Source organism: Streptomyces sp. LX-29 (assembly GCF_029541745.1).
In the GTDB taxonomy this organism is placed as follows: domain Bacteria; phylum Actinomycetota; class Actinomycetes; order Streptomycetales; family Streptomycetaceae; genus Streptomyces.
On sequence record NZ_CP089746.1, the window covers coordinates 1,903,164 to 2,018,506 of the forward strand.

Consider the following 115,343-nt stretch of genomic DNA (forward strand, 5'->3'; position numbering starts at 1 on the left):
ACACCCTTACGGCGAACCCCGTCCGTACGTCGGGCGACACCCATACGGCGAACCGAGCCCATACCTCGGGCGACACCCTTACGGCGGGCGCGGGCGGCGCGGCACCACAGGCCCAGGCGGCGCGGCACCACAGACGGGCGGCGCGGCACCACAGGCCCGGGCGGAACGAGGCGCGCGCGGGCACCCCCCCTTGACGCCGGGCCTTACCGTCGTACGCATGAGCGATGCGATACCGCACCGGTCGCGCACCGCCGCCCGCCGACGGATCGGGTGGCCCCGACCACGGCGGGTGTTCTCCCAGGTCCTGCTGATGCAGCTGACCATCGCGGCCGGGGTCACCGTGCTGGCCACCGGCCTGTTCCTGGCCCCGCTCAGCTCCCAGCTGGACGACCAGGCGATGCGCCGCGCCCTGGCCATCGCGCAGACCACGGCCGCCCGGCCGGAGCTCGCCGACGCGCTGCGCGACGCCGGGCGGCCCACCGCCGACGGCCCGGTCCAGGCGGCGGCGGAGCGCGTCCGGCGGGTCACCGGGGCCGAGTACGTCGTGGTCATGGACACGCGCGGGGTGCGCTGGTCCCACCCCGCCCGGACCCAGATCGGCCGGCCCGTCTCCACCGACCCCAGCGCCGCCCTCGCGGGGCGGGAGGTCATGCAGATCGACACCGGGACGCTGGGCCGGTCGGCACGCGGCAAGGTCCCGCTGCGGGACGACGACGGGCGCATCGTCGGGGCGGTCTCGGTCGGCATCGCGTACGAGAGCGTCCGGGACCGGCTCGTCGGCGCCGTGCCCGGGCTGCTGGCGTACGCCGGCGGCGCGCTCGCGGTCGGAGCGCTGGCCGCGTACGCCGTGGCCCGCAGGCTTCGGCGCCGCACCCACGACCTGGCGTTCTCCGATATCTCGGCGCTGCTCGCGGAGCGCGAGGCGATGCTGCACGGCATCCGGGAAGGCGTCGTCGCGCTGGACGCCGGGGGTCGCATCCGGCTGGTCAACGACGAGGCCCAGCGGCTGCTCGAGCTGCGCGCCGAGCACACCGGGCGGCCGTTGACGGAGGTGCTGCCGCCGGGCCGCACCACCGATGTGCTGGCCGGCCGGGTCACCGGCGCCGACCTGCTGACCGTCAGCGGCGGCCGCGTCCTGGTGGCGAACCGGATGCCCACGGACGACGGCGGGGCGGTGGCCACTCTGCGCGACCGCACCGAGCTGGAGCGGCTGGGCAGAGAGCTGGACGGGACGCGGGGGCTGATCGACGCGCTGCGCGCCCAGGACCACGAGCACGCCAACCGCCTCCACACCCTGCTCGGGCTGCTGGAGCTGGGGCTGCACGAGGAGGCGGTGGAGTTCGTCACCGAGGCGGTGGGCGTCCACCGAGCCACGGCCGAACAGGTCACCGAGCGGGTGCACGACCCGCTGCTGGCCGCGCTGCTGGTCGGCAAGGCCACGGTCGCGGCCGAGCGCGGCGTGTCGCTGCGCCTCACACCCGACACCCTGCTGCCGGACCGACTGGTCGATCCACCGGGCCTGGTGACCGTCCTGGGCAACCTCGTCGACAACGCCATGGACGCGGCGGCCGGATCGGCGGACCCGTTGGTCGCGGTGGAGCTGCGTGCCGAGGGCCGCACCGTGGTGCTCACCGTCGACGACACCGGGCCGGGAGTCCCGGCCGGACGGCGCGAGCTCGTCTTCACCGAGGGGTGGTCCACCAAGGAGCCGCCCGCGCACGGCAAGCGGGGCATCGGGCTGGCGCTGGTGCGTCGGCTCGCGGAGCGGCAGGGCGGCAGCGTGACGGTCACCGACCGGGTGGGCGGGGGCGCCGCGTTCACGGTCGTCCTGCCGGAGGCGCTCGCCGACGCGCGTGTCGAGACGCAGGGCGAGGCGCCTTCCGAGGCGCCTCCCGAGGCACCTGCCGGGCCGCGCGACCGGGCGCCGGGGAACATGCCGACCGCGGCCGTGGCTCGCGCCGTACCGGCTCAGGGCGCGACCCCCGCCACCCCACCCGCGGTGCCGCCGGCCAGACACCGAGCGCGTCATGGAACGACGCGGTGACCGAGGAGCCGCGATGATCAATGTGCTGATCGTGGACGACGACCCGCGCGTGGCCCGGATCAACGCGGCCTACGTGGAACGGATCCCCGGCTTCCGGGTCGCCGGGCGGGCGCACTCGGCGGCGGAGGCGCTCGCCTTCCTGGAACGCGGCGGGCCCGGCCCGGTAGGCCGCGAGACCGCCTCGGAAGGCCGCGAGACCCCCTCGGAGGGCTCGACGGCCCAGGTCGACCTGGTGTTGCTCGACCACTACCTGCCGGACGGGACGGGGCTGGCGCTGGTCACGCGGCTGCGGCAACTCGGCCACCACACCGACGTGATCATGGTGACCGCCGCCCGCGACATCGCGACCGTACGAGCGGCTATGCGCCACGGCGCGCTCCAGTACCTGGTGAAGCCCTTCACCTTCGCCGGGCTGCGCGCCAAGCTCAACGGATACGCCGCGCTGCGCCGCACCCTGGACGGCGGCGGCGAGGCCGAGCAGGAGCAGGTGGACCGGATCTTCGGCGCCCTCTCCGCCGTCGGCCCGCCGGACCTCCCCAAGGGCCACTCGGCGCTCACCGCCGACCGGGTGCGCGAGGTGCTGCGCGAGGCGGAGGGGCCGCTGTCGGCACAGGAGGTCGCCGAGCGATGTCGGCTCAGCAGACAGACCGCACAGCGTTATCTGAAGCTCCTGGAGCGGGCTGGGCGGGTGAAGCTGAGCCTCCGCTACGGCGAGACGGGGCGCCCCGAGCACCGCTACGTGTGGGTGTGACTGATGGGCCTGATGGGCTCACGCCGCGCCCGCCCCGGTCAGGGCCCGCACCTCCGTCTCGGCGTGGCGGGCCGCGTCGGCCGGCTCGGGTGAGGTCACGGTGCCCAGCCAGCCGGCCAGGAAGCCGAGCGGGATGGAGACGAGGCCCGGGTTCTGGAGCGGGAAGAGATGGAAGTCCACCCCGGGGAAGAGGGCTTCCGGAGCTCCGGAGACCACCGGCGAGAACACCATCAACGCCACCGCCGGCAGCAACCCGCCGTAGACCGCCCACACCGCGCCGCGCGTGGTGAACCGGCGCCAGAACAGCGTGTACAGCAGCACCGGCAGATTGGCGGAGGCGGCGACCGCGAAGGCGAGCCCGACCAGGAAGGCCACGTTCAGGTCCCGCGCCAGCAGCCCCAGTCCGATGGCCACCACTCCCACCCCGGCGGCCGCGACGCGCGCCACGGCGACCTCGCCGGCGGGCGTACGACGGCCGCGGCGGCCCAGCGTCGCGTAGAGGTCGTGGGCGACCGCCGCCGAGGAGGAGAGGGTGAGTCCGGCGACGACGGCGAGGATGGTGGCGAAGGCGATGGCGGCGACGACCGCGAAGAGCACCGTGCCACCGGTCGAGTCCGCGCCGCCGCCGAGGTCGAGCGCGAGCAGCGGGACGGCGGTGTTCCCGGCCGGGCCGGTCGCCCGTACCGCGTCGCTCCCCACGATGGCGGCGGCCCCGAAGCCCAGCACGATCGTCATCAGGTAGAAGCCACCGATGAGGCCGATGGCCCAGACCACCGAGTGGCGGGCGGCGCGGGCGGTGGGCACGGTGTAGAAGCGCGACAGGATGTGCGGCAGCCCCGCGGTGCCCAGGACCAGCGCCAAGCCGAGGCTGATGAAGTCCAGCCGGGCGACCCAGTCGCCGCCGTACTTCAGGCCGGGCGCGAGGAAGGACCGGCCGTGGCCGCTGCGTTCGGCGGCGGTGCTCAGCAGGGCGCCGGGGTCGCCGTGGAAGCGCAGCAGGACCAGGACGGTCAGCAGCCCCGCGCCCGCCATCAGCAGCACGGCCTTGACGATCTGGATCCAGGTGGTGGCGCGCATGCCCCCCAGCGAGACGTAGACGATCATCAGGGCGCCGACGCCGACCACCGTCCAGGCGCGCGCCGGGCCACTGTCGCCGCCCAGCAGCAGGGCGACCAGGCTGCCGGCGCCGACCATCTGGGCCACCAGGTAGAGGACGCAGACGACGACCGAGGAGCTGCCGGCGGCGATGCGGACCGGGCGCTCCCGCAGCCGCGCCGCGAGCACGTCGGCGAGGGTGAAGCGGCCGCAGTTGCGGACGAGTTCGGCGACCAGGAGCAGGACCACGAGCCAGGCGACCAGAAAGCCGACGGAGTAGAGCATTCCGTCGTAGCCGAAGAGGGCGATGAGGCCGGAGATGCCGAGGAAGGACGCGGCCGACATGTAGTCGCCCGCGATGGCGAAACCGTTCTCCAGGGGAGAGAACAGGCGTCCGCCCGCGTAGAACTCCTCTGGCGAGCCCCGGCGACCACGGCTCACCCAGGTGGTGATCGCCAGCGTGACGGCGACGACCGCGATGAAGAGCAGCAGCGCCAGCGTCTGGTGGTTGCCCGTCATCCGCGGCCCCGCTCCCCTCGCGCCGTCTCGGCGGCCCCCTCGGGCGCCGCACCGCCCAGAGTGCCGGTCAGCTCCTGGGTCACCCAGCGCAGTTCCAGGGCCGGCCCGTCTCGACGCAGCCGCGCATGGCGGGCGTACGCCCAGGTCAGCAGGAAGGTGGTGGCGAACTGGGCGATGCCGGCGAGCAGTCCGACGTTGCACGCGCCCACCACCGGACGAGCCATCAGGCCGGGTGCGGTGGTAGCGGTGATCACATACGCGAGGTACCAGACGAGGAAGGCGAGCGAGGCGGGGAGCACGAAGCGCCGGTAGCGGCCGCGTACCTCCCGGAACGCGGCGCTGCGGTGGACCTGTCGGTAGGCCGCTGCCCTGGCGTCATCGGCCTCCTCGGCTCCGTCGCCACCCGGGGGATCGTGAGGGCCTGGGACATCATGGGCATTTTCCACCCGAACTCTCCTTGGTCCGGCGGCGCGTCGCCGCGTGCCCAAGGATGGACAGACCGGAAAGATCCCGGACGCTTCACCATGGAACCTCACACCATTGAGTGAAGGCCGCCCCAGAGCTCGGCTCCGGGGCGGTCGTGCTCCGAGTCGAACCGCCAGCGCGCCCGGGCACGTCGGGCGCCCCGTCGCTCGCGTGTACGCGCGTCAGGCGCACCCCGCCGGCACACAAGGCCCATAAGGAGCACCCGGCCACCGCGCGGTGGCGCCCCAGACGCGTCCAGCTGCCGCGCGGAGGCACGCCAGGCACACCGACCACCGCCCGCCGCGGACAGCCCCGCCGGACGCACGGCCACCACTCATGGACACGTTCAGGCGCACCCAACCACCGCACGGGGACGCGTCAGGCGCGTCCGTCCACCCGCGGTGGCGCCCCAGGCGCGTCCGGCTGCCGCACGGAGGCACGCCGGGCACACCGACCACCGCCTGCCGCCGACAGCCACGCCGGACGCACAGCCACCGCCCATGGACGCGCTCAGGCGCGCCCCGACCACCGGGCGGTGGCGCCCCAGGAACGTCCGGCTACCGCGCGGAGGCACGCTGCCGCGAGCAGCCTCGCCCCGATCGCACGGCCCTCGCCCATGGAACGTTCAGGCGCGCCCAACCACCGCGCGGTGGCGCGTCAGGCGCGCCCGACCACCGGGCGACGGCGCGCGAGGCGCGCCAGACGCGTCAGGCGTCGATCCGCGAGCGGTCCAGCGTCGCCGCCGAGTTGGTGATGAACTCCTTGCGGGGCGCGACCTCGTTGCCCATCAGCAGGTCGAACGCCTGCTCCGCGGCCTCCAGGTCGCTGATGTTGATCCGCCGCAGGGTGCGGTGGCGCGGGTCCATCGTGGTCTCGGCGAGCTGGTCGGCGTCCATCTCACCCAGACCCTTGTAGCGCTGGATGCTGTCCTTGTAGCGCACGTTCTTGCGCTGGAGCTCCAGCAGGGTCTCCTGTAGCTCGCTGTCGGAGTAGGTGTAGATGTACTTGTCCTGCCCCTTCTTGGGGTTGGACAGCTCGATCCGGTGCAGCGGCGGCACCGCGGAGAAGACCCGTCCCTGCTCGACCATCGGCCGCATGTAGCGCTGGAACAGGGTGAGCAGCAGACACCGGATGTGGGCGCCGTCGACATCGGCGTCGGCGAGGAAGATCACCTTGCCGTAGCGCGCCTGGTCGATGTCGAAGGTACGGCCGGAGCCCGCCCCTATCACCTGGATGATGGCGCCGCACTCGGCGTTCTTGAGCATGTCCGAGACGGACGACTTCTGCACGTTGAGGATCTTGCCGCGGATCGGCAGCAGCGCCTGGAACTCGGAGTTCCTGGCGAGCTTGGCGGTGCCCAGCGCCGAGTCGCCCTCGACGATGAACAGCTCGCTGCGGTCGACGTCGTCGCTGCGGCAGTCGGCGAGCTTGGCGGGCAGCGAGGAGGACTCCAGCGCGGTCTTCCGCCGCTGGGCCTCCTTGTGCTGCCGGGCCGCGATGCGCGTACGGGCCGCGGCCACGACCTTCTCCAGGACGGCGCGCGCCTGCTGCTTGGCGTCCCGCTTGGTGGAGGCCAGGAACGCCTTGAGCTCCTTGGCGACGACGTTGGCGACGATCCGGGAGGCGGCCGAGGTGCCCAGCACCTCCTTGGTCTGCCCCTCGAACTGCGGCTCGGCCAGCCGCACGGTCACCACCGCGGTGAGGCCCTCCATGGCGTCGTCCTTGACGACGTCGTCCTCGGCGACGCGCAGCAGCTTTGCCGAGCGCAGCACCTCGTTGACGGCCTTGGTGACCGAGCGCTCGAAGCCGGAGACGTGGGTGCCGCCCTTGGGGGTGGCGATGATGTTGACGAAGGACTTGACCGTGGTGTCGTAGCCGGTGCCCCAGCGCAGCGCGATGTCCACGCCGAGCTCACGGGTGACCTCGGTGGGGGTCATGTGGCCACGGTCGTCGAGGACGGGGACGGTCTCCTTGAAGGTGCCCTGCCCGGTCAGCCGCAGCACGTCGCAGACCGCCTTGTCCTGCGCGAGGTACTCGCAGAACTCGCTGATGCCTCCGTCGAACCGGAAGATCTCCTCCACCGGCGGCTGCCCGTCGAGCCCACGCTCGTCCCGGACCACCAGGGTGAGGCCCGGCACCAGGAAGGCCGTCTGGCGCGCCCGCGCGTGCAGGTTCTCCAGGGAGAGCTTGGCGTCCTTGAGGAAGATCTGCCGGTCCGCCCAGTAGCGCACCCGGGTGCCGGTGCGGCCCTTGGGCACGCGCTTCCCCTTGAGCAGGCCGTTGGACGGGTCGAACGGAGCGTCGGGGCCGGACTCGGTGAAGATCCCGGGGACGCCGCGGCGGAAGCTGATGGAGTGGGTCTTGCTGTCCCGGTCCACCTCGACGTCCAGTCGGGCGGAGAGGGCGTTGACCACGGAGGCGCCGACGCCGTGCAGACCGCCGGAGGCGGCGTACGAGCCGCCGCCGAACTTGCCGCCGGCGTGGAGCTTGGTCATCACGACCTCGACGCCCGACAGGCCGGTCTTGGGCTCGACGTCGACCGGGATGCCACGGCCGTTGTCCCGCACCTCCACCGAGCCGTCGTCGTGGAGGATGACCTCGATGCGGTCGCAGTAGCCGCCGAGCGCCTCATCGACCGAGTTGTCGATGATCTCCCAGAGGCAGTGCATCAGACCGCGACTGTCGGTGGACCCGATGTACATACCGGGTCGCTTGCGGACCGCTTCCAGTCCTTCGAGGACGAGCAGGTGCCGCGCGGTGTAGTTGGAGCCGCCCCGGTCTGCTCCGGTCAGCAGCGCAGTGGACGGCACGGACGTCTCGGCGGTCACGCGGTTCGCTCCTCGCTGAATTTCTGGATGGCCCTACTCCGGGCACGGTGGTGGCTAGGTCGCCTGTGAGAGCGTACCGAGGCTTGATAGAGCCTTTGTGCCGCCACCCGTCAGAACGACCATGGTAGTCGAGAGTCGATCGTACGTTCGATCCCTCTCAGGGGTGACGCATACATCACGTTCCCTTCCGGGCATGAACCATTTAGGCTCCGGGCACGTCCTCAAGCACAACCGGCAAGCCAGCCGGGAGGGCAAAACCGACAAAGAGCAACAAGAGCGAACGTGAACCCGTAAAACACTGCAATACGGCTCATTCGCCGCCAACCGTCACCATTCAGTCGACTCTGAAGGAATTTTCGAGGAAAAGCCGCGAGCGGGAACGTTTTCGGCCTGGTTGGATGTTGACCCTGGTACGACAGCTCGTCGAGCTAGAGAAGAGGCGACGTGACTACTGTTCTGACCCCCGCGAGCCCGCTGACGGCCGCTGACCGCTGCGACCGCTGCGGCGCCCAGGCATACCTGCGCGTCGTCCTGATGAGCGGCGGCGAGCTGCTCTTCTGCGCCCATCACGGACGCAAGTTCGAGCCGGAGCTCAAGAAGATCGCCGCGGAGATACAGGACGAGACGGAGCGACTCACCACCGTCCCGGCGTCCGCGACCGACGACGAGCGCTGAGCGGCACCGACCCTTCGTTTTCACGACGAGCGAGATCGTTCCGGCCATAAGGCCGGGGCTCGGGCGGCCGTCCCCGCAAGCGGGGGCGACCGCCCGTTCTCGTTTCCTGCCCACGGCCCCCTGCGGTCGGCCACCTGCGGTCCGGACCAGGACCAGACCCAGGTCCCGCGCGGGCTCGGGCTTCCGAGCCGCGGTCCGCCCTGCGGACCAGGACGCGGACCTCCGACCTGGCCCCGCACGGAGGCCTCCACGGCCCGATGCCGCCCGAGGGCGGCGGCACCGACTCCGGCGCGGCCTCAGTCGGTCCGACCGGTCCGCGACAGCGCCGGCCCGCCCGTCGCCGTCGCCGTCCGCACGAGACCCAAGGCCCCGGGCCGGGGCCACAAGGCCCCTGGGCGGGCCCTGAGGGGGCCACCACGCCCCTGTCGGCGCCATCCGCGACCAACAAGGCCCGACGGTGCCGCGGACAGCTCCAGGGCCCCAGCAGGTCCGGTCGGACCATCAACCGTGTTCCGCCACCAGCGGGGCGACCGCGGAGATCCGCGTATAGACGCCCGGCCGACCCGCCTCGCCACAACCACTGCCCCAGGACACCAGGCCGATCAGCCGACCCCGGGCCACCAGCGGACCGCCGCTGTCCCCCTGGCAGGCGTCCCGGCCCCCGCTCGGCAGCCCGGCGCACAGCATGGAGGGCCGGTGGTAGGTGCCGTTCCGGGTGCCCGGATAGGCGCGCTCGCACACCGTGTCGTCGAGGACCTTGACGTGCGCCGACCGCAGCCCCGCGGCATAGCTGCCGTTGCCCCGCATGTCGCCCCAGCCGTAGACCGCCGCCGCGGTGCCCGGCTGGTACTCCGTGCCCCCCACCTCCGCTATCGGGAGCACCTTGGAGATCGGCAGGGGACGGGCGACGGTCAGCACCGCGACGTCCCAGGCGTTGGTGAAGGTGTCGTAGGCCGGGTTGATCCACACCCGCTGCAGCGGCACCTCCTCGCCGTCGTCGGCCCCCAGATCGCCACGGCCGGCGATCAGGCGCAGGTCGGGGATGTCGCGCCAGTCCACGCCCAGCACATCGGCCCGCAGACAGTGCGCCGCGGTGAGCACCGTCCTGCGACTGATGGCCACGCCGCCGCAGAACTGGCCGGAGCGGGCCGGGCCGAAGTGACTGCGGCTGGCCAGCGCGACCGTCCACGGGGCGTCCGCGAGGCGCACCGGGTGCCCGCCCACGACGACACGGTCGGCGGCCGCCGGAGCGGACATGGCGAACAGTAGGGCGAGGGCGCCGAGCAGGGACGCCAGCGGGGCCGCCGCGAGGAGCGGGCGGCGCGAGTTGCGCATACAACCTCCTGACGTTACGGAACGGTCTGCATACTTAGCGTTACCCAGCGAAGCGCATCACGCATCTCGAACAGCACGTCTGCCGACGACCGGGTGGCGGACAGCGCCCGGCGTCATGAGGTCGCCGCGATGAGGTCGGACCAACCGGTGATCGGACAACGCGAAGGCCGGGCTCCCAGGGGAGCCCGGCCTTCGCAGGGGTCACCGCGCGACGTGCCGGTCAGACACCGGTCGTCGCGTTGGTCGCGTCAGTCGAGGTAGTCGCGCAGAACCTGCGAACGCGACGGGTGGCGCAGCTTGGACATCGTCTTCGACTCGATCTGGCGGATGCGCTCACGCGTCACGCCGTAGACCTTGCCGATCTCGTCCAGCGTCTTGGGCTGGCCGTCGGTGAGGCCGAAGCGCATGGAGACCACGCCCGCCTCGCGCTCGCTGAGCGTGTCCAGAACGGAGTGCAGCTGCTCCTGGAGCAGCGTGAAGCTGACGGCGTCGGCCGGGACGACCGCTTCGGAGTCCTCGATGAGGTCACCGAACTCGCTGTCGCCGTCCTCGCCGAGCGGGGTGTGCAGAGAGATCGGCTCGCGACCGTACTTCTGGACCTCGATGACCTTCTCCGGGGTCATGTCGAGCTCCTTGGCCAGCTCCTCCGGGGTGGGCTCGCGGCCCAGGTCCTGAAGCATCTGGCGCTGGACGCGCGCGAGCTTGTTGATGACCTCGACCATGTGCACCGGGATACGGATGGTGCGGGCCTGGTCGGCCATGGCGCGGGTGATCGCCTGCCGGATCCACCAGGTGGCGTACGTGGAGAACTTGTAGCCCTTGGTGTAGTCGAACTTCTCGACCGCGCGGATCAGACCCAGGTTGCCCTCCTGGATCAGGTCCAGGAAGAGCATGCCGCGGCCGGTGTAACGCTTGGCCAGCGAGACCACCAGACGGAGGTTGGCCTCCAGAAGGTGGTTCTTGGCGCGGCGGCCATCCTCGGCGATGATCTCCAGCTCGCGCTTCAGCTTCGGCGCCAGCTTGTCGGCGTTGGCGAGCTTGTCCTCGGCGAACAGGCCGGCCTCGATGCGCTTGGCGAGCTCGACCTCCTGCTCGGCGTTGAGCAGCGGGACCTTACCGATCTGCTTGAGGTAGTCCTTGACGGGGTCGGCGGTGGCACCGGCCGCGGCGACCTGCTGCGCGGGGGCGTCGTCCTCGTCCTCGTCGGAGAGCACGAAGCCCTGGGCCTCGCCCTCGCCCTCACCCTCGCCCGGCTTGCCGGGACCGGTGACCTCCTCGAGCGGCTCCTCGCCCTCGAGCAGGTCGTCCGCGTCCTTCTTGGCGGCGGTCTTCTTGGCCGTCGTCTTCTTGGCGGCGGTCTTCTTCGCCACGGCCTTCTTCGCCGTGGTCTTCTTCGCGGCGGCCTTCTTGGCGGGCGCCATGGCCTCGTCGGCCGTGTCCACGCCGCCCTCGGCCGCGGCCGAGGTGGTGGTGACGGCTGCGGTCTTCTTAGCGGTGACCGTCTTGGTGACGGTCTTGGTGGCGGTGCGCTTCGCCGGACTCTTCGCTGCGACGCTCTTGCGGGTGCGCTTGGGCGCCTCTGCGGCACTGACCATCAGCGTCACACCCTCCTCGTCGAGGATCTGGTTGAGGCTGCGCAGAACGTTCTTCCACTGGGTTGGCGGAATCTGGTCAGCCTCGAAGGCCCGGCGCACATCGTCGCCGGCGATCTGCCCCTCAGCCTTTCCCCGCTCGATGAGCGCCATGACAGACTCGGACTCGGCGATCTCCGGCGGGAGCGTACGGGATGTGCTGGCCGACACGAACAACCTCTCGGAATGGTGGGAACGGCATCCGGCCCCGTCCGCGGAGGACCGGAGCCGACGACCGCCGGCAGGGATGAACCGGCGGCGGCGGGCGGAAGTGCAGAGAGATACAGCGTCGTGAGCGACCTCAGTATTCCCTCAGCGGCTACCACCTCTTTAGTCATCGCGCTGCCTCAAGGAGCGTTACGCCCAATCCTCGTGGCCCGAGTCACACCACAATCGCCGCGAATCCCGTCCGAAACGGACGAATCACACCACGTCGCCGAATCCACCGAGATCCCGGAGCGGGCCTCGGAGGGGATCCGCAGCCGGATCCCCGGCCGGACCCGCCGAGCGGCTCCCGACTCGGGCGCCGACCCGGCTCCCGGGTCGGCTCCCCGGGGGGATCCCGGTGCGGACACCGCGATGGATCCGACGACGCCGTCTCGTGCGCGTCCGTACGCATGCGCGTGAGGGCCGGCTCAGTGCTCGCGCGGCGCCGGCACCACGCGCTCGACCTCGGGATGCACCGTGAGCAGCTGCCGCATGGCGCTCTCCGCGGCCGCGGCGTCACCCGCGGCGACGGCGTCGACGATCCGGCGGTGGTGCCCGAGGCCGGCCTCGGTGAGGCGGTCGCAGCCGGTGACCGGCCCCCCGGAGACGTGCAGCGCGGCGGCGACGATGCCCGCCAGGTGCTCCAGCATCCGGTTCCCGGCGACCTGGAGCAGCAGCGCGTGGAACTCGGCGTCCGCGCGGGAGAAGGTCAGCGAGTCGCCCTGGGCCAGCGAGTGGCCCATGATCTCGACCATGTCGGCGAGCCGCTGCTGCACGTCCTCGCGGTTGTGCCCGGCGGCGAGGCGGGCGGCCAGCGGCTCGATCGTCCAGCGCAGCTCACACAGCTCGCGACGCTGGTCATCGCGCTGCGGGCCGAACGCCCGCCACTCGATGATGTCCGGGTCCAGCAGATTCCAGTCGCTGACCGGCCGGACCCGGGTGCCGACGTTGGGACGGGCGCTGACGAGGCCCTTGGCCTCCAGGACCCGGAGCGACTCACGGACGACGGTCCGGGAGACCTCGAAGCGCTGGCCGATCTCCTCGGGGACGAGCGGGCGGTCGGCGCCCAGGTCTCCCGAGACGATCATCTGCCCCAGCTGCTGGACGAGTTGGCCATGCAACCCACGGCCTCGATTGCCGGCGGCGCGGCGCCCCACGCGGCCGATCTCCGCGTCGGCGCCCTCCCAGGAGGGGGCGCCGCCGCGGTCGGCACCGGGGCCGTCGGCGTAGGAGTAGCGGTCAAGCTCGCCCGAGCCGGCAAGTCCGGAATCGGCGGGGCGAGCCGCGGTCATCGTGGTGTGCGCAAGGGTACTCACGCATCCTTTGTCGGCGACGCTTCCGGACCCCTTGAGGTCTTTGGTGAAAAGCACACGAAAGGGTGATCGCCCATTACCTCACAATTGACGCCCAATCGGGCAGAAATGGCCACCCTCCAGGGGCCTTGAGCCTGGTCGCGCGGCCGGCGCCCGCCCCGACCCCGCTCAGACCCGTGACCGAGGGCGTACGGCGCGTGGGCAACAACGGGCGCGAGGGGCGTGCGCCGGGCCACCCCCGCGGGATCCGGCAACCGGAACGAGGCAATCGGCGTTGACGCCCGAACCAGGCGGACCGAACAGCCCCGCCGAGAGGCGGAGGCGGCGCACCGGCACCTGGAACCGACTGGAACGGCCCGGAACGACCCCGAACCGCGGACGGCGGGACTGAGCCCGCGGGGCGGTGAGGGCTCCAGGGTCGTCAAAGCCCCGCGGCCGCCGGGTTGGGCTCAAGGGGCAGGGATCCGAGGGGCGAGGTCCAAGGAGCAGGAGCCCGAGGCCGAGGCGGGATCGGGCCTGCGGCTGAGGAGCATCGACTGCGAGGCGGGTGTCGGCGAGGCGACCGCGTCCGATACCCCACTGCGGGGGCGGGCGGCCGGCGGCGGGAGCGGCAGGGCGACGGGCCGGTGCGTGAACGGTGTGCCGGCGCGGCTTCGCCGTCACCTCGCTGCCGGCTCGGCGCCGCGCGAACGCCGGCACGACGGACCAGCATGGCGGTGCGCTGGGGGGACGGGGACCCCGCGTACCAGCACGCGCCGCGGCGGCCACAGCCGCGGTGCGTGCGGACGACAGACCAGGACCACCCGGTACGAGGCGGGGAGCCGTCCGGCGACGACAGGGCGGCGCGGAGGCCACGCCGGTGCGGCCCGGAAGGACGACAGCGCGAGGCGGAGACACGACGGCGCGGCTCGAAGGGACGACAGCGCGGCACGGAGACACGGCATGCGGCGGGAGACACGACAGTGCGGCGCGGAGGTATGGGCAGGGCTCCGGGGGGGCAGAGGTCGCCCACCGCCCCGCCCTGCCCCGTACGTCGGAGTCAGCGCACACGTCGAGGGCGCAGCGGGCGGGAGGGCCGCCCTGTCACACCTCGGGACGCAGCATCGGCGGGTTCAGCAGCGTGGCACCACCGGCCCGAAACAGTTGTGCCGGGCGGCCGCCCTGACGCGTCGTCGTCCCGCCGGTGGGCACCAGGAATCCCGGCGTGCCCGTGACCTTGCGATGGAAGTTGCGCGGATCGAGCGCGACGCCCCACACCGCCTCGTAGACCCGGCGGAGCTCGCCGACGGTGAACTCCTGCGGGCAGAAGGCGGTGGCCAGCGAGGAGTACTCGATCTTGGAACGGGCGCGCTCCACGCCGTCGGCGAGGATGCGGGCGTGGTCGAAGGCGAGCGGGGCGGAGATCTCCGGATCCCGGCCGAACGCGCCGCTGGGGTCGAGCAGGGACTCCACCGGGGCCCAGCGCACGCTGTGGGCGTCGCCCCCGGCACGCGGGGCCGGCAGGTCGGGCGCGAGCACCAGGTGGGCGACGCTCACCACCCGCATGCGAGGGTCGCGCTTGGGGTCGCCGTAGGTGGCCAGCTGTTCGAGATGGGCCGCGTTCGGAGGGACCGGCAGGTCCGGGTCGTGGGCGAGCAGCCCGGTCTCCTCGGACAGCTCTCGCGCGGCGGCCGCCGAGAGGTCCTCGTCGGGCCGCACGAATCCACCCGGCAGCGCCCATCGCCCCTGGAAGGGCGGCTCGCCGCGGCGGACGGCGAGCGCGCACAGCGCGTGCCGCCGCACGGTGAGCACGACCAGGTCCACGGTGACGGCGAAGGGCGGGAAGGCCGAGGGGTCGTAGGGCATAACGCGATCATAGTCGTCTTCCTGACGATAATCAGGCGCTTGACCGTCACGGCCGATGTCCGGGAGGTCGCGCCTCCCCGGCATTCCCGTCAGCGTGTTCACGGCTGTCTCACCCTCCCAACTGCAGTCCATCAGCGGCCTCCTCGACCATGCCCAAGCCGAGACGGCTGACCCTCAGGGCGAAGGGTTGCTCGGCCACGCGCAGGCCGGTGAACTGAACGGCGCCCAGTGGAGCGGTGTGCATGGGCCGCACGGCCACGGACCCTCCGGGCACATCCGGGCGGACCCCGGCCGCCGTGATGAGCAGCTGCGCCGCCCCGGCGGCCGCGACCGCGGCCGGGCGGCAGGCGGCGGGGTGCGGCAGCGGGACGCTGCCGGTGACGCGCTGCTCCCCCGCGTACATCTCCGGCAGCCGGTGACCGAAGTGCTGCGCGGCGTCGAGGGCGCCGCGCAGCAGGGTGCCCGCCTCCTTCTCATAGCCCGCCGCGGCCAGCCCCGCGACGGCCACCGCCGTCTCGTGGACCCGGACCGCGCCGCCGCGGTGGCCGAACGGGTTGTGTCCGGGCTCCTTGGCGCCGAGGCTGCGCAGCCCCCACCCGGAGTCGAGGGCGGGGCTTCCCAGCAACCGGGCCAGTTGCTCGGTGCGCGCTGGATCGAGCAACCCCGTGGCGAGGCGGCCGCCGCCGAGCAGGCCGGTGTCAAGGAGGTGGGCCGCGGCCCCGCCCAGGTGCGCCACCGGCCGGCCGCCGGCGAGCAGCGCGGCGGCGGGGCGCCCGCCGGCGGGGTCGTCGATCCAGAAGTCCTCCCGGAAGCGTCCGCGCAACCCGGCCGCCCACTCGCGGGCCTGGGCCCCTCCCGGGCGGCCGTAGGCGTCGAGGAGGTCGGCGCCGAGCAGGGCCGCGCGGTGCGCGTGCGCCTGGGTCTCGCAGCGGTACGGCCCGCCCGGCGCCGGGTCGGGGACGAAGCCCTCTCCGGCTGCCGTGCGCAACCAGCGCAGAGAGCCCTCCGCGGCGTCCAGGAGTGGCTCGACCTCGCGATCGGGCAGCCCCCAGCGGCGGGCTTCGGCCAGCACGACCGGGAACAGCAGGGTCGCCTCGACCCCCGTGCAGCCGGGCGGCAGATGCGGACCGCTGTGGCGCAGCGACCCGGGGATGCGCCCCGCGTCGAGCCCAGAGCCCGTCCGCTGGGTGCGGGCCAGGGTGCGCAGCGTGCCGGCGGCGAGGCGGGTCCCCAGGGGAAGGGTGAGCCGGGCGGCCCACAGCGCCTCGGCGGGGGCCAGTCCGCAACGCCAGGGGACGCCCGCGGCCAGGTAGCTGTCGGCGGGGTGTCCGAGGTCGCGCACGAGGAGGCCGCACAGGTCGTCGAGGGCGGTGCGCAGCAGAGCCTCGACCCGAGCGTCGTCGCCTTGGGCCCGCGCGGCCCGCCAGAGGTGCTCGGGGCTCTGGCCGGGCGGCGCGGCGGCGGGCGCGGCCGCCGCCGTGGCCATGGCCGTCGGGCGGGTGGCGGGCGGGGTCTCCAGTCGAACGCGCAGCTCGATGCTGTGGGCTGCACCGGGGTCGAGCTCCACGTCCCAGCGGAGCAGACCGGCGTGTGCCAGTGTGTCGGTGGGCGCGGGGTCGGCGGCCACCACCGCGTGTATTCCCCCTGTGGTGGCCCAGCGCATGCCGGAGTCGTGGACGCTGCCGGGGAGTTCGGGCCCGGCCAGCCCGGTTCCGACCGCGGCGAGTTCGGCCAGGTCGGTGCCCACGGCCAGCTCCACGGGGAGTCTGACCGCGCGTGGAGAGGCGCTCCGCAAGGTGATCCGCTCGGTCCCGTCGGCGTGCCGCAGCCGCTCCACGCTCACCCCCGGGTCCGGCCCGGGATCGGCCGAGGTGCGCACCGTCGAGACGAAGCGGGCCCGGTCGGCGCCGACCAGCTGTCCCTGCACGGGGAGTGGGTCCTGCCCCGCGACCCGCAGCCGACAGCGGGCCAGCACCCGGCGGCCGGACCTGTAGAACCCGTCCAGCCCCTGGCCGGTGAGTTGGCCGTGCTCGTCGGAGATCGCGAAGGCGGGCATCGAGACGCAGATCAGCGCCCGGTGCACCGGCTGTGGGATAGGGGCGGCCCGTCCCATGGCCACCCGCGGCGGCGGGGCCGGGCGGCCGACCGTCGGGTCGGTGGGGACCATGCCCTGCATCCTCTGCCCTCCTGGAGAGATCACGGATTTCGACGGCCGTGGCCAATGGGTGAACGGCGCGATCCGCGCACAGGTCACGCTGGGCGGCCCGATCACGGCCGTTAGCGGCGCCCGCGGCTGCCGCGGGCTCCCGTCCGGCGGGGTGGGCGGGCCTTTCCGGTGGGGCGCCCGGCGGCTCGGGCCGCGCCCGCCCCGGGGCCGCTGGGCGCCGGTCGGCCCCGGCGCGCCTTGCGGCGGCTGCCGCCCGGAGGCCCGGCCGGCGCGCTCAGCAGGGGCGTCGGCGTGCCGCGCTCCGCCTCCTCGTGCAACGCGGCGTGCAGCGCGTGATCGGCGCGCTCCTGCCGCAGGCACCGACGCAGCAGCTCCGGGTCGAGCCCCTCGTTGCACGCCTGGTGCAGCAGCCTGGCGAAGAGGTAGTCCGGGTCGGCGCGCAGGGCGCGGCTGAGCGCCACCCGCGCCGCCGGTTCGTCGCCGGTGGACCAGGCGACCCAGCCGGCGAGGGTGAGCGGAACCGCCGCGTGCTCCGCGTACGAACCCACGCAGCGGCGGGCCAGGGCCCGCCACAGCCGCAGCGCGGCCTCGGCGTCGGCGCCCTCCATCCACTGCGCCGCGCGGTCGCGCGTGATGCGGTCCTGAAGGCCGATGATGACGTTCGCGGCCTTCCCCGGGTCGAGCAGGCGGTCGTCGCGGGCGTCGGCGGCGAGGGGGTCGGCGATGGGCGGCGCGGCGCGGAACCGCTCCACCAGTTCCCCCGCGAGGCGCAGCGTCTCCTCGCGCACGGTCGCGCAGTCGACGCCGCCCAGGATCCTCGGCACCAGCTCGGCGCCCGCCGTGTCCAGGGCGTCCTCCTGCTCCTCGGCCAGCGGCGCGGCGAGCGGGGCGAGCCGTGCCTCCATCTCCCGCAGCGATCCGCGCACCTGGATGCCCGCGTAGGCGGCCGCCGCGGCCATCACCGAGGTGCCCGGGAGGCCGAGCGGCGTCCCGTCCGCGGGGCAGCAACGCGGGTCCGGGCAGCAGTACGACCAGAAGCGCCCGTCGGACAGGCACAGCGCCTCGAAGACCGGCATGTCCAGCCGTCCGCACGCGGTGCGCAGCTGTTGGGCCAGCGGCCGCAGCCGCTCCATGACGTCCCGTCCCGATTCCGCCTCCGCCGGGTCCTGGCAGAGGAAGAGGACGATGCCGTCCGGGCGGGCCCCACGCCGCGCCCCGGCCGTCACCAGGGACTCGGCGAGCTGGTGGCTCACCTCCGGCCAGTCCTCGCGGGCGTCGGGGATACCGAGCCTGAGCCGCCCGCCGAACCGGCCCTGCGGGCCGTGCAGGGCGGCGAGGACGATGCTGTCGTCGGGGTGGAAGCCCAGCAGATACGGGAGGGCGTCGGCGAGCTCCGCGGGGTTGCGGAGGGTGATCTGCTCCTGGCCGGACGGGACGGGCGATGCGTTGTGTTCGGTCATGGCAGGACGGTCCCGCGGGCCGGCATGATCGCACCACCCCTGTGGATAACGTTATCCACAGGCTGTCGAGGGCATTCGCGTGATGTCGGTGGCATCGGGTTGCATGGGGGGATGAGCAACGACGAACTCCGTGCCTCGGCAGACCGTGTCCTCGCCCGCCTCGTCGGGGACGCCACCGGCGCCGCCCGACTGCGCGAGGACCAGTGGCGGGCGGTCGAGGCGCTGGTCGCCGACCGCCGCAGGGCGCTGGTGGTGCAGCGCACGGGCTGGGGCAAGTCCGCGGTGTACTTCGTGGCGACCGCGCTGCTCCGCGAGCGCGGCAGCGGCCCCACGGTGATCGTCTCCCCGCTGCTCGCGCTGATGCGCAACCAGGTCGAGGCGGCCGAGCGGGCCGGGATCCACGCGCGCACGATCAACTCGGCCAACACCGAGGAGTGGGACACCATCCAGGCCGAGGTGGCCGCCGGTGACGTGGACGTGCTGCTGGTCAGCCCGGAGCGGCTGAACAACCCGGACTTTCGCGACCAGGTACTGCCCAAGCTCGCCGCCGCCACCGGTCTGCTGGTCGTCGACGAGGCGCACTGCATCTCCGACTGGGGGCACGACTTCCGCCCCGACTATCGCAGGCTGCGCACCATGCTCGCGGAGCTGTCGCCCGGCGTCCCGGTGCTGGCGACCACCGCGACCGCCAACGCCCGGGTCACCGCCGATGTCGCCGATCAGCTGGGCACCGGCGGACACCAGCCGGGGGCCGGACCGGAGTCCTCGCGGGCCCTGGTGCTGCGGGGGCCCCTGGAGCGCGAGAGCCTGAGCCTGTCCGTGGTCTCCCTGCCGGACGCCGCGCACCGGCTGGCCTGGCTGGCCGACCACCTCTCGGACCTGCCGGGCTCGGGGATCGTCTACACCCTCACGGTCGCGGCCGCCGAGGAGGTCACGGCGTTCCTGCGGCAGCGCGGCCACACCGTCTCCTCCTACACCGGCAAGACGGAGAACGCCGACCGGCAGCAGGCCGAGGAGGATCTGCTCGGAAACCGCGTCAAGGCGTTGATCGCCACCTCGGCCCTGGGCATGGGCTTCGACAAGCCCGACCTCGGCTTCGTGGTCCACCTGGGCTCGCCCTCCTCCCCCATCGCCTACTACCAGCAGGTCGGCCGGGCCGGCCGCGGGGTGGAGCACGCCGAGGTGCTGCTGCTTCCCGGGCGCGAGGACGAGGCGATCTGGCGGTACTTCGCCTCCCTCGCCTTCCCCGCCGAGGAGCAGGTGCGCCGCACCCTCGACGTGCTGGCCGCGGCGGACCGCCCGGTGTCCTTGCCGGCCCTGGAACCGCAGGTCGACCTGCGCCGCTCGCGGCTGGAGATCATGCTCAAGGTGCTCGACGTGGACGGCGCGGTGCGTCGGGTGCGCGGCGGCTGGACGGCGACCGGACGCCCCTGGACGTACGACGCCGAGCGCTATGCGTGGGTGGCCCGGCAGCGCGAGGCCGAGCAGCAGGCCATGCGGGAGTACGCGACGACGGGCGGCTGCCGGATGGAGTTCCTGCGGCGGCAGTTGGACGATGAGACGGCCGCACCGTGCGGGCGCTGTGACAACTGCGCGGGGGCTCGGTTCACCGCCGAGGTGTCCGCTTCGGCGCTCGACGCGGCGCGCGGTGAGCTCGGCCGGCCGGGGGTCGAGGTGGAGCCGCGTCGGATGTGGCCGACGGGGCTGCCCGCCGTCGGGGTCGACCTCAAGGGCCGCATCCCGGCGGGCGAACAGGCCGCCACCGGCCGGGCGCTGGGCCGGCTCTCCGACATCGGCTGGGGCAACCGGCTGCGCCCGCTGCTCTCCCCGCAGACCCCGGACGGCCCCGTGCCCGACGATGTCGCGGACGCGGTGGTCACGGTGCTCGCGGACTGGGCCAGGGGGCCCGGCGGCTGGGCCTCGGGAGCCCCTGACGCCCCCGCGCGTCCGGTCGGCGTCGTCACCATCGCCTCACGCACCCGCCCGCGGCTGATCCAGTCCCTCGGCGAGCGGATCGCCTCGGTGGGCCGGATGCCCCTGCTCGGAACCGTCGGGTACGCGGACGCCGGGGCGGACACGCGTATTCCACGCAGCAACAGCGCCCAGCGGCTGCGGGCGTTGCACGGGGCGCTCACCGTCGATCCGGGCCTGGCGGCCGCGCTCGCCCAGGCGGGCGGACCGGTGCTGCTCGTAGACGATCTGACGGACACCGGCTGGACCATGGCGGTGGCCGCTCGCCTGTTGCGGCAGGCGGGGGCGGGAGGGGTGTTTCCGCTGGTCCTGGCGGTGCAGGGGTGAGCCGACGGCCCCATCGACGGGAGCGCGCAGGAATATAGCCGCCACACCACCACATAACGGCCATCAGCGGCCACAGGCGCGTTGCCGCATGCCTGTGCGACCGAAAGAATGGAGTCAGCTTCCCATCCCCATTCGCCCGCGGTCCGCTGGGTGTCGTGGCGTGCTGTCCTCGTACGCCCCGCGACCGACCGTGCGCGCAGACGAAGGGAGGACCGTGGCCCTCAGCTTCGCTCCGCCGCCATCCGCCGATCGCGCCACACCGCTGGGCCGGCTGCTCGAACCAGCCGAGTGGGCCGCCGCGAGCATCCCCTTGCTGCGCGACCCACGCGCCGTGATCACCGGCCTGCACGCGCGCCACCTGCCGACCCCCTCGACGGCGGTCGTCGCGGTCCTCGATCCCGAGGAACGCCTGGTGGCAAGCGCGTCCTTCAGCCGCGGGAACACCGCGGCCGACGGCTGGGAGTTCCGCAACGCGCTGCTGGACCGGCTGCGCAGCGTGATCCCCCACGACCTGCGCCGGCGTAGACCCGTCCGCACCGCGGTGCTCCTCTACTGCCGTGACGGCGAAGGCCGCTGGACAGAGGAGGACGGAGCCTGGATGTGGGGCCTGCGAGACGCCTGCACCCTGCACGGGCTGCGCTGCGGGGCGTACATCACGCTCACCCCCGGCGGCTGGCAGGTGCTGGGCGAGGCGCGCGGCGGCAGGCGGCCGCACGCCGCCTCCACTCCGGAGTGGACCGTGGACGCGGACGCCCCGGCCTCCTCCGCCGTCATTCCGCGCCAGGGCCGCCCCGAGAGGATGGCGAAGGGCCCCCTGGACACGGGCAGCGTCGCGACGGCCGGGCTGACCCGGTCCGGCGGCGGCGCGCCGGAGGCACACCGGCACACAGCCGCCCGGTGACGAGCGGCCCCGTCGGCAGGGGCCGCCGGACACCGGGCGCGCCGGCTACCGGGGGCGCGGTCCGGACCCGGACCGTCACACGGGTGGTGAGACCCTGCCGCCGGGGTCAGACGCCCGCGGTCATGAGGCTGTTGATCCGCTGCGGGTCCCCGCAGACGATCAGCAGCACCTTGGCACGGGCCATCGCCCCGGGCAGGGCGCGGGCGACGGAGGCGTCGGCACCACCGTTGACGGCGACGACCACCACCGGGCGGGACTGGGCGCGCGAGGCCTCGATGTCGGCGTAGAAGACGTCGTCACCGGCGTCGTGCTGCGCCCAGTACGAGTCCTCGCCGAACGACAGCTCGTGCGCGGCCCAGGGGTGCTGGTCACCGGTGGTGAGCACCAGGATGTCGCTCGGTGCGCGGCCGGAGTCCAGCAACAGGTCGACGGCCTCGTCCGCGGCGTCCAGCGCGCCCTGCACCGAGGCGGGGATCAGCTGGATCTGCGGAGTGGACGGGGCCTTGGCGGGCGGTGCGGGCTTCGCGGCGTCGCCCGCGGCGCGCTGCGACGGGGGCGCGGCCGGACCGCGGTTCGGGCCCGGGGTGCCGGGGCGCCGCGGAACGGGCCGGGGTCCGGGACCGGGGACGGGACGGGGGGTCGGCACGGTGCGGCCAGCGGCCGGCGTCGCGCGGGGACCCGGGACACTCTCGTGAATCTGAGGCTCCTCGGGGAAGAGAGGCATGATCTGATATTTATCAAACGCCGGTGCGAGTCGCATCGGCGGGTGGCGGAATTCTCCGCTCAGAAGTCGAAACCCAATTGGCCAACGGCTTCCATCGCAGCGGTTTCAGGGGCGCTGCGGCCCCGCTTGAGGTGCCGCCAACGCGGCAGGGCGTCCAGGTAGGCCCAGGACAGGCGGTGATGCGGAGTGGGCCCGAGCTCCTCCAAGGCTGCGCGGTGTACCGGCGAAGGGTAACCGGCGTTGTCAGCGAAGCAGAAGTCGGAATGCTCGACTCCGAGTTCGACCATCATCGCGTCTCGGTAGACCTTGGCGATCACCGAGGCCGCGGCCACCACGACACAGCTGCGGTCGCCCTTGATGACGGTGCGCACCCGCCAGGGCGCCCCGAGGTAGTCGTGCTTGCCGTCGAGGATCACCGCGTCGGGGCGCACCGGCAGCCCGCCGAGGGCGCGCGTCGCGGCGAGCCGCAGCGCGGCCGTCATGCCCAGCTCGTCGATCTCCTGGGGCGAGGCGTGCCCGAGCGCGTGCGCGGTCACCCAGCTCTCCAGTTCGCGGGCGAGTTCCGTGCGCCGCTTGGGTGTGAGCAGCTTGGAGTCCGTGAGCCCGGCGGGCGGCCGACGCAGGCCGGTGACGGCCGCGCAGACGGTGACCGGGCCTGCCCACGCCCCTCGCCCGACCTCGTCGATGCCGACGACGATCCGGGCTCCGGTGGTGGCGCGCAGGGAGCGCTCGACGGTGTGAGTGGGCGGTTCGTAGGCCATGACGTGAACCACACTACGCCGCCGTGATGACGCCCTCGGCGCAGGGGCCGCCCACCGCGCCGCCGCCGTCCTTCGGAACGGCGGGGCACCCCCGTCGCGGCCGGAACGCGCCCGGGTGGACCGCGCCTCGCCGACGACCGACTCCGGCGAACTCCGAACGCCGAGAACGGAGATCACCACCCCGACGCGCGGAGGACGCCGGGGCGTGGCCGCTCCGGCCCGTCCGACGATCACCGCCCTGACGCCACGGAAGGCCGGCCGCGGGCGAAGCGCCCCACGGGTCGGGTCACGGGTGACCGGTCGCCGTCGCCGGTCGGCCGATCACCCCGCCGACGGGAGCCAGTCCGGAAGCGACTCGACGCTCTCCCACCAGGCGAGCGGCGGGGCGCCCGCCTCGCCGGCCGCGACCACACCGCCGACGATCGCGCACGTGGTGTCCACGTCGCCGCCCGCCTGGGCGGTGGTCCAGAACGCGTCCTCGAACGAGCCGAGGTGGCGGGCGGCCGCCCACAGGGCGAAGGGCACGGTGTCATGGGCGCTGGTGCGCCGGCCGCAGCCCAGGACCGCGGCGACCGTGCCCGTGTCCCCGTAGTCGAGCATGTCCCGGGCGCGACGCAGCCCGGCCTGCACGGCGCTGCGCGGCACCAGGGCGATCACCTCGTCCAACAGCGCCTCCGGGCCGGCGACGCCCTCCGGAGCCGCGGTCAGCGCCGCGGCGGCCGCGACCGCCATCGCCCCGGCCACCGCCTCCCGGTGCTGATGGGTGGTGTAGGCGGAGATCTCCGCCTGGTGTGTGGCCTGCTCCGCGTCGCCCGCGTACCAGGCGCCGAGGGGCGCGATGCGCATCGCGGCGCCGTTGCCCCACGAGCCCTGCCCCTTGAAGAGTCCGGCGGCCAGCTCCCGCCAGTCGTCGCCCTCCCTGATCAGCCGGAGCATCCGGTTCACCGCCGGGCCGTAGCCGCGGTCGAAGTCGTGGTGCTCGGCGAAGGAGCGGGCCAGTGCGTCCTGGTCGATCCGACCGTGGGCCGCGAGGACGGCCAGCACCGAGCACGCCATCTCGGTATCGTCCGTCCAACGCCATGGCGTGGGCGGCAGCTCACGGCGCGACAGTTTCGGGTAGTTGGCGGGCACGAAGAACTGGGAGCCGAGGGCATCCCCCACGGCGAGCCCCCGCAGACTGGCGAGGGCGCGGGTGAAACGGTCAGCGCTCATCGCTGCGAACTCTAACCCGGTGAAGCCCTAACCGGTGAGGTCATATGGCTCGGGCGTGCACCAGCGCTCGAAGGGACGGTCCAGCCGGTACCGCCCGTCGGCACCGAGCTGCAGCATGCGCATCTCGCCGTTTCCCGGGTTGGAGAGGCACTCGAACTCCGCGACGGTCCAGTGCAGCCATCGCATGCAGAACAGCCGCATGGTGAGACCGTGGGTGACCAGCAGGACGTTCGGCGGGTGTCCCGGGTCCTCGAAACTCCGCCACAGGCTCTCCAGGAAGGCACCCACCCGGTCGTAGACGTCGGCACCCGACTCCCCCTGGGCGAAGCGGTAGAAGAAGTGGCCGTAGGCGTCCCGGTACGCCTTCTGCCGTTGCACGTCCTCCCGGTCCTGCCAGTTCCCCCAGTCCTGCTCGCGCAGTCTGGGCTCCTCTCGCACCCGGGTACGGGAGGGGTCGAGGCGCAGCAACTGGAAGGTCTGGTGGGTGCGGCGGTACGGCGACACATAGGCGGAGACCGGCTCGTCCTCGAACAGCTCGCGCAGCCGCACGCCTGCCTCTCGTGCCTGCCTCCGGCCCCGCTCCGTCAGCCGTAGCGCGTGGTCGGGCACTCGTTCGTACACCGTGTCATCGACATTTCCCTCCGATTCTCCGTGCCGTACCAGGACGATGCGGTGGGGTCGCGCCATGCAGCCACCCTAGATCGCGGCTGCGGCCAGCGCCTCATCCCGGGCGCCGGTGACCGGCCTCCCGCCGCGTATCTCGCACACCCCGCCGGTGAAGCGATCGCGCAGCAGGCGGTCGTGCGAGACCACGACCAGGGCGCCGGTCCACCCTTCCAGGGCCCGCTCCAGGGCCTCCACCAGGTCGAGCGCCAGGTGGTTCGTCGGCTCGTCCAGCAGCAGCAGGTCCGCCGGGCGGGCCAGCAGCCGGGCCAGCGCCAGCCGGCGGCGCTGGCCCACGGACAGCGCACCCACCGGCACATGGAGGTCCCGCGGGCGGAACAGGCCGTAGGACAGCAGGAGTTCGGCCTGCTCCTCGGGGGCTCCCGGGAGGCCGCGGCCGAAGGCGGCCAGCAACCGCTCACGGGGGCTGGTGACGGGGATCTCCTGAGCCAGGTACCCGATCCGGCCGCGGCGCACCACGGTGCCCGCGTCGGGCGCCACCACCCCGGCCATGAGCCGCAGGAGGGTGGACTTCCCCGCGCCGTTGGCGCCGTGCACCAGCAGCCGCTCCCCGGCGGCGACGGTCAGGGAGTCGACCGTCAGCCGGTCGCCCACCCGCACCCCGTGGAGGCCGACGAGCACCCCGCCCGCCGTGCCCACGACCGGCCGGGCCGCGAACCGCAACGGCTCCGGCGGGCGGGGCACCGGCTCCTCCTTCAGTCGGCGCAGCCGCTCCTGGGCGTTGCGCACCCTGCTGGAGACCGAGGACTGCACCCGCCCCTTGTCCCGGTCGTACGCCATCTTGTTGCCGTCCTTGCGGGCCCGGCCGGGCGCCACCCGCTGGGCGGCGGTGGCGGCGCTCTCGGTCAGGGCGGCGACCTCGGCGCACCACTGGTCGTACTCCTGCTCCCAGCGGCGCCGCGCGGCGGCCTTCTCCGCGACGAAGCCCGCGTACCCCCCGCCGTACCGGACCAGGGTGCGGCGGTCGGCGTCCACCTCGACGATCGCGGTGGCGACCCGCTCCAGGAAGACACGATCGTGGGAGACGGCGAGGACCGTGCCCCGGTGAGACCGCAGGGCGTCTTCCAACCAGGTCAGCGCAGCGCCGTCGAGATGGTTGGTGGGCTCGTCCAGCAGCATGACCTCCGGCGCCGCGGCGATCAGACAGGCCAGGCCCAGTCGGGCCCGCTCGCCGCCGGAGAGGCCGCCCAGCGGCCGATGGCGACCGATGTGCGCCAGGCCCAGCCCGTGCAGGGCCTTGTCGACCCGCGCGTCGGCCTCGTAGCCGCCGCGCGCCTCGAACGCGGTGAGCAGTTCGCCGTATTCGGCCAGCGCGACAGCCGCGTCGTCGCCGTCGAGACGCTCCTCCAGCTCACGCAGCCCGCGCTCCATGGTCCGCAACTCGGCGAGGGCCGCGTCGACGGCGTCGCCGACGGTGTGGTCCGGGGACAGCTCCAGGGTCTGGCCGAGATGCCCCACGCCGCCGTCGGCCGCCGTCACCGCCACCCCCTCGTCCGGCCGCTCCAGCCCGGCCAGCAGCCGCAGCAGGGTGGACTTCCCCGCGCCGTTCTCACCCACGATCCCGATCCGCTCGCCGGGCCGCACCGAGAACGACACGCCCTCCAGGAGGAGCCGGTCGCCGCGGGACACGGTGACGCCACGCAAGGAGAGCTGAGTAGACATCTGAGCAGTCAAGGGCGACCTCCGGGAGGCTCGGAAACAGGACGGCGACGGCCGATCAGCCATCTAACGCAACCAGAGTGGCGTTACGATGATGGTGACACACCTCTCCTGCTAACGCAACTGGAGTTGCACTTGAATACGGAATCCCCCACCCCCGGTTCTCGGGCCGGACGCCGGCAGGGCGCCGCCACACCCGGCAGCGCCCCCGCGCCCACCGACACCCCCGCCCCGAACGCGCCTCAGCCGCCCGGCACCGTCCGCCCGGGCGGGCGCACGGCCCGGACCCGCGCCGCCGTCCGTGACGCCGTCCTCACCGGGCTCGCGGAAAACGGCTATCCCGGCCTGACCGTCGAGTACGTCGCCGAGCACTCCGGCGTCCACAAGACCACGCTCTACCGTCGCTGGGGCGGCGTGGAGGGGCTGGTCGCCGACGCCCTCGACCTGGCGGGCGAGGACAGCTGGATCCCGCCCGACACGGGGTCCCTCGAAGGCGATCTCCGCGCCCTGGCCCGGGAGGTGTACGACACCTTCTCCGACCCCGCGACCGCCGCCGCTCCCAGCGCGTTCATCGCCGCGGCGTTCCAGTCCGAGCGCGCCGCGGACGCGCTGCGCGGCTTCTACGCCGAGCGCTTCGCGCGCTGCGCCGACGTCGTCCGGCGCGCGGTGGAGCGCGGCGAGGCGCCGGCGGGCACCGACGCGGGCGCGGTCGTCCGGGCCGTCTCCGCACCGCTGTTCTTCCGGGCGCTGATCACCCGCGAACCGCTCGACGAGGCCCTCGGCGACCAGACCGCGGCGGCCGTCCACGCGGCCGTGCGCGCCGGGGCCTACACGGCGAGCGGCACCACGGGCGGTGCGACGGGATGACCGGGACGCCGCCCGGCGCGCGCAAGCGGCGCGCGGCGCGCCCCGGCCGCAGAGCGAGCCCCACGCGCGCCCCGCTCAGCCCGGCCCAGTCGGCCGCGTACCGACCGGGTACCGGCCGGGCTGCGCCCGGGGCACGAGCGGGCCGTCGGTCGGCCGGCGTACGTCCCGCGCGGTCAGACCGCCCAGGTGGACTCCAGCGCCACGACATCTCCGGCGATCGCCGCCACATCGGTCTCGGTCTGCGCGCGCAGCGCGAGCCGCTCGACCCGCTCCGTGCGGTACTTCCCGTGCTCGGCGGCCGAGTCCCACATGGACAACACCAGGAACTCGCTCCCCGGCGCCTCGCCGAAGATCCCGCGCAGCATCCCAGGCGAGCCCGCCATGGCCGGGTTCCACACCTTCTCCTGCACATGGGTGAAGTGCTCCACCCGGTCCTCGTGCACCCGACAGTGGGCGACCCGGGCCACATCCGCGTCACTGAACCGCGGCTGGAAGCCCACCTTCACATCAAACCTGCGCTCGAACAGTCTGACCTGGGCGTTCTTGAACGTCCCCGCCTGGCCCGCAGCCAGACGATCATGTGATCGCGCCATGAAGGAGTCGTAGAACGCGCGGCTCTCCCAGAAGCCGAATATGTGCGCCACGTCCGGGCGCCGGAAGCTCCAACCACCGCCCTGACCCCGGAACCCCGGTTCGCCGAGCAGCCCCGCCCACTTCCGCTGCCCGCGCTCGAACCCTCGACGGTCCACCACGGTGCAGCGAATCCACTTGACCAGCACCGCAATATCGTACGACTCCGAAGGTGGCGTGCATCACGTGCCAGGGACGAGAACCGCCCGCGCGCCGGCGCGCTACGGCGCGGGCTGGCACGATCGCCCCGAGCCGTACACGCGACGACCCCGGGGCGGGGAGCCGATGCCCTCGACTCCCCGCCCCGGGGTGAAGTGCGGCGCGCTCCCGGGCCTCTCGCTCACCGTCGGACGGCAGACCGCGTCGTCTCACCGTGTCGCCTCGGGCGCGACAACCAGACCGTGAACGCCAAGGGCGGTGGCGCCTGAAACGGCACCACCGCCCTGAACGGTCATGTCACCCGCGGGACGGGCCCGGCATCAGCTGCAGCCGCTGGTCGAGCCGCAGCCCTCGCAGATGTAACAGCTGCCGGCCCGCTGCATCTTGGTGCCGCAGGAGAAGCACAGCGGCGCGTCCGCGCTGATGCCCAGCTGCATCTCAACGAGCTCGGCCGAGGTGTGCGCCTGCTTCGGGGCCTCGACGACGGGGACCGGCGGGGCGGCGACGACGACGGGCTTCGGCGCCTCCGTCTGGCGCGGGGCGGACTGGGCCAGGCCCTCGACGTCCATGTCCTCGTCGATCGGCTCGTAGGAACCGGTCTCCAGGTGGCGCTGGCGCTCCTCCGCGGAGTGGATGCCCAGCGCCGAGCGGGTCTCGAAGGGCAGGAAGTCCAGCGCCAGGCGGCGGAAGATGTAGTCGACGATCGACTGCGCCATCCGCACGTCCGGGTCGTCGGTCATGCCGGCCGGCTCGAAGCGCATGTTGGTGAACTTCGAGACGTAGGTCTCCAGCGGCACGCCGTACTGGAGGCCGACCGAGACGGCGATCGAGAAGGCGTCCATCATGCCCGCGAGGGTCGAACCCTGCTTGGACATCTTCAGGAAGACCTCGCCGAGGCCGTCGTCCGGGTAGGAGTTGGCCGTCATGTAGCCCTCGGCGCCGCCGACCGTGAAGGAGGTGGTGATGCCGGGACGACCCTTCGGGAGGCGCTTGCGGACCGGGCGGTACTCGACGACCTTCTCGACGGCCGCGCGGATCGTCTCCTCGGTCTTCTCCGCGAGCTCGGCCTTCTCGTCCTTCTTCGCCTCGTCCTTCTTCTTGGCGGAGAGCGGCTGGCCGACCTTGCAGTTGTCGCGGTAGATCGCGAGCGCCTTGACGCCCATCTTCCACGCCTCGAAGTAGATCTCCTCGACCTCTTCGACGGTGGCGGACTCCGGCATGTTCACGGTCTTGGAGAGCGCGCCGGAGATCCACGGCTGGATCGCGGCCATCATGCGGACGTGGCCCATCGGGGAGATGGAGCGCTCGCCCATGGCGCAGTCGAAGACCTCGTAGTGCTCGGCCTTGAGACCCGGGGCGTCGATCACGTTGCCGTGCTCGGCGATGTGGGCGACGATCGCCTCGATCTGCTCCGGCTGGTAGCCGAGGCGGCGCAGCGCCTGCGGGACCGTGCCGTTGACGATCTGCATCGAGCCGCCGCCGACCAGCTTCTTGAACTTGACCAGGGCGAGGTCGGGCTCCAGGCCGGTGGTGTCGCAGGACATCGCCAGGCCGATGGTGCCGGTCGGGGCGATCACGGACGCCTGGGAGTTGCGGAAGCCGTTCTTCTCGCCGAGGCGGAGCACGTCCTGCCAGGCCTCGGTGGCCGCGGCCCAGATCGCGGTGTCCAGGTCGTCCATCCGCTGGGCGGTGGTGTTGGCGTCCGCGTGCTGCTTCATGACGCGCTGGTGCGGCTCGGCGTTCCGCTCGTAGCCGTCGTACGGGCCGACGACGGCGGCCAGCTCGGCGGAGCGCCGGTACGAGGTGGCGGTCATCAGCGAGGTGATGGCGCCGGCCAGGGCGCGGCCGCCCTCGCTGTCGTACGCGTGGCCGGTGGCCATCAGCAGCGCGCCGAGGTTGGCGTAGCCGATGCCCAGCTGGCGGAAGGCGCGCGTGTTCTCACCGATCTTCTGGGTGGGGAAGTCGGCGAAGCAGATGGAGATGTCCATCGCGGTGATGACCAGCTCGACGACCTTGGCGAAGCGCTCGGAGTCGAACGACTGGTTGCCCTCGCCGTCGTCCTTGAGGAACTTCATCAGGTTCAGCGAGGCGAGGTTGCACGAGGTGTTGTCCAGGTGCATGTACTCGCTGCACGGGTTCGACGCGGTGATCCGGCCGGACTCCGGGCAGGTGTGCCACCGGTTGATGGTGTCGTCGTACTGGATGCCGGGGTCGGCGCAGGCCCAGGCGGCCTCGGCCATCTTGCGGAAGAGCGACTTGGCGTCGACCTCCTCGATGACCTCGCCGGTGAGTCGGGCGCGCAGACCGAAGGTGCCGCCGTTCTCCACGGCCTTCATGAACTCGTCGTTCACGCGCACCGAGTTGTTGGCGTTCTGGTACTGGACGGACGTGATGTCGTCGCCGCCCAGGTCCATGTCGAAGCCCGCGTCGCGCAGCGCGCGGATCTTCTCCTCCTCCTTGACCTTGGTCTCGATGAAGTCCTCGATGTCGGGGTGGTCGACGTCGAGAACGACCATCTTGGCCGCCCGGCGGGTGGCTCCGCCGGACTTGATCGTTCCGGCGGAGGCGTCGGCGCCACGCATGAAGGAGACCGGGCCGGAGGCGTTGCCGCCGGAGGAGAGCAGCTCCTTGGAGGAGCGGATGCGGGAGAGGTTCAGGCCGGCGCCGGAGCCGCCCTTGAAGATCATCCCCTCTTCCTTGTACCAGTCGAGGATCGACTCCATGGAGTCGTCGACGGAGAGGATGAAGCAGGCGCTGACCTGCTGCGGCTGCGGGGTGCCGACGTTGAACCACACCGGCGAGTTGAAGCTGAAGATCTGGTGCAGGAGGGCGTAGGCGAGCTCGTGCTCGAAGATCTCCGCGTCGGCCGGGGAGGCGAAGTACCTGTAGTCCTCGCCGGCCTTCCGGTAGGTCTTCACGATGCGGTCGATGAGCTGCTTGAGGCCGGTCTCCCGCTGGGGGGTGCCGACCGCGCCGCGGAAGTACTTGCTCGTGACGATGTTGACCGCGTTCACCGACCAGAAGTCGGGGAACTCGACGCCACGCTGCTCGAAGTTGACCGAGCCGTCGCGCCAGTTGGTCATGACGACGTCACGGCACTCCCACGCCACCTCGTCGTACGGGTGCACGCCGGGGGTGGTGTGGATGCGCTCGATACGCAGACCCTTGGCAGCCTTGCTTCCCTTGGAACGGGAACCTCGCGCCGGGCCGCTCGCCGTCTCTGTCATTCCGCCTCCCTGATACGGGCAAAACGCCCTGATGTGCCAAATTCTTCCTTGGCACGGTGTTCTGTTCTGTCGCCCACGCGCACGGCGGCGCCCGGGCAGGTTCGTGGTCGTCGCTCAGTCGGCGACGACGGCAGGCGCGGAGGCCTGCACGGCTCCGCCACGCCCGGTGGCGGCGTCCGGCCCGCCCTCGGCGGGCGCGCGGAGCGGCTGCTGTTGGCGCAGCTCGGCGACGGCCGCCTCGAAGTCCTCCAGCGAGTCGAACGCCTGGTAGACGGAGGCGAACCGGAGGTACGCGACGAGGTCGAGCTCCTTGAGCGGGCCGAGTATCGCGAGCCCCACGTCGTGGGTGGACAGCTCGGCGCTACCGGTCGCGCGCACCGCCTCCTCGACCCGCTGGCCCAGCAGGGCGAGCGCGTCCTCGGTGACGGGGCGCCCCTGGCACGCCTTGCGCACCCCGGAGATGACCTTGGTGCGACTGAAGGGCTCGGTGACCCCGCTCCGCTTGATCACCATCAGAGACGCGGTCTCCACGGTGGTGAACCGCCGGGAGCAGTCCGGGCACTGGCGACGCCGGCGAATGGAGCAGCCGTCGTCGGTGGTGCGACTGTCGACGACTCGGCTGTCGGGGTGCCTGCAGAAGGGGCAGTGCATGGTTTCCCCACCCTTCTTCCACCCTCGGAAACGGCGTACGACCAGGTACGACTGACGGCCTCGACCGGCCCGTCGTGAGGGCCTCTCGAAGTAGCCACCAGCATAGGCGACCACCGAGGGGGTTCCGTACCAGGGACACAACCTGTGGTGGCGGACCCCAATCACACCACTAGATGTGGTGCCTGGTGCACTCTCCGCGCCGATCATGGCGCTGACGTGCCGAGGAGTCTCCGGCCGCGCGGACGCGCGGGGGAACGTTGGGGACGAGACTACGCGAAGCCACCCGGACGGCTGCCTTCGGGGCAGATGGGGAGGTCAGCCGCAGGGGCGATCGGGCGTCCGCCGCATGGCGGTGTCGCGCCGCGCCCCTCCCCCGGACGGGCTGCCGCCGCGCGGACGGTGGAGCGGTGGCCGGAGAGCCACCGGGAAGCACCCCGACGGAGCACTCCCGACGGCGGGCGCGAGGCGACGAAACGCGGCAGAGGCGGGCCCTCAAAGCGGGAATCGTGACCGAGAAGTGCCACACTGGTTGCCACTCCGAACCCGGATCCACGGTCCGCCCATACACCCGATCCCTTGATCGCGTCAGCCGATCCGCGAGATTTCACTCGAACGTGTGTTTGGCGCAACCTTTCGAAAGCAACTACCGTTGACCAACCAGGGAGAACATTTCGAGAGGGGCCGACGACGTGACCACCACCACAGACAGTGCCACCATCACCGCCCAGGACCGCTCCCAGAGTCGACTCGAACACGCGCACACGATGACGAGTGAAGCCACGAACCCCGAGGGCGCGAAGCCCACACGCTCGCTTCCCGGCCGCCCCCCAGGGATCCGGGCCGACAGTTCCGGGTTGACCGATCGACAGCGGCGGGTCATCGAAGTGATCCGCGACTCCGTGCAGCGCCGTGGCTACCCACCGTCCATGCGGGAGATCGGCCAGGCCGTGGGGCTGTCCAGCACCTCGTCGGTGGCGCACCAGCTGATGGCCCTGGAGCGCAAGGGCTTCCTCCGTCGGGACCCGCACCGCCCCCGCGCCTACGAGGTGCGTGGCTCGGACCAGCCCACCGCGCAGCCGGCGGACACCACCGGCAAGCCGGCCGCCTCCTATGTGCCGCTGGTCGGCCGGATCGCCGCCGGTGGCCCGATCCTGGCCGAGGAGTCGGTCGAGGACGTCTTCCCGCTCCCGCGGCAACTGGTCGGCGACGGCGAGCTGTTCGTCCTCAAGGTCGTCGGCGATTCCATGATCGAAGCCGCGATCTGCGACGGGGACTGGGTGACCGTCCGTCGTCAGCCCGTCGCCGAGAACGGTGACATCGTCGCCGCGATGCTCGACGGCGAGGCCACGGTGAAGCGCTTCAAGCGGGAAGACGGGCATGTGTGGCTGCTCCCGCACAATGCCGCCTACCAGCCCATCCCCGGCGATGAGGCGACCATCCTCGGCAAGGTGGTCGCGGTGCTCCGGCGGGTCTGAGGACACGCCTCACGACCGGGCCCCGGGACCACTGCGCCGGTTCCGGGGCCCAGCTCTCTTTCCCTGTCGTCTGGGGTGCGCGGGGCCCGCCGCCGGCTCGCCCGGCGCGCCAGCGCCACCGCACCACAGACGAGCGGCCACCGCGCGAGGCAAGCCGCCACCGCACCACGGACAAGCACCCACCGCGCCACGGACCAGCGGCCTGCGCGCCGACAGCCGGCGCTCCCAGGAGCCCAGCCGACGCTCCCCGGGGCCCGGGGTGGGCTGTCACCCTCCCGCCCCTCAGCTCAGCGCACTCCTCCGGCTCGTACGCCCCGTCTCCTCCGGCGCGTACGCCCGTCCGGTCTACATGCCCTCCGCGCGGGCGGCGGCGTCGATGGCGGCCAGGGAGCGGCGCACCTGGTTGCGGTCCGTCGTGTGCCAGAAGTCGGGCATCGAAGACCGCAGAAAGCCGCCGTAGCGGGCGCGCTCCAGCCGGGGGTCGAGCACCGCCACCACGCCGCGATCTCCCGTCGCCCGCACCAGGCGCCCGGCTCCCTGGGCCATCAACAGCGCGGCGTGCGTCGCAGCCACGGCCATGAAGCCGTTGCCCCCGCCCTCCTCGACCGACTTCTGCCGGGCGCTCATCAGCGGGTCGTCCGGGCGCGGGAACGGGATCCGGTCCATCACCACGAGCTGGCAGCTCGGGCCCGGCACATCCACGCCCTGCCACAGCGACAGGGTGCCGAAGAGACATGTGCGCGCGTCCGCCGCGAAGCCCCGGATGAGCTCGCCGAGGGTCTCCTCGCCCTGGAGCAGGATCGGCACGTCCAGCCGCCCGCGCAGTTCCTCCGCGGCCGCCTGGGCGGCGCGCATCGAGGAGAAGAGCCCCAGCGTGCGGCCGCCCGCGGCCTCCATCAGCTCGGCCAGCTCATCGATCATGTCCCCGCGGCTGCCCTCCCGGCCGGGCTGGGCCAGGTGCTTGGCGACGTAGAGGATCCCCTGCTTGCGATAGTCGAAGGGGGAGCCGACGTCGAGGCCCTTCCACACGGGACTCTCGGTGTCGGAGCCCTCGCCGCCGGACCCGCCCTTGGTGCTCGCGGCGCCCTCGGGGCCCAGGCCGAGCGAGGCCGCGACGCCGTTGAAGTCCCCGCCGAGCTTGAGGGTGGCCGAGGTGAGCACCACCGAGCGGTCCTCGAACAGCTTCTCGCGCAGCAGACCGGAGACCGACAGCGGGGCGACGCGCAGCGAGGCGCCGAAGCGGTCGTGGCGCTCGTACCAGACCACGTCGTACTCGGAGCCCTGCACGATGCGCTCGGCCACCGCCTGGATGTTCTCCACCGAGGCGAGGGCCTGCTTACGCACCGCGTCCTCGTCCTGGACCGACTTGTCGCGGGTGGCGCCCAGCGCCGAGATCACGTTCCGGGCGGCGTCCCGCAGCGACATCAGGGCGTACGCGAGGTCCTCCGGGATCTCCTCGAGGCGGCCCGGGAGGGCCAGCTCCATCAGCCGCTCGAAGGTCTCAGCCGCCGTCTGCAGGGCGTCTGCCTCCTTCTCGTTGACGAGCTTGGCGGAGCGCCGCACGGCACGGTTGACCTGGCCCGGCGTGAGCTCCCCGGTGGCCACCCCGGTCACCCGGGAGACCAGCTCATGGGCCTCGTCGACGATCAGCACCTCGTGGCTGGGCAGCACGGGGGCGCCCTCGATGGCGTCGATGGCGAGCAGGGCGTGGTTGGTGACCACGACGTCGGCGAGCTTGGCGCGCTCCCGCGCGGCCTCGGCGAAGCACTCGGCCCCGTAGGCGCACTTGGAGGCGCCGAGGCACTCGCGCGAGGTGACCGACACCTGCGACCAGGCCCGGTCGGAGACGCCGGGGGTCAGGTCGTCCCGGTCGCCGGTCTCCGTCTCGTCGGCCCAGTCCCGCATCCGCAGCAGATCCTGGCCCAGCTTGCTGGTGGGCGCAGCGGCCTCGAACGGGTCGAAGAGACCCTCTTCGTCGTCCTGGGGCACGCCCTCGTGCAGTCGGTGCAGACACAGGTAGTTCGAGCGGCCCTTGAGCATGGCGAAGTCCGGCCGGCGGCGCAGCAGCGGGTGCAGCGCGTCGACCGTCCGGGGCAGGTCGCGCTCGACGAGCTGCCGCTGGAGCGCGAGGGTGGCGGTGGCCACCACGACCCGCTCTCCGTGGGCCAGGGCGGGCACCAGATAGCCGAGCGACTTTCCGGTGCCGGTGCCGGCCTGGACGAGCAGATGGGCGTTGTCGTCGACGGCCTCGGCGACGGCTTCGGCCATGGTGACCTGACCGGGGCGCTCCGAGCCGCCCACGGCGGAGACGGCGGCGTGCAGGAGCTCGGGGAGGGAGGGCTTCGTCATAGCGCGTCCACCCTACGGCCCACCACTGACAACCGCGATCAGCCCTGGTGGAGCGGGTTGGGCACGGTGCCGTGCACCGCGGCGTGCGGGCGGGTCGGGCGGTCTCGGTAGCCGTCCAGGTGCAGTCGGTTGCGGTTCAGACACAGCCGCTCGATGCGCTCGGTGAGCAGGTCGAAGGTCTCGAAGCGCTCCTTGAGCTCGGGGAACCGCTCGTGGTGGCGGGTGATCTCGTCCCGCACCATGGCCCAGAAGTCCGCTTCGGGGATGCCCAGTTGTCCCTCACAGAGGGGGGCGAGGTAGCGGAAGACGCCGACGAAGAGCCCGGAGTGGATGAACTGGGTGAGGAAGCCGGGCGGCTCGGTGAGCAGCACGTCCCGTACCTCCTCCGGCATGGTGTCGTGCTCCGGGACCGGGACGGCGCTCACGTTGATGTCGTCGACGAAGTCCTTCACGGCCATCCGCGCGGGGACGTCGTTCCCGTCGAAGACGATGATGGTGTTCTCGCCGTGCGGGGAGAACACGGTGCCGTAGCGGTAGAGGAAGTGCAGCAGCGGTGGCAGCAGGGCCTTGAAGAGCAGCCGCAGCCAGTCCCGGGGCGGCATCCCGGAGCGCTCGACCAGCTCGGCCACGAAGGCGCGCCCTCGGGAGTCGGTGTGTAGCAGCGCCGCCAGGGTGCGGGCACGCTCGCCCGGGTCCAGATACCGGGCCACCGGCTCCCGCCAGATCGCCCCCAGGAGCTCCTTGTACTGGTACGGCGCCTCCGGCAGCCGGTCGTAGACCTCGTGACCGACCGCGACGGAGGCGACCTCGCCCAGCAGGATCACCCGACAGTCGTCGCGCAGGAACGCGTCGCTCTCGCACAGTCCGCGCACCCAGCCCGTGACCGCGGGCGCCGCCTTGGTCAGCCGGGTCGGCAGCCCCCGCCACACGAGCGTGTTGAGGATGGAGAGCGGGAGCTTCACACTGTGCCGCTCGGGCCGGCTCACGTTGAGGAAGGTGCGGATGGACTGCTGGGGCAGCCGCAGATCGCGGTCGGCGGGCGGCAGTGGAACGATGTCCTGGGCGGCGATGCCGGCCGCGAAGAGCGGCACGACGATCTCGTCCCACTGCCACGGATGGACCGGCAGGTAGAGGTAGTCCACCGGACACAGGCCACGGGCGTCCAGCGCGGCGGCGAACGCCTCGCGGACATCGTGGTCGAGCTCGTGTGCGTACAGCCGGTTCGGGTCGCCGAGCTCGGGGACGCCGCGATAGGTGGCGAGGCCGCGGCGGACCGCGATCCACGGCAGGGGACGCGGGCATCGGGCCTCGGGGGCCCAGTGCCGGGTGTCGCTGGCCGAGAACCCCATCCGCCCCTTGTTGAAGACGATCCAGGGGTGGCCGGTCTGGTGGCCTTCCAGCTCGGCGTAGTCGAGGTCGGCGAGCTCGGAGGCGGCGAGCGCGGTGTGGTCGAGGCGGGCGTCGGCGTTGAGCGTGGTGCCCAGCTCGCGGACGAGGTGCCCCAGGGTGGCGCCGTCGAGGCCGAGCAGACCGCGGGCCCGGATCAGGAACTCCATCGGGTTGACGGAGTCGGCCGTCGGCTTCGGGCCCGGCGGGACGTCCCACGCCACGCTCGCCTCGTCGACCCACCAGCTGCCGTACGCGCCGCGCCGGGCCAGGAAGGACAACGTCCCTCCCCCGGATTCGGCCCCTCCGTCCGCTCCTCCCCCGGCCGGGTCGGCGTCGTCGAGCCGGAGGACGTAGGGGACCGCCGCGGTGTGGCCGGCGGAGTGCCCGACCGCCGGGGCGGGCGCGGGGACCGAGGGCGGGGCGGACGGGACCGGGGCGGAGGGCACGGGGGCGGAGGAGCCGAGGGTGGCCGCGGAGCCGCCGAGGACGGGGGCGGAGGAAGGGCCGAGGGCGGGGGCTGAGGGGGTGGGAGCGGGCGCCTGGACACCGGACGCCGCGGCGCCGGACAGGCGTGCGGAAGCGCCGGGGGCGGCGGCCGGCACGGCGCCGGGGCCGGCCGCGGAGCGGGGAACGGGCTGGACGATCTCCTCGTAGGCGAACTCGGCGATCATCTTGGCGAGCAGCCGTCGGGCGACTCGCTGCCAGGTGGCGCGGTTCAGCTCCGAGGGGAGTCGCAGGGGCTCGGCTTCGGCGAAGTCGGCGATGCCCTCGGAGTCGTCGCTGGCATCGGTGACGGGCGGCTTCGGCACGGACAGGACTCCCTGTGCGGTATCGGAAACGGCGGGCGCGGGTGTAACGAGCACGGCGGGTCAGGCGTGTAGAGAGTGAGGGACGCGGGACCGAGCGCGGAGCGGATCATGACAGCGGCCCTCACATCAGATGCCGGAGGGCTCGGTCGCGCAGCATCAGCGCCGCACGCTTGTCCGGGAGGTCGAGCTCGGCCGAGAAACGGAAGCCGGCGCTGAGAAAGGCGACGATGGAGGGGGTGTTGCGTAGGTCGGGTTCTGCGATGACGCGCGCACACGCGGGTCGGTGGTCGAGCGCGAGATCGGCCGCAGCGCGCAGCAGCGTCCTGCCGAGGCCGTGACCGCGGTCGGACACACTGCCGATGAGGAGATGGAGCCCGGTGTCGTGCGGCCGGGCCGGATAGTGCCGCGCCAACGGGTCGAGGTCGGCGCGGTAGACCTCCCAATAGCTCATCGGCACGCCCTTCAGGACACCCAGGCAGGGCACGCTGCGGCCATCGCCGTCGAGTTGGCCGCGCAGGTGCTTCTCGGTGGTCTCCTCCGGCCCGGCGAGGTCCCAGAAGGCGGCGACGGCCGGATCGTTCATCCAGCGGGCGATGAGCGGCAGGTCGCGGGAGACCTTGACCGGCACCAGTTGGAAGGCGCCCACCGGAGTGTCGGTGGGCCCCCACCCCGCGAGGTGGTCGAGGAGGTCCGGCCGGGCGTCGTCGACGGGCCGTACGGCGAGCCGCTCCTCGCCGAGCCGGTCGGCCCGGTCGTCGGCCAACCTCAGGTCGAGGGTGTCGTCGGTGCTGGAGGTCGTACGGGCGGTGGAGTCGGCCGGCTGCACGGCGACGGTCTCCTCTCGTGGGTTCGCGCGGGCGCGAGGGTCCGGGCGGTTGTCGGGGGCTGGGAGTACGGAGGGAACCGGTTCGATGCGCGGCGCGGACGTCATGCCGTGCCGCTGACAAGGGGGTTGGCGATGGTGACGTAGACGGACTGGGTGTCGACGGGGCCGACGAGCTCGTCGAGGCCGCGCAGTCTGGTCAACATGTTCGCCTTGCAGCGCAGGACGGGGGTCTCCAGAAGGCGGGCCGGGAGCGTGGAGCGGAGCGCGGCGGGTCCGGTGGCGGCCTCGCCGAGGAAGCGGCGGAAGGCGGCGAGCAGGACGCGTTCGTCCGCCAGCCGCTGGGAGCCGAACGCACCCACCAGGCCGAGCACGTTGTTCACCCCCAGGTAGTAGGTGAACCGCTCGTCGGCGACCTCGTCGGACACGAAGGTGTCGCTGTCCCGGCCGATGCCGGGGAGCCTCCGGTCGAGTTCGGCACGGTGTGACTCGCGGAAGTAGTAACCCTGGTTGTCGCGGTAGCGGCCGCCCGCCGGCCACCCCTCGGGGTCCAGCAACACCAGCGTGTTCTGCTGGTGGGCTTCGAGGGCGACCCCGGCCTCGCCGTCCAGCCACAGCACGGGCCGTACGACGGCGTGGAGGTAGCGCAGGAACCACTCCGCGGAGACCGCGCCGAGGGGTCGACCGGTGCGGGCGGCGAGCCGGGCGACGATCGAGGCGAGCCGGGAGTACGGCGCCGGCTGGCCCGGCCACGGCCGCGGCGCGGTCAGCCCGGCGACGCACACCGCGTCGTCGGTGGGTCCGAACGGGTTGTGCCGGATGACGACGTCGAGGCCGGTGAGCGGGGCGCCGTCCGCCCCGTCGGCGCCGAGCCAGGCCGGGTCGCGCACGATGTCGAAGCCGGAGGGGCCGGACACGCCGGACGACCCCGGACCACCGGTCGGTCCCGGGCAGGCCGCCCGCCACTGCTCGGCGACGCCGCTGCGCAGCAGTCGGTGGACCTCGACGCCCCGGCGTAGTTCCTTACGGAGGTTCTCACGACGGGAGTTGGTGATGCGCACGCCCAGTGACAGCTTCAACATGGCCGGGGCGTCCGGCCGGTACACGGTACGAACCGAGGAGGTGGGGTGCCAGAACGGGCCGCCCTGACCGATGTCACGCAGCAGTCCGTCAGCGAACAGCGCGGCGATCGCGGGGCGGTGCCGGATCTCCCGCGCCTGCCAGGGATGCAGGGGTAGCGGCACCGCACCGCTCGGCAGCCCTTCGGAGAGGATCGCACCCGCCAGCCGGGCGGCGAGCCGCTCCGCCGGTACGGTGCGCCCGCGCTGGGTCCATGCCGAGTCGGCGGCGAGCAGGGAGCGATCGACGGCGATCCAGTGCAGCGGGAAGCTGCCGCGCAGCTCGGGTGAGTAGTGCCGCGCCTCCGCTTCGGAGAGCCCTTCCCGGCTCTTGGGGGTGGGGTGCAGCGGGTGGCCCAGGATCAGCGCCTGTTCGGAGTTGAGGAAGGAGCCGAGTTCGGGCGGGTCGGCCGGCGCGGCCCGCCGTTCCTTCAGAAACAGGGCGGTCCGCTGGATCGAGTCCGCGACCCTGCCGACGAGTTCAGCGGCCTCTCCAACAGGTGCGGGACCGCCGTGGGGCTCGGGGTGCTCGGGGGCGGCCCCGACGGCACCACGGTCCCCCGCGGCTTCGCGCTCTCCCGTGACCTCGCGGCTCATCGCGCCTTCGGTGTTCCCCGTGGCTTCGCGGCACTTCGCGGCTTCGGTGTTTCCCGTGACCTCGCGGCTCATCGCGCCTTCGGTGTTCCCCCTGGCGTCGCGGCACTTCGCGGCTTCGGGCTCCCCCGCGACGTCGTGACACTTCGCGGCTTCGGGGTGCCGCTCGGCTCCAGGGGGCGCCTCGACGGGCACGGTGGGCGCTGCCGCGGCGCGCGTCGACGGTACGAGCGGCTCAGCGGACGGTCCGGCCGCATCGGGCGACGGCGCGCCCGCCCCGAGGGGCGGAGGGGCGGACTCGGCGACTCCGCTGCCCCCACCGGCCGCGCCGGCCCCGGCGGCGAGGTCGTCCCCACCGGCCGCGCCGACCCCGGCGGTGTACGCGGCCTCTCGGCCGAGCAGGGCGGCGAGGGTGATGGCGTCGACGGGCGGGGCGTTCTCGGGGGCGTGCTCCAGAGCGGCCCGGCCGAAGAGGTGCGCGCCGGTCGGCGACCAGTAGCGCACCAGAACCCGCACCGCACCGCCGCCGGCGGCGAGGGGGATCCGCAGGACGTCCGTCTCCGGTCGGGCGAGCCCCGTCTCGCGCACCCAGCAGCGAAGGAGGTTCTCCACCGCGGCCGCGTCCGCCGCGACCCGTGGATCGGGGTGCCCGAGCGGCTCCGGGTGGCGGCCGGGCACGCCGCCCTTCGGGGTCTGGGCGCCACCGCCGGCCTGGTGATCGTCGAGCGCGCGGCGGTTCTGCCGCGGCACCGTCGGCGTGGCCTCCCTGGACGAGGTCGCCCCAGGCGCCGCCCCCGGCGGTGTGGCCGGGCCCGGGACGTACGGACCGGAGAGGCCCGGCGCGTGGGAGGCGCCGGGCGGGAAGGGGGTGTTGGGCTCTCCGGTCGGGGGCGCCGCGGCGGGCCGAGTCTCGGGTTCCGCCGCGGCCCGCCACGCGGTCGACGGGGCAGGGCGCGTGGTGCGGGGAATCACCACGGGCCCCAGGGCCTCCGGAACGGCGGGCTCCGCGGCACCCCGATGCGCGTCCGTCGGAGCGGGCCGGGCGGCGTGGGGAATCACCACGGGCTCCGAGACCTCTGGAACGGGCGGGGTCGGGGCTGGGCAGTCGGCCTCGGGGGTGTGCAGCATGTCGTCTGTGGCGCACACCTCGCGACACTCACGCCGTGAACCGGGCGCCTCCCTCCTTCCACGGTGTGGGGGTGAACGGGCGGCCGTACGACGGCGCGCGCCCGTACGACGGTGAGCGGGCCCCCGGCGGCGGTCGGGCACCCCGCGGCGGTCGGGCACCCGGCCGCGGGCCGACGCACGAGGCCCGGCGGAGCCGGGGCGGCCCGCCGCGGTCCCCCGGCGGCCGGCCCCATCGCGCCGGCCGCGGGCGCGACCACACGCGCGGGCCGGACGGCAGCCGGGCGTGCGGCGAGGCGGCGGCCAGAGACGGCACGGGTCGCCCACCCGCGCAGGGCCACGACGGCCGAGCACGGGCGCGGGGGCATCCCACGGGCCAGGCCGCACCCGGGGACGCGGCGACGCACCGCCAGGGACCCGGCCGGCACCGCCAAGGCCCCGGCCGCCTGACGGATCCGGCGGAGGGCGTTGGGCGTGCGGCCGCGAGGGGCCGTCGGTGGGGTCACCGGGCGGGGCCCGGAAGCGGCGGGGCGAGCGGGGCGTGGGCGCGGGCGGCGTAGGACCGTTCGACCGCCTCGAGGGCGTCGGCCAGCCGGTCGAGGACCGCTTCGGCCTGCTCGTCGGTGAGGGTCAGCGGCGGCAGCAGCCGGACCACGCTGGAGTGCCGGCCGCCCAGCTCGACGATGAGGCCCCGGCCCAGGCACTCCTGTCGGACCGCGGCCGCGAGCGAGGGCGCGGGAGCGAGGGCGGAGGTCGGCGTGATCGCGGAGGTGGGACCGGGGGCGTGGGCCGGGGCGGCGGAGCCGGGGGCGAGGGCGGGCTCGATCGGTGCGGCGGCGCCCTCGGGGTCGACGAGCTCCAGGCCGAGCATGAGGCCCCGACCGCGGACGTCGCCGACGCAGGGGTGTCGGCGGGCCAGTTCGCGCAGCCGGGCCAGGATGCGGGCGCCGAGCGTGGCGGCCCGCTCGGCCAGCGCGTTCTCGCGGACGAAGGCGAGGGTGGCGGCGCCGGCGGCCATGGCGAGCTGGTTGCCGCGGAAGGTGCCCGCGTGGGCGCCCGGCGACCAGACGTCGAGGTCGTCGCGGTAGACGACGACGGCCAGCGGAAGGCTGCCGCCGATGGCTTTGGAGAGCACCATCACATCGGGGACGACGCCGCTGTGTTCCACGGCCCAGAAGGCGCCGGTGCGGCCGACGCCGGTCTGCACCTCGTCGGCGATGAGGGGGATCCCGCGCGCCGTGGTGATCTCCCGCATCCGGCGCAGCCAGCCGTCCGGGGCCGGGATGACACCGCCCTCGCCCTGCACCGGTTCGAGGATCATGCCGGCCGGGGCGGGCACGCCGCCCTTGTCGTCGTCGAGCACGCTCTCGGTCCACCGGGCCGCGAGCTCCGCGCCGCGATCCCCGCCGACCCCGAACGGGCAGCGGTAGTCGTACGGGAAGGGCAGTCGGGTCACGCTCACCGCGCGGGCGCCGCCGGACGCGGCCAGCGCTCCGGTCGTCATGCCGTGGTAGGCCCCGGTGAAGGCCAGCAACCCGTCGCGCCCGGTGGCGGTCCGCACCAGGGTGAGCGCCGCCTCGACGGCGTCGGTGCCGGCCGGGCCGCAGAACTGCACCCGTCCCCGCTCGGCGAGTTGGGGCGGGAGAGTGGCGAACAGCTCGTCCAGGAAGGCGTCCTTGACCGGCGTGGCGAGGTCCAGGACGTGCAGGGGAGCACCGGAGTCGAGCACGGAGCGGATGGCCTCCAGCACCACCGGGTGGTTGTGGCCGAGGGCCAACGTGCCGGCGCCGGAGAGACAGTCCAGATAGCGACGGCCGTCGGCACCCTCGATCGTCAGTCCCCGGGCCCGCACCGGGACGATGGGCAGCGAGCGGGCGTAGGTGCGGGCCGCCGACTCGCGCAGCGACTGGCGTCGCAGAATGCTCTGGATGCGTTCGTCCGCCGCGCACTGCGCCGTCGGCGGGAGCTCGGTCACGGCCATGGGAGTCGGCCCTCCTGCTGCGGACTGCGTGCGAGCGCACGCCGGTCGACGGTCCCCCGTACGTACCAACGACGCGCACAGCGGCAGATCACGGGCAAAAGGAAGATCCTTCTCCGTGGGAACCGGGGACCCGGGTACCGCCGTCGTAGGCGGCACCGGCATAGTGGGGGCTGCCGTCCCCGCCGAGTCGGAGACATGACAAATTCAGATCGAGTGCAGACCTGGTGTGGGCCCGGTCCACAGCTGACGCGGCCCCACCCGAGGGGATCCGGATCGTTCTTCCGGATCGAAGCACTCCGAGCCCAGGACGTCTCAGAACATCTCAGGGGGAGTTCCACCCATGCCATCCATACGCCGTTCCGCGCTGGCTGCGGCCGCCATGGCCGCCGCACTGGCGCTGACCGCCACCGCGTGCGGCCCGGACGACGGCGGGGACGCCGGTCAGTCCAGCGCTCCCAGCCAGGGGTCGCAGGACATCGCCCTGCCCGATGACCTCAACATCGGGGACAAGCTGAAGGACCTGGGCATCGATCTCGACGAGTGGAAGAACGGCGCCTGGAACAAGTGGGACAAGGACGACTGGCTGCGTGAGGCCGGGGAGTTCATCAACCCCATCATCGAAGACCTCTGGAAGCCGGACCGGATGAAGGAGGCTCAGCAGCCCGACAAGCCGGTCGACGAGGAGGACATCGACGGCGACCAGGGCGTCACCGACCCGGAGCCGACTCCGGTGACCGCCAAGCAGGTGTCCGCGCCGTTCAGCACCAAGGTGCCGGAGGCGGGCAAGGTCTTCTTCGACGGCCCCGAGGGCTCCATGGTCTGCTCGGCGACCGTGGTGAAGGACCCGGCGCACCCCGGCAAGTCCAACCTGGTGTGGACCGCCGGCCACTGTGTCCACGCGGGTCAGGGCGGCGGCTGGTACAAGAACCTCGCCTTCGTCCCCTCGTACAACGACGCCGGCAAGTCGGCGGCCCAGCTGGAGAACGCGACCCGCGAGGAGCTCGCGCCCAAGGGCGTCTGGTGGGCCGACTGGGCCCAGACCTCCTCGCAGTGGATCGACAGCGGCGCGCAGGTCGGCGGCAAGGGCGCGCCCTACGACTTCGCGGTGCTGCACGTGAAGCCGGAGGCGGGCGCGGGCGGCAAGTCGCTGGAGGAGACGGTCGGCGGAGCGCTGCCCGTCGAGTTCAACGCCCCGGCGGTCAAGTCGATCGACAGCATCACGGGCACCGGCTACCCGGCCGCGCCGCCGTTCGACGGCCAGAAGATGTTCCAGTGCGCGGACAAGCCGGGTCGCCTCTCGCTGCAGGCCGCGCAGCCGACGATGTACCGCATCGGCTGCACCATGACCGCGGGTTCCTCCGGCGGCGGCTGGGTCGCCACCGGCTCCGACGGCAAGCCCGCGCTGGTCTCCAACACCTCCATCGGCCCGTCCAACGCCACCTGGCTGGCCGGTCCGCACCTGGGTCCGGAGGCCAAGGGCGTCTACAACGCGGTGAGCAAGAAGTTCGCGGGCCAGTAGGTCCGCCGGGTGTGGGCGGCGCCGAGCGCGCCGCCCACACGGGCGAGGGCCCGCCCCCGTTCGCGGGGGCGGGCCCTCGTCGTATGACCGCGTGCCGCCGGGCACGCGAGGCGCGCGGACGCGCGCCGGCTATGCGGACGACGCGGACGCCGGGACGTACGGCTGGAGCTCGGCCGCCAGCTCCTCGTGCACCCGTGCCTTGAGCAGCGTGCCCTCGGAGGTGTGCTCCTCGGAGAGGACCTCACCCTCGGCGTGGGCGCGCGAGATCAGGGCCCCGTGCGTGTACGGAACCAGCGCCTCGATGGCGACCTCGGGCCGCGGCAGCTCCGCGTCGAGGAGTGCGAGCAGCTCCTCGATGCCCTGGCCGGTACGGGCGGAGACCGCGATGGAGCGCTTCTCGACCCGCATGAGGCGCTGCAGCACCAGCGGATCGGCCGCGTCCGCCTTGTTGATCACCACGATCTCGGGCACCTCGACGGCGCCCACGTCGCGGATCACCTCGCGCACGGCGGCCAGCTGCTCCTCCGGCGTCGGGTGCGAGCCGTCCACCACATGGAGGATCAGATCGGCGTCGCCGACCTCCTCCATGGTGGAGCGGAACGCCTCGACGAGGTGGTGCGGCAGATGGCGCACGAATCCGACGGTGTCCGCCAGCGTGTACAGCCGCCCGCTGGGGGTCTCGGCCCGGCGCACGGTCGGGTCGAGGGTGGCGAACAGCGCGTTCTCCACCAGGACGCCCGCGCCGGTCAGCCGGTTGAGCAGCGAGGACTTGCCCGCGTTGGTGTAGCCGGCGATGGCGACCGAGGGCACCTTGTTGCGCTTGCGCTCCTGCCGCTTGATGTCGCGGCCGGTCTTCATATCCGCGATCTCCCGGCGCATCTTCGCCATCTTCTCGCGGATGCGCCGACGGTCGGTCTCGATCTTGGTCTCACCGGGACCACGGGTGGCCATGCCGCCGCCCGAGGAGCCGGAGCCACCGCCACCCATCTGTCGGGACAGGGACTGACCCCAACCGCGCAGCCGCGGCAGCATGTACTGCATCTGCGCGAGCGAGACCTGGGCCTTACCCTCTCGGGACTTGGCGTGCTGGGCGAAGATGTCGAGGATCAGGGCGGTCCGGTCGACCACCTTCACCTTGACGACGTCCTCGAGGTGGATCAGCTGGCCGGGGCTGAGCTCACCGTCGCAGACCACGGTGTCGGCCCCGGACTCCAGCACGATGTCCCGCAGCTCCTGGGCCTTGCCGGAGCCGATGTAGGTGGCCGGGTCCGGCTTGTCGCGACGCTGGGTGACGCCGTCGAGCACGAGGGCGCCCGCGGTCTCCGCGAGCGCGGCCAGCTCGGCCAGCGAGTTCTCCGCGTCCTGGACGGTGCCCGAGGTCCAGACGCCGACCAGCACCACGCGCTCCAGGCGCAGCTGCCGGTACTCGACCTCGGTGATGTCCTCGAGCTCGGTGGAAAGACCCGCGACGCGCCGCAGCGCCGCACGGTCGGAGCGGTCGTGCTGATCGCCGTCGCGCTCCCCGTCGAGCTCATGACTCCAGGCGACGTCCTCTTCCATCAGGGCGTCGGCCCGAAGGCTCTCGGCGAGGCGGAGGCGCTGCCGGTCCTGCGGAAGGGAAGAGAAGGTCAATGCGATCCTTACGTCGTTGGTCGATGTCACTGTCCACAACGATCGGCACGGCCAGAGCATTCCCCGGCGTCGGCCGCGTCGTCGACCCCTTGATGGTCGCACGACCGCCACGGTGGGTCACTCGGGTTTTCCTCCGAGTCTCGCCCCCGGCACCGGCTTCCTCCCGCCGTCCCGGTCCCTCCCGGCGACTCACCCGGCGGGCCGCGCCTGCTTCCCCGGCGCCTTGGCGGTCTGCTGGGCGGAGTGCGGGGGATGCGCGGCGTGCGCGGCCTGGGCCGGGGACTGCTTGGTCGGCGGCTGCTTGGCGGCGGTCGTGGCCGTCGCCTTCCAGTCCGCGTGGCCGGGCATCGGCGGCGTCTTCTTGTCGTACAGCCAGGAGTGCAGGAACGCCGTGAGATCGCGGCCGGCGATGTCCGAGGCGAGGCCGACGAAGTCCTCGGTGGAGGCCACGCCGTCCCGGTTACGGCTCACCCACTCCCGCTCGAGCCGCTCGAAGGGCTCCTTGCCCATCTCCTGGCGAAGCGCGTAGAGGATCAGCGCGCTGCCGTCGTAGACAGCGGGCCGGAAGATGCCGATGGGCTGGCCCGGCTTGGAGGGCTCGGGGTCCGCCGGCGGCCCGCCCTGGGCGCGCCAGGCGTCGGACATCCCGTACGCCCACTTCATCCGCTTGTCCAGGGGCATCTCTCCGTGCTGGTCGCCGTAGAGCGCCTCGTACCAGGTGGCGTGCCCCTCGTTGAGCCACAGGTCGGACCAGGCGCGCGGGCTGACGCTGTTGCCGAACCACTGGTGCGCCAGCTCGTGCACCATGATCGACTCCACGTACCAGGCGGGGAGCCGGCTGCCGAGGAACAGATCCTGTTCGAACAGGGAGAGCGTCTGCGTCTCCAGCTCGAAGCCGGTCGTCGCGTCGGCGATCAGCACGCCGTACGTCTCGAACGGGTACCGGCCGACCCGCTCCTCCATCCACTCCAGCTGTCCCGGCGTCTTGGCGAGCCACTTCGCCAGCCGCTGGCGCTCCCCCGTGGGCACCACGTCCCGCACCGGCAGCCCTCCGGGGCCGCGCCGGCGCACGATGGTGGAGCGGCCGATGGCGACCTGCGCGAGCTCGGTGGCCATCGGGTGCCGGCTGCGGTACTCCCAGGTCGTCTCGGGCCCGTCGTGGGTGTGCCCGCGCGGGAGGCCGTTGGCCACCACCGTGAGGTCCTTGGGCGCGGTGACCCGGAAGGTGAAGCGGGCCTTGTCCGAGGGATGGTCGTTGCAGGGGAAGACGCGGTGGGCGGCGTTGGCCTGGTTGGCCATGACCAACCCGTCGCTGGTCTTGATCCAGCCGCCCTTGCCCTGCCCGCGCGGGTCGCTGGTGTGGTGGACGGTCACCTGGAAGTAGCCGCGCTCGGGGACCATGATCTGCGGCGCGATCACCAGGTCCTCTTCGGCGGTGGCGAACCGCGCGGCGCGACCGTTCACCTCGACGGACCGTACGGTGCCGTTGGTGAAGTCGAGGTTGAAGCTCTCCAGGGTGTCGGTCGCGTAGGCGGAGATGGTGGTCACGGCGTCCAGCGGCTTGTCGTTGCCGTGGTACTCGAAGGTCACGTCGTACGAGGTGACGTCGTAGCCGGGGTTCCCGAGGTGCGGGAAGAGCCGGTCCCCGATGCCCATCGGGGCGACGGGGGCCGAAGGGCCGTCTCCGGGGCCGTCCAGCGGGCCGACGGGCGAGCCCGCGGCGACCGAGGGCACGGCCGCGGCGAGTGCGGCCAGCGCGGCGGCCACCAGCGTGGCCCTGCGCCGGGTGGCCCTCCGGCGGGCGGAACGGGCGGTACGGGTACCCGGTACAGAGCGGGCGGAAGTGTGCGGCATGCGCTACGGCTACCAGGGCGGGCGGAGCGCCATGCGGAAACGCGGGGGGAGTGCACCCGTTCGGGGGCAGCAGACGAGGGCGGTCAGGCGCCGGTGGCCGCCGTCGTCTCGCGGCCCGTGCGGGTGACGTCGTACACGCCCGGCACCCGCCGCATCGCGCGCATCAGCACCGGCAGCCGCCCCGCGTCGGACAGCTGAAGGGTGTAGGTGTGCCGCACCCGCTGCTCGCGCGGGGGCTCGACGGCGGCGGAGACGACGGCCACGCCTTCGGCGGCGATGGCCTCGGTGAGGTCCGCCAACAGATGCGGCCGGCTGAACGCCTCCGCGTACAGGGTGACCCGGTAGTCGGCGACCGCTCCGCCCGGTGCGCCGTCGTCCTGCCAGCGCACCCCGACCGGGGCGCGGCCGCTCGCCACCATCCGGGCCACCGCCGGACACTCCTGGCGGTGCACGGTGACCACCCCGCCGCGCACCGGAAACCCGGTGACCGCGTCCGGCGGCACGGGCGTGCAACAGCCCGCCAGCCGCACGGCGGCCCCGGGCGGGTCGGTGACGACGCCCACGCCCCTGCGGCCCTCTCCGGGGCGCCAGGGGGCGGCCGGGCGGCCCTGGGTCGGGGCGGCGGCCGCGGGCCCCTCCGGGCGCGGCGGATGGGCCGCCAGCCAGCGGGTGATGGCGATGCGGGCGGCCGGGGTCCGGGCGTGGTCCAGCCACTCCGGCGGGGGGCCGTCGGGCGTCGGGCCGTCCTCCGGCGCCGGAACCTCCGCCACCGGGCTCTGCGCCGCCGCGCCGGGGGCCATCAGGAGCTGGAGCGTGTCGCCGTCGCGCAGCACGGTGCCCAGGCCGACCAGCCGCCCGTTGACGCGTGCACCGATGCAGCCGTGGGCGGCTTCGCCGTGCCGCGCGTAGGCGGCGTCCACGCAGCTCGCCCCGGCGGGCAGCCCCAGCGTGCCGCCGTCCGCGCGGAAGACGGTGATCTCCCGGTCCTGGGCCAGGTCGTCGCGGAGCGAGCTCCAGAAGGTGTCCGGGTCGGGGGTGGCGCGCTGCCACTCCAGCAGTCGCGAGAGCCAGCCGGGGCGGGTGGGGTCGGCACGTTCCCCCTCGGGGGCGACCGAGCTGTCGAGGACCCCGGAGTCCCCGGCGTCTCCGGGCCTTCCGGCCGCCGCGACGTCTCCGGCGGCCTCGGGGGTGGTCTCGGACGGGGCGGGCTCTGACGGGGCGTACGGATTGCCGAGGGCGACCACCCCGGCCTCGGCGACCCGGTGCATCTGGTGGGTGCGGATGAGCACTTCGGCCACCCGACCTTCACCGTCGGCCACGGCGGTGTGCAGCGACTGGTAGAGGTTGAACTTCGGAACGGCGATGAAGTCCTTGAACTCCGAGATGACGGGCGTGAAGCAGGTGTGCAGCTCGCCCAGGACGGCATAGCAGTCCGCGTCCTCCGCGACCAGGACCAGCAGCCGCGCGAGGTCGAAACCGGTCAGCTCACCCCGTTTACACCGCACCCGGTGCACCGAGACGAAGTGCCGTGGCCGCACCAGGACTTCGGCGGCGATGCCCGCATCGTGCAGCACGGTCCGCACGCCCTCGGCGACATGGGCGAGCGGGTCGGGACGACCGGCGTGCTCCAGCAGCAGATCGCGGGTCCGCTCGTACTCCTCGGGGTGCAGGATGGCGAAGACCAGGTCCTCGAGCTCGGTCTTGAGCGCCTGCACGCCGAGCCGCTCGGCGAGCGGGATGAGCACGTCGCGCGTGACCTTGGCGATGCGCACCTGCTTCTCGGGCCGCATCACGCCCAGGGTGCGCATGTTGTGCAGCCGGTCGGCGAGCTTGATCGACATCACGCGGACGTCGTTGCCGGTGGCGACGAGCATCTTGCGGAAGGTCTCGGGCTCGGCCGCCGCCCCGTAGTCGACCTTCTCCAACTTGGTCACGCCGTCGACGAGATAGCGCACCTCCTCGCCGAACTGCCGTCCCACCTGATCGAGCGTCACATCCGTGTCCTCGACGGTGTCGTGCAACAGCGACGCGGTCAACGTCGTCGTCTCGGCGCCCAGTTCGGCCAGGATCAGCGTGACGGCGAGCGGATGGGTGATGTACGGCTCGCCGCTCTTGCGCATCTGACCGCGGTGCGAGGACTCGGCCAGCACATACGCCTGGCGCAGTACGTCGAGGTCGGCGCCGGGGTGATGGGCCCGATGCACCTTGGCGATGTGCTCGATCGCGTCGGGCAGCCGGTCCCGGCCGGCCGGGCTCAGCAGGGAGGCGGGGCCGAGCAGCGCGCTCCTGCCGAATCTGCGCAGATTCCGCAGGTCGAGGCGGGGGAGGCCGCGCCTCCGGCCGAGGGCGGCCTGGTCCGTGGCCTCTGCGCTCATGGGCACCTCCGGCGGGTCGACCGGCGTGGGCTCACCCCCGGGGCCGGTGCTTGATGCTATCGAGCCCACCACGCACGGCCGACCGGCTCTCGCCGAGAGTGAAACGGATCACCCATTCGAGCGAAGTGTCAGGCGACGGCCGTGTCCCACCAGGAGGAGTCGATCGTGCCCTCGGCCACGATCACCGCGGGCCCCGTCATCTCCACGGTGCCGTCCGGCAGCTCGCTGATCACCAGCCTGCCGCCCAGGACGTCCACGGTGTACGTGGCGGGGGCGCCGGTGACCGCCGGGTCCACGCCGTCGCGACGCGCGGCCGCGACGGCCACGGCGCAGGCACCGGTGCCGCAGGAACGGGTCTCGCCCGCGCCGCGCTCGTGGACGCGCATGGCGAGGTGGCCGGGGCCCCGGTCCACGGCGAACTCGATGTTCACGCCGTCCGGGTAGACGGAGGCGGGCGCGTACGAGGGCGCCGACTTCAGGTCGCCCGCGTGGTCGAGGTCCTCGACGAACGCGACGGCGTGCGGGTTGCCCATGTTCACGTTGCGGGCGGGCCAGTCGCGCTCACCGATCGTCACCGTGGCCTGCTCCGCCGGCAGTTGGGCGCGCCCCATGGAGACGGTGATGTCGCCGTCCTTGGCGATGTGCGCCCGCTTCACACCCGAGCGGGTGGCGATCGGGACGTCGCCCAGCGGCACGAGTCCCGCGTGGTGCAGATAGCGGGCGAACACCCGGACGCCGTTGCCGCACATCTCGACGACGGAGCCGTCGGCGTTGCGGTAGTCCATGAACCACTCGGCCTCGTCCGCCATCGCCCGCGCCTCGGGGTGCGCGGCGGAGCGCACGACCCGCAGCAGGCCGTCGCCGCCGATGCCCGCGCGGCGGTCACACAGCCGTGCGACCTCGGCCGCGGACAGCTCCAGCGCACCGTCCGCGTCGGGCACGATCACGAAGTCGTTCTCGGTGCCGTGACCCTTGAGGAAGGAGAGGGTTCGTGTGTTCACCCTTCGAATCTTACGGGGCGCCCGGCGTGGACCCGAAGGGCGGGAGCGGGCGCCGGCGCCGCGCGCGGACGGGCACCGTGCGGTGGGCTCGGGCGCGGCGGGCGAGTGCCGTGAGCTGGGCGGGTGCCGTGAGCTGGGCGGGTGCGCGACCGGCGGGAGCCGCGCGCGGCGCCGTGCAGGACCCACTCCAGCGTGTGAGGGGCGGGGACCGCGAGGGAACGCCACGCGCTCTCCACGCCCTCTCCATGCCCTACGCGGAATCCTGGCACTGCGCCGAGGCCCCGCCCCGCGGGAGACGGCCCCAGGTCGTCAGGGACCGGCCGCGCCGGAAACCGCGCACCGCGCGGGGCGCCGCCCATCCCGCGGGGCACCGACTGTCGCGCGAGGCGGCCGCCGCTCCTCGCGCGGGGCGGCCACTGCTCCTCGCACGGGGCGCGCCCGAGACGATCCGTACCGTCGCAGAGGGCGCGCACCGCCGGAGACCCTTCGCATCGGTGGGCCAGGCACCGCACCGCGGCGGAAACGCGCACCGCGGGGGCGCGCCTTCAGGCGCGGTCCGCGCGGGCCGGCCGTGGCCGGTGCGGGACGGGCGGCACCGCGCGGGCCGGCAAGTGGCCGGCGCAGGCGATGCAGGCAGGGGCTACGCGCGAGGAGGAGCGTCGTTCAGCGCAGGCGATATAGGCAAGGGCTACGCGCGGGAAGAGCGTCATTCAGCGCAGGCGATACAGGCAGGCGCTACGCGCGGGAAGAGCGTCGTTCAGCGCAGGCGGGCGACGCGCCAGATAGCCAGCGCGGCCATCAGGGCGACGATCGCCATGTACAGCAGTACGAAGCGCCAGTCGGGGCGGCGCCCGGAGCCGCGCGGCGGCAGTCCCGGCCAGGTGTAGCCGACGCGCCGGGCGGCCGTCAGCCCCCAGCCGGCCGCGCAGCAGCTGAGGAGCAGCCCGAGCATGGCCACCACGGCCCCGCCGTCGCCGACCTCGAAGGCCAGCGGGAAGGCGAACATCAGCGAACCGAGGATGGCCAGGCCGACGATGGGCGCGATCTGCCAGATGCGGAACCGGCGCGGTGGACGCAGGTCCCGGAAGGACTCGCCAGGGCCGGGCGGGCCGTCCGCCGCCTCCACGGACTCGGAGACCACCAGGGCCTCCGCCTCCGGGACGTCCAGATCGACGGCGTCGGCCAGGGTCTCCGAGTCGGCCAACGCCTCCGAGTCGGCCGGCGCGTCCGGGCCGGCGAGCGGGTCCACGTCGGCCAGGACATCCACGATGCCGAGGCCGTCGGGGTCCGCCCCCACCTGACCCGGCTCGGCACCGATGCCGTCACCATGAGCGTCGGGGGGCGCCGCGGGCATCGGAGTCAGCAGCTCCGATTCTCCCTGCGGCGGCTGCTGCGAGGTGTCCCGAGGGCCGGCCTCCATCGCCACACGCCCTCCAAACTCCAGATACCACGGCACGATCGAAGCTCGATGATGGCACGGGCACGGGGGCGGTATTGACACACGGGGCGTCCCGATGCCATCACGTGATCAGGCTGTGACCGCCCGTTCGACCAACGCCAGCGCGTGCGCCGTCAGTTCCCCCCTGCGGTCCGCCGCGCCGCTGAGCCAGTGCACCCGCGGGTCGCGGCGGAACCAGGAGTCCTGGCGCCGCGCGAAGCGCTTGGTGGCGCGCACGGTCTCGGCCCGCGCCTCGTCCTCGGTGCACTCCCCGGCCAGCGCGGCGAGCACCTGTTGGTAACCCAGCGCGCGGGAGGCGGTGCGGCCGGAGCGCAGCCCGGCCTCCTCCAGTCGCCGCACCTCGTCCACGAGGCCGGCCTCCCACATGCGGTCCACGCGCCGCGCGATCCGCTCGTCGAGCTCGGGCCGCTCGACGTCGACGCCGATCTGGACCGTCTCGTAGACCGACTCATGGCCCGGCAGATTGGCCGTGAAGGGGCGACCGGTGATCTCGATGACCTCCAGGGCGCGCACCACGCGACGGCCGTTGCTGGGCAGGATGGCGCGGCCCGCCTCCGGGTCGGCCGCGGCCAGCCGGGCGTGCAGCACGCCGGGGCCGTGCTCCTCCAGCTCCGCCTCCAGCCTCGCCCGCACGGCGGGGTCCGTGCCGGGGAACTCCAGGGCGTCGATGGCGCCGCGCACGTACAGGCCGGAGCCGCCGACCAGGATCGGGGTGCGGCCCTCGGCGAGCAGCCGGTCGATCTCCGCGCGCGCCAGGCGTTGGTACTCCGCGACGCTCGCCGTCACGGTGACGTCCCAGATGTCGAGCAGCCGGTGCGGCACACCCTGCTGCTCCTCCGCCGTCAGCTTGGCGGTGCCGATGTCCATGCCGCGATAGAGCTGCATGGAGTCGGCGTTGATGACCTCGCCACCCAGGTGATGGGCCAAGGCGACGCCCAGGTCGGACTTGCCGGCCGCGGTGGGTCCGACGACGGCGATGACTCGCGGAGGAGGAACTGCGCTGTTCACGGGCACCAGTCTCGCAAACCTCCGGGCGTGGACTCGAACGGGCGACGTGACGGGACGCCACCGGCGTCGTTGCCCGATGCGAGGTTCCGAGGGCCGGTTCACGGACCGGGTCCGCGAGCGGCGCAATGGGACGCTCCGGGCGGCACGGAATTTCGCCCACACGAGTAAGGTATGGAGTAGATATGGGCGTTTTTGCAAGGCTTCGCGGTCGTAAGTCCAAGGCGTCAAGTGAGGAGGCCACCCCGGCCGCCCTGACGGAGGAACCGACGACCAAGGGTGCTGACGAGGGCACCCCGGAGGCCGCCCAGGACGCCAAGGAGACCGAGGAGGCACCGTCGGCCCAGGAGTCGAAGGAGCCGGAGGCGCCCGCCGAGGAGTCCGAGGCCGAGCGGAAGGACGAGCGGAAGGCTGAGGCGGCGGGCTCCGACGGCGTGGAGATTCCGAAGCAGCAGTCCGCTGAGGAGGCGGCCGACAGCGAGGCCGGCGAAGGCGCCCGGAAGTAGTTCTGTGACGAGGGAAGGTGGCTCATGGGCCTGCTGAACACACTCAAGGCCAAGGCCGGTGTCATGAAGGGCAAGGCCGGGGATTTCATGCAGCAGCACGAGCCCCAGATCGAGCGCGGTCTGGACAAGGCCGCGAAGGCGGTCGACTCCAAGACCAAGGGCAAGTACAGCGGCAAGATCGAGACCGGCACGGACAAGGCCAAGGGAGCCCTTGGCCGCCTCTCCCACAAGGACACGGGCACGGGTGAGGACGCGGGTGCCGGTCCCGGCACCGGCGCCCCCACCAGCGGCACCTGACCCCCGCCGGCGGACGGCCGCGGGTCCCGCCCCGCGGCCGTCCCCCTGCCCGGGTCGGTTGACGTCCTTGCGCTTCGGTACGCGTCGGTTGACGTCCTTGACGGATACGCCGGTACGCCGCCGCACGCCCCAACGCGCCACACGGCGCGGCTCCGTACCCCGCCCCGCGCCACTCCGGCCGTCCCCTCCCGGCGACGGCACAGCCTCCTCACGCCGGCCCCGCAGCGCGCACGCACGGCGCGCCCCCGCGCCTCTTCGCCCGGCGGCCTCGCCCCATGGCGGGCCACGCGGCGCCACCGCCGGCACGGCCCAGAGGCACGCTCCCCCGCCGCGCGCCTCGTGAACGACCAGCGGCGCGTACGCCGACCCCTCCGGCCCAGGCTGCGGCCCGCACCAGATCGCACGCGCCCGCGCGGGACGTCCTCGCCCGCGCTAGGTGCGGTCCGTACGGCTCGTCTCAGCGACGGCCAGGGCGCTGCGGCGCAGGAAACGTGCGAGCGCGGCCCGCGCGCCAGGGGCGGTGTGGGGGCGTCAGGACCAGGCGGCGACGAAGTACCCCACGCCGTAGGGCGCGTCGTCGTACAGGAGTCGGCCGTCGAGGCCGGCGTCTTCGGCCGCGCCGGCGAGCACCTGCCAGGGGGCCCGGCCCGCGGCCTGCAGCTCGGCCGCCAGTGCCGAGTCGAGCGCGGCGAGGGCGGTGGTGTCGGCCGCGCCGAGCGCCCGCGCGGCCTCGGCGTCGAAGCCGGCCGCGCGTTCATCCAGATAGCCCGGCGCCTTGAGGGTGCGGCAGGCGCTTCCATCACCCATGACCAGCATGGCGACCCGGTCGCCGGCCGCGGCCAGCTCGCGCCCGGTCCGGGCGCACCGCTCGGCGTCCAGGGACTCGGCGACGCCGAGGCCCTCCAGCGGGGCCGCGGCCCACTCCGTGCGCTCCAGCAGCCACGCGGCGACCGCCAGCGACGGAGGCAGCTCGGGCGCGGCCGCCGGCTCACCCGCGCCCAGCCGAACGGTCATCTCGACTCCGTAGCCGTGGAAGGAGCCGGGTGCCCCCTGCGGGTACGGTCCGCGAACGCTCTCGCCCGCGGGGCCGATCACCACCAGCCGGTCCGGCCGGGAGGCGGCGAGCACGCCCACGGCGTCCTTGCAGGCCGCGCGGAGCGCGTCCAGCTCGGCTGCGGCCCCGGCGGCGACCTCCGGTACCAAAAGGGGCGGACAGGGGCAGACGGCGGCGGCTACGAGCATGATCGGCACCCTAGCAAGGCGAAGCGTCCCCATCGGGCGGGAACCTGCCGCGGCGAGACCGGCCCCGGCGGCAACCTGCGCCGGCGGGAACGGGCGCCGCGCGGCCCGCCACGGCTCACGTCCGCCGGGCGCGTGTGTCGTCGGCCCGCGTCTGCCCGCGTCTGCCCGGCCACGGAGGAGACGGCCCGAAGAAGACAGGCTGGTCGGGTCGATCACCTGGTGGCCTCGTCTCTCCGCCGGCGCCCGCCGTACGGGCGTGGGTCGTCGTTCGCGGGGCCGGGCCCTCGCGCGGCGATGGTGTCCCGGGCCGCCGCTGCCGCGCGGGGTTCTCCCGCCGCCCGCAGGGTGCCGGTGCGGGGCGTGGCCGCCGCCGGGGCCGTAGACGCCAGAGACGCCCGCGCAGAGAGCCCGCTCGGACAGCCCGCGCCCGCGCAAGCAACCCAGGCAAGCAACCGTGCAAACAACCCGCGTAAACAGCCCGCGGCCGGGCGCACCCCTCAGGGGCGCCCGGCCGCGGGGATGCGGTGCCGGCGGGAGGGCGGCGTCAGTCGCAGCCGCAGCCCGCCGCCGGAGCGGGGGCGGGGGCCGGGGCGCCGATGGTCGGCAGGCCCAGCATCACGCCCGCGGGCTTGGCCTGCGCGGCCGCGTTACGGCGCTCCCAGGCGTCGCCCGCCGGGGTGCGGCGGACGCCGAGCGCCGGCCCCTCGGCGAGGAGGTGGTGCGGGGCCGCGTAGGTGATGTCGACAGTGACGACGTCACCGGGCCGCACCGGCTCCTCGGGCCGTGTGAAGTGCACCAGCCGGTTGTCGGCGGCACGGCCGGAGAGCCGCCGGGTGGCGTCGTCCTTGCGGCCCTCGCCCTCGGCGACCAGCACCTCCAGGGTGCGGCCGACCTGCTTCTTGTTCTCCTCCCAGGAGATCTCCTCCTGGAGGGCGACCAGCCGCTCGTAGCGCTCCTGGACGACGGCCTTGGGGATCTGCCCGTCCATCTCGGCGGCGGGGGTGCCCGGCCGCTTGGAGTACTGGAAGGTGAACGCCTGCGCGAAGCGCGCCTCGCGCACCACGTGCAGCGTCTGCTCGAAGTCCTCGTCGGTCTCGCCGGGGAAGCCCACGATGATGTCGGTGGAGATGGCGGCGTCGGGCATGGCCGCGCGCACCTTCTCGATGATCCCCAGGAAGCGCTCCTGCCGGTAGGAGCGGCGCATCGCCTTCAGCACGGTGTCCGAGCCGGACTGCAGCGGCATGTGCAGCTGCGGCATCACGTTCGGCGTCTCGGCCATGGCGGCGATGACGTCGTCGGTGAAGTCGCGCGGGTGCGGGGAGGTGAAGCGGACCCGCTCCAGCCCCTCGATCTTCCCGCAGGCGCGCAGCAGCTTGCTGAACGCCTCGCGGTCGCCGATGTCCGAGCCGTACGCGTTGACGTTCTGGCCGAGCAGGGTGATCTCGACGACGCCCTCGGCGACCAGCGCCTCCACCTCGGCCAGGATGTCGCCGGGGCGGCGGTCCTTCTCCTTCCCGCGCAGCGCGGGGACGATGCAGAACGTGCAGGTGTTGTTGCATCCGACGGAAATGGAGACCCACGCGGCGTACGCCGACTCACGGCGGGTCGGCAGCGTGGACGGGAACGCCTCGAGGGACTCGGCGATCTCGACCTGCGCCTCCTCCTGGACGCGGGCGCGCTCCAGCAGCACCGGCAGGCTGCCGATGTTGTGCGTGCCGAAGACGACGTCCACCCAGGGCGCCTTCTTCACGATGGTGTCGCGGTCCTTCTGGGCCAGACAGCCGCCGACCGCGATCTGCATGCCGGGGCGCTTGGCCTTGGCCGGCGCGAGCCGGCCGAGGTTGCCGTAGAGCCGGTTGTCGGCGTTCTCCCGCACCGCGCAGGTGTTGAAGACGACGACGTCGGCGTCCCCCTCGGCGGTGCCCTCCGGGGCCCGGACGTAGCCGGCTTCCTCCAGCAGGCCGGACAGCCGCTCGGAGTCGTGGACGTTCATCTGGCACCCGTAGGTGCGCACCTCGTAAGTCTTCGCACTCATCTCAGTCCACCAGGGTACGTGCTCGCGTCCCGACCCCGCCCCTCCGTTTGTCGCGAGCTGATCCGCCGGGCCCCGGGCCCCCGTCGGCCCTCTCGACCGGCCGCTCCCCCGGCCACGCCGCTCACCGGCCCTTTCGTCGGTGAGCGCGACGATCGCGCCGCCTCCGGTCGCCCCTCGGGGGAGACCTGTCGCCGTACATGTCACAGCGGACGCCCCTCCCCTAATCCGTGCCCGGCTGGCAGGATCCTGGCCATGCTCGACAGACTCACCCGCCCGCGCGGGCGGCGGCTGGCGCAGCTGGCCGCGGCGGCCGCGGCCCTCGCGCTGCTGCTGTGCTGGCTGCTGCCCCTCGGCGGCGGTGCCGCGCCCTCGGGCCGGGTGGTGCTGTCCACGGGCGTCCCCACCGGCGTGTACGCGAAGTACGGGTCGATGCTCCGCGACGACCTGCGGCGCGACCTCCCTGAGGTGCGGGTGCGGCTGCTGCCCAGCCAGGGCTCGGTCGACAACCTCCAGCGGCTGGCGGACGGCAGGGCGTCCTTCGCGATCGCCACCGCGGACGCCGTGGCCGCCTACACGGGCGAGGGGCGGCCGGGCGCCGAGCGGCTGCGGGCGTGCGCCCGGCTGTACGACGACTACATGCAGCTGGTGGTGCCCCGGGGCTCGAAGGTGCGCTCCGCGCGGGATCTGGAGGGGCTGCGGGTCGGGGTCGGCGAGGATCGCTCCGGGGTACAGCTGATCACGCGACGGCTGCTGGCGGCGGCGGACCTGGACTTCGCGACGGACATCAAGGCCGCGCGGGTCGGCATCGACAAGATGACCGGGATGTTGCGCAGGGGCGAGCTGGACGCGTTCTTCTGGTCGGGCGGGCTGCCGACCAACGCCGTCCAGGACCTGGCCGACGTCTTTCCCGTCCGGCTGGTCCAGCTCGGCGACCTGGCCGACGCGCTGCACGACCAGGGCGATCGGACGCGCTACTACCGGGCCGCGGTGATGCCGGCCGACGCCTATCCGAAGGTGCGCCCGGGCCGGCCGGTCAAGACCATCGCGGTGGCGAACCTGCTGGTGACGACCGACCGTATGGATGCCCGTCTCACGGAGTCCGTCACCCGCACCGTCATCAAGAGCCGGGACCACATCGGCGAGGTGGTGCACGCCGCCCAGAAGGTCGACCTGCGGACCGCGGTCTTCACGGATCCGCTGGAGTTGCACGAGGGAGCGGCGCGCTACTACCGCTCGGTCAAGCCGTGAGGCCGTCCTCCGCTCCTTGACCGCTTCCGGTCGCTCCCCGGGCCCGACTGCCGCTCGGTCGCGCCTTGACGCCCCTGCCCGTCCGGGGTCCCCGTGTCTCCCCGGGGGCCGCCACGGCACCGCTGCCCGCTCCATGGCCAGCCCGGGAAGCTCCCCTGGTCAGACCTTGAACGCCGCCACCGGTCGGTCCTTCGGCGGGGTGCGGGGCACCGAGATGGTCACCCGCAGCCCGGTGGGCTCGTTGGGCGCGTAGGCGATCGTGGCGCCGCCCGCCGCCAGCAGGGTCCGGGAGATGGACAGGCCCAGTCCGGAGCCGGAGACGTTCTGGTGCCGGTTGCTGCGCCAGAAGCGGTCACCGACGCGGGCCAGTTCGTCCTCGGTGAGCCCGGGGCCGCCGTCGACGACGGTCACCGTGGCAGGTCCGGCGTCCGGCGGGACGGCGACCTTCACGCTCACCGAGGCGCCGGCCGGCGTGAACTTCAGGGCGTTGTCGACGACGGCGTCCAGGGCGCTGGACAGCGCCACCGGGTCGGCCCAGCCGATGGCGGTATGGGGGCCGGCGTAGGTCAGGGCGATGGACTCGCTCTCGGCGAGCGGCAGCCAGGCGTCGACGCGGTCGGCGGCGACCGCCGCGATGTCGGTGAGGGTGAGCTCGGCGGTGGAGCGCTCGGCGAGGGCGAGGTTGAGCAGGTCGTCCAGGACCCGGGCCAGCCGCTTGCCCTCGCCGCGCACCGAGGCGATCTCCGCGTGGCCCTCGGGGAGCTCCAGGGCGAGCAGCTCGATGCGCAGCAGCAGCGCGGCCAGCGGGTTGCGCAGCTGGTGGGAGGCGTCGGCGACGAAGGCGCGCTGCTGTTCCAGGACCTCCTCGACGTTGTCGGCCATCTCGTTGAAGGAGCGGGCCAGCCGGCGCAGCTCGGGGGGGCCGGAGGCGGCGGCGACGCGTGAGTTCATCCGGCCGGTGGCGATGTCGTGGGTGGCCGAGTCCAGGATGCGGACGGGCCGCAGCACCCAGCGGGTGAGCCGGATGGCGGCGGCGACCGCCAGCAGCATCGCGGCGGCCTCCCCCGCGGCGATCACCAGCCAGCCGTGCAGGATCCGGGAGCGCATCTCTCCGGTGGGTGAGTCGGTGACGACGACGTAGACCACGTCGCCGTCGCGCACCACCGGTGAGGCGACGGTGAGCCGGTGCCGCTGCCAGGGCCAGACCTGCTCGGGGTCGTGGCTGCGGCGCCCGGCGAGCGCCTCGTCGAAGGCGCGCCGCGCCTCCCCCTTGGCCGCCATCCGCCAGTCTCCGGGGGCCTTGGCCACGCTCTCGCCGTTGCGCTCGAAGACGCCCGCGCGGATGCCGTACAGGTCGTAGTAGCGGTCCAGTTCGGACTGGAGGGTGGCGAGCCGCTCGTCCTCCTCGGTGGGGGGTTCGGCGGTGGCCGCCCGCTCCGGGCTGGCCGTGACGTACTGGGCCAGCGAGGCGAAGCGGGCGGTGTCGTCGATGCGGTCCACCACCACCCCCTGCTGCTCGGCGGCGGCCAGGCTGCCGGCCAGCGGGAAGCCGAGGGCCAGCAGGACGCCCGCCATGAGGACGATGAGGAGCGGAAGGAGCCGTGAACGCATGCCCGTGCCGGCCGCCTACGCCGCCGGGGGGACGAGACGGTAGCCGACCCCGCGGACCGTCTCTATCAGGGCGGGCATGCGCAGCTTGGAGCGGAGTGAGGCGATGTGCACCTCCAGCGTGCGCCCGGTCCCCTCCCAGCTGGTGCGCCAGACCTCACTGATGATCTGCTCGCGGCGGAAGACCACTCCGGGGCGCTGGGCGAGCAGCGCCAGCAGGTCGAACTCCTTGCGGGTGAGCGGGACGGTGGTGCCGTTGACGACGACGGTGCGGGTGGGCACCTCCAGGCTGAGCGGCCCCAGCCGGAGCGCCGGCTGGGTGCCCTCGGCCGGTTCGTCGGCCGCCGAGGGGGCCTCGGCGGGGACGGTGCGGCGGCTGACGGCGTGGATGCGGGCCAGCAGCTCCATGGTGTCGTACGGCTTGACCACGTAGTCGTCGGCGCCGAGGTTGAGTCCGTGGACGCGGGAGCGGACGTCGGCCCGCGCGGTAACCATGATCACGGGGGTGCTGGTGCGCTTGCGGATGCGGCCGCAGACCTCGAAGCCGTCCTGGTCCGGCAGCCCGAGGTCCAGCAGCACGACGCCGAACGGGGCGCGGGTGTCGGGGAGTAGCGCCTTGAGCGCCTCCTCGCCGCTGCGGGCGTGGGTGACGTCGAAGCCGTGCCGCGCGAGGACCGCGGACAGCGCGGCGGCGACGTGGTTGTCGTCCTCGACGAGCAGCAGTCTCACCGGCACCTCCCTCAGTCGACCCTGGTGCGATCCGTTAACCGATCTTTTCCGGGGTACACGTCCCGTACACGCGCATCTCCGTGCGTACCCCCAAGCGCGGGCCGTATGACACGGCCAGAGGGCATCCACCCCGATGTGGGGCGCACCCGTCAAGACGGTTTCCGGTAACCGGGCGTTTCCGTTACCCAGCCGGTACGCGCCCCAAGGAGGTGATCACGCAACGTGTTCCGTTGCGGCCGGATCGTTATGCTCAATTTCAGCTCAGATGTGATGACGCTGGTCGCGACGGCTCATAAGGTCCTGCCCAACCGAGGAGGATGGAGCGAGACGCCGATGAGCGAAGTATCGGTGACCAAGGACGACGCCGTGCCGGCGGGCGAACTGGTCGCGCTGACCGGAGTCAACAAGCACTTCGGCGCACTGCACGTACTCCAGGATATCGACCTGTCGATCGCCCGGGGTGAGGTGGTCGTCGTCATCGGACCGTCGGGTTCCGGGAAGTCGACCCTGTGCCGGACGATCAACCGCCTGGAGACGATCGACTCCGGGACCATCACCATCGACGGCAAGCCGCTGCCGGAAGAGGGGCGCGAGCTCGCCCGGCTGCGTGCGGACGTCGGCATGGTCTTCCAGTCGTTCAACCTCTTCGCCCACAAGACGGTGCTGGAGAACGTCATGCTGGGGCAGATCAAGGTCCGCAAGACGGACAAGAAGGTGGCCGAGGAGAAGGCACGGGCGCTGCTGGACCGGGTCGGCGTGGGCACCCAGGCCGACAAGTACCCCGCACAGCTCTCCGGTGGTCAGCAGCAGCGGGTGGCGATCGCCCGGGCCCTGGCCATGGGTCCCAAGGTGATGCTCTTCGACGAGCCGACCTCCGCGCTCGACCCGGAGATGATCAACGAGGTGCTGGAGGTCATGCAGCAGCTCGCCCGGGACGGGATGACCATGGTCGTGGTCACCCACGAGATGGGCTTCGCGCGGTCGGCGGCGAACCGGGTGGTCTTCATGGCCGACGGCCGGATCGTGGAAGAGGCCGAGCCGGAGCAGTTCTTCAGCAATCCGCGCAGCGACCGCGCCAAGGACTTCCTGTCGAAGATCCTGCATCACTGATCGGCTCGTACCCCCCGTACGACCCCTGATCGGCCCGTACGTACCCGGTACGGCCACGGAACGACGCGTACGGCCCGCACCCCGGCGGGTCCGTACCGCCCCGGACCACCGACACGGCCAGAGCGGCCCCGGACCGGTCCTGTCCCCGCACGCCTCGAACGCCTCGACGCTTCGATCGCCCCCGCTCGACGACCCCAAGGGATGTTCACCATGAAGTTCCGCAAGTCGGCCGCTCTGGCCGCCACCGTGCTCACCCTCTCGCTGACCGCGACCGCCTGTGGCAGCGGAGACGATGACGGCAAGATCAAGATCGGCATCAAGTACGACCAGCCGGGCCTCGGCCTGAAGACCCCGGACGGCGAGTTCAAGGGCTTCGACGTCGACGTCGCCACGTACGTCGCCAAGGAGCTGGGCTACAAGGAGAGCGACATCGAGTGGGTGAAGGCGCCCACTCCGGAGCGGGAGAACATGCTCTCGCGCGGTGACGTGAAGTTCATCGCCGCCAGCTACTCGATCACCCCGGAGCGCAAGGAGAAGGTCAGCTTCGCGGGCCCGTACTTCCTCGCCCACCAGGACCTTCTGGTCCGCAAGGACGACAACTCGTTCAAGGACGTCAAGGTCCTGAACGACAAGAAGCTGTGCTCCGTCACCGGTTCGACCTCCGCGCAGAACGTCCAGAAGAAGTTCGCGCCCAAGGCCGACCTGCAGCAGTACCCGGGCTACTCGCAGTGCCTCACCGGCCTGGAGAACGAGGCCGTGGACGCCCTGACCACCGACGACTCCATCCTGGCCGGCTACGCGGCGCAGAAGGACCACCAGGGCAAGTTCAAGCTCGCCGGGCTCAACCTGAGCAACGAGAACTACGGCATCGGCATCAAGAAGGGCGACAAGAAGCTCCAGGCCGACATCAACAAGGCCCTGGAGAAGATGGTCAAGGACGGCGCCTGGGAGAAGGCGGTCAAGGACAACTTCGGCCCCGCCGACTACAAGTACGAGCCCGCTCCGAAGATCACCGAGAACAGCTGAGGACACGGTGGCGCGCCGCTCGCGCGGCGCGCCCCCTCCCATCCGACCAGGGGAGAGCGCGGTAGAACGTGTTCGATTTTCTTGAAGGGTACGACCTCCTCGGAGCCTTCTGGGTGACGGTGCAGCTCACCGTCTACTCGGCGATCGGCTCCCTCGTGTGGGGAACCCTGCTCGCCGCTATGCGGGTCAGCCCCGTTCCGGTGATGCGCGGCTTCGCGGCCGTGTACGTCAACCTCATGCGGAACACCCCGCTGACCATCGTCATCCTCTTCACCTCCCTGGGGCTGAACCAGACACTGGGCGTCACCCTGGCCGGTGGTGATCAGGACAGCGTCCTGTTCCGGCTCGCGGTCCTCGGCTTGATCGCCTACACCGCCACCTTCGTGTGCGAGTCGTTGCGCGCCGGCATCAACACCGTCCCGATGGGACAGGCCGAGGCCGCCCGCGCACTGGGGCTGAGCTTCCCGCAGGTGCTCGCCCTGGTGGTGCTGCCGCAGGCGTTCCGCGCGGTGGTCGCCCCGCTGACCAACGTGCTGATCGCGCTGACGAAGAACACCACGGTCGCCGCCACCATCGGCGTCGCCGAGGCGGCCCTGCTGATGAAGGAAATGATCGAGGTCGAGAGTGACGCGATCTTCCTCGTGTTCTCTGTCTTCGCGTTCGGATTCGTCGTACTGACCCTCCCGATGGGCCTGCTGCTCGGCTGGGTGGCCAAGCGAGTGGCGGTGAAGCGATGAGCAACCTGTCCGTTCTCTACGACACCCCCGGGCCGCGCGCCCGGCGTCGGAACCACCTCTACACCGTCCTCTTCCTGGTCGCCTTCGCCGCCCTCATGTGGTGGGTGCTGGACGTCATGGCCAGCAAGCACCAGCTGGACGCGGACAAGTGGAGCCCGTTCGTCGAAGACAGCCGGGTATGGACCACGTACCTGCTGCCCGGTCTGGCGGAGACGCTCAAGGCCGCGGTGTTGGCCATCCTCATCGCCCTGCCGCTCGGCGCGGCCCTGGGCATCGGCCGGCTCTCCGACCACCGGTGGGTCCGGGTGCCCGCCGGTGTCGTGGTGGAGTTCTTCCGCGCCATCCCGGTGCTGATGCTGATGCTGTTCGCGAACCAGGCGTACGCCGAGTTCGGCAACCTCGCCTTCGACATCCGCCCGCTGTACGCGGTCGTCACCGGTCTGGTGCTCTACAACTCCTCGGTCATCGCTGAGATCGTCCGGGCCGGCATCCTGGCGCTGCCGCACGGCCAGACGGACGCGGCCAAGGCGATCGGCATGCGCAAGGGTCAGATCATGACCGTGGTGCTGCTGCCGCAGGCGGTCACCGCGATGCTGCCGGCCCTCGTCAGCCAGCTGGTCGTGATCGTGAAGGACACCGCCCTCGGTGGTGCGCTGCTCGGCTTCCCCGATCTGTTCAGCCAGGTCCAGGAGATCACCGCGAACTACGGCGCGAACAACATCGCCGCCATCACCGTGGTCGCCCTGATCTACATCGGGTTGAACTACCTGCTCACCAGCTTCGCGGGCTGGCTGGAGCGTCGACTGCGGCGCGCCAAGAAGAGCACCGGCGCGGTGCTGGCGGCGGACGCCACGGACCAGCTGGAGACGCTGGGCACCGAGTCGGTCGTGATGACCGAGCGGCCCACGGACCGTGACCGGGAGGCGTGAGGCGCCAGCGGTCAGCCGGGCGGCGTGACGCCGCCCGGACCGGATCCGGCGGTGCCCGGAGCGGATCGCCGCGGGGCCGGTCGACCGGCCCCGCCGACCGCCGGGTGACCGGCCGGCCCGCCAACGGGCCGGTGGTACGCCGGGATCGGCGCACGGAGGCGGTGGCGCACGCGCCACCGCCTCCGCCGTCTCCTCCCCTTGGCCTACGCTTCTCCGCCACACCTCCCCGGCCCCCGCTTGACGCGGGCGGCCGCAGTGGGTTGCATACGCTGTGTGATCACGCTCCGGGCTCCCTTCGCCAGCTCTCGTACGACCTGCGCCTGCTTCGTCACCGTCCGCCGCACCTCCTCTCGGGCCCGAGGAGCCGCGCCGTGGACCCGGTGATCGTCGTCGGGGCGGGCCCGGTCGGGCTCACCCTGGCGCTGGCGCTCGCCCGACTCGAGGTCCCGGTCGTCCTGCTGGACGAGGGCGCGGGCGCCGAGGAGCACCGGCTGGCCCGTACGGCGGTGCTGCGCCCGGACACCGCGGCGCTGGTGGCGCGGCTGGGCTGCGCGGAGCTGGTGGCCAAGGAGCGCTGGACCGCATGGCGTACGGTGCGGCGCAGGCAGGTGGTGCGGACGGTGTCCTTCGCGGCGCCCCCCGACGGCTCGGGCGCCGGGCAGGACGCCTCGCCTCCCGCGCGGGAGCACGCGACGGAGGAGTCACGCGAGCCCGGGCCGGCGGCGGAGGTCGTCGCGCCGGTGCATCTGCCGCAGCACGAGCTGACCCGCGCGTTGCGCGCGGCGCTGCGGGCGCTCGCCGAGGCCAGCCCGGGTCTCGTCACCCTCGCCACCGGCAGCCGCCTCGACACCCTGGAGCAGGACGCCACGGGGATCACCGCGCACACCCGGCACGGCACCTGGTGGCGCGGCAGCTACCTGGTCGGCTGCGACGGCCCCCGTTCCACCGTCCGCAAGCTGCTCCAGGTGCGCTTCCCGGGGCGGACCGCGGTGGAACGCCACGCGGTGGCGGCGCTGCGCGCCGAGTTGCCCTGGCCCGGCGAGGGCTTGCTGCACCGCTCGCCGCCATGGCGCGGCGCCGACGGCGAGATCGTCGCCCGTCCCCTGCCCGGCGGGGTGTGGCGGCTCGACTGGCTGCTGCCGCCCGGCCGTGAGCTCGTCACCCCGGACGCGCTGCTCACCCGGGTGCGCGAGACCCTGCGCGGCTGGTGCGACGGGGCACCGCCCCCCTACGAACTCCTCGACACCGGGGTGCACACGGTCCACCACCGACTCGCCCGGCGCTGGCGGGTCGGCCGGGCCTTCCTCGCCGGAGACGCCGCCCATCTGATCGGCGCGCTCGGCACCCAGGGGCTGGACGAGGGGCTGCGGGACGTCGGCAACCTCTCCTGGAAGCTGGGCCTGGCCTGGCACCACGGCCGAGGCGAGGCCCAGCGGCTGCTCGACAGCTACCAGGCCGAGCGCCGGGCCGCGGTCGGCGCCCGGCTGCGCGGCGCCGACCAGGCGCTCCCGCTCGTGCGCTCGACGGACGGCTGGCACGCGGTGCGGCGCACCGTGGTGCCGGGCACCGTGCGCGGCCATGACACGCTGCTGACCGACAGTCACATGGGCCGGGGTCCGCTCGGTGGACCGCCCGTGCACGCCCGTTCGCCGCTCGCTCCCCCGGTCGCCCCGGCCGGCTCCGTCACCGTGGACACCCCGATCGGAGCGCTGGTCACCGATGTCCCGGTGACGGCGCCGGACGGATCGGCGGCCCGACTGCGTGAACGGCTCGGTCGGGACCTGCTGGTGGTGCTGGTCGCGCCCGGCACCGCGGTGTGGGAGCGTCGGCACTGGCTGCGCGCGGGGCTGATGCCACGGCTGGCGGCCGCGGTCGCCGCGCTGCCCGTTCGGGCCGAACTGCTGGTCGCCGAGTCCTACCCGGGCGCCGCCGCGCACACCGTCCTGCTCATCCGCCCCGACGGCCACCTGGTCGCCGCCCTGTCCGGGGTGCGCCCGGGTGAGCTGTACGCCTGCGCCGACGCGACCCGCGGCGGCGCGCCCGCGCGGGACGACGCCACGGCCGACGACGGCGAGGCGGCCGCCGAGACCCCTGCCGCCGAAACGGAGGCGACGGCGGGACGTCGCTGAGGGGGCGTCACCTCACGTCGCGTCGACTCCACGTCGCGTCGGCTCGCGGTGACGGCGCGGACGGCACCGCCCCGGGGCGGTGCCGTCCGCGACCCCGTGTCCTCGCGCACTCCGCCTGCTCCGCCTGCTCGGCGTCCTTCGCGTAGTGCGCGTTCTCAGCAGCGCGGGAAGACACGTCTCACGCGCGGCGCGCGTCACGCGAGCGGCTCAACGGGCGCACACGGTCGGCACATCGGCGTACGCCGTCGACGCGTGAGCGCACGGCCGCCGAGGGTGCGCGGCCCGGTGCGCGGTTCGGTACCCGGTGCGCTCCGCCGGGGCACCGACCACTGGGCGAACACCGGTTGACCCCCCTTCCGGCACGTGGTTCACTGCGGAGCGTGATCGACACCCGGCAGCCGCACTTCTGGCGGAGGGTCCATGTGGACCTGCTCCGCTATGCGAGCTGCATGTGTCGCCCGTCGTTCTGACGCGTTCCCCTGCCACGCGGCTTCGCCGCGCCCTTCGCGATCACTCAGGACGGCCCTCGTGTCCGACGCACCCGTGTCCGTAACGCCCTCCACCTCCCGTAGGTCCCGCTCCGCCCTGTCCTCCCCGCTGGCCTCGCCTTCCGCCCGCGCCTCCGCGCCCAGCGCCGCCCGACTGCTCGACTTCGTCAACCGAACCGCAGCCGACGCCGCGCTTGTGGCCTCGCTCCCGCTCGACCCGCAGGGTCGCACCTGGATGCGACTGAACGGGCCGGGCGGCAGTGAGGCGTGGCTGATCGCCTGGCCACCGGGCAGCGGCACCGGCTGGCACGACCACGGCGGCTCGCACGGCGCCTTCGCCACGGCCGCGGGTGAACTGACCGAGCAGTCGCTCGCCGCCCAACTGCCGACCGAGGGCTGGAAGACCCTTGAGCTGGCCGACGGGGTGGACCGTGAGCGCCGGCTCTCCGGCGGGCACGGCCGGGCCTTCGGCCCGCACCATGTGCACCAGGTCTTCAACGAGTCCCAGGACCGGCACGCGGTGTCGGTCCACGCGTACCACCCGCCGCTGCCCCTGATGCGTCGCTACAGCCGCACCGGGCAGGTGCTGCGTCTCGAGCAGGTCGAGCTGCCGGAGGAATGGACATGAGGCGCCGTGTGGAGGAGCTCCTGGACGAGGCGCGCAGCGGCCTGAACCGGGTGAGCCCGGCACGGGCCGCGGAGCTGAAGGCCGCGGGCGGGCTGCTGGTCGACATCCGCTACGCCGCACTCCGGGAGCGCGACGGCACGATACCCGGCGCCCTGATCGTCGAGCGCAACGAGCTGGAGTGGCGGCTGGACCCGCTCTGCGACCACCGCCTCCCGGAGGCCACCGCCCATGATCTGCCCGTCGTGGTGATCTGCAATGAGGGCTACGCCTCCAGCCTGGCGGCGGTCTCCCTGCGCCAACTCGGGCTGACCCGGGCCACCGACCTCATCGGCGGCTTCCAGGCGTGGCGCGCGGCGGGCCTGCCGGTGCGGCGCTGATGCACGGTCCCGGCCGAGGTTCGGACCAGGCGCCCCGGGGGACGCACGCGGCCACGGCCACCCACCGGGTTCCCCTCTCCCGGTCCGAGCATCAGCCGTCCCGCCGAGGCGGGCCACGCGGCAGGGCGGGAGGGGAGACGTGGTCGTCATCCACGGCGCGGTCCCGCGTGGGCGCCGTGGGCCGGCCGGTCGCCGTGCCGGTTGCGGGCGAAGACGGACTGGCGGCGCCGGGCGGGGGCGGGCGCCGGCACCGAGGGGGCCGACACGGTCGACGGGCCCGGCGAACGGCCACGTCATGGGGTCGCTTACGAGACCGCCTGTGGGGTCGATGAGTGGGCGAGGCGACCGGCTCCACCGTGTCGGCGGGCCGACGGCGTTCGGGGTGGGGCTACCGCGTCCCTCCCTGGCGCCCGCGCCCGCGGGTGAGCTGGTCGTGGACAGCGGCCGACCGCCGGATCGGCGCCGGATCGGCGACGCCGAAGGGAACGCCGACGGCGTCCGCATCGGTGGCTACCGTGGCGGCATCGAGATGGCCGTGTGACCAGGGTCGAGCGCCGGCTCGGAGATCGGGACCCGCTCGGGGTCAGGGCCCGGCGAGGTGTTCGTCCAGGTGCTCCGTGTCCTCGCCTTCCTCCTCCAGCGCGCGCCGGACCACGCGCAGGGCCAGGCCCTCCGGATACCCCTTGCGGGCGAGCATGCCGGCGAGGCGGCGCAGCCGCTTCTCGCGGTCGAGCCCGCGGGTGGCGCGCAGCTTGCGTTCGACCAGCTCGCGGGCGGCGCGCTCCTCCTGGTCGGCGTCGAGCCGACCGACGGCCTCCTCGATCAGCGCGGAGTCCACGCCCTTGGTCCGCAGCTCGCGGGCGAGCGCGCGGCGGGCGAGGCCCCGGCTGTGGTGCCGGGACTCCACCCAGGCACCGGCGAAGGCCGCGTCGTCGATCAGTCCGACTTCCTCGAACCGCGACAGCACCCCGTCGGCCACCTCGTCGGGGATGCCCCGCTTGCGCAGCGCGTCGGCGAGCTGCCGGCGGGTGCGCGGGGTCCCGGTGAGCAGGCGCAGGCAGATCGCCCGCGCCTGCTCCTCCGGGTCAGGCGACGCCTCCCGCTCGGCCCTCGACGAGGAGGAGGCACCACCCGGCTCACGGTCGGCGCGGCCCGTACCCGCGCCGCTCTGCGATCCGCCGCCGTGCGCCCGGGCGTCACCGTCGAACGGATCACCGTCCTGATACGGGTCGCCCTGGTACAGGTCGTCCGGGTACGGAGGCTCGTCCAGGTACGGAGGCTCGTCCGGGTAGGGAGCACCGCCGTCCCAGCCGGCGTCCCCGCGCCCCGGCCCTTCCCCGTACGGCGGCCCTTCCCCGTACGGCCGCGCGTCCCCATACGACGGACCGTCCTCGTACGGCGGGTCCGCCGGTCGGCGTCGGGCGCGCCGGCCCTGCCCGGCCGGCGGCCACTCCGGCGGGTCGGGCCAGTCGGTTCGCCGCGTCACGGATCAGCTCTTGGCCGCGGCGGCCTTGGTCGCCTTGGCACCGGCCTTCGCCGCCGTGGCGGTCGTGGCCTTCGCCGGGGCGGCGGCCGCGCCACCCGTGGCGCCCGCGGCGTCCGCGCCGGGCTCGGTCACGGCGGCCGGGTCGGCCTTCACACCGATGCCCAGCTTCTCCTTGATCTTCTTCTCGATCTCGTTGGCGAGATCGGGGTTGTCCTTCAGGAAGTTGCGGGCGTTCTCCTTGCCCTGACCGAGCTGGTCGCCCTCGTACGTGTACCAGGCGCCGGACTTGCGGATGAAGCCGTGCTCGACGCCCATGTCGATCAGGCCACCCTCGCGGCTGATGCCCTGGCCGTAGAGGATGTCGAACTCGGCCTGCTTGAAGGGCGGCGCGACCTTGTTCTTGACGACCTTGACGCGGGTGCGGTTGCCGACCGCCTCGGTGCCGTCCTTGAGGGTCTCGATGCGACGGATGTCCAGGCGCACCGAGGCGTAGAACTTCAGCGCCCGGCCACCGGTGGTGGTCTCCGGGGAGCCGAACATGACGCCGACCTTCTCGCGCAGCTGGTTGATGAAGATCGCGGTGGTCTTGGACTGGTTCAGCGCGCCAGTGATCTTACGCAGCGCCTGGCTCATCAGTCGGGCCTGGAGGCCGACGTGGGAGTCGCCCATCTCACCCTCGATCTCCGCGCGGGGCACCAGGGCCGCCACGGAGTCGATGACGATGAGGTCGAGCGCGCCGGAGCGGATCAGCATGTCCGTGATCTCCAGCGCCTGCTCACCGTTGTCCGGCTGGGACAGGATCAGGGAGTCGGTGTCCACGCCGAGCTTCTGGGCGTAGTCGGGGTCCAGGGCGTGCTCGGCGTCCACGAAGGCCACCGTGCCGCCGGCGCGCTGGGCGTTGGCCACCGCGTGCAGGGTCAGCGTGGTCTTACCGGAGGACTCCGGTCCGTAGACCTCCACCACTCGGCCGCGCGGCAGGCCGCCGACGCCGAGCGCGACGTCGAGAGCGGTCGACCCGGTGGGGATGACCTCAATGGGCTCGTTCGGCCGCTCGCCCATGCGCATCACGGCGCCCTTGCCGAATTGCCGTTCAATCTGTGCGAGCGCGGCGTCCAGCGCCTTCTCGCGGTCGGTGCCTGCCATGGGTTCCACCCGGGGTGCTTGAGTCGATCGCTTCACGTCCATGACGCTAACGCCTGCCACTGACAACGCGCCCGGACTGCGGCCGGCCTGTGGAAAACCCAGGGCCGGAAGACCCATGAGAATGGATGTTCGAATTACGTGTCAACCGCGCCGCACGAGCGTGTCGCGGACCCGTGCCAGCGTCGAGGCGCCCCGCTGTCCGGGCTCTCCCGGGGCGTCGCTCTCCCCTTGCGCCGCCGCCCTCCGTTCCGCCCGCCGCTCGCGTCGCGACGTCCGCCGCCGCCCCTGGACCCGGGGGTCGTCGGTCACCTCGTACCGCTTGACGTATGTGCTGAGGAACGCCTGGAGCGTCGCGGTGGCCGGGATCGCGATCAGGGCGCCCACCGCGCCGAGCAGCGCCGTACCCGCGATCACGGAGCCGAAGGCGACGGCCGGGTGGATGTCCACGGTCCTGGCGGTGATGCGCGGCTGCAGCAGGTAGTTCTCGAACTGCTGGTAGATCACCACGAAGCCGAACACCCACAGCGCGTACCAGGGCTCCACGGTGAACGCGATCAGCATCGGCAGGGCGCCCGCCAGATAGGTGCCGATGGTGGGGATGAACTGCGAGATGATCCCGACCCAGATGCCCAGCGCCGGGGCGTAGGGCACCCCCAGGCACTCCAGCAGGATGTAGTGCGCGAGGCCGGAGATCAGCGCCATCAGACCGCGCGAGTAGAGGTAGCCGCCGGTCTTGGCGACCGCGATCTCCCAGGCCCGCAGGACCTCGGCCTGCCGGTGCGGCGGCAGCACGGAGCACAGCCCGCGGCGCAGCCGGGGGCCGTCGGCGGCGAAGTAGAAGGCGAAGAGCGTCACCGTCAGCACCTGGAAGAGGCCGCCGAGCACCGCCGCGGACACGTCGAGCACGTTGTCGGCGCTGTCCTCGACGTACGTCTGCAGCCAGTCGGAGTGCAGCAGGCTGTCCTGTATCTCCACCCGGGACAGATCGGTGTGGAAGGTGGTGTTGATCCAGCTGATCACCTTGTCCAGGTACTTCGGGAAGTCCTCGACCATGGTGGCGATCTGTCCGGCCAGCATCGAGCCGAGCAGCGTGAAGAAGCCGGCCACGGAGACGACGATGCCGAGGAAGACCAGGGCGGTCGCGACTCCCCTGCGGACGCCTCGCGCGGCCATCCGGTCCACCGCCGGCTCGATGGCCAGCGCCAAGAAGAACGCGATCAGGATGTTCAGCAGCAGCCCGGTCAGCCGGTCGAAGGCCCAGGTCGCCAGGCGGAAACAGGCCACGAGCGCGAGCGCGAGCACCATCGCGCGGGGCAGCCAGCGCGGCATCCGCGCGGACGGGTGCACGGCGTTCCCGGTGCTCGGCACGGGGGCGGTGCGATCGTCGTCGGGGATGGTCGTCTCTTCTGTCGTGGCCACCCGCACAGTGTGGCGTACCGACCGCACATCTTTCCGGCCACCCCGCGCGGGCGACAGACAGGCGCCGGAACAGATGCGTCACGTCCGCGGCCCGTGCCGGGACCGGGCGCGGCATGAGTCCGGACCAGACGGGGCGCCGGGCCAGGACCCGCCGCGGCCACCGCCGAACGACCGGCGGGCCAGGACCGGAGGACCGACGGCGGTCCAGGACCGACACGGTGTGAATCCCGGACCGGACGACCCGGCGGCGGGCCAGGACCGACGCGGCGTGCATCCGGACCGGATGGCTCAGCCGGCCAGGACCCGACGCGGCACGGGCCGGGGACCGGACGCGGCACGGCCCGCGCGGGCAACGCCGCGCGGCGACGAGCGGCGTCCTGTGAGGCGCCCAGGCGCCGTGCAGCCGGGCAGCCGTGCATCGGAAGCCTCAGGGCGGTCCGGACCGTCCCGGCGTGCCCCTGATCCGGACCGTCCCGGTGTGTTCCGGATCCAGAGCGTCCCGGTGTGCCCCGAGGATGCGGGCGATCCCAGCGATCCGCGTGTCGGAGGCGCCCCGAAGGTGCCTCAGCGGCGCTCGAAGGGGATCTCCATGGCGCTGCACACCCCGCGCCAGACGTCCTTGGTCTCCCAGCCCGCGGCCAGCGCCTGCCGTACGGTCCGGCCTCCCAGCTCGGACATCACGTGGTCGCGCGCGAACGTGTCGGCGTACCCCTCTCCGAAGTGATCCGCCATCCGCTGCCAGAAGTCCGTCAACCGCATGCGCCCAGTATCCCGCCCCTAGGAGTGCTGCCGTGCGCGAGCCGCTGCCGCGGAGCGCTTTCCGCCCTACGGTCTGGTTCATGGCCCGATCCGACACAGCGCCCCCCGCGCCCTTGTCGTCCCTGTCCCCGCTCGCCCGTGCCGAGCACTTCGTGTGGCTGACCGCCCGCGTCCTGGAGCAGCACCGGTTCGCGTACCACTTCCTCGGCGCCGCGGCCGACCCGGTCGAGGCGGCGCTGACCGCCTACGCGCGGGACGACGGCGGCTTCGGACACGCCCTGGAGCCCGATCTGCGCGGCCCGGTGAGCCAGCCGCTGCACGTGGCACACGCGCTGCGAGTGCTCGACACGATCGGCCGCTGTGGAGGGCGGCGGGCCGAGCGCATCTGCCGCTACCTGACGGAGATCTCCACCCCGGACGGCGCGCTGCCCGCGCTCCACCCGTCACTGCGCGGCTACCCGGCGGCGCCCTGGATCCCGGTGGTGGACCATCCGCCCAGCGATCTGCTCGCCACCGGACCGGTGGTGGGGCTGCTGCACCGTAACGACGTGTGGCACGCCTGGCTCTTCCGGGCCACCGACTTCTGCTGGTCGGCGGTGACCCGCCTGGCGGACGGGGCGAGGACGCATCCGTACGAGGTCCAGGCGGCCGTCGCCTTCCTCGACGGGGCGCCGGACCGACCCCGCGCGGAGATCACGGCCGAGCGGCTCGGCCGCAGCGTGCGCGAGCAGCGGCTGGCGGTGCTCGACCCGGACCGCGCCGAGGAGTACCCGCTCCCCGAGGGGTACGCGCCCGGCGAGCGCCACTTCCCCCATGACTTCGCCCGCACCCCGGGTTCGCTCGCGCACCGCTGGTTCTCCAGGGGGGAGCTGGAGCGGTCGCTGGATCACCTCGCCGCCGCCCAGCGGGACGACGGCGGCTGGCCGATCCGCTGGCGCCGCTGGGCGCCGGGTACCGAGCTGGAGTGGCGGCCGATCGTGACCATCGACGCCCTGCTGACGCTGCGCGCCCACGGCCGGTCGTTCTAGCGGCCGCACGATCCGTGGCCGCCGGGTGGGCCGCCCGTCCCCTCCGAGCGGCCCGCCCGGCGCGGGCCGCCCCCGCCCCGCCATGGCCCGGCCCGACGGCCGTCCCCGGCGGCCGTCGGGCCGGGGCCGAGGAACGACGACACCGGTCACCACCGGACCGTGCCGGGCGCCGCGGCGCCGCCCGCACCGCCTCCGACCAGCGGGGACGACCGATTGTCAGTGGCGCGGTGCACGATGGTGGGCATGGCGACGACAGCGCTCGACGGCTTCTCCCCTGCCACCCGCGGGTGGTTCACGGGAGCGTTCAGGGCGCCCACCGCCGCGCAGGAGGGGGCATGGCGGGCGATCGGGGCCGGCTCGGACGTGCTGGTGGTCGCCCCGACCGGCTCCGGCAAGACCCTCGCGGCGTTCCTGGCCGCGCTGGACCAGCTGACCAGCACCCCGCCGCCCGCCGAGGCCAAGCGCCGCTGTCGGGTGCTGTACGTGTCGCCGCTGAAGGCGCTCGCCGTCGACGTCGAGCGCAATCTGCGCTCCCCGCTCACCGGCATCCGGCAGGAGTCCGTGCGGCTCGGGCTGCCGGAGCCGGAGGTGCGGGTCGGCATCCGCTCGGGCGACACGCCGCCCGCCGAGCGGCGGGCGATGGCCAGCCGGCCGCCGGACATCCTGATCACCACCCCCGAGTCGCTGTTCCTGATGCTCACCTCGGCCGCGCGGGACGCGCTGAGCGGGGTGGAGACGGTGATCCTGGACGAGGTGCACGCGGTCGCGGGGACCAAGCGCGGCGCGCATCTGGCGCTCTCCCTGGAGCGGCTCGACGAGCTGTTGGAGCGCCCGGCCCGCCGGATCGGGCTCTCGGCCACCGTCCGGCCGGTGGACGAGGTGGCGCGCTTTCTGTCCCCCCGGCGCCGGGTGGAGGTCGTGCAGCCGCCGTCCGGCAAGGAGTTCGACCTGTCCGTGGTGGTGCCCGTGGAGGACCTCGGCGAGCTGGGCGGCTCCCCGGTCCGGGAGGGAGACACCGGTGAGAAGCCGTCGATCTGGCCGCATGTGGAGGAGCGCATCGCCGACCTGGTCCAGGCCCACCGGTCGACGATCGTCTTCGCCAACTCCCGCCGCCTCGCCGAGCGGCTCTGCAACCGGCTGAACGAGATCGCGTACGAGCGCGCCACGGGCGAGGCCGCCGCCGAGCACCACGCGCCCGCGGAGATCATGGCCCAGGCCGGGGCGGCCAAGGGCGCCCCCGCGCTCCTGGCCCGCGCGCACCACGGCTCGGTCTCCAAGGAGCAGCGCGCCCAGGTGGAGGAGGACCTGAAGGCGGGCCGGCTGCCGGCGGTCGTGGCGACCTCCAGTCTGGAGCTGGGCATCGACATGGGCGCGGTGGACCTGGTGGTGCAGGTCGAGTCGCCGCCGTCGGTCGCCTCCGGCCTCCAGCGGGTGGGCCGCGCGGGACACCAGGTCGGCGCGGTCTCGACCGGCGTCGTCTTCCCCAAGTACCGCGGCGACCTGGTGCAGGCCGCGGTCGTCACCGAGCGGATGCGCCAGGGGGCCATCGAGTCGCTGCGGGTGCCCGCCAACCCGTTGGACGTGCTGGCCCAGCAGCTGGTGGCCATGACCGCGCTGGACAGCTGGGATGTGGACGAGCTGCTGGCCGTGGTGCGCCGCGCGGCGCCGTTCGCCTCCCTGCCCGAGTCCGCCTTCACGGCCGTGCTCGACATGCTCGCCGGCCGCTACCCCTCCGACGCCTTCGCGGAGCTCCGGCCGCGCCTGGTCTGGGACCGCGTCGCCAACACGGTCACCGGGCGGCCCGGCGTCCAGCGGCTGGCGGTCACCTCGGGCGGCACCATCCCGGACCGCGGGCTGTTCGGCGTCTTCCTGGCGGGCGCCGACCCCAAGAAGGGCGGCGGCCGCGTCGGCGAGCTGGACGAGGAGATGGTCTACGAGTCGCGGGTGGGCGATGTGTTCACCCTCGGCACCACCTCCTGGCGGATCGAGGACATCACCCGCGACAGGGTGCTGGTCTCCCCCGCCCCCGGCGTCCCGGGCCGGCTGCCGTTCTGGAAGGGCGACCAGCTGGGCCGGCCGCTGGAGCTGGGGCGCGCGCTGGGCGCGTTCCTGCGCGAGGTCGGCGGCCTGTCGCCCGAGGCCGCGCGCGAGCGGCTGCTGGCCGCCGGGCTCGACGCCTGGGCCGCCGACAACGTCACGGCCTACCTGGACGAGCAGCGCCGCGCCTGCGGCCACGTCCCGGACGACCGCACGATCGTGGTGGAGCGGTTCCGGGACGAGCTGGGCGACTGGCGGGTCGTCGTCCACTCCCCCTTCGGCGCCCAGGTGCACGCCCCCTGGGCGCTGGCGCTGGGCGCCCGCCTGGCCGAGCGGTACGGGATGGACGCCCAGGTCATGCACGCCGACGACGGGATCGTGCTGCGGCTGCCCGACGCCGATCTGATGGGGCTGGACCTGCTCGACGCCGACCCCGCCGCGCGGGGCGTGGAGTACGACAGCGAGCAGTCCCCGGTGGGCGCCGCCGACGTCGTCTTCGACCGCGGCGAGGTCGACCAGATCGTGACCGACCAGGTCGGCGGCTCGGCGCTGTTCGCGGCCCGCTTCCGCGAGTGCGCCGCCCGCGCGCTGCTGCTGCCGCGCCGCAACCCGGCCCGGCGCACCCCGCTGTGGCAGCAGCGGCAGCGCTCCGCGCAGTTGCTCCAGGTGGCCAGCGAGTTCGGCTCCTTCCCCATCGTCCTGGAGGCCGTCCGCGAGTGCCTCCAGGACGTCTTCGACGTGCCCGGCCTCACCGAGCTGATGGGCGACATCGAGTCCCGCCGGGTCCGGCTGGTCGAGGTGACCACCCCCGAGCCCTCGCCCTTCGCGCGGTCTCTGCTCTTCGGCTACGTGGCCCAGTTCCTCTACGAGGGCGACTCCCCGCTGGCCGAGCGGCGCGCCGCGGCCCTCTCCCTGGACTCCCGGCTCCTCGCCGAGCTGCTGGGCCAGGCCGAGCTGCGCGAGCTGCTGGACGCCGAGGTGCTGACCGAGCTGGAGCGCGAGCTGCAGTGGCTGACGGAGGACCGGCGCGCCAAGGACCCCGAGACCGTCGCCGACCTGCTGCGGCTGCTGGGGCCGCTGACCGACGCGGAGCTGGCCGAGCGCGGCGCCGAGCCGGAGTGGGTGCGGGAGCTGGCGGCCGCCCGGCGCGCGATCCGGGTGCGCGTCGCCGGGGCGGACCACTGGGCGGCGGTCGAGGACGCCGGCCGGCTCCGGGACGCCCTGGGCACCGCGCTGCCGGTGGGCGTCCCCGAGGCGTTCACCGAGCCGGTGAAGGACCCGCTCGGCGATCTGCTGGCCCGCTACGCCCGCACCCACGGCCCCTTCACCTCCGCCGCGGCCGCCGCCCGCTTCGGCCTGGGCACGGCCGTGACCGAGGGCGCGCTGCACCGGCTCGCCGCCGCCGGCCGCGTCGTCCAAGGCGAGTTCCATCCCGCCGGGATGGACCAGGAATGGTGCGACGCCGCCGTGCTGCGCAGGCTGCGCCGCCGCTCGCTGGCCGCGCTCCGCGAGGAGCTGGAGCCGGTGCCGCCCGCGGCACTGGCCGCCTTCCTCCCCCAGTGGCAGCACGTCGGTTCGCTGCCGGCCGGACGACAGCGCGGCGGAAGCCACAGCCTGCGCGGCATCGACGGCCTCGTGCGCGCCATCGAGCAGTTGCAGGGCGCGCCGGTCCCCGCCTCCGCCCTGGAGAAGCTCGTCCTGCCGTCCCGCGTCGTCGACTACTCCCCCACGATGCTCGACGAGCTCACCGCCACCGGAGAGGTCCTCTGGGCCGGGTCCGGAGCGCTGCCCGGCAAGGACGGCTGGGTCTGCCTCCACCTCGCCGAGGCGGCGCCGCTGCTGCTGCACGCCCCACACCCGCTGGAGATCGGCCCGCTGCACCAAGCCGTGCTCGACGCCCTCTCCGGGGGCTACGGCCTGTTCTTCCGCCAGATCGCCGACCAGGTCCGCGCCGCCCACCCGGACTGCGGCGATCCGCAGCTCGCCGAGGTGGTGTGGGAGCTGGCCTGGTCCGGGCGGCTCACCAACGACACCCTCGCCCCGCTGCGCGCCCTGCTGGGTTCCGGCCGCACCGCCGGGGCCACCGCCCATCGCGCCAAGCGCGCCGTCCCGCGCGGTCGCTACGGCGGGCTCACCGGTCGTACCGGTCGCCCCACCGCGTCCCGCGGCGGGCCGCCGACGGTGGCGGGCCGCTGGTCCCTGCTGCCCACGCGGGAGCCGGAGACCACCCACCGCGCCCACGCCCTGGCCCGCGCGCTGCTGGACCGGCACGGCGTGGTGACCCGCGGCGCGGTCGCGGCCGAGGGCGTCGAGGGCGGCTTCGCCGCCGCCTACCGGGTGCTGGCCGCCTTCGAGGAGAGCGGACAGGCGCGGCGCGGCTATGTGGTCGAAGGGTTGGGGGCGGCCCAGTTCGCGATGGACGGCGCGGTGGACCGGCTGCGCGCGGTGAGTGTCGCCCGCGAGCGCGCGAGCGCCCCGAGCGCCACCCCCGGCGGCTACGACGTCATGGGCTCCGTCCCGGCCATCGGCTACGACGTCCCAGGTCAGGCGCTCGACGGTGACGGCACCCCCGGCTTCGGCGGATCGGCCCCCGTCGACGCCTTCGGCGGGCCGGCCCCGTCGAAGGCCGGGCGAAACGGCGCCCCGGCGAGCCCGGCGGCCGGCGGCCGCACGGTGGTGCTCGCCGCGGCCGATCCGGCCAACGCCTACGGTGCCGCCCTGCCCTGGCCGGAGCCGCCCTCCGACGCCGGGCACAAGCCGGGCCGCAAGGCCGGATCGCTGGTCGTGCTGGTCGACGGCGAGCTCACCCTGTATGTGGAGCGCGGCGGCAAGACGCTGCTCGCCTGGCCCCTCGGCCCGGCGGAGGCGGCCTCCCCCTTCGACGACGGCCGGCTCCATGCCGCGATCGACGCCCTGGCCCACGCCGCCCGCGCGGGCGCCCTCGGCACGGTCACCGTCGAACGCATCAACGGCACCCCGGCGCTCTCCTCCCCGTTCGGCCCGATCCTGGAATCCGCCGGCTTCCACGCCACGCCACGCGGCCTGCGCATACGCGAGGGGTAGCCGGCCGTCCCCGCCCCGGCCGCCCACCGCCCACCATCGGCCGTCGCCCGCATGCGACATGTGCGACCCGAGCACGTGGCGCATCCGCGTGTCCGGATCCGCGCAGGGGTCGCAGGGGGCGCACGCCCGGCAGCCCCTGGGCGGTGCGCGGACGCGGACGCGGCCGCACTCCCCCGGCGGACGGCACTCCTGGGACACCACCGCGCCCCGCCCGCCGACTCCCGTGCGCCCCGTGCGACGGGCGCGCCCCGCGCCGCCCCCACCGGGTGCGCCCAGCCCCCACGACCGCACAGGCCCGGAGGGGCCGAGGCCCGAGTCGGTCGGGGGCCCGGAGCGGGTGGGCGGCTGCATCATGGCGGTATGCCTGAGGGAGACACCGTCTGGTGGACGGCGCGGCGGCTGCATGAGGGGCTGGCCGGGCAGCGGCTGGTGCGGTGCGATCTGCGGGTACCGCGGTTGGCGACGGTGGACCTCACGGGTCGCGAAGTGATCGAGGCGGTGTCACGGGGCAAGCATCTGCTGACCCGGGTCGAGGGCGGGCTGACGCTCCACTCCCATCTGCGGATGGACGGCGCCTGGCGGGTCTACGCCCCCGGCGAGCGTTGGACCGGCGGGCCGGGGCATCAGATCCGGGCGATCCTCGGCACCGCGGGCGGCACTGCCGTCGGCTATCGGCTGCCTGTGCTCGAACTGCTCCGCACCGCGGACGAGGACCAGGCCGTCGGCCATCTCGGGCCCGACCTCCTCGGCCCCGGCTGGTCCCCGGAGGAGGCGTTGCGGCGGCTACTCGCCGAGCCGGGCAGGCCGGTCGGCGAAGCCCTGCTCGACCAGCGCAATCTCGCCGGGATCGGCAACGTCTACAAGTCCGAGCTGTGTTTCATGGCGGGCGTCTCCCCCTGGACCCCGGTCGCCGACGTGCCTCGGCTCGAGCGGATGGTGGCGCTCGCCAAACGGCTGCTGGAGGCCAACAAGGACCGCCCCGCCCGCGTCACCACGGCCGATCCGCGCCCCGACCACCGGCTTTGGGTCTACGGCCGAGTGGGCCGTCCCTGCGTGCGCTGCGGCACCCCCGTGCGCGGTGCCGACGTCGCCGGCGCCCCCGGCAGCGGCGACGACGGCCAGAGCAGGGTCGGCGCCGGTCGTGACAGCGCACGCGTCACCTACTGGTGCCCGCGCTGTCAGCCGGGACCCGCCCCCACCCAGGCGTGACCCCTGCCGGGGTAGCGCCCCCCGGTCGCTCGGTCCGGTCCCGTACGTCAGCGCCCCCGATCGCTCAGTGGTCCGGCCTCGTACGTCAGCGCCCCCGACCACCCAGAGATCCGGTCCCCTTCCCGCGCCCGCAATCCTTCCCCCGCCCGCACTCCCTTCCGTGGCCGCACTCCTTCGCGCAACCGCACCCCTTCGCACCACCACGCGAGCCCGTGCCCAAGCGGCGGAACCCCATGCCGCGGCGGCGGCCGGTGCCTCCTCGGGTTCCCTGGGCACAGCCGCACTCCCCCGCGCAGCCGGCGCAGCCGCACGGCCCCGGGCACCCGCCGCAGCCGCACCTCCGTGCGCGGCCGCACGCGCCCGCCCCGACGGCACAGCCGCACCGGGCCGCCTGGCCGCCGCCTCCGCGCGCCCCGTGCGCTCCATGCGCCCCGCACGGACCACTACTCGCACCACACCCCTCCGCCGTCCCGTCGCAGCGCCACTCGTCCGCGCCCGGGAGGCCCAGGCGGCGCAGCAGCCAGCCCCAGAGCCGGTGGCGGCGGACGGCCCGGGCTCCGGCGGCGGATCCCGGGACGCAGTGGACAGGCAGCAGGCTCAAGCCCCAGCCGCCGGCCACCACGGCGCCCTCCACCGGACCGGCGCGGCCGGGCTGGAGGGCCAGCCGGAGCGCCGCCCAGCACCACAGGCACCAGATCCCCACGAGAAGGCTCGCGCAGGCCCACCGGGCCGCCCGGCGGAAGCGGCGGCCGGCCGTTCCGATGGGTGCCATGGCTGCCTCCTTCGGCCGACGCGGACTCGGGCAGACGCTAGACGCCGGTTCGCTCGGGCCGGGAGAGCGCACAAGGGGCGCGGCGGGGCGGCGATTACCGGGGCGCGTCGGACCTCCGCGCTCTCCACAGTCTGCCCAGCGTCGGCCCACCCCGCATGTCGGCCCGCCCGCGTCCAGACTGGGACGGACGACCGCCTCTGACACCCCCGGCCGCCCCCTGGCACCCGCCGGCACCGCGGCGCCGACGCCCCTCGCCGCCCCTGACACCCCATCAGGCTGACGTCCCGGCCGTTCGCCGGAACATCAGCCCTTCACCACGCTCAGACGTTCTCCGCGTTGAACATCCAGTGGTGCTTCTCCAGATCCCGTGTCAGCCCGATGAGGATGTCCTGAGTCACGGGATCGGGCTCGGTGGTGGCGTCGATGCGCTGCCGCATCCGCCCGATGACCGCGTGGAGGGCGGCGACCAGGGTTCGTACGGCGTCGGTGTCCTTGCTCCAGCCGTCCTTGACGGTGTCGATGCCGCTGGTCTTGGCGACGGTCTCGGCGCGGCCGTCCGGGGCGACACCGATCGCCGAGGCGCGCTCGGCCACGATGTCGGCATGCTGCCGGGCCGTGGCCACGACCTCGTCGAGTTGCAGATGCACGGAGCGGAAGCGTGGTCCGACCACCGTCCAGTGGACCTGCTTGGCCACCAGGGAGAGGTCGACCAGGTCGACGAGCGCGCCCTGTAGGGCGTCACCGACGGCCTTGCGGCTCTCCTCCGGGAGGGGGCTCTTGAGCACGGACATCCGTTTCCTCCTGTTCGACTGTTCGCCGTCGACAGCGATCGTTCGACGGCATTTCGAGCAGTTGGCTCCCTTCCCACCATCGCACAGACCGCGGCGACCAGCCGTGCGCGTTCCGCGCCGCGACGGGCCTGCGGACAGCTCCCACAAAAGGGGGCGGCACCACGCTCTTCGGTGGTCAGGCCGGGGACGGCGGCGGCGTCACAGCGGTGTCGCCGCCGCCGAACGCGAAGGAGCCCTGGCCGGTGCGCATCCGCACCCGCCAGGACTCCGTTCGAACACTCGTCGTTCGACATCCGTCATCTCGACGCTCGTCGTCTCGACGCTCGTCGTCTCGAGTCGTCGCGACACGCGACGGGATTACCGAGGATTCGGGCCGTCAGGCCGCGACGACGTCCACCGCTTCCGCCGGCGCCTTGATGGTCACGCGCTCCTCCGGAACACCCGTCACCGAGGTGACGGACACCGAGTTGAGCGGCCTGACCGGCGTTGGCACGGGCTCGGTCGCGGTGGCCGACTCCGCCAGCTCCGCAAGCGACAGCTCGTCGCTCACTTCCCGCATGACCTGGGACATCCGCACATCCAGGGCGTCACAGATCGCGGAGAGCAGTTCGGATGAAGCTTCCTTCTGGCCGCGCTCGACCTCGGACAGGTAGCCGAGGGACACCCGGGCGGAGGAGGAGACCTCGCGCAGAGTACGGCCCTGGCGCTGGCGCTGCCGGCGCAGCACGTCACCCAGCAGGCGACGGAGCAGAATCATCGCTGGCTCCCTCCTCGGACCTCGGATCCGGATCCTTCACGCCCCACCGTACCGCCTCCGGCTCCGCCCGTGCGGGGAGCGATGTCGTGTTCACTCAGGGCTGCAAACATCAAATCCCCCCGTGTTGTTCCGTATCCTGTGCCCTTGCATTTTCGATCAGTTCGTTGAACAACAGCTCTAGAGCTGCTCGTACGCTCTGCTGTCGAATGTCTGCCCGGTCGCCGTCCAGATGCAACGCGACCACGGCTGCGGCTCCGCCCGGCCCCTCGACCGCCACGAAGACCGTGCCGACCGACCGCCCGTCCTGCGGGGTCGGTCCGGCGACGCCGGTGGTCGCCACCCCCCAGTCGGCACCCAGTACCCGCCGTACGCCCCCCGCCATCTGCCGTGCGACGTCCGCGTCGACCGCCCCCCGCTCGGCGAGCAGTTCCCCGTCCACGCCCAGCATCGACCGCTTGAGCTCGGTGGCGTACGCGGTCACCGAGCCGCGGAAGGAGCGGGACGCTCCGGGCACGGCGGTCAGCGCGGCGGCCACCAGTCCACCGGTGAGCGACTCGGCGACGGCCAACGTCTGGCCGCGCCCCGCCAACAGCTTCAACGCCCGGGCCGCCGTCCCCGCGTCCGGGGAACCGTCCCGGGCACCGGCCGGGGAGCCGTCCGGTGCGACGTCCGCGCCGCCGGCCGGGACGTCCGACCCCGTGCCGCTGCCGGCGGCGGCCGTCACCGTACGGACTCCCGGGCCGCCCGTTCGCGCTCGGCGGCCAGCCCGGCGCGGCGCAGCACGATCGCCTGCCGCACGTAGTCCAGGCCGGTCAGCACGGTGAGCCCGACGGCGACGGCCATCACCCAGGCCCGCATCGTGGCCAGCGGTCCGGTGAGCGCGAGGATGTACATGCCGACCGCGGTGCCCTGGGCGAGCGTCTTCATCTTGCCGCCCCGGCTGGCCGGGATCACCCCGTGTTTGATCACCCAGAAGCGCATCAGGGTGATGCCGATCTCCCGGAAGAGGATCACGCCGGTGACCCACCACGGCAGGTCCGAGAGGGCCGACAGACAGATCAGCGCCGCTCCCATGATCGCCTTGTCGGCGATCGGATCCGCGATCTTGCCGAAGTCGGTGACCAGGTTGTAGCGGCGTGCCAGATGACCGTCGAAGAGATCGGTGATCATGGCGATGGCGAACGCCGCCCAGGCGAACGAGCGCCAGGCCGGGTCGTAGCCGCCGTTGTGCAGCATCAACAGGACGAAGCCGGGCACAAGGAGCAGCCGCACCATGGTGAGGATGTTGGCGATGTTCCACAGGCGGGCCGGCGCCACGGACCGGGCCGCCGGACGGGCACCGCCCGCGGCGGAGGCCGGCAGGTGGGTCATCTGGCCGCCTCCTCGCCACAGCTGCCGGCATCACCGAGGGACAGCGAGGCCGGCAGCGGTTCCGCGACGAGGTCCACGCCCTCCGTCGCCACCACCTTCGCCAGGATCATGCGGCCGGGGGCCAGCTCCGCGCCGTCGGTGCCGATGCCCAGGCCGTCCAGTCCGGTCAGGATCGTCTGGCCGTCGGTCTCCGGCGCCTGGTGCGCGCCGCGGCCGACCGGGCCGTCCTCCTCGTCCACCCGGTCGATGAGCACCTCCACCGTCTCGCCCAGCCTCTCCTCGGCGCGCTGCGCGGTGAGCTCCTCGGCCAGGCGCGAGATGTGCTCCAGGCGCTCGGCCACCACCTCGGGGTCGAGCTTGTTCTCGTACGAGGCGGCCTCGGTGCCCTCCTCGTCCGAGTAGCCGAAGACGCCGATGGCGTCGAGCCGGGCCTCGCTGATGAAGCGCTCCAGCTCGGCCAGGTCCTCCTCGGTCTCCCCGGGGAAGCCGACGATGAAGTTGGACCGGGCGCCGGCCTGCGGGGCCTTGCCGCGGATCTGGTCCAGCAGCTCCAGGAAGCGGTCGGTGTCGCCGAAACGGCGCATCGCGCGCAGCACGCCCGGGGCGGAGTGCTGGAAGGACAGGTCGAAGTAGGGGGCGACCTTCTCGGTGGAGGTCAGCACGTCGATCAGCCCCGGCCGCATCTCGGCGGGCTGGAGGTAGCTGACCCGGATCCGCTCCAGGCCGTCCACCGCCGCCAGCTCCGGCAGCAGCGTCTCCAGCAGCCGGATGTCACCGAGGTCCTTGCCGTAGGAGGTGTTGTTCTCGGAGACCAGCATGATCTCCTTGACGCCCTGCTCGGCGAGCCAGCGGGTCTCCCCCAGCACGTCGGAGGGGCGCCGGGAGATGAAGGAGCCGCGGAAGGACGGGATGGCGCAGAAGGTGCAGCGCCGGTCGCAGCCGGAGGCCAGCTTGACCGAGGCGACGGGGCTGGTGTCCAGCCGGCGGCGGAGCGGGGCGCGCGGCCCGGAGGCCGGGGCGAGGCCCTCCGGCAGGTCTTCGGGCGCGCTCGCGGTGGCCTGGGCGTGGCCGGGCAGCGCCACCTCGGCCGCGGCCTGCCGCTCGGCCGGGCTGATCGGCAGCAGCTTGCGCCGGTCGCGCGGGGCGTGCGAGGCGTGGATGCCGCCGGAGAGGATGGTCTGCAGCCGGTCGGAGATGTCGGCGTAGTCGTCGAAGCCGAGGACGCCGTCGGCCTCCGGCAGGGCTTCGGCGAGGTCCTTGCCGTACCGCTCGGCCATGCAGCCCACGGCCACCACGGCCTGGGTCCTGCCATGATCCTTGAGGTCGTTGGCCTCCAGTAGGGCGTCGACCGAGTCCTTCTTGGCGGCCTCGACGAATCCACAGGTGTTGACGACGGCGACGTCCGCGTCGGAGGCATCCTCGACGAGCTCCCAGCCGTCCGCTGCCAAGCGGCCTGCGAGCTCCTCCGAGTCCACCTCGTTACGGGCGCATCCAAGCGTGACAAGAGCGACGGTACGGCGTTCGGGCATAGGCTCAGCCTACTTTGTCCCGGCCGCGCCTCCCGCTGCCAGGGCTACCGCTCGCACGTTCTCCCGGTCGCCCGGGCTTCGTCCCCCCGTCGCTCCACCCCCGTGGCTCAGCCGACCTCGGGGTCTCCTCGGGTGTAGCTCAGCCGCTGGACCTGGCCTTCTTCTCCCACCTCCGTGACCTCCTTGCCGTTCACGAACAGCTGCACGACCCCCGCGTTGCCCAGGACGAGGTCGATCCGCTCGCTGTCGGTGAACGTCTCGGAGTCGCCCTGCCGCAGCACTCCCTCGTGGATCAGCCGCCCGTTGTGATCCTGGGCGGAGATCCAGCTCTGCCCGCCGGCGGCGGTGAGCCGCACCGTGACCTTGTCCGCAGGGGCGGCCGCGATGGCGCTGTCACTGTCGGACGGCTCCGGCTTGGGGTCGGCGGGGCGGCTGGGCTTGGGCTCGGCCTTGGTCGGCTTGGCCTCGGCGGACTCCTCGGCGACGGTCTGGTCCTGGGCCCCGCCCCCGCTGAAGAGGGTGAAGCCGACGAAGCCGACCACCGCGACGATCGCCGCGACCATGGCGGCGGTCCAGTTCGGCCGGCGCGGCTCGGGCCGGATCCGCTCGGCCTCGAAGAGGGGCGCCGCCGGAGTGGGCGCGGGGCGCCCGCCGTGCTCGGCGTCGTACTGCGCGATCAACGCGGCGGGATCGAGGTGGACCGCGCGGGCGAGCGCCCTGATATGCCCGCGGGCGTAGACGTCGCCGCCGCAGCGCGAGAAGTCGTCCTGCTCGATCCCGTGCACGATCGGGACGCGCACCCGGGTGGCCGAACTGACCTCGTCGACGGTCAGCCCCGCGTCGATGCGGGCCTGCTGGAGGGCGCGACCGACCGAAGGACGGTCGTCTTCGAGGGAGTTGCCAGGAGAGTTGCCGATGGACACGGGGGGCGCCTTTCGAGCGTGTAGCCACCTGCTGGAGGTTCAGTCTAGGGGGGGTGCGAAAGGGTCGGGCAAGCGGGAGGGGGGACTTTGTACGCCAACAGAATGGACATACGACCGCACGGGCCGACGATGCCGCATCCGCCCCACCACTTCCCTCAACTTGACGTATCAGCAGGGGAAACGGTTGCCCGCCATCCCCTTACGGGTGAGCCTCCCCCCGGATCACGGCGAGCACTCCATCCAGTTCATCCGCTTTGACCAGAACATCCCGAGCCTTCGAACCCTCGCTCGGTCCGACGATCCCGCGCGACTCCATCAGGTCCATCAGCCGCCCCGCCTTCGCGAAGCCCACCCGTAGCTTGCGCTGAAGCATCGACGTGGAGCCGAACTGCGTGGAGACCACCAGTTCGGCGGCCTGGCAGAGCAGGTCGAGGTCGTCGCCGATGTCCTCGTCGATCTCCTTCTTCTGCGCCGACCCCACCGTGACGTCGTCGCGGAAGACCGGCGTCATCTGCCCCTTGCAGTGCGCGACGACCGCGGCGACCTCCTCCTCGGTGATGAAGGCGCCCTGCATACGGACCGGCTTGTTCGCCCCCATCGGCAGGAACAGGCTGTCGCCCTTGCCGATCAGCTTCTCGGCGCCCGGCTGGTCCAGGATGACCCGGCTGTCGGCGAGCGAGGAGGTGGCGAAGGCGAGCCGGGACGGCACGTTCGCCTTGATCAGACCGGTCACCACGTCCACCGAGGGGCGCTGGGTGGCCAGCACCAGATGGATGCCGGCGGCCCGCGCCAGCTGGGTGATGCGGACGATCGAGTCCTCCACGTCGCGCGGCGCCACCATCATCAGGTCCGCCAGCTCGTCCACGATGACCAGCAGATACGGGTACGGGCGCAGCTCGCGCTCGCTGCCCTCGGGGAGCGAGACCTTCCCCGACCGGACCGCGGCGTTGAAGTCGTCGATGTGCCGGTAGCCGAAGGCCGCCAGGTCGTCGTAGCGCAGGTCCATCTCCCGCACCACCCACTGCAGCGCCTCGGCGGCCCGCTTGGGGTTGGTGATGATCGGCGTGATCAGGTGCGGGATGCCCTCGTAGGCGGTCAGCTCCACCCGCTTGGGGTCGACCAGCACCATCCGCACCTCGTCCGGGGTGGCGCGCATCATGACCGAGGTGATCAGGCAGTTGATGCAGGAGGACTTTCCGGAGCCGGTGGCGCCGGCCACCAGCACATGCGGCATCTTGGCGAGGTTGGCGGTGACATAGCCGCCCTCGACGTCCTTGCCGAGCGCGACCAGCATCGGATGCTCGTCGCCGACCGAGTCCGCCGAGCGCAACACGTCCCCCAGGTTGACCATCTCGCGGTCACTGTTGGGGATTTCGATGCCGACCGCGGACTTGCCCGGGATCGGGCTGATGATCCGCACGTCCGGGCTGGCCACCGCGTACGCGATGTTCTTGGTCAGCGCGGTGATCCGCTCGACCTTCACGGCCGGGCCCAACTCCACCTCGTAGCGGGTGACCGTCGGACCGCGGGTGAAGCCGGTGACCCGGGCGTCCACCTTGAACTCGGTGAAGACGGTGGACAACGAGGCGACGACGGCGTCGTTGGCGGCGCTGCGGGCCTTGCCGGGGCCGCCCCGGGCCAGCAGGTCCAGCGAGGGCCGCGCGTAGCTGATGTCGCCGGAGAGCTGGAGCTGCTCGGCGCGCGGCGGCAGCGCCTCGCCGGGCTCGGGCGCGGGGCGGGTCAGGTCGGGCACGACCACGGTCGGCTCGGCCCGCTCGACGCCGCCGCGGGCGGCCTCCCGGGCGCCGGGCACGGAACCGGTGGCCTCCGCGCCGTCCCGGTCGCCACCGACGCTGTTGCTGAGGCCGGCCACCAGCGGCGACGGCTGCACCCCGTGCAGCACGGCCCCGTCGAGGGCCGCCGCGGCCGCGGCGGCCACGTCGACGGCGTCCTTGGGGCGGTCCGAAGGCGGCTCCACGGGCCCGGGTCGGGGCGCCCCGCGCCGCTTGCGCAACGCCTCCTCCTCGGCCCGCTCCCGGCCGTCCACCGCCGGCGCGCGCCGGGGGCCGCGCCGGCGCGCGGGGGCCGGCTCGCGCCAGTCCTCGGCGTACTCCGTGTGGCCGTCGGCGGCACCGCCGTCGTCGTACTCCTCGTACGCGTGGCCCTCTTCGTACTCTTCGCCCCGCAGCAGCCCCAGCCTGGTGCCCAGCAGCCGCAAGCGCTGCGGGATGGCGGCGACGGGGGTGGCGGTGACGACCAGCAGTCCGAAGAGGGTGAGCAGGATCAGCAGCGGCACGGCGAGCACCGCGCCGAGCGCGAAGTCCAGCGGGGTGGCGATGGCCCAGCCGATCAGGCCCCCGGCGTCCCGGACGGCCTCCGTCTGGTCGCGCTCGGGGGCGCCGCAGGCCAGGTGCACCTGGCCGAGCACCCCGAGGACCAGCGCGGAGAGCCCGATGACGATCCGTCCGTTGGCCTCCGGGCGCTCGGGGTGCAGGATCAGCCGGCCGGCGATCACGCCGAGCAGTATCGGCACCAGCAGGTCCAGCCGGCCGAAGGCGCCGGTCACCAGCATCTCGACCAGATCGCCGACCGGGCCCTTCAGGTTGGACCAGGTGCCGGCCGCGACGATCAGGGCGAGCGCCAGCAGGAGCAGCGCCACGCCGTCCTTGCGGTGCGCGGGGTCGAGGCCCTTCGCCCCGCGTCCTATGCCGCGGAAGACGGCGGCCACGGAGCGCGCGAGACCCATCCAGACGGCGCGCGCGGCGCGGTAGACGCCGCCGGTGGGTGAGGGTGCTGGCTTGGGGGCCGGCTTCTTGGCGGGGGCCTTCTTGGCCGCCGCCTTCTTGGTCGGGGGCCGCTTCGCGGGCGCGGCCTTCTTGGCGGGCGGCTTCTTGGCCGCCGCCTTCTTCGCGGGTGCCTTCTTGGCGGCGCCTCCGGATTGTCCGGCGCGCTGCTTCGAGGTGCCCGCCGTGCTCTGGGAACCCTTGCCGGACGTACGTGAGGCCATGGGGGCGAGGTTACCCGCGTCCGCCGTACGGGGCACGCATGCCTGCCGTTTCAGGCGGGACGGCTGCCACGGGTGCGGCGGCGCCGGCCTCGTGACGTCGCATCACGACGGGCGTGCCACGCGGCGGGCCGCACCCGTCGCCCCACACGGCTGAAGGCCCCGGAAAGGGCCTGGAGAATGGGGTGAGCGAGGGTGCGTCAGTTCTGCGAGGGCACCTGGCTGGCGGCCCCGCTGCCGGCGCCCGGCTCCAGGGCGTCCAGCGCGCGGCGCAGCCCGGTGAGCTTGCGCTCCAGATGCGCGGCGGTGGCCACGGCGGCCGCGTCCGCGGACTCGTTCAGCTGCTTGGAGAGCGCCTCGGCCTGCTCCTCCACCGCGGCGAGCCGCGCGGACAGCTCGGCCAGCAGCCCGGCCGGCTCCGCGGCCTCGCCCGTGACCGGCTGGCCGCTCTCCAGCTGGAGCCGCAACAGCGCCGCCTGCTCACGCAGCTGGCAGTTCTTCATATACAGCTCGACGAAGACCGAGACCTTCGCGCGGAGCACCCAGGGGTCGAAGGGTTTGGAGATGTAGTCCACCGCGCCCGCGGCATAGCCGCGGAAGGTGTGGTGCGGGCCGTGGTTGATCGCGGTGAGGAAGATGATCGGGATGTCGCGGGTCCGCTCCCGACGCTTGATGTGCGCGGCCGTCTCGAATCCGTCCATGCCCGGCATCTGGACGTCCAGCAGAATCACCGCGAAGTCATCCGTCAGCAGCGCTTTGAGCGCTTCCTCCCCTGACGATGCCCGGACCAGGGTCTGATCGAGCGCGGAGAGAATGGCCTCCAGCGCCAGCAGATTCTCCGGCCGGTCATCGACCAGGAGGATCTTGGCCTTCTGCACCATGGCCCGTCCTCCTCGCCCCGGCGTGGGACCTCCCCTGCTCAGCGAGCTAGGGGAGACACCGGGTGCCGCCCCAGGGGACGACTCCCTTGCGCCGCCCGTCCTTGTGCCGGTCATGGTAGCCGCACCCCGCTCGTCGCCACACCCTGTCACCGCGATGTCACTGTGCACGTAGCAGAAACGCGGTGGGGGACCAGAAGGTTCCCCGAATACCGCGTCCCCACACGTGTTCGGCCACAGTCCGTCAACACCCGCGGGCGCCGGCCGGCCCCCGCCTCACTCCCTGCGCATCCACTGCTCCATCACCGTGAGGAGGTGATCGGTGTCGACGGGCTTGGTCACGTAGTCCGAGGCGCCCGCCTCGATGCTCTTCTCCCGGTCCCCCTTCATCGCCTTCGCGGTGAGCGCGATGATCGGCAGCCCGGCGAACTGCGGCATACGGCGGATGGCCGCCGTCGTCGCGTACCCGTCCATCTCCGGCATCATGATGTCCATCAGCACCAGCACCACGTCGTCGTGCTGCTCCAGGACCTCGATGCCCTCGCGGCCGTTCTCGGCGTAGAGCACCTGGAGTCCGTGCTGCTCCAGCACGCTGGTGAGGGCGAAGACGTTGCGGATGTCGTCGTCGACGATCAGCACCTTCTCGCCGTGGAAGCCTCCGGCCGCCTCCGGTACGACCAGGTCCTGCCCGCCCAGCAGCCAGGGCTCGGCCTGGGCGCGGCCGCCGGCACTGCCGTTCTGGGCGGCCCCACGCTCGGCCTCCTGGGCCGCCCGCTGGCGGCGTCGGAAGAGACCGGCGCCGCCACGGGCCCGGTGCGGGGCCACCGACGACGACTCGTGGAACGGCGGCAGGGCGTGCAGTCCGAAGCCGGAGCCGTCGGCCGCGGGGACGTCCAGCGGCGACTCACCCTCGAGGCCCTGCTCCAACGCCGACGGGCCGGCGTGGTCGGCGCCGGGGCCGAGCTGCGGATAGCCCTGCGGCGGCAGCCCGCTGGGGTGCAGCGGCAGATAGAGGGTGAAGGTGGAGCCGCGGCCCGGCTCGCTGGCGGCGTGGATCTCGCCGCCGAGCAGCCGGGCGATCTCCCGGCTGATCGACAGGCCCAGCCCGGTGCCGCCGTACTTGCGGCTGGTGGTGCCGTCAGCCTGCTTGAACGCCTCGAAGATGACGCGCATCTTGCTCGCCGCGATGCCGATGCCGGTGTCGGTGACCGAGAAGGCGATCATCTCGGCGTCGGGGTCGCGCAGCGCGCCGTGCTCCAGCAGCTGCTCGCGGATGGCGTCCGGCACATCCGCGCCGGCCGGCCGGATCACCAGCTCCACCGCGCCGGTGTCGGTGAACTTCACCGCGTTGGACAGCAGGTTGCGCAGCACCTGGAGCAGCCGCTGCTCGTCGGTGTGCAGCGTCGCCGGCAGCTCCGGGGAGACGCGCACGGAGAAGTCGAGCCCCTTCTCCGCGGTCAGCGGCCGGAAGGTGGCCTCCACATAGTCGACCAGCTGGACCAGCGCGATCCGGGTCGGGCTGACGTCCATCTTGCCCGCCTCGACCTTCGACAGGTCCAGGATGTCGTTGATCAGCTGGAGCAGGTCGGCGCCGGCGCCGTGGATCGTCTCGGCGAACTCCACCTGCTTCGGGGAGAGGTTGCCGTCGGCGTTGTCGGCGAGCAGCTTGGCCAGGATGAGCAGCGAGTTGAGCGGGGTGCGCAGCTCGTGCGACATGTTGGCCAGGAACTCGGACTTGTAGCGCATCGAGACCGCGAGCTGCTCGGCGCGCTCCTCCAGGACCTGCCGCGCCTCCTCGATCTCGGTGTTCTTCACCTCGATGTCGCGGTTCTGGCGCGCCAACCGATCGGACTTCTCCTCCAGTTCCGCGTTGGACGCCTGCAGCGCCGCCTGCCGGTTCTCCAACTCCGCCGACCGCTCCCGCAGTTGCTCGGTGAGCTCCTGCGACTGCTTCAGCAGCACCTCGGTGCGGGTGTTGACGCTGATCGTGTTGACGCTGGTGCCGATCATCTCGGCGAGCTGGGCGAGGAAGTCCTTCTGGATCTGGGCGAAGGGCTGGAAGGAGGCCAGCTCGATGACGCCGAGGACCTTGCCCTCGAAGAGCACCGGCAGCACGATCACATGGGCCGGTGCCGCCTCGCCGAGCCCCGAGGCGATCTTGAGATAGCCGGGCGGCACGTTCTCCACCAGGATGGTGCGCTTCTCCGCCGCCGCGGTGCCGATCAGCGCCTCGCGGGGCTTGAAGGTGGTGGGCATGTTGCCCTGCGAGTAGCCGTACGAGCCGATCAGCCGCAGGACGTAACCGTCGTCCTGGACGCCCGCCTCGCTGCTGTCGTCCTCCGGCTCGGCCAGGAAGAAGGCGCCGTGCTGGGCGGAGACCACCGGGGTCAGCTCGCTCATGATCAGCCCGGCCACGTTCTCCAGCTCGCGCAGGCCCTGCATCAGACCGGAGATGCGGGCGAGGTTGCCCTTCAGCCAGTCCTGCTCCTTGTTGGCCAGCGTGGTCTCGCGCAGGTTGGCGATCATCATGTTGATGTTGTCCTGCAGCTTGAGGATCTCGCCGGACGCGTCCGCCTCGATCTTCAGGTTGAGGTCGCCGCGGGTGACCGCGGTGGCGACCTCGGCGATGGCGCGTACCTGTCGGGTGAGGTTCCCGGCCATCTCGTTCACCGACTCGGTCAGGTCCTGCCAGGTGCCGGCCACGTCACGGACCCGCGCCTGGCCGCCCAGCTGCCCCTCGGTGCCCACTTCGCGGGCCACCCGGGTGACCTCCTCGGCGAACGAGGAGAGCTGGTCGACCATGGTGTTGATGGTGGTCTTGAGCTCCAGGATCTCGCCCCGCGCATCGATGTCGATCTTCTTGGTGAGGTCGCCGTTGGCGATCGCGGTGGTGACCATCGCGATGTTGCGGACCTGACCGGTCAGGTTGTTCGCCATCGAGTTCACGGACTCGGTGAGGTCCTTCCAGGTCCCCGACACGCCCGGCACCCGCGCCTGGCCGCCGAGGATGCCCTCCGTACCCACCTCGCGGGCGACGCGGGTGACCTCGTCGGCGAACGACGACAGCGTGGTCACCATCGTGTTGACGGTGTCGGCGAGTTGCGCGACCTCGCCGCGCGCCTCGACCGTGACCTTCTTCGTCAGGTCGCCGTTGGCGACCGCGCCCGCGACCTGGGAGATGTTGCGCACCTGGATGGTGAGGTTGTTCGCCATCAGGTTGACGTTGTCGCTGAGGTCCTTCCAGATGCCGGTGACGCCCTGCACCCGCGCCTGGCCGCCGAGCTGGCCCTCGGTGCCCACCTCGCGCGCCACCCGGGTGACCTGCTCGGCGAAGTCCGACAGCTGGTCGACCATCGTGTTGACGGTGGTGACCAGTTCGAGGATCTCCCCCTTGGCGTCGACGGTGATCTTCTTCGACAGGTCGCCCATCGCGACCGCCGTGGTCACCTCGGCGATGTTGCGGACCTGGATGGTGAGGTTCTCCGCCATGAAGTTGACGGACTGCGTGAGGTCCTTCCAGGTGCCGGAGACGCCCTGCACCTCCGCCTGACCGCCCAGCCGGCCGTCGGTGCCCACCTCGCGGGCCACCCGGGTCACCTCCTCCGCGAAGGAGGACAGCTGGTCGACCATCGTGTTGATGGTGTTCTTCAGCTCCAGGATCTCGCCCCGCGCGTCCACGTCGATCTTCTGCGACAGATCGCCGCGCGCCACCGCCGTCGCGACCTGCGCGATGTTGCGGACCTGGGTGGTCAGATTGCCCGCCATGCCGTTGACCGAGTCCGTCAGGTCGCGCCACACGCCGGCCACCCCCGGCACCTGCGCCTGACCGCCCAGCCGGCCGTCGGTGCCCACCTCGCGGGCCACCCGGGTCACCTGCTGGGCGAAGTCGGAGAGCTGGTCGACCATCGTGTTGATGGTGTTCTTCAGCTCCAGGATCTCGCCCCGCGCGTCGACCTCGATCTTCTGCGACAGATCGCCGCGCGCCACCGCGGTGGTCACCTGGGCGATCTGGCGCACCTGGGAGGTCAGGTTGCCGGCCATGAAGTTGACGGAGTCCGTCAGGTCCTTCCAGGTGCCGGAGACCCCGTCCACCCGGGCCTGACCGCCCAGCCTGCCCTCCGTGCCCACGTCCCGGGCCATCCGCGTGACCTGGTCGGCGAAGGAGGACAGCTGGTCGACCATGGTGTTCACGGTGTTCTTCAGCTGGAGCATCTCGCCGGAGACGTCGACGGTGACCTTCTGCGACAGATCGCCGTTGGCCACCGCCGTGGTCACCTGGGAGATGTTGCGCACCTGACCGGTCAGGTTGCGGAACGCCGTGTTGACGGAGTCCGTCAGGTCCTTCCAGGTGCCCGCCGCCCCCGGCACCTGGGCCTGGCCGCCCAGCTCGCCCTCGACGCCGATCTCCCGGGCCACGCGCGTCACCTCGGCGCCGAAGGACTGCAGCTGGTCCACCATCGTGTTGACGGTGTTCTTCAGCTCCAGCATCTCCCCGACGACGTCCACGGTGACCTTCTGCGACAGATCGCCGTTGGCCACCGCCGTGGTCACCTTCGCGATGTCCCGCACCTGAGTGGTGACGTTGCGGAACGCCGTGTTGACGGAGTCGGTCAGGTCCTTCCAGGTGCCCGCCGCCCCCGGCACGTGCGCCTTGCCGCCCAGCAGCCCCTCCGCCGCCACCTCGCTGGCCACCCGCGTCACCTCGTCGGCGAAGGTGCGCAGCGTCTCGGTCATGGTGTTGATCGTGTCCGCCAGCCGCGCGATCTCGCCGCGGGCGCTCACCGTGACCTTCTGCGACAGATCACCGTTGGCCACCGCCGTGGTGACCTGCGCGATCCCGCGCACCTGCATGGTGAGGTTGCCGGCCATCGTGTTGACCGAGTCCGTCAGGTCCTTCCATACGCCGGCCACCCCGGGGACCTGCGCCTGGCCGCCGAGCTGGCCCTCGGTGCCCACCTCACGCGCCACCCGTGTCACCTCGGAGGCGAAGGAGGAGAGCTGGTCCACCATGGTGTTCACGGTGTCCTTGAGCTCCAGCATCTCGCCGGACACGTGCACCGTGACCTTCCGCGACAGATCGCCCTTGGCCACCGCCGTGGTGACCAGCGCGATGTCGCGGACCTGAGCGGTCAGCCGCGAGGCCATGGTGTTGACCGAGTCGGTGAGGTCCCGCCAGGAGCCCGACATGCCGCGCACCCGGGCCTGACCGCCCAGCCGGCCCTCGGTGCCGACCTCGCGGGCCACCCGGGTCAGCTCCTCGGTGAACACCGACAGCTGGTCCACCAGCCCGTTGACGGTGCGGCCCACCTTCAGGAACTCACCGCGCAGCGGGTGGGCCGTGCCGTCCGCGTCCATCGAACGCAGGTCCATCCGCTGTTCCAGGTTGCCCTCGGAGACCGCCGAGAGCACCCGTCCCACCTCGGAGACCGGTCGTACGAGATCGTCCACCAGCGCGTTGGCCGCGTCGACCGCCGTCGCCCAGGCGCCCTCGCGGAACCCCGTCTCCAGACGCTCGGTGAGCTTGCCCTCCCGGCCCACGGCCCGCCGCACCCGCGAGAGCTCCCCGGTGAGCTGGAGGTTACGCTCCGCGAGGTCGTTGTACACCTCGGCGATCTCGGCCAGCACCCCGTCCCCGGAGACCGCCAGCCTCCGGCGGAAGTTCCCGTCCCGCATCGCGGTCATCGCCGACAGCAGCCGGTTCAGGGCCGCCGTCTCGACCTCCGTCGTCCCACTGCGCTGTCTGCTACGGGACTGTCCGCCCTTCGCGCGCGTGCCTGTGCCCCGCGCCGCCGCGCCAGACTCCACCGTGTCCCTCCCGCAGGGTTGACCGTCTTCGCCGGGTTCGCACTTCCGACTCTCTCCGAGCTTTCCCAGTGTTTCACCCCAGCCCAACCAGGCCATAACAGTTCGGCGGGTTCGCATGCCGGACCGGGCACTCTCACGGTGGAATGACTCCATACCGGCATTCGCACGGGCCGTGGAGGTCAGTAACCTGGCAGTCGGCCAGGCATCGGAGGGGCACTGCGGCATGGGTGAGCAGATCGCCGAGACACGCATGGGAAGAGCTGTGATCACCGCGCGGGCAGCCGCCAGCTTCGAACCGGTGGGACGCTCGGTCGCCTCCGCCCGCACCTTCGTGCGCGACACCCTCCAGGGCTGGGGGCTCACCGACGTCGTCGACGACGCCGTGGTCCTCACCAGCGAGTTGGTCACCAACGCCGTGGTGCACGCCGGCACCGCCGCCGAGGTGGTGTGCGTACGCGCCGAGGACGGTGTGCGGGTCGAGGTCGGCGACCGCTACCCCGAGCGCGAGCTGCCGCTGGAGGGCAACGGCCGGCAGTACGCCAACCCCGACCGCGAAGGCGGCCGCGGCCTGCTGCTGTGCGCGGCGCTCGCCTCCCGCTGGGGCGTGGAGTACACCGCCGCCCGCAAGCGGGTCTGGTTCCAGCTCGACCTCCCCGACCGGCCGGCCGGCACCCGCTCCGCCGGCCCCGCCCTGCCCGCGCACGCGCTGCCGGTCGCCGACGCCCGGGTGCGCGTCGCCGTCCTCCAGATCGACCGCGCCGGGGCGCTCAGCGCCTGGAACGACGACGCCCGGGAGTTGTTCGGCTACGCCGCGGAGCAGGTCGTCGGCAAGCCGCTGACCGACTTCGCCGCCTGGCCACACACCCCGGGGACCAGCACCGGCGTCGCCGAGGCGCTGCGGCTGTCCCGCTGGGAGGGCTCCTACGGGGTCCGCGGCGCGGACGGCCGCGTCATCCCCGTCTACGCCTCCCACCTCCGGGTCCGCGACGCCGACGGCGAACCCTCCACCGTCTGTCTGCTGGTCCGCGAACACGAGCGGGCGGTGCTGCAGAGCCCGACGCGCGGGGCGGCGCCCGACGCCGTCAGCGCCCCGGAGCGCGGAACCCCCACCGACGCCTTCGAGGTCTTCATCGGCTCCCCCGCCCCCGACGACCTCGACGGACTGCTCCAGCGCACCGTGGAGCGCGCCCGCGACATGCTGGACGGCGACTCCGCCTATCTGCTGCTGGCCACCGACGACGAGACGGAGCTGGAGGTGCGCGCCTCCACCGGCCTGCCCTCGGCCCGCCAGCGCTTCGCCCGGGTCCCGGTCGAGGCCGGCACCGGTCGCTACGGCTCGGCCCGGATGCCCGCCGTCCACGAGGACCTCAGCGTCGTCCCCGGCGCCGTGCCGCTGCTGGCCAACACCGGGATGCGCTCGGTGGTCACCGTCCCCCTGAAGGTGGAGGGCCGGCTCACCGGCTCGCTCGGCGTCGCCGCCGAGGCCCCCGGGCGGTACAGCAACGAGGAGGCGCTGCGACTCCAGTTCGCCGCCGACCGGATCGCGCTGGCCGTGGAGTCCGCCCGGCTCACCGAGTTGGAGCGGCTGCGCCGCGGCTCACTGTCCTTCCTGGTCGAGGCGTCCGACCTGCTCGCCGGCACGCTCGACCGCGATCAGACGCTGGCTCTGATGGCCCAGATGACCGTGCCCACGCTGGCCACCTGGTGCGCCGTCTACACCATCGCCGACCAGACCTCGGAGCCCGAGCTGAGCTACGTCCTGCACGAGGACGAGGACCGCATCGACGGGCTCAAGGCGCTGCTCTCCAAGGTGGATCCGCCGGAGCCGGTGCGCACCGGGGCCCGCGTGTGGACGGCGCCCGCCGAGGCCGCGAACGCGGCGGCGCTGCGCACCTCGCTGCGCAGCCTCAACCTGGCCGAGTCCGCCCGCCCCTCCTCGGGGCCCGGCGCCTCGCTGGCCACCGCCTCCGCGGTCGGTGGGGAGACGGTCGTCCTGCCACTGGTGGCCCGCAACCGCGTCATCGGCATGCTGACCCTCGGCAAGCCGACCGACGAGCACTTCCGACAGGAGATCCTGGAGCTCGCGGAGGACCTCTCCCGACGGGCCGCCCTGGCGCTCGACAACGCCCGGCTGTACTCGGAGCGCACCGCCATCAGCCAGTCCCTCCAGCGCAGCCTACTGCCGCCGGAGCTGCCCACGGTGCCCGGCGTGGAGGTCGAGGTCATCTACCGCGCGGCCGGCGAGGGCAACGAGGTCGGCGGCGACTTCTACGACCTCTTCCCCATCCGCGACGGCGCGTACGGCTTCGCCATCGGCGACGTCTGCGGCACCGGGCCGGAGGCCGCGGCGGTCACCGGACTGGCCCGGCACGCCCTGCGGCTGCTCGCCCGCGAGGGCTTCGGCGGCCCCGCGGTGCTGGAGCGGCTCAACGCCGCGATCCTCGACGAGGGCGCCCGAAGCCGCTTCCTCACCCTGCTCTACGGGGAGTTGTGGCCGCAGCGGGACGGCAGCGCCATCCTGAAGGTCGTCTGCGCCGGGCATCCGCTGCCGCTGCGACTCCGCCCGGACGGCGGCGTCGAGCCGGCCGCCGAGCCCCAGGCCCTGCTGGGCGTCATGGAGGACCTGGAGCTGTACGAACAGACCGTCACCCTGGAGCCGGGCGACGTCCTGCTGTGCGTCACGGACGGGGTCACGGAGCGGCGTGAGGGCTCCCGGATGCTCGGCGACGACGGTCTCACCGATGTGTTGACGACCTGTACGGGGCTGACGGCGGGCGCGGTGGCCGCGCGCGTGCTGCGCGCCGTGGAGCGGTTCGCCCCCGATCCGCCCTCCGACGACATGGCGATCCTGGCGATGCGCGTCCCCGAGCTCACCGAGCCGGCCGAGCTCTCCGCGCCCCAGGAGCCCTGACCCGTACCGGACTTACGTCGGCCTTCCGGGCGCCCGGTGGTGAATCGCCGGGCGCCCGAAGCCTTTCTTCTATGAGAAACGGAGAAGGCCCCCGCCAACTGGCGGGGGCCTTCTCCGTTTTCCTCAGAGCCCCAATACGGAATCGAACCGTAGACCTTCTCCTTACCATGGAGACGCTCTGCCGACTGAGCTATTGGGGCGGGCCAACGAGGTAAATCATACCCGAAGTTTCGGCCGCTCCGGACCACCGACCGAGCCGGATCAGGCCGCGACCTGGAGCAACCCGCCCAGCGCGTTACAGGCCGACACCACACGCTGAAGTTCGCGTCGCGTCATCTGCGCGTCCACCGGCAGCGCCAGGCACTCGTCAGCGGCCCGCTCGGTCTCCGCCAGCCACATCTCCCGCCGGAAGCGCGAGGTGCGGTGCACGGGGGTCTGTACGGGGACGTGGCAGCCGACGCCCCGGGACCGCAGCGCCCGCGCGAAGGCGTCCCGGTCCGGCCGGCCGTTGCCCGGCACCCGCACCACGTACTGCTGGTAGGTGTGGCACACCTGGTGCGCGACGGGCTGGGTGATCACTCCGCGGAGCCGTTCGTCCAGGTAGGCGGCGTGAGCCTGGCGGCGCCGCACATCGGCGGCCGACTCGTCCTCGGGGCCGTATCCGATGACCCGCAAGTCGTGTCGGGCGCCTATCCGGTTGATGCCGGCCATGTCGGCCGGATGGCCGAAGGTGTGCACCGGTATGACGGCCACCGTTCGGGGGGTCACCGCGGCCGCCACAGCGGCCGGGTCCACGCACAGCGTGTCGGCGGCTATGTCCACGAAGACCGGCCGGGCGCCCACCAGGAGCACCGCCTCGGCCGCCTCAGACGTGCCGTACGACGGCACGATCACCTCGTCGCCGGGGCGAACGCCCGACTCCGCCAACTCGCGTCGCAGCTCATCCGCAGGAGTGCCCATGGCTCGAATGCTGCCCAGGGAACGTGAACACGGGGTGACCCGCAACACAACGCAAGAAAGCCCTGTCGGGAACCGAAGTTCCCAACAGGGCTTTCTGCAATGATTGTTCGGCGGCGTCCTACTCTCCCACAGGGTCCCCCCTGCAGTACCATCGGCGCTGAAAGGCTTAGCTTCCGGGTTCGGTATGTAACCGGGCGTTTCCCTAACGCTATAACCACCGAAACACTATGAAACACATCAACCGGATACACCTGGTTGTGGCTTCAGAACCAACACAGTGGACGCGAGCAACTGAGGACAAGCCCTCGGCCTATTAGTACCGGTCAACTCCACCAGTTACCTGGCTTCCATATCCGGCCTATCAACCCAGTCGTCTACTGGGAGCCTTACCCCATCAAGTGGGTGGGAGTCCTCATCTCGAAGCAGGCTTCCCGCTTAGATGCTTTCAGCGGTTATCCCTCCCGAACGTAGCCAACCAGCCATGCCCTTGGCAGAACAACTGGCACACCAGAGGTTCGTCCGTCCCGGTCCTCTCGTACTAGGGACAGCCCTTCTCAAGACTCCTACGCGCACAGCGGATAGGGACCGAACTGTCTCACGACGTTCTAAACCCAGCTCGCGTACCGCTTTAATGGGCGAACAGCCCAACCCTTGGGACCGACTCCAGCCCCAGGATGCGACGAGCCGACATCGAGGTGCCAAACCATCCCGTCGATATGGACTCTTGGGGAAGATCAGCCTGTTATCCCCGGGGTACCTTTTATCCGTTGAGCGACGGCGCTTCCACAAGCCACCGCCGGATCACTAGTCCCGACTTTCGTCCCTGCTCGACCCGTCGGTCTCACAGTCAAGCTCCCTTGTGCACTTACACTCAACACCTGATTGCCAACCAGGCTGAGGGAACCTTTGGGCGCCTCCGTTACTCTTTAGGAGGCAACCGCCCCAGTTAAACTACCCACCAGACACTGTCCCTGATCCGGATCACGGACCGAGGTTAGACATCCAGCACGACCAGAGTGGTATTTCAACGATGACTCCACGAACACTGGCGTGCCCGCTTCACAGTCTCCCACCTATCCTACACAAGCCGAACCGAACACCAATATCAAGCTATAGTAAAGGTCCCGGGGTCTTTCCGTCCTGCTGCGCGAAACGAGCATCTTTACTCGTAATGCAATTTCACCGGGCCTATGGTTGAGACAGTCGAGAAGTCGTTACGCCATTCGTGCAGGTCGGAACTTACCCGACAAGGAATTTCGCTACCTTAGGATGGTTATAGTTACCACCGCCGTTTACTGGCGCTTAAGTTCTCAGCTTCGCCCCGTCGAAACAGAGCTAACCGGTCCCCTTAACGTTCCAGCACCGGGCAGGCGTCAGTCCGTATACATCGCCTTACGGCTTCGCACGGACCTGTGTTTTTAGTAAACAGTCGCTTCTCGCTGGTCTCTGCGGCCACCACCAGCTCAGGAAGCAAGTTCCCTCACCAGCAATGGCCCCCCTTCTCCCGAAGTTACGGGGGCATTTTGCCGAGTTCCTTAACCATAGTTCACCCGAACGCCTCGGTATTCTCTACCTGACCACCTGAGTCGGTTTAGGGTACGGGCCGCCATGAAACTCGCTAGAGGCTTTTCTCGACAGCATAGGATCATCCACTTCACCACAATCGGCTCGGCATCAGGTCTCAGCCTTACATGTGCGACGGATTTACCTACCGCACGGCCTACACCCTTACCCCGGGACAACCACCGCCCGGGCTGGACTACCTTCCTGCGTCACCCCATCACTCACCTACTACAAGTCTGGTTCGTCGGCTCCACCACTCCCCTTCACCCGAAGGATCCAGGACGGCTTCACGGACTTAGCATCGCCTGATTCGATGTTTGGCGCTTCAAAGCGGGTACCGGAATATCAACCGGTTGTCCATCGACTACGCCTGTCGGCCTCGCCTTAGGTCCCGACTTACCCTGGGCAGATCAGCTTGACCCAGGAACCCTTAGTCAATCGGCGCACACGTTTCCCACGTGTGAATCGCTACTCATGCCTGCATTCTCACTCGTGAACCGTCCACAACTCGTTTCCACGGCTGCTTCACCCGGCACACGACGCTCCCCTACCCATCCCAGCAGACGTTGGTCCTCACGCTGGAATGACATGACTTCGGCGGTACGCTTGAGCCCCGCTACATTGTCGGCGCGGAATCACTTGACCAGTGAGCTATTACGCACTCTTTCAAGGGTGGCTGCTTCTAAGCCAACCTCCTGGTTGTCTCTGCGACTCCACATCCTTTCCCACTTAGCGCACGCTTAGGGGCCTTAGTCGATGTTCTGGGCTGTTTCCCTCTCGACCATGGAGCTTATCCCCCACAGTCTCACTGCCGCGCTCTCACTTACCGGCATTCGGAGTTTGGCTAAGGTCAGTAACCCGGTAGGGCCCATCGCCTATCCAGTGCTCTACCTCCGGCAAGAAACACACGACGCTGCACCTAAATGCATTTCGGGGAGAACCAGCTATCACGGAGTTTGATTGGCCTTTCACCCCTAACCACAGGTCATCCCCCAGGTTTTCAACCCTGGTGGGTTCGGTCCTCCACGAAGTCTTACCTCCGCTTCAACCTGCCCATGGCTAGATCACTCCGCTTCGGGTCTTGGGCGCGCTACTCAATCGCCCTATTCGGACTCGCTTTCGCTACGGCTTCCCCACACGGGTTAACCTCGCAACACACCGCAAACTCGCAGGCTCATTCTTCAAAAGGCACGCAGTCACGACCGTGCTCCGAAGAACACGGCGACGCTCCCACGGCTTGTAGGCACACGGTTTCAGGTACTATTTCACTCCGCTCCCGCGGTACTTTTCACCATTCCCTCACGGTACTATCCGCTATCGGTCACCAGGGAATATTTAGGCTTAGCGGGTGGTCCCGCCAGATTCACACGGGATTTCTCGGGCCCCGTGCTACTTGGGAAATGAGCAAGCAAGCCGCAAAGATTTCAGCTACGGGGGTCTTACCCTCTACGCCGGGCCTTTCGCATGCCCTTCGCCTATCCATGCGGTTTCTGACTCGCCCAACAGCCGGCAGACTGCTGAAGCTCACTCCCACAACCCCGCATGCGCAACCCCTGCCGGGTATCACACACATACGGTTTAGCCTCATCCGGTTTCGCTCGCCACTACTCCCGGAATCACGGTTGTTTTCTCTTCCTGCGGGTACTGAGATGTTTCACTTCCCCGCGTTCCCTCCACATACCCTATGTGTTCAGGTATGGGTGACAGCCCATGACGACTGCCGGGTTTCCCCATTCGGACACCCCCGGATCAAAGCTCGGTTGACAGCTCCCCGGGGCCTATCGTGGCCTCCCACGTCCTTCATCGGTTCCTGGTGCCAAGGCATCCACCGTGCGCCCTTAAAAACTTGGCCACAGATGCTCGCGTCCACTGTGCAGTTCTCAAGCAACAACCAGCCACCCGTCACACACCACTCAAAGATGATGCTTCACCGGGGCCGGCACCCGAAGGAACAAGCTCTACGCTCGCACCCTCAGACACCCAACAGCGTGCCCGACACTCCCAGCCACCATGCACCGTGTTCCACGCCGAAGCAGTACTAACAGTCACAGCAGACCAAGTGTGCCGAGTAGTCAACGTTCCACCCATGAGCTAACCGTGCGAGACATTCGCTCGCAGTCGGCCATGTGCTCCTTAGAAAGGAGGTGATCCAGCCGCACCTTCCGGTACGGCTACCTTGTTACGACTTCGTCCCAATCGCCAGTCCCACCTTCGACGATTCCCTCCCACAAGGGGTTGGGCCACCGGCTTCGGGTGTTACCGACTTTCGTGACGTGACGGGCGGTGTGTACAAGGCCCGGGAACGTATTCACCGCAGCAATGCTGATCTGCGATTACTAGCGACTCCGACTTCATGGGGTCGAGTTGCAGACCCCAATCCGAACTGAGACCGGCTTTTTGAGATTCGCTCCACCTCGCGGTATCGCAGCTCATTGTACCGGCCATTGTAGCACGTGTGCAGCCCAAGACATAAGGGGCATGATGACTTGACGTCGTCCCCACCTTCCTCCGAGTTGACCCCGGCAGTCTCCTGTGAGTCCCCATCACCCCGAAGGGCATGCTGGCAACACAGAACAAGGGTTGCGCTCGTTGCGGGACTTAACCCAACATCTCACGACACGAGCTGACGACAGCCATGCACCACCTGTACACCGACCACAAGGGGGGCTACATCTCTGCAGCTTTCCGGTGTATGTCAAGCCTTGGTAAGGTTCTTCGCGTTGCGTCGAATTAAGCCACATGCTCCGCCGCTTGTGCGGGCCCCCGTCAATTCCTTTGAGTTTTAGCCTTGCGGCCGTACTCCCCAGGCGGGGAACTTAATGCGTTAGCTGCGGCACGGACAACGTGGAATGTCGCCCACACCTAGTTCCCAACGTTTACGGCGTGGACTACCAGGGTATCTAATCCTGTTCGCTCCCCACGCTTTCGCTCCTCAGCGTCAGTATCGGCCCAGAGATCCGCCTTCGCCACCGGTGTTCCTCCTGATATCTGCGCATTTCACCGCTACACCAGGAATTCCGATCTCCCCTACCGAACTCTAGCCTGCCCGTATCGAATGCAGACCCGGGGTTAAGCCCCGGGCTTTCACATCCGACGTGACAAGCCGCCTACGAGCTCTTTACGCCCAATAATTCCGGACAACGCTCGCGCCCTACGTATTACCGCGGCTGCTGGCACGTAGTTAGCCGGCGCTTCTTCTGCAGGTACCGTCACTTTCGCTTCTTCCCTGCTGAAAGAGGTTTACAACCCGAAGGCCGTCATCCCTCACGCGGCGTCGCTGCATCAGGCTTTCGCCCATTGTGCAATATTCCCCACTGCTGCCTCCCGTAGGAGTCTGGGCCGTGTCTCAGTCCCAGTGTGGCCGGTCGCCCTCTCAGGCCGGCTACCCGTCGTCGCCTTGGTAGGCCATCACCCCACCAACAAGCTGATAGGCCGCGGGCTCATCCTGCACCGCCGGAGCTTTCCACCACCAACCATGCGGTCAGTGGTCGTATCCGGTATTAGACCCCGTTTCCAGGGCTTGTCCCAGAGTGCAGGGCAGATTGCCCACGTGTTACTCACCCGTTCGCCACTAATCCCCCACCGAAGCGGGTTCATCGTTCGACTTGCATGTGTTAAGCACGCCGCCAGCGTTCGTCCTGAGCCAGGATCAAACTCTCCGTGAATGTTTTCCCGGCGCTTTTAATCAAGCACCGTGGGATGCACACTCGCGTTGAGCGGAACAGGTAGGAGGAATAGTCCCACCCGTTCACAGCGTCCTCGCTGTGTTTTTTCTTCAAAGGAACCTCGTCATCGGGCCGTGATGGCCCTTCGACGGGGTATCAACATATCTGGCGTTGACTTTTGGCACGCTGTTGAGTTCTCAAGGAACGGACGCTTCCTTCGGTCCCGTCTCACCGGGCCCTCCGGGCGCTTCCCTTCGGTGTTTCCAACCTTACCAGATTCTTTTTCGTTCCCCCTGCTTCTCGAAAGTCGCAGTCGGTCCGAATTTGTTTCCGGTGGCCGTTGGAGTGGCCTTTGCCTTTCGGCTGATCCGACTTTATCAGAATTCTCTGAGCCGGATTCCCGCCCCTCGGGGCTGACCCGATGCGCCTGAGCGCTTCGCGTTCCCCGTGAGGTGGAGCCGTAAACGTACTGGAGCGGGGCGCGCGATGCAAATCGAGCGCCCCGCTCCCTGAGTCATCGTCAGACCTCGACCACGACAGGCAGGATCATCGGCCGCCTGCGGTAGGTGTCGGAGACCCACTTGCCGATGGTGCGCCGCACCAACTGCTGCAGTTGGTGGGGGTCGGCGATGCCGTCGGCGGCGCACTTGGCGAGGGCTTCCTCGATCTTCGGGGTCACCCCGGCGAACGCGGCGTCCTCGATGCCGGAGCCGCGCGCCTGGATGTGCGGGCCCCCCACGATCTTGCCCGTGGTGCTGTCCACCGCGAGGAAGACGGAGATGATGCCCTCCTCCCCGAGGATGCGGCGGTCCTTGAGCGAGGCCTCGGTGACATCGCCGACCGAGAGGCCGTCGACGTACACATAGCCGGCCTGCACCTTGCCGACGATCTTCGCGACGCCGTCGACCAGGTCCACCACCACGCCGTCCTCAGCGATGACGCATCGGTTCTTCGGCACGCCGGTGAGGGCACCGAGCTCCGCGTTGGCGCGCAGGTGGCGCCACTCGCCGTGGACGGGCATCAGGTTGCGGGGCTTGCAGATGTTGTAGAAGTACAGCAGCTCGCCCGCGGAGGCGTGCCCGGAGACGTGCACCCGCGCGTTGCCCTTGTGGACCACGTTGGCGCCCCACCGGGTCAGACCGTTGATCACCCGGTAGACCGCGGTCTCGTTGCCCGGGATGAGGGACGAGGCCAGGATGACGGTGTCGCCCTGGACGATGCGGATCTGGTGGTCGCGGTTGGCCATCCGGGAGAGGGCGGCCATCGGCTCGCCCTGGGAGCCGGTGCACACCAGCACGATCTCGTCGTCCGGCAGATCGTCGAGGGTCTTCACATCCACCACGAGCCCGGCCGGGACCCGCAGATAACCCAGGTCGCGCGCGATCCCCATGTTGCGGACCATGGAGCGGCCGACGAACGCCACCCGGCGTCCGTACTCGTGGGCGGCGTCCAGGATCTGCTGGATACGGTGGACGTGGCTGGCGAAGCTCGCCACGATGATGCGCTTCTGGGCGCCGGCGAAGACCTGGCGCAGCACATTGGAGATGTCGCGCTCGGGCGGCACGAAGCCGGGGACCTCGGCGTTGGTGGAGTCCACCAGCAGCAGGTCGATGCCCTCCTCGCCGAGCTTGGCGAAGGCGGGCAGGTCGGTGAGCCGGCCGTCCAGCGGAAGCTGGTCCATCTTGAAGTCGCCGGTGTGCACGGCCATGCCCGCGGGGGTGCGGATGGCGACCGCCAGGGCGTCCGGAATGGAGTGGTTGACCGCCACGAACTCGCAGTCGAAGGGGCCGATCCGCTCGCGGTGGCCCTCCTCCACCTCCAGCGTGTACGGGCGGATGCGGTGCTCCTGGAGCTTGGCCTCGATGAGGGCGAGCGTCAGCTTGGAGCCGATCAGCGGGATGTCGGCCTTCTCCCGCAGCAGGTAGGGGACACCGCCGATGTGGTCCTCGTGGCCGTGCGTCAGCACGATGCCGTCGATGTCGTCGAGGCGGTCCCGGATGGACGTGAAGTCCGGCAGGATCAGGTCGACTCCGGGCTGCTCCTCCTCGGGGAAGAGCACTCCGCAGTCGACGATCAGCAACCGGCCGCCGTACTCGAAGACGGTCATGTTGCGGCCGATCTCGCCCAGGCCGCCGAGCGGGGTGACGCGCAGGCCGCCCTCGGGGAGCTTCGGCGGCGGGCCGAGCTCGGGATGCGGATGACTCAAAAGACTCTCCTCACCACACACGCCACATGCCCCCGTGGGGGCACATGGCGCGCGTGACCTTCGTGCACTTGCTGATGTGTCTGTATGCAGTTGTGAAGTCTGTGGTTACAGCTGTACCCCGCCGGCGGCCAGATCGCGCTTCAGCTGTTCGGTTTCCTCCGGAGAGAGCTCGACCAGGGGCAACCGCAGCGGGCCGGCGGGCAGGCCCTGGAGGGCGAGGGCGGCCTTGGTGGTGATCACGCCCTGGGTGCGGAACATCCCCGTGAAGACCGGGAGCAGCTTCTGGTGGATCTCGGTGGCCTTGGTGACGTCGCCGGCGAGGTGGGCGTCGAGCATGGCGCGCAGCTCGGGGGCGACGAGGTGGCCGACCACGGAGACGAAGCCGACGGCGCCCACGGACAGCAGCGGAAGGTTCAGCATGTCGTCGCCGGAGTACCAGGCGAGGCCCGAGCGGGCGATGGCCCAGCTGGCGCGGCCCAGGTCGCCCTTGGCGTCCTTGTTGGCGACGATGCGCGGGTGCTCGGCGAGCCGGACCATGGTCTCGGTGCTGATCGGGACGCCGCTACGGCCGGGGATGTCGTAGAGCATCACCGGGAGGCCGGTGGCGTCGGCGATGGCCGTGAAGTGGCGCTGCAGCCCCTCCTGCGGGGGCTTGCTGTAGTACGGGGTGACGGCCAGCAGGCCGTGCGCGCCGGCCTGCTCGGCGGCGCGGGCGAGCTCGATGCTGTGTCGGGTGTCGTTGGTGCCGGCTCCGGCCACGATGTGGGCGCGGTGGCCGACCGCGTCGACCACGGCCCGTACGAGCTGGGATTTCTCCACATCGCTGGTGGTGGGTGACTCGCCGGTGGTGCCGTTGACGATCAGGCCGTCGTTGCCGGCGTCCACCAGGTGGGCGGCGAGCCGCTGCGCGCCGTCGAGGTCGAGCGCGCCGTCCGGGGTGAATGGCGTGACCATGGCGGTCAGCACACGCCCGAAGGGGGTCTGCGATGTGGATGTCGGAGCCATGGGACCAACGCTACTCGTAGCGTGCCCCGGTGCGCTCCTTCGGGGCGGCGACATGGAGCCCGGCACTGCCTGCTCGGGGGTTCAAGCAGTGCCGGGTCCGTATGTTCAGCCTAGATGAACTTCACGAAATGCCGCAATACGGACACTTCTTGCTACTGGTCCGTACGACGACCGCCGGGACGTCCTACGGCGCGACCCGGCCGTTGTTGTTGAACGCCGCATACGTCAGCGGCATGAGCTTGGCCCACTCCGCCTCCATCAGCTCGCCCACCATCTCGATCTCGCGCTGCGGGAAGGACGGCACCGTGGCCTGCTCGTGCTGGGTGCGCAGCCCCAGGAAGTGCATCAGCGAGCGCGCGTTGCAGGTCGCGTACATCGAGGAGAAGAGGCCGACCGGCAGCACCGAGCGGGCCACCTCGCGGGCCACCCCGGCGGCCAGCATCTCCTGGTACGCCTCGTACGCGTGGCGGTAGGCGTCCTCCATCACCCGGCCGGTCAGCTCGTGCTGCGCCTGGGTGCCCTCGACGAACCGGTACTTGCCCGGACGGCCCTGCTGGACCAGCTTGCGGGCCTCCCCCGGCACATAGAAGACGGGCTCCAGCTCGCGGTAGCGACCGGACTCCTCGTTGTAGGACCAGCCCACGCGGTGGCGCATGAACTCGCGGAAGACGAAGATCGGAGCGCTGATGAAGAAGGTCATCGAGTTGTGCTCGAACGGGCTGCCGTGGCGGTCCCGCATCAGGTAGTTGATCAGCCCCTTGGAGCGCTCCGGGTCCTTCTGGAGCTCATCCAGGGACTGCTCGCCGGCGGTGGACACGCGAGCGGCCCACAGCACGTCGGAGTCGGCCGCGGAGTGCTTGACCAGCTCGACGGTCACGTCGCTGCGGAAGCTGGCCTCCCGCTCGCTCTCGGCGTTCTCGGCAAGGGTCTCGGTCACCGGCGGGGTCCTTCCATCTGCATCGCACGGGCGCCGCCCAGCTTACGGGCCACCACCGACACTCCCCTCCCGTCGTTTCCCCCGGGCGGCTGTCGGGGCCACCGTCCGGCCGCGCCGACCGCGCCGTCCGCCTCGGTGGCGCAAGGGAAACCACGGACCTGCGGCGCAAGAGGGGCCGGCGAAAAAGACCGGAAAAGAAGTGTGAGAAGGGGCACCTTCCGAGCCGTTTTCGCGTCTAACTGCTAGAGATCCCCCATCGAGGTCCCAGGAGGACGCCCATGTTTCGCCGGCGAGAGCCCGTGCCATTCGCCTTCGTGGCCGAGGCCGATCGCTTCCGCAGCAATATCACCCCCCCGCCCCGGCGGCGCGCGAGCGTGAGCCAGGTGGCCGGCCGCACCCTCATCGGGCTGACCGTGGTCGCCGGTTTCGCCGCCGGGCTGCTGTTCGGTACGCCCGCGCTGGAGTCCGGCCCGCAGAACACCCGACAGGTCCAGCATTCCGAGGCGTCGAACGGCCGCTGAGAGCGACCGGGAGGGCGCTGGGATAGCCTCACCCCACCACAGCCAGATCGCGCCGTGCGTGTGAGTGAGGACCATTCGTGCCCCTGCCGTTCCTGACCGCCGAACCCGACTCCGAGGAGTCCGCGGCGGGCGCCGAGCCCCTGCCCTACGAGGATCGGGACCGTTGGCGGCGACCGTACCGCCCCGGCCCCTGGCGGGTGGGCGGCGCGGCGCTGCTGCTGCTCCTAGCCTCGTACATCCTCTTCTCCGCCCTGATCATCGCCCTCGCGGGCGCGCTGCCCGGTGCCGGCATCTGCATCGGCGGGGCCACCGTCGTCATCATCGGCGCGGTGCGGCTGGTCCGGGCGGGAATCTGGGTGAGCGCGTACGGCGTGCGCCGGGTGGGGCTGTGGAGGACGACCACGGTCGAGTGGAGCAGCGTCGCCTCGATCCGCACCGTCCAGCAGCCCGTGAAGTGGTTGGGCCTGCCCCGCACCGTGCAGGGGCAGGCCCTTTCGCTTGCCCTGACCACCGACGAGCCGCTGAAGCCGCTGGTCACCGACTACAACGCGGACTTCCTGGGCCGCCGCGAGGCCTTCGACATGGCGGCCGACGCCGTCGAGGACTGGGTCGCGGAGTACGGCGCACGGTCCTGACGCGACCGCCGCTACCACCGCGACCGACAAGAGCGCCGCGACCGAGCCGGTCCGGGCCTGGCCACCACGGCTAGGCGCGGACCGGCTTTCCGTCGTGCAGGGCGATGGCGCGCTGCATGGCCTTGCGGGCGCGCGGGGTGTCCCGGGCGTCGTGGTAGGCGATGGCCAGGCGGAACCAGGCGCGCCAGTCGTCCGGGGCCTCCTGGGTCTCGGCGCGGCGCCGGGTGAAGACCGCGTCGGCCGAGTCGCGGTCGATGCGACCGCTCGGGGTGCGGGCCAGCTCGTCGACCGGCAGCCCGCCCTCGGCCTCCAGCTCGCGGGCCAACCGGTTGGCGTCGCGGGCGAAGACCGTGGTCTGCCACAGGAACCAGCAGCCGATGAACGGCAGCACCAGCACGGCCGCGCCGAAGGCGACCGTCACCGGAGTGCCCTGCCGGATGAGCAGGACACCGCGGCTGCCGACCAGGACGAAGTAGACGACCAGGACGGCGGCGAGGGCGAAGTACGTGATCTTTGCGCGCACGGCTCGGGGTCTCAGTCCAGGTCCAGGAAGTGCTCCAGGCCGAAGGTCAGCCCGGGGTTGGTCGGCACGCGGCGGGCACCGAGCAGGATGCCCGGCATGAAGCTGCTGTGGTGCGTGGAGTCGTGCCGGATGGTGAGGGTCTCGCCGGTGTCGCCGAGCAGCACCTCCTGGTGGGCGAGGAGGCCGCGGAGCCGCACCGAGTGCACCGGGACGCCGTCCACGTCGGCGCCGCGCGCGCCGTCCAGCGCGGTGACCGTGGCGTCCGGCTGCGGGGCGCAGCCGGCCTCCGCGCGGGCCGCGGCGATCAGCTGGGCGGTACGGGTGGCGGTGCCGGAGGGGGCGTCCGCCTTGTTCGGGTGGTGCAGCTCGATGACCTCGACGGACTCGAAGTAGCGGGCCGCCTGCTGGGCGAAGCGCATGGTCAGCACCGCGCCGATGGAGAAGTTCGGCGCGATCAGCACGCCGACCTCCGGGGCCGCGGCCAGCCAGCCGCGCAGCTGCGAGAGGCGCTCGTCGGTCCAGCCGGTGGTGCCGACGACGCCGTGGATGCCGTGGCGCACACAGAAGTCGAGGTTGCCCATGACGGAGCCCGGGTTGGTGAGCTCGACCGCGACCTGCGCACCCGCCTCGACCAGGGTCTCCAGCCGGTCGCCGCGGCCCAGGGCGGCGACGAGTTCCATGTCCTCGGCGGCCTCCACGGCCCGTACGGCCTCGGAGCCGATGCGGCCCTTGGCCCCGATGACCGCCACCCGCAGCTTGCTGCTCATTACTCGATTCCTTCTCTAGGGGTCCAGGGGGCGGAGCCCCTGGAGAAACCACACGCGCTACGACACCGCTTCGTCCAGCCGGGCCGCCTGCCTGTCCTTCAGCGGGCCGATGACGGACAGCGAGGGACGCTGTCCCAGTACATCGCGGGCCACCTCGCGAACCTCGTCCGGGGTGACGGCCTGCATCCGCGCCAGCATGTCGTCGACCGACATCTGCTCGCCCCAGCACAGCTCGCTCTTGCCGATGCGGTTCATCAGCGCGCCGGTGTCCTCCAGGCCGAGCACGGTGGAGCCGCACAGCTGGCCGACGGCGCGCCGCAGCTCCTCGTCGGTGATGCCGTTGCGCGCCACCTCGTCGAGCTCGTCGCGGCAGATCTTGAGCACGTCGTGCACCTGGCTGGGTCGGCAGCCGGCGTAGACGCCGAACAGGCCGCAGTCGGCGAACGAGGAGGTGTACGAGTAGACGCTGTAGGCCAGGCCCCGCTTCTCCCGGACCTCCTGGAAGAGCCGGGAGCTCATGCCGCCGCCGAGCGCGGCGTTCAGCACGCCCAGCGCCCAGCGCCGGTCGTCGGTGCGGGCGATGCCCGGCATGCCGAGGACGACGTGCGCCTGCTCGGTCTTGCGACCCAGCAGCTCCACCCGGCCCGCGGTGCGGATCGTCCGGGCGCCGTCGCGGGGGGCCATCGGGACCGCGTCGACGCGGTCCAGCGCGCCGGCCCGCTCGAAGGCCCGGCGCACCAGGCGCACCACCTTGGCGTGGTCGACGTTGCCGGCGGCGGCGACGACCAGGTGGGTGGGGTCGTAGTGCTTCTTGTAGAAGCGGGCGATGCGGTCGCGGGTGAGGGCGTTGATGGTGTCGACAGTGCCCAGCACCGGACGGCCGAGGGGGGTGTCGCCGAGCATGGTGTGCGCGAACAGGTCGTGCACGCAGTCGCCCGGGTCGTCCTCGGTCATCGCGATCTCTTCGAGGATCACTCCGCGCTCGGCGTCGACGTCCGACGCCTCGATGACCGAGCCGGTGAGCATGTCGCAGACGACGTCGATGGCCAGCGGCAGGTCCGTGTCGAGCACCCGCGCGTAGTAGCAGGTGTACTCCTTGGCCGTGAAGGCGTTCATCTCGCCGCCGACCGCGTCGATGGCGGCGGAGATGTCCAGCGCGGAGCGGCGCCGGGTGCCCTTGAAGAGCAGGTGCTCCAGGTAGTGGGTGGCCCCGTTCAGCGACGGGGTCTCGTCACGGGAGCCGACGTGGGCCCAGATGCCGAAGGTGGCGGAGCGGACCGACGGCAGGGTCTCGGTGACCACGCGCAGCCCCCCGGGGAGGGTGGTCTTGCGGACGGTGCCGATGCCGTTCTCGCCCTTGAGAAGCGTTTGGGTACGGGCGACGGCCCGCCCCTCCGAGGAGGTGCGGGCCGTCGTCCGGTGCGTACGCGACGTCACTTGGCAGCTTCGTCCTTCTCGCCCTCGGCGGCGTCCTCGCCCTCCAGGACGGGGATCAGGGAGAGCTTGCCGCGCTGGTCGATCTCGGCGATCTCGACCTGGACCTTGGCGCCGACCGCGAGCACGTCGTCGACGTTCTCCACGCGCTTGCCGCCGGCCAGCTTGCGGATCTGCGAGATGTGCAGCAGGCCGTCCTTGCCCGGGAGCAGGGAGACGAAGGCACCGAAGGTGGTGGTCTTCACGACCGTGCCCAGGTAGCGCTCGCCGACCTCGGGCATCGTCGGATTGGCGATGCCGTTGATGGTGGCGCGGGCGGCCTCGGCGGACGGGCCGTCGGCGGCACCGATGTAGATGGTGCCGTCGTCCTCGATGGTGATCTCGGCGCCGGTGTCCTCCTGGATCTGGTTGATCATCTTGCCCTTGGGGCCGATGACCTCACCGATCTTGTCCACCGGGATCTTGACGGTGATGATCCGCGGGGCGTGCGGGGACATCTCGTCCGGCGTGTCGATGGCCTCCATCATCACGTCGAGG

At 72.1% G+C, this 115,343-nt stretch carries 79 protein-coding genes, 1 tRNA gene, 3 rRNA genes and 1 pseudogene (1 of these 84 only partly in view); 26 read left to right on the forward strand and 58 right to left on the reverse strand.

What is annotated here, in order from left to right; all coding sequences use genetic code 11:
* The first annotated feature begins 310 nt into the window (after positions 1-310).
* Both LRS74_RS08170 and LRS74_RS08175 read left to right on the forward strand, forming a co-directional pair.
* Positions 311-2,044 (forward strand): sensor histidine kinase, encoded by a 1,734-nt coding sequence (locus LRS74_RS08170; protein WP_277744650.1) that lies wholly within the window; start codon positions 311-313, stop codon positions 2,042-2,044.
* A gap of 13 nt (positions 2,045-2,057) precedes the next feature.
* On the forward strand, positions 2,058-2,795 hold the full coding sequence (locus tag LRS74_RS08175) for a response regulator (protein WP_277740382.1): 738 nt from the start codon (positions 2,058-2,060) through the stop codon (positions 2,793-2,795).
* A gap of 18 nt (positions 2,796-2,813) precedes the next feature.
* On the opposite strand, the gene LRS74_RS08180 is transcribed toward LRS74_RS08175, so the two are convergent.
* The 3 genes from LRS74_RS08180 to LRS74_RS08190 all read right to left on the reverse strand — a co-directional run bounded on the left by LRS74_RS08180 (position 2,814) and on the right by LRS74_RS08190 (position 7,702).
* On the reverse strand, positions 2,814-4,409 hold the full coding sequence (locus LRS74_RS08180) for a cation acetate symporter (protein WP_277740383.1): 1,596 nt from the start codon (positions 4,407-4,409) through the stop codon (positions 2,814-2,816).
* Positions 4,406-4,855 carry a DUF485 domain-containing protein gene (locus LRS74_RS08185; RefSeq protein ID WP_347178112.1) on the reverse strand — a complete coding sequence of 150 codons (450 nt, stop codon included), beginning with the start codon at positions 4,853-4,855 and terminating at the stop codon, positions 4,406-4,408. Before LRS74_RS08185 ends, LRS74_RS08180 begins: the two co-directional genes overlap by 4 nt.
* 726 nt (positions 4,856-5,581) lie before the next feature.
* The gene (locus tag LRS74_RS08190) at positions 5,582-7,702 is read right to left on the reverse strand and encodes a DNA topoisomerase IV subunit B (protein ID WP_277740384.1); all 2,121 of its coding nucleotides are present in this window, start codon (positions 7,700-7,702) and stop codon (positions 5,582-5,584) included.
* A gap of 444 nt (positions 7,703-8,146) precedes the next feature.
* On the opposite strand from LRS74_RS08190, the gene LRS74_RS08195 reads away from it, so the two are divergent.
* Positions 8,147-8,377, forward strand: a complete 231-nt coding sequence (locus tag LRS74_RS08195; RefSeq protein ID WP_144381994.1) for a hypothetical protein — start codon at positions 8,147-8,149, stop codon at positions 8,375-8,377.
* A gap of 501 nt (positions 8,378-8,878) precedes the next feature.
* Here LRS74_RS08195 and LRS74_RS08200 read toward each other — a convergent pair.
* From LRS74_RS08200 to LRS74_RS08225, 6 genes are all read right to left on the reverse strand, one after another.
* Positions 8,879-9,712, reverse strand: coding sequence for a serine protease (locus LRS74_RS08200; RefSeq protein ID WP_277740385.1), 834 nt, complete (start codon positions 9,710-9,712; stop codon positions 8,879-8,881).
* 248 nt (positions 9,713-9,960) lie between these two features.
* Positions 9,961-11,520 carry an RNA polymerase sigma factor gene (locus LRS74_RS08205; RefSeq protein WP_277740386.1) on the reverse strand — a complete coding sequence of 520 codons (1,560 nt, stop codon included), beginning with the start codon at positions 11,518-11,520 and terminating at the stop codon, positions 9,961-9,963.
* Between the two features lie 458 nt (positions 11,521-11,978).
* A complete protein-coding gene (locus LRS74_RS08210; RefSeq protein ID WP_277740387.1) occupies positions 11,979-12,866 on the reverse strand; it encodes an FCD domain-containing protein in 888 nt (295 codons plus the stop codon).
* Between the two features lie 1,080 nt (positions 12,867-13,946).
* Positions 13,947-14,708, reverse strand: coding sequence for an NUDIX domain-containing protein (locus LRS74_RS08215; RefSeq protein ID WP_144381990.1), 762 nt, complete (start codon positions 14,706-14,708; stop codon positions 13,947-13,949).
* Positions 14,709-14,817: 109 nt separating this feature from the next.
* Positions 14,818-16,821, reverse strand: coding sequence for a glycogen debranching N-terminal domain-containing protein (locus LRS74_RS08220; RefSeq protein WP_277744652.1), 2,004 nt, complete (start codon positions 16,819-16,821; stop codon positions 14,818-14,820).
* A gap of 164 nt (positions 16,822-16,985) precedes the next feature.
* On the reverse strand, positions 16,986-18,335 hold the full coding sequence (locus tag LRS74_RS08225) for a DUF4192 domain-containing protein (RefSeq protein ID WP_277740388.1): 1,350 nt from the start codon (positions 18,333-18,335) through the stop codon (positions 16,986-16,988).
* Between the two features lie 111 nt (positions 18,336-18,446).
* Here LRS74_RS08225 and LRS74_RS08230 point away from each other — a divergent pair, with 111 nt between their 5' ends.
* Both LRS74_RS08230 and LRS74_RS08235 read left to right on the forward strand, forming a co-directional pair.
* On the forward strand, positions 18,447-20,633 hold the full coding sequence (locus tag LRS74_RS08230; RefSeq protein WP_277740389.1) for a DEAD/DEAH box helicase: 2,187 nt from the start codon (positions 18,447-18,449) through the stop codon (positions 20,631-20,633).
* 214 nt (positions 20,634-20,847) lie between these two features.
* A complete protein-coding gene (locus LRS74_RS08235) occupies positions 20,848-21,534 on the forward strand; it encodes a hypothetical protein (protein ID WP_277740390.1) in 687 nt (228 codons plus the stop codon).
* A gap of 106 nt (positions 21,535-21,640) precedes the next feature.
* Here the strand turns inward: LRS74_RS08235 and LRS74_RS08240 are convergent, their stop codons facing one another.
* From LRS74_RS08240 to abc-f, 5 genes are all read right to left on the reverse strand, one after another.
* Positions 21,641-22,258 carry a hypothetical protein gene (locus LRS74_RS08240; RefSeq protein WP_277740391.1) on the reverse strand — a complete coding sequence of 206 codons (618 nt, stop codon included), beginning with the start codon at positions 22,256-22,258 and terminating at the stop codon, positions 21,641-21,643.
* A gap of 59 nt (positions 22,259-22,317) precedes the next feature.
* Positions 22,318-23,019: a ribonuclease HII gene (locus tag LRS74_RS08245; protein WP_277740392.1), complete on the reverse strand. Its 702-nt coding sequence runs from the start codon at positions 23,017-23,019 to the stop codon at positions 22,318-22,320.
* A 321-nt stretch (positions 23,020-23,340) separates the two neighbouring features.
* On the reverse strand, positions 23,341-24,231 hold the full coding sequence (locus tag LRS74_RS08250) for an ADP-ribosylglycohydrolase family protein (RefSeq protein WP_277740393.1): 891 nt from the start codon (positions 24,229-24,231) through the stop codon (positions 23,341-23,343).
* A 27-nt stretch (positions 24,232-24,258) separates the two neighbouring features.
* Positions 24,259-24,918 carry a histidine phosphatase family protein gene (locus tag LRS74_RS08255; protein ID WP_277740394.1) on the reverse strand — a complete coding sequence of 220 codons (660 nt, stop codon included), beginning with the start codon at positions 24,916-24,918 and terminating at the stop codon, positions 24,259-24,261.
* Between the two features lie 9 nt (positions 24,919-24,927).
* Complete coding sequence (gene abc-f / locus LRS74_RS08260; protein WP_277740395.1) at positions 24,928-26,577, reverse strand: ribosomal protection-like ABC-F family protein; 1,650 nt, start codon at positions 26,575-26,577, stop codon at positions 24,928-24,930.
* Between the two features lie 132 nt (positions 26,578-26,709).
* Here abc-f and LRS74_RS08265 point away from each other — a divergent pair, with 132 nt between their 5' ends.
* A complete protein-coding gene (locus LRS74_RS08265) occupies positions 26,710-27,441 on the forward strand; it encodes a TetR/AcrR family transcriptional regulator (protein WP_277740396.1) in 732 nt (243 codons plus the stop codon).
* A 173-nt stretch (positions 27,442-27,614) separates the two neighbouring features.
* On the opposite strand, the gene LRS74_RS08270 is transcribed toward LRS74_RS08265, so the two are convergent.
* The 3 genes from LRS74_RS08270 to nrdR all read right to left on the reverse strand — a co-directional run bounded on the left by LRS74_RS08270 (position 27,615) and on the right by nrdR (position 32,108).
* Entirely contained in the window at positions 27,615-28,220 is a 606-nt protein-coding gene (locus tag LRS74_RS08270; RefSeq protein ID WP_277740397.1) for a YdbC family protein, read from the reverse strand.
* Between the two features lie 330 nt (positions 28,221-28,550).
* Positions 28,551-31,457, reverse strand: a complete 2,907-nt coding sequence (locus tag LRS74_RS08275) for a vitamin B12-dependent ribonucleotide reductase (protein WP_277740398.1) — start codon at positions 31,455-31,457, stop codon at positions 28,551-28,553.
* Positions 31,458-31,571: 114 nt separating this feature from the next.
* Positions 31,572-32,108: a transcriptional regulator NrdR gene (gene nrdR, locus LRS74_RS08280; protein WP_277740399.1), complete on the reverse strand. Its 537-nt coding sequence runs from the start codon at positions 32,106-32,108 to the stop codon at positions 31,572-31,574.
* Positions 32,109-32,797: 689 nt separating this feature from the next.
* Between nrdR and lexA the strand changes: the two genes are divergently transcribed.
* On the forward strand, positions 32,798-33,583 hold the full coding sequence (gene lexA / locus LRS74_RS08285) for a transcriptional repressor LexA (RefSeq protein WP_144381977.1): 786 nt from the start codon (positions 32,798-32,800) through the stop codon (positions 33,581-33,583).
* Between the two features lie 345 nt (positions 33,584-33,928).
* Here lexA and LRS74_RS08290 read toward each other — a convergent pair whose 3' ends face one another.
* From LRS74_RS08290 to LRS74_RS08310, 5 genes are all read right to left on the reverse strand, one after another.
* Positions 33,929-35,932, reverse strand: coding sequence for an ATP-dependent DNA helicase (locus tag LRS74_RS08290; protein ID WP_277740400.1), 2,004 nt, complete (start codon positions 35,930-35,932; stop codon positions 33,929-33,931).
* Positions 35,933-35,970: 38 nt separating this feature from the next.
* The gene (locus LRS74_RS08295) at positions 35,971-38,058 is read right to left on the reverse strand and encodes an IucA/IucC family siderophore biosynthesis protein (protein ID WP_277744653.1); all 2,088 of its coding nucleotides are present in this window, start codon (positions 38,056-38,058) and stop codon (positions 35,971-35,973) included.
* A gap of 193 nt (positions 38,059-38,251) precedes the next feature.
* Complete coding sequence (locus tag LRS74_RS08300) at positions 38,252-38,956, reverse strand: GNAT family N-acetyltransferase (protein ID WP_277740401.1); 705 nt, start codon at positions 38,954-38,956, stop codon at positions 38,252-38,254.
* 101 nt (positions 38,957-39,057) lie between these two features.
* Positions 39,058-41,343, reverse strand: coding sequence for an IucA/IucC family protein (locus tag LRS74_RS08305; protein WP_277744654.1), 2,286 nt, complete (start codon positions 41,341-41,343; stop codon positions 39,058-39,060).
* A gap of 949 nt (positions 41,344-42,292) precedes the next feature.
* Complete coding sequence (locus LRS74_RS08310; protein ID WP_277740402.1) at positions 42,293-43,771, reverse strand: diaminobutyrate--2-oxoglutarate transaminase family protein; 1,479 nt, start codon at positions 43,769-43,771, stop codon at positions 42,293-42,295.
* 340 nt (positions 43,772-44,111) lie between these two features.
* Here LRS74_RS08310 and LRS74_RS08315 point away from each other — a divergent pair, with 340 nt between their 5' ends.
* Complete coding sequence (locus LRS74_RS08315) at positions 44,112-45,290, forward strand: hypothetical protein (RefSeq protein ID WP_277740403.1); 1,179 nt, start codon at positions 44,112-44,114, stop codon at positions 45,288-45,290.
* Positions 45,291-45,419: 129 nt separating this feature from the next.
* On the opposite strand, the gene hflX is transcribed toward LRS74_RS08315, so the two are convergent.
* The 6 genes from hflX to miaA form a co-directional block, all read right to left on the reverse strand.
* A complete protein-coding gene (hflX, locus tag LRS74_RS08320; protein WP_277740404.1) occupies positions 45,420-46,922 on the reverse strand; it encodes a GTPase HflX in 1,503 nt (500 codons plus the stop codon).
* Between the two features lie 189 nt (positions 46,923-47,111).
* On the reverse strand, positions 47,112-48,776 hold the full coding sequence (locus LRS74_RS08325; RefSeq protein WP_277740405.1) for a M1 family metallopeptidase: 1,665 nt from the start codon (positions 48,774-48,776) through the stop codon (positions 47,112-47,114).
* Positions 48,777-48,859: 83 nt separating this feature from the next.
* Positions 48,860-51,151, reverse strand: coding sequence for an HD domain-containing protein (locus tag LRS74_RS08330; protein ID WP_277740406.1), 2,292 nt, complete (start codon positions 51,149-51,151; stop codon positions 48,860-48,862).
* 128 nt (positions 51,152-51,279) lie between these two features.
* Positions 51,280-52,152 carry a diaminopimelate epimerase gene (gene dapF, locus LRS74_RS08335; protein ID WP_277740407.1) on the reverse strand — a complete coding sequence of 291 codons (873 nt, stop codon included), beginning with the start codon at positions 52,150-52,152 and terminating at the stop codon, positions 51,280-51,282.
* 757 nt (positions 52,153-52,909) lie between these two features.
* Positions 52,910-53,506: a hypothetical protein gene (locus tag LRS74_RS08340; protein ID WP_277744655.1), complete on the reverse strand. Its 597-nt coding sequence runs from the start codon at positions 53,504-53,506 to the stop codon at positions 52,910-52,912.
* 174 nt (positions 53,507-53,680) lie between these two features.
* Positions 53,681-54,619, reverse strand: a complete 939-nt coding sequence (miaA, locus tag LRS74_RS08345) for a tRNA (adenosine(37)-N6)-dimethylallyltransferase MiaA (RefSeq protein ID WP_277740408.1) — start codon at positions 54,617-54,619, stop codon at positions 53,681-53,683.
* A 182-nt stretch (positions 54,620-54,801) separates the two neighbouring features.
* Here miaA and LRS74_RS08350 point away from each other — a divergent pair, with 182 nt between their 5' ends.
* Both LRS74_RS08350 and LRS74_RS08355 read left to right on the forward strand, forming a co-directional pair.
* Positions 54,802-55,122 (forward strand): hypothetical protein, encoded by a 321-nt coding sequence (locus tag LRS74_RS08350; protein WP_277740409.1) that lies wholly within the window; start codon positions 54,802-54,804, stop codon positions 55,120-55,122.
* A gap of 24 nt (positions 55,123-55,146) precedes the next feature.
* Positions 55,147-55,419, forward strand: coding sequence for an antitoxin (locus tag LRS74_RS08355; protein WP_277740410.1), 273 nt, complete (start codon positions 55,147-55,149; stop codon positions 55,417-55,419).
* A 531-nt stretch (positions 55,420-55,950) separates the two neighbouring features.
* Here LRS74_RS08355 and LRS74_RS08360 read toward each other — a convergent pair.
* Positions 55,951-56,661, reverse strand: coding sequence for a class III extradiol dioxygenase subunit B-like domain-containing protein (locus LRS74_RS08360; RefSeq protein ID WP_277740411.1), 711 nt, complete (start codon positions 56,659-56,661; stop codon positions 55,951-55,953).
* Positions 56,662-57,205: 544 nt separating this feature from the next.
* Entirely contained in the window at positions 57,206-58,696 is a 1,491-nt protein-coding gene (gene miaB / locus LRS74_RS08365) for a tRNA (N6-isopentenyl adenosine(37)-C2)-methylthiotransferase MiaB (RefSeq protein ID WP_277740412.1), read from the reverse strand.
* Between the two features lie 252 nt (positions 58,697-58,948).
* Here miaB and LRS74_RS08370 point away from each other — a divergent pair, with 252 nt between their 5' ends.
* On the forward strand, positions 58,949-59,944 hold the full coding sequence (locus LRS74_RS08370) for a TAXI family TRAP transporter solute-binding subunit (protein WP_277740413.1): 996 nt from the start codon (positions 58,949-58,951) through the stop codon (positions 59,942-59,944).
* A 159-nt stretch (positions 59,945-60,103) separates the two neighbouring features.
* Here LRS74_RS08370 and LRS74_RS08375 read toward each other — a convergent pair whose 3' ends face one another.
* Together LRS74_RS08375 and LRS74_RS08380 are read right to left on the reverse strand one after the other, a co-directional pair.
* Positions 60,104-61,555 (reverse strand): HAMP domain-containing sensor histidine kinase, encoded by a 1,452-nt coding sequence (locus LRS74_RS08375; protein WP_277740414.1) that lies wholly within the window; start codon positions 61,553-61,555, stop codon positions 60,104-60,106.
* 15 nt (positions 61,556-61,570) lie between these two features.
* Positions 61,571-62,281 (reverse strand): response regulator transcription factor, encoded by a 711-nt coding sequence (locus tag LRS74_RS08380; RefSeq protein WP_277740415.1) that lies wholly within the window; start codon positions 62,279-62,281, stop codon positions 61,571-61,573.
* 333 nt (positions 62,282-62,614) lie between these two features.
* On the opposite strand from LRS74_RS08380, the gene LRS74_RS08385 reads away from it, so the two are divergent.
* The 9 genes from LRS74_RS08385 (at position 62,615) to LRS74_RS08420 (ending at position 70,246) form a co-directional block, all read left to right on the forward strand.
* The gene (locus LRS74_RS08385; protein WP_277740416.1) at positions 62,615-63,391 is read left to right on the forward strand and encodes an amino acid ABC transporter ATP-binding protein; all 777 of its coding nucleotides are present in this window, start codon (positions 62,615-62,617) and stop codon (positions 63,389-63,391) included.
* A 210-nt stretch (positions 63,392-63,601) separates the two neighbouring features.
* Entirely contained in the window at positions 63,602-64,417 is an 816-nt protein-coding gene (locus tag LRS74_RS08390; RefSeq protein WP_277740417.1) for a glutamate ABC transporter substrate-binding protein, read from the forward strand.
* A gap of 68 nt (positions 64,418-64,485) precedes the next feature.
* Positions 64,486-65,154: an amino acid ABC transporter permease gene (locus LRS74_RS08395; protein ID WP_277740418.1), complete on the forward strand. Its 669-nt coding sequence runs from the start codon at positions 64,486-64,488 to the stop codon at positions 65,152-65,154.
* Entirely contained in the window at positions 65,151-66,083 is a 933-nt protein-coding gene (locus LRS74_RS08400) for an amino acid ABC transporter permease (protein ID WP_277740419.1), read from the forward strand. Before LRS74_RS08395 ends, LRS74_RS08400 begins: the two co-directional genes overlap by 4 nt.
* A 371-nt stretch (positions 66,084-66,454) precedes the next feature.
* Positions 66,455-68,212: an FAD-dependent monooxygenase gene (locus LRS74_RS08405; RefSeq protein WP_277740420.1), complete on the forward strand. Its 1,758-nt coding sequence runs from the start codon at positions 66,455-66,457 to the stop codon at positions 68,210-68,212.
* Positions 68,213-68,592: 380 nt separating this feature from the next.
* Positions 68,593-68,682, forward strand: coding sequence for a putative leader peptide (locus tag LRS74_RS33595; protein WP_347178114.1), 90 nt, complete (start codon positions 68,593-68,595; stop codon positions 68,680-68,682).
* Between the two features lie 115 nt (positions 68,683-68,797).
* Positions 68,798-69,328, forward strand: a complete 531-nt coding sequence (locus LRS74_RS08410; protein WP_277744656.1) for a cysteine dioxygenase — start codon at positions 68,798-68,800, stop codon at positions 69,326-69,328.
* Positions 69,319-69,705 (forward strand): rhodanese-like domain-containing protein, encoded by a 387-nt coding sequence (locus tag LRS74_RS08415; protein WP_277740421.1) that lies wholly within the window; start codon positions 69,319-69,321, stop codon positions 69,703-69,705. Before LRS74_RS08410 ends, LRS74_RS08415 begins: the two co-directional genes overlap by 10 nt.
* Before the next feature lie 382 nt (positions 69,706-70,087).
* Complete coding sequence (locus tag LRS74_RS08420; RefSeq protein ID WP_277740422.1) at positions 70,088-70,246, forward strand: hypothetical protein; 159 nt, start codon at positions 70,088-70,090, stop codon at positions 70,244-70,246.
* A 42-nt stretch (positions 70,247-70,288) separates the two neighbouring features.
* Here the strand turns inward: LRS74_RS08420 and recX are convergent, their stop codons facing one another.
* The 4 genes from recX to LRS74_RS08440 form a co-directional block, all read right to left on the reverse strand.
* The gene (gene recX / locus LRS74_RS08425; RefSeq protein ID WP_277740423.1) at positions 70,289-71,191 is read right to left on the reverse strand and encodes a recombination regulator RecX; all 903 of its coding nucleotides are present in this window, start codon (positions 71,189-71,191) and stop codon (positions 70,289-70,291) included.
* 3 nt (positions 71,192-71,194) lie between these two features.
* Positions 71,195-72,334 (reverse strand): recombinase RecA, encoded by a 1,140-nt coding sequence (gene recA, locus LRS74_RS08430; RefSeq protein ID WP_277740424.1) that lies wholly within the window; start codon positions 72,332-72,334, stop codon positions 71,195-71,197.
* A gap of 141 nt (positions 72,335-72,475) precedes the next feature.
* A complete protein-coding gene (locus tag LRS74_RS08435) occupies positions 72,476-73,702 on the reverse strand; it encodes an AI-2E family transporter (protein WP_277744657.1) in 1,227 nt (408 codons plus the stop codon).
* Between the two features lie 615 nt (positions 73,703-74,317).
* Positions 74,318-74,512: a DUF3046 domain-containing protein gene (locus tag LRS74_RS08440; protein WP_277740425.1), complete on the reverse strand. Its 195-nt coding sequence runs from the start codon at positions 74,510-74,512 to the stop codon at positions 74,318-74,320.
* Between the two features lie 80 nt (positions 74,513-74,592).
* Here LRS74_RS08440 and LRS74_RS08445 point away from each other — a divergent pair, with 80 nt between their 5' ends.
* From LRS74_RS08445 to LRS74_RS08455, 3 genes are all read left to right on the forward strand, one after another.
* Positions 74,593-75,540 (forward strand): hypothetical protein, encoded by a 948-nt coding sequence (locus tag LRS74_RS08445; protein ID WP_277740426.1) that lies wholly within the window; start codon positions 74,593-74,595, stop codon positions 75,538-75,540.
* Between the two features lie 243 nt (positions 75,541-75,783).
* Entirely contained in the window at positions 75,784-80,640 is a 4,857-nt protein-coding gene (locus tag LRS74_RS08450) for an ATP-dependent helicase (RefSeq protein ID WP_277740427.1), read from the forward strand.
* 360 nt (positions 80,641-81,000) lie between these two features.
* Positions 81,001-81,849, forward strand: a complete 849-nt coding sequence (locus LRS74_RS08455; protein WP_277740428.1) for a DNA-formamidopyrimidine glycosylase family protein — start codon at positions 81,001-81,003, stop codon at positions 81,847-81,849.
* Positions 81,850-82,417: 568 nt separating this feature from the next.
* On the opposite strand, the pseudogene LRS74_RS08460 reads toward LRS74_RS08455, so the two are convergent.
* The 10 genes and pseudogenes from LRS74_RS08460 to LRS74_RS08505 form a co-directional block, all read right to left on the reverse strand.
* Positions 82,418-82,621: pseudogene (locus tag LRS74_RS08460) on the reverse strand (hypothetical protein); the annotation flags it as partial.
* 320 nt (positions 82,622-82,941) lie between these two features.
* Positions 82,942-83,412, reverse strand: coding sequence for a DNA starvation/stationary phase protection protein (locus LRS74_RS08465; RefSeq protein WP_277740429.1), 471 nt, complete (start codon positions 83,410-83,412; stop codon positions 82,942-82,944).
* Between the two features lie 376 nt (positions 83,413-83,788).
* On the reverse strand, positions 83,789-84,169 hold the full coding sequence (locus LRS74_RS08470; RefSeq protein WP_277740430.1) for a helix-turn-helix transcriptional regulator: 381 nt from the start codon (positions 84,167-84,169) through the stop codon (positions 83,789-83,791).
* Positions 84,170-84,278: 109 nt separating this feature from the next.
* Entirely contained in the window at positions 84,279-84,767 is a 489-nt protein-coding gene (locus LRS74_RS08475) for a CinA family protein (RefSeq protein WP_277744658.1), read from the reverse strand.
* A 122-nt stretch (positions 84,768-84,889) separates the two neighbouring features.
* Positions 84,890-85,540, reverse strand: coding sequence for a CDP-diacylglycerol--glycerol-3-phosphate 3-phosphatidyltransferase (gene pgsA, locus LRS74_RS08480; protein WP_277740431.1), 651 nt, complete (start codon positions 85,538-85,540; stop codon positions 84,890-84,892).
* A complete protein-coding gene (gene rimO / locus LRS74_RS08485) occupies positions 85,537-87,069 on the reverse strand; it encodes a 30S ribosomal protein S12 methylthiotransferase RimO (protein WP_277740432.1) in 1,533 nt (510 codons plus the stop codon). Before rimO ends, pgsA begins: the two co-directional genes overlap by 4 nt.
* Positions 87,070-87,176: 107 nt before the next feature.
* Positions 87,177-87,992, reverse strand: a complete 816-nt coding sequence (locus LRS74_RS08490; RefSeq protein ID WP_277740433.1) for a helix-turn-helix domain-containing protein — start codon at positions 87,990-87,992, stop codon at positions 87,177-87,179.
* Between the two features lie 199 nt (positions 87,993-88,191).
* A complete protein-coding gene (locus LRS74_RS08495) occupies positions 88,192-90,999 on the reverse strand; it encodes a DNA translocase FtsK (RefSeq protein ID WP_277740434.1) in 2,808 nt (935 codons plus the stop codon).
* A gap of 197 nt (positions 91,000-91,196) precedes the next feature.
* The gene (locus tag LRS74_RS08500; protein WP_277740435.1) at positions 91,197-91,877 is read right to left on the reverse strand and encodes a response regulator; all 681 of its coding nucleotides are present in this window, start codon (positions 91,875-91,877) and stop codon (positions 91,197-91,199) included.
* A 273-nt stretch (positions 91,878-92,150) separates the two neighbouring features.
* Positions 92,151-97,679 carry a HAMP domain-containing protein gene (locus LRS74_RS08505; RefSeq protein WP_277740436.1) on the reverse strand — a complete coding sequence of 1,843 codons (5,529 nt, stop codon included), beginning with the start codon at positions 97,677-97,679 and terminating at the stop codon, positions 92,151-92,153.
* A 223-nt stretch (positions 97,680-97,902) separates the two neighbouring features.
* On the opposite strand from LRS74_RS08505, the gene LRS74_RS08510 reads away from it, so the two are divergent.
* Positions 97,903-100,590, forward strand: a complete 2,688-nt coding sequence (locus LRS74_RS08510) for a SpoIIE family protein phosphatase (protein WP_277740437.1) — start codon at positions 97,903-97,905, stop codon at positions 100,588-100,590.
* Between the two features lie 127 nt (positions 100,591-100,717).
* Here LRS74_RS08510 and LRS74_RS08515 read toward each other — a convergent pair.
* The 8 genes from LRS74_RS08515 to thyX form a co-directional block, all read right to left on the reverse strand.
* Positions 100,718-100,790 (reverse strand) — tRNA-Thr (locus tag LRS74_RS08515).
* A 61-nt stretch (positions 100,791-100,851) separates the two neighbouring features.
* Positions 100,852-101,550 (reverse strand): DegT/DnrJ/EryC1/StrS family aminotransferase, encoded by a 699-nt coding sequence (locus LRS74_RS08520; RefSeq protein ID WP_277740438.1) that lies wholly within the window; start codon positions 101,548-101,550, stop codon positions 100,852-100,854.
* Positions 101,551-101,655: 105 nt separating this feature from the next.
* Positions 101,656-101,772 (reverse strand): 5S ribosomal RNA (gene rrf, locus LRS74_RS08525).
* Between the two features lie 71 nt (positions 101,773-101,843).
* A 23S ribosomal RNA gene (locus LRS74_RS08530) occupies positions 101,844-104,965 on the reverse strand.
* A 285-nt stretch (positions 104,966-105,250) separates the two neighbouring features.
* Positions 105,251-106,778: ribosomal RNA gene (locus tag LRS74_RS08535) — 16S ribosomal RNA — on the reverse strand.
* Together the 16S, 23S and 5S rRNA genes form the textbook arrangement of a ribosomal RNA operon.
* A 520-nt stretch (positions 106,779-107,298) precedes the next feature.
* Positions 107,299-108,984 (reverse strand): ribonuclease J, encoded by a 1,686-nt coding sequence (locus LRS74_RS08540; RefSeq protein WP_277740439.1) that lies wholly within the window; start codon positions 108,982-108,984, stop codon positions 107,299-107,301.
* Positions 108,985-109,089: 105 nt separating this feature from the next.
* Positions 109,090-109,989 (reverse strand): 4-hydroxy-tetrahydrodipicolinate synthase, encoded by a 900-nt coding sequence (gene dapA / locus LRS74_RS08545; protein WP_277740440.1) that lies wholly within the window; start codon positions 109,987-109,989, stop codon positions 109,090-109,092.
* A gap of 184 nt (positions 109,990-110,173) precedes the next feature.
* Positions 110,174-110,926: an FAD-dependent thymidylate synthase gene (thyX, locus tag LRS74_RS08550; protein ID WP_277740441.1), complete on the reverse strand. Its 753-nt coding sequence runs from the start codon at positions 110,924-110,926 to the stop codon at positions 110,174-110,176.
* Positions 110,927-111,204: 278 nt separating this feature from the next.
* On the opposite strand from thyX, the gene LRS74_RS08555 reads away from it, so the two are divergent.
* The gene (locus LRS74_RS08555; protein ID WP_277740442.1) at positions 111,205-111,447 is read left to right on the forward strand and encodes a hypothetical protein; all 243 of its coding nucleotides are present in this window, start codon (positions 111,205-111,207) and stop codon (positions 111,445-111,447) included.
* Positions 111,448-111,524: 77 nt separating this feature from the next.
* Positions 111,525-112,082, forward strand: a complete 558-nt coding sequence (locus LRS74_RS08560; RefSeq protein WP_277740443.1) for a hypothetical protein — start codon at positions 111,525-111,527, stop codon at positions 112,080-112,082.
* A 70-nt stretch (positions 112,083-112,152) separates the two neighbouring features.
* Here LRS74_RS08560 and LRS74_RS08565 read toward each other — a convergent pair whose 3' ends face one another.
* The 4 genes in view from LRS74_RS08565 to LRS74_RS08580 are tightly spaced (at most 57 nt apart) and all read right to left on the reverse strand, a layout consistent with a single transcriptional unit that may run on beyond the window.
* Entirely contained in the window at positions 112,153-112,605 is a 453-nt protein-coding gene (locus tag LRS74_RS08565) for a hypothetical protein (protein ID WP_277740444.1), read from the reverse strand.
* An 11-nt stretch (positions 112,606-112,616) separates the two neighbouring features.
* Positions 112,617-113,372 (reverse strand): 4-hydroxy-tetrahydrodipicolinate reductase, encoded by a 756-nt coding sequence (gene dapB / locus LRS74_RS08570; RefSeq protein WP_277740445.1) that lies wholly within the window; start codon positions 113,370-113,372, stop codon positions 112,617-112,619.
* Between the two features lie 57 nt (positions 113,373-113,429).
* On the reverse strand, positions 113,430-114,809 hold the full coding sequence (locus tag LRS74_RS08575) for a pitrilysin family protein (protein WP_277740446.1): 1,380 nt from the start codon (positions 114,807-114,809) through the stop codon (positions 113,430-113,432).
* A protein-coding gene (locus LRS74_RS08580) for a polyribonucleotide nucleotidyltransferase (RefSeq protein ID WP_277740447.1) crosses the window boundary here: on the reverse strand, positions 114,806-115,343 show its end. 1,682 nt of this gene lie beyond the right edge of the window; the window shows 538 of its 2,220 coding nt (coding positions 1,683-2,220); its start codon lies off the right edge, out of view; the stop codon is at positions 114,806-114,808. The genes LRS74_RS08575 and LRS74_RS08580 overlap by 4 nt, the downstream gene beginning before the upstream one ends.

Coding starts and splice junctions, on each gene's coding strand:
- miaB (WP_277740412.1), bottom strand. CDS start 58,696: ATGAGTGCGAAGACTTACGAGGTGCGCACCTACGGGTGCCAGATGAAC.
- LRS74_RS08510 (WP_277740437.1), top strand. CDS start 97,903: ATGGGTGAGCAGATCGCCGAGACACGCATGGGAAGAGCTGTGATCACC.
- LRS74_RS08275 (WP_277740398.1), bottom strand. CDS start 31,457: ATGACAGAGACGGCGAGCGGCCCGGCGCGAGGTTCCCGTTCCAAGGGA.
- pgsA (WP_277740431.1), bottom strand. CDS start 85,540: ATGACCCACCTGCCGGCCTCCGCCGCGGGCGGTGCCCGTCCGGCGGCC.
- dapA (WP_277740440.1), bottom strand. CDS start 109,989: ATGGCTCCGACATCCACATCGCAGACCCCCTTCGGGCGTGTGCTGACC.
- LRS74_RS08245 (WP_277740392.1), bottom strand. CDS start 23,019: ATGGCCTACGAACCGCCCACTCACACCGTCGAGCGCTCCCTGCGCGCC.
- LRS74_RS08250 (WP_277740393.1), bottom strand. CDS start 24,231: ATGAGCGCTGACCGTTTCACCCGCGCCCTCGCCAGTCTGCGGGGGCTC.
- LRS74_RS08415 (WP_277740421.1), top strand. CDS start 69,319: ATGGACATGAGGCGCCGTGTGGAGGAGCTCCTGGACGAGGCGCGCAGC.
- LRS74_RS08375 (WP_277740414.1), bottom strand. CDS start 61,555: ATGCGTTCACGGCTCCTTCCGCTCCTCATCGTCCTCATGGCGGGCGTC.
- recA (WP_277740424.1), bottom strand. CDS start 72,334: ATGGCAGGCACCGACCGCGAGAAGGCGCTGGACGCCGCGCTCGCACAG.
- LRS74_RS08445 (WP_277740426.1), top strand. CDS start 74,593: ATGGCCCGATCCGACACAGCGCCCCCCGCGCCCTTGTCGTCCCTGTCC.
- LRS74_RS08290 (WP_277740400.1), bottom strand. CDS start 35,932: ATGACGAAGCCCTCCCTCCCCGAGCTCCTGCACGCCGCCGTCTCCGCC.
- LRS74_RS08555 (WP_277740442.1), top strand. CDS start 111,205: ATGTTTCGCCGGCGAGAGCCCGTGCCATTCGCCTTCGTGGCCGAGGCC.
- LRS74_RS08495 (WP_277740434.1), bottom strand. CDS start 90,999: ATGGCCTCACGTACGTCCGGCAAGGGTTCCCAGAGCACGGCGGGCACC.
- LRS74_RS08230 (WP_277740389.1), top strand. CDS start 18,447: ATGAGCAACGACGAACTCCGTGCCTCGGCAGACCGTGTCCTCGCCCGC.
- LRS74_RS08360 (WP_277740411.1), bottom strand. CDS start 56,661: ATGCTCGTAGCCGCCGCCGTCTGCCCCTGTCCGCCCCTTTTGGTACCG.
- LRS74_RS08450 (WP_277740427.1), top strand. CDS start 75,784: ATGGCGACGACAGCGCTCGACGGCTTCTCCCCTGCCACCCGCGGGTGG.
- abc-f (WP_277740395.1), bottom strand. CDS start 26,577: ATGTCTACTCAGCTCTCCTTGCGTGGCGTCACCGTGTCCCGCGGCGAC.
- LRS74_RS08355 (WP_277740410.1), top strand. CDS start 55,147: ATGGGCCTGCTGAACACACTCAAGGCCAAGGCCGGTGTCATGAAGGGC.
- LRS74_RS08350 (WP_277740409.1), top strand. CDS start 54,802: ATGGGCGTTTTTGCAAGGCTTCGCGGTCGTAAGTCCAAGGCGTCAAGT.
- LRS74_RS08520 (WP_277740438.1), bottom strand. CDS start 101,550: ATGGGCACTCCTGCGGATGAGCTGCGACGCGAGTTGGCGGAGTCGGGC.
- LRS74_RS08370 (WP_277740413.1), top strand. CDS start 58,949: ATGCTCGACAGACTCACCCGCCCGCGCGGGCGGCGGCTGGCGCAGCTG.
- LRS74_RS08215 (WP_144381990.1), bottom strand. CDS start 14,708: ATGCCCTACGACCCCTCGGCCTTCCCGCCCTTCGCCGTCACCGTGGAC.
- LRS74_RS08330 (WP_277740406.1), bottom strand. CDS start 51,151: ATGAGCGCAGAGGCCACGGACCAGGCCGCCCTCGGCCGGAGGCGCGGC.
- LRS74_RS08240 (WP_277740391.1), bottom strand. CDS start 22,258: ATGCCTCTCTTCCCCGAGGAGCCTCAGATTCACGAGAGTGTCCCGGGT.
- LRS74_RS08220 (WP_277744652.1), bottom strand. CDS start 16,821: ATGGGACGGGCCGCCCCTATCCCACAGCCGGTGCACCGGGCGCTGATC.
- LRS74_RS08225 (WP_277740388.1), bottom strand. CDS start 18,335: ATGACCGAACACAACGCATCGCCCGTCCCGTCCGGCCAGGAGCAGATC.
- rimO (WP_277740432.1), bottom strand. CDS start 87,069: ATGCCCGAACGCCGTACCGTCGCTCTTGTCACGCTTGGATGCGCCCGT.
- LRS74_RS08440 (WP_277740425.1), bottom strand. CDS start 74,512: ATGCGGTTGACGGACTTCTGGCAGCGGATGGCGGATCACTTCGGAGAG.
- LRS74_RS08385 (WP_277740416.1), top strand. CDS start 62,615: ATGAGCGAAGTATCGGTGACCAAGGACGACGCCGTGCCGGCGGGCGAA.
- LRS74_RS08390 (WP_277740417.1), top strand. CDS start 63,602: ATGAAGTTCCGCAAGTCGGCCGCTCTGGCCGCCACCGTGCTCACCCTC.
- LRS74_RS08465 (WP_277740429.1), bottom strand. CDS start 83,412: ATGTCCGTGCTCAAGAGCCCCCTCCCGGAGGAGAGCCGCAAGGCCGTC.
- LRS74_RS08500 (WP_277740435.1), bottom strand. CDS start 91,877: ATGGTGCAGAAGGCCAAGATCCTCCTGGTCGATGACCGGCCGGAGAAT.
- LRS74_RS08170 (WP_277744650.1), top strand. CDS start 311: ATGCAGCTGACCATCGCGGCCGGGGTCACCGTGCTGGCCACCGGCCTG.
- LRS74_RS08470 (WP_277740430.1), bottom strand. CDS start 84,169: ATGATTCTGCTCCGTCGCCTGCTGGGTGACGTGCTGCGCCGGCAGCGC.
- LRS74_RS08400 (WP_277740419.1), top strand. CDS start 65,151: ATGAGCAACCTGTCCGTTCTCTACGACACCCCCGGGCCGCGCGCCCGG.
- LRS74_RS08340 (WP_277744655.1), bottom strand. CDS start 53,506: ATGCCCGCGGCGCCCCCCGACGCTCATGGTGACGGCATCGGTGCCGAG.
- LRS74_RS08325 (WP_277740405.1), bottom strand. CDS start 48,776: ATGCCGCACACTTCCGCCCGCTCTGTACCGGGTACCCGTACCGCCCGT.
- LRS74_RS08255 (WP_277740394.1), bottom strand. CDS start 24,918: ATGGCGCGACCCCACCGCATCGTCCTGGTACGGCACGGAGAATCGGAG.
- dapB (WP_277740445.1), bottom strand. CDS start 113,372: ATGAGCAGCAAGCTGCGGGTGGCGGTCATCGGGGCCAAGGGCCGCATC.
- nrdR (WP_277740399.1), bottom strand. CDS start 32,108: ATGCACTGCCCCTTCTGCAGGCACCCCGACAGCCGAGTCGTCGACAGT.
- LRS74_RS08310 (WP_277740402.1), bottom strand. CDS start 43,771: ATGGCCGTGACCGAGCTCCCGCCGACGGCGCAGTGCGCGGCGGACGAA.
- LRS74_RS08315 (WP_277740403.1), top strand. CDS start 44,112: ATGCCATCCATACGCCGTTCCGCGCTGGCTGCGGCCGCCATGGCCGCC.
- LRS74_RS08200 (WP_277740385.1), bottom strand. CDS start 9,712: ATGCGCAACTCGCGCCGCCCGCTCCTCGCGGCGGCCCCGCTGGCGTCC.
- LRS74_RS08175 (WP_277740382.1), top strand. CDS start 2,058: ATGATCAATGTGCTGATCGTGGACGACGACCCGCGCGTGGCCCGGATC.
- LRS74_RS08180 (WP_277740383.1), bottom strand. CDS start 4,409: ATGACGGGCAACCACCAGACGCTGGCGCTGCTGCTCTTCATCGCGGTC.
- LRS74_RS08455 (WP_277740428.1), top strand. CDS start 81,001: ATGCCTGAGGGAGACACCGTCTGGTGGACGGCGCGGCGGCTGCATGAG.